Origin of the sequence: Shewanella putrefaciens (genome assembly GCF_016406305.1) — a bacterium.
Taxonomy (GTDB): Bacteria; Pseudomonadota; Gammaproteobacteria; order Enterobacterales; family Shewanellaceae; genus Shewanella; species Shewanella putrefaciens_C.
The window spans coordinates 1,086,886-1,202,228 of sequence record NZ_CP066369.1 but is presented as its reverse complement, the minus strand read 5'-3'; the positions used below and the strand labels follow the sequence as shown (position 1 = coordinate 1,202,228).

Below are 115,343 nucleotides of genomic sequence, written 5' to 3'. Positions count from 1 at the left end.
TAGTATGACTAAAGTGTGAAAACGGCTTAACGAAAATGGCTGAAGAGGATCTGACTAAAAATGAGCAGCATAGCCCTTAGGGCCATGCTGCTTTTAACAAAAAGCTTTTATCATTAGTTAAGTGGCATGCGCTCACGCTGTTCGGCTCGTCTTGCCATATACCAAGAGAGGAAGGCGATTAAAGACACACACAGAATGATCAGTGTCGCTAGGGCGTTAACCTTAGGGGATACGCCTAAACGCACCGAAGAAAACACCACCATAGGCAAAGTGGTTGCTCCAGGGCCAGAGGCAAAGCTTGCGATCACTAAGTCGTCTAGGGATAAGCTAAAAGACAATAACCAACCCGCCACCAGCGCCGGCGAAATCATAGGCACAGTGATCAGAAAGAAGGTCTTCAGTGGTGTTGCCCCTAAGTCCATTGCCGCCTCTTCGATTGACATATCCAGCTCACGCAATCTTGAGGACACGACCACGGCCACATAGGCGGCGCAGAAGGTTGAGTGGGCAATCCACACTGTCACCATACCGCGTTCCTTTGGCCAACCTAAAAGATCCGCCATATGCACAAACAACAGCAGCAACGACAGACCCGTGATCACCTCTGGCATCACCAGTGGCGCTGTGATCATATTTGATAGGGTTAACTTTGCCCATGAGCGCTTAAAACGCGTCATCACAAATGCTGCCATAGTGCCAATGATCACCGCCATGGTGGAACTGTAAAATGCAATCCGCAAACTGGTCCAAACCGCATCCAAAATTTGCTGATCCTTAAATAATTCCCCGTACCATTTAGGGGAAAATCCCCCCCATACTGTCACGAGCTTTGATTCGTTGAAGGAATAAATCACAAGGATCAGCATAGGTGCGTACAGAAAAAACAGTCCGAACCACAACATCACAGAAGAAAAACTCAGCTTTTTCATAGGTCTTTCTCCAAACTACGCGCCTGATAGCGATGGAATAAAGTAATAGGGATAATCAAAAGTGCCAGCATCACAATGGCCAATGAGGAGGCCACAGGCCAGTCACGGTTATTGAAGAATTCTTGCCACAGCACTTTGCCTATCATAAGGGAATCTGGACCGCCGAGGAGCTCTGGGATCACAAACTCACCCACCGCAGGAATAAACACCAACATAGAACCCGCAATCACACCACTCTTAGAGAGTGGAAAAGTAATTTTCCAGAAGGTATTTAATCGGCTAGAACCTAAATCCGATGCCGCTTCTATAAGGCTCATATCCATCTTCACTAAGGTGGCGTAAAGCGGAAGGATCATAAAGGGCAAATAGGCATAGATGATGCCGATATACACAGCAATATTGGTATTTAAGATCTGGAGCGGCTCGGAAATGACGCCTAACCAGAGCAGGGTATTGTTAATAATACCCGTGTTACTCAAGAGCCCCATCCAAGCGTAAACTCGAATAAGGAACGACGTCCACGAAGGCAGCATAACTAATAATAACAACACGGTTTGCAAACGTGCTGGCGCCCGCGCTATGGCATAGGCCATAGGGTAGCCAATCATCAAGCAGCCCAAGGTTGAAATTAACGCCATTTTTAATGAGCTGAGATAAGCCGTGTAATACAGCGAATCATCAAGCAACATCAAATAGTTACCTAGATGCAAAAAAATATTTAGCACATCGTCGCTATATTGAAACGTGGCCTCATAGGGCGGGATAGCGATCGCAGCCGTCGAGAAGCTGATCTTGAGCACTATCGCAAAGGGTAAGGCAAAAAACAGCAATAACCAGGCATAGGGAAACCCTATGGTCCAGAAGCGCCCTTTCAGCCATTTTAATTTTGATGGTATCTTCATGATCTCAACACCACGCCACTGGTGTCCTCCCAACTGATGAACACTTCATCATCCCAAGTCGCATGATCGGCGCGGCGCTCACGGTTAGTCATACTGCACTGGACGATTTGACCATTCGCCAAACGAATGTAATACACTGAAATTCCACCTAAATAGGCGATATCATGCACAACACCCTTTGCCCAGTTATACTCACCCTCTGGCTGCTCGCGGCTAATAATGGTCTTTTCAGGACGCACGGCTAACCACACATGCTTATCTTCTACGTTGGTCGATACACCGTAACCCACATAAAAGGATTGGGCTAACTCGTTGGGTTTGATGATCAGATGGTCGACTTCATCGACCTCAATGTCGCCACTAAAGAGGTTCACCGAACCGATAAATTCGGCGATCATACGGCTATTTGGACTCTCGTAAATGTCCATTGGCGAGCCCGTTTGGGCAATCCAGCCATCACTCATAATTGAGATCCGCCCCGCCATGGTCATGGCTTCTTCCTGATCGTGGGTCACCATCACACAGGTCACACCGACGCGTTCAAGAATTTCAACCACTTCTAACTGCATTTGAGTACGCAGTTTTTTGTCCAATGCCCCCATAGGTTCATCGAGTAGCAATAATTTAGGCCGTTTCGCCAGTGAACGGGCCAATGCAACACGCTGACGCTGACCACCGGATAATTGGTGCGGTTTACGCTTACCGTATTGCTCCATATGCACCAGCTTGAGCATATCCTGCACACGCTGTTCAATTTCAGCCTTAGGCAGTTTGTCTTGCTTCAAACCGAAGGCAATATTTTCCGCGACAGTCATATGGGGAAACAAAGCATAGGACTGAAACATCATATTAATAGGGCGCTCGTAGGGCGGTAAATCGGTGATGTCTTCGCCATCGAGGAAAATACGCCCAGAGGTGGGTTTCTCAAAGCCGGCTAACATGCGCAATAGGGTTGACTTACCTGAGCCGGAGCCACCGAGTAAGGCAAAAATCTCCCCCTTATTAATAGTCAATGACACGTCATCAACCGCGCGGACGTCATCGAAGAGTTTGCTTACCCGCTCAATCTTGAGCAGTACTTTTTCTTGCGTCTTTGTTGTCGGTTTATTGGTGACGCCCGAGGTGCTTGCCATAGTACTTCTCCACCCAAGCATTGATACGACAGCACGCTCAACACTTGAGATTTACACAATGAATTAATGAAAGAGGTTAAATCTGTTGACTCCCGCCAGCTAGGCTGAGGGGATACCTATATATTGAGTGACTTGACCAAAGCTGGGGCAAGCAGCGCCTGCCCCGAAGCGATTATTGGCCAGATTTCACTTTGGTCCATACGCGGGTGAGTACGCGTTGAACTTTTAGGGGGCGGATTTCACCAATGTACAACTTATCTAATACCTCTTTAGGTGGATAAATTGCGGGATCATTGCGGATTGCCTCATCAACCAGAGGCTGAGCAGGATCGTTTGGATTGGCATAGGCCACATAGTTAGAGATAGGAGCAATTACGTCAGGACGTAACAAATAATTGATAAGCTTATGGGCATTCTCAACGTTAGCCGCATCGGCTGGAATGGCTAACATATCGAACCAGAGATTAGCACCTTCTTTAGGAATGGAATAACCGATCTTATTGCCGTTCCCCGCTTCATCGGCACGGGCCGCTGCTTGGAATACGTCGCCAGAGAAACCAAAGGCCACACAGATATCGCCATTGGCTAGATCGGAGATATAACGCGATGAGTGGAAATAAGTCACATAGGGACGGATTTTTTCCAGTAATTCACCCGCTTTTTCATAATCTTCAGGCTTCTCACTGTTAGGATCTAAGCCTAAGTAAAGCATGGCTTGTGGCACCATATCGTCGGCAGAATCTAACAACGCAAAGCCACATTTTGAGATTTTTTCAGCGTATTTAGGGTTAAAAATCAGCTCCATAGAATCAAATGGTGCATCTTCACCCACGGCGGCTTTCACTTTATCGATATTGTAACCAATACCGTTAGTTCCCCATAAATAAGGCACTGAGTATTGATTACCCGGATCGGCCTTTTCAAGCTGCTGCATCAGTTCAGCATTAAGGTTTTTAAAGTTAGGGAGTTTAGAGCGATCTAACTGCTTAAAAGCACCGGCTTTGATTTGTTTTGCAAGGAAGTGATTAGAAGGCACAACGATGTCATAACCACTGCGGCCAGACAATAACTTAGCTTCCAGCACTTCGTTACTGTCAAACACATCGTAAATCACCCGAATGCCTGTTTCTTTCTTGAAGTTTTCTAAGGTATCTTCCGCGATATAATCAGACCAATTATACACACGCACCACTTCTTCGGCCTGTGCTGCGACGCTAGCGAGTGCACCCGCCGTCACTAAAGCCAGTGTGGTCATCTTATTAAATAGCTTCATGCTTTCTCCTTTCTCGGGTAGCAGAATTGCCTAAATCAATTCTGAAATTGTGTCACCGACCATCAGCTCGGTTATTGTTGTTATTTTCGACCAATGCTACACCTTAAAAACCGCATCGGCAGTCTCTACAGCACCATCATCATGCCTTCTGATTTAGGTGGCTGCAATTTGTCAGGTATCAGATTTCATGCCAAATTGATCGATTATCACGATTGCATTAACAATCACAAAAACAGACTAGATATGACACACACCCTACATCTTGCAACATTAAGGCAAATGCCTCAAGTCCCTAAAACAACCGCTGAAACCATCAAAATAAAGTATCTTTTTAATTTTACTAACAAACAGTTAGCTAAAATAAATTTTAATCTTATTTGTACATAATACCAATACTGAAAAAAATCTTTCGCTTAGTGCCTAACTGAATGAGTCTACAACTATTTATTTACCCAAACTCAGATAAATAACGACCTTCGAGTTAAAAACACCTCCGCACCAAAGTTAGGCAACTAGCGCCTAGCAAGGGCACCAAAGTGGTGCAGAGGATGGTTTAACGCGGCTCAAACATTTGCGATTAGTAGCGTCAAGATAGGCAAATGCCGAGCCCCATTTCTATGTTAAAACAAAGCGCATTACACACTGAGGAGCAGGAACTCCCGCTCCCACGAACTGACCACACGGCGGAAGTTTTCAAGTTCGGCCTGTTTCACCGCCACAAAACCCGTAGTGAAGGCTTCGCCTAAATATTCCTTACAGGCATCGCTCTCTTCCATCGCCGCTAACGCTTCTTCGAGGGTTAAAGGCAAGCAATGTGGGTTATTGCTACGACTTTCGTTCGATTTACCTTGAACGGGCGTTGATGGTTTGAGCTTTTCTACCATGCCGATATAGCCACATAATAAACTCGCGGCAATTGCCAAATAACAGTTTGCATCGGCGCCTGGGATACGGTTTTCGATACGACGATTTTGTGGTGACGACTCAGGAATGCGTAGACCACAGGTGCGATTTTCAACGCCCCACTCTAGGTTAACCGGGGCTGATGTTCCGGGGAGGAAACGACGGAACGAGTTAGCATTCGGCGCCATCAGAGGCAATAACTCAGGAATAAATTTCTGTAACCCAGCAATATAGCTCAAAAATAATGCGCTTTGAGTGCCATCCTCATTAGTGAAAACATTCTTACCTGTTTCTTTATTAATCACACTCTGGTGAATATGCATAGCGCTGCCCGGCTCATCGGTAACAGGCTTTGCCATAAAGGTGGCGCACACATCGTGCTTAAGTGCCGCTTCACGTAGGGTACGTTTGAAGATAAAGACCTGATCGGCAAGGGACAAAGGATTACCATGGCTGAAGTTGATCTCCATTTGCGCCGGGCCATCCTCATGGATCAAGGTATCAATATCTAATCCCTGAATCTCACACCAGTCATACATATCTTCAAATAGAGGGTCGTATTCGTTAGCCGCATCGATAGAAAATGACTGGCGGCCCGCCTCAGGTCTACCCGAACGGCCAATAGGTGGCTTGAGCGGTAAATCATGGTCATCACTACGACGGGTCAAATAGAACTCCATTTCGGGAGCTATAACAGGTTCCCAACCCTGTTCATCATAGAGAGACAATACTTTTTTCAACACGTTACGAGGGGATAACTCGATAGGATTGCCCATTCTGTCGTAGCAATCGTGGATCACCTGCGCCGTGGCCTCTATTGTCCAAGGCAGCATAAAGACGGCATTTTCATCGGGAACACAGACAAAATCGATATCTGCGTCATCGAGTAAGCGATAGTAGATATCATCGCCAACAAAATCACCGGTCACCGTCTGTAACAGCACGCTTTCGGGCAAACGCATGCCTTTTTCATCGACAAACTTATCTACTGGGGCGATTTTACCGCGGGCAATGCCGGTCATATCACTGATAACACATTCGACTTCTGTGATTTTTCGTTCTTTTAAAAAAGCGATTAGCTTATTCATTATTATTTCACTCGAGTTGTAGCCCTGCGTCGGCATGCATCACCGAAGGCATTGAAAATAGATAGGTAAAATGGGTTTTCACTCACCTTCCATTCCGGATGCCATTGCACACCTAGGGCAAATTCTTTGGTATCTATAACGGAGAAAGCCTCCACTAATCCATCGGGAGCATAAGCTTCTGGCCGCAACCCAACACCCAAGCGTGCCACGCCTTGAGTATGAACAGAGTTAACCTCTGCAGAGCTACGGCCCCAGGCCTCGTAAATGACCCCCCCAGGCTCCACAGTGATACTGTGGGATGGCCCATATTGCACCTCTAACGAGGCATTTTTATCTTCTCTGTGTTCAATAAAACCACCCACCTCATGGAGCTTTTGATGCAAACTGCCCCCAAAAGCCACATTCATCTCTTGAAAACCACGACAAATCCCCAGCACTGGCACGCCAGCAGCAATGGCAGCATGAATAAGCGGCAGCGTGGTTGCGTCACGCTTGGGATCATGGTGTGTCCCCTCCTCGCTAGGAAGGCCTGCATAATGATGGGGTTCAACATTTGATGGTGAGCCAGTAAACAAAATGCCATCGAGTCGTGCCAAGATGGCTTCAATGGGTTGGTCAGCCCCCAAAGATGGGATCACTAAGGGCCAACCTTTCGCGCCATTCACTACACCGAGTAGGTATTTTTCACCCACTATATTAAAAGGATGTGATCCTAACTGCTGATTACATGCAATCACGCCAATGAAGGGCAACTCGACAGACATAACTCACCTTAAGAATTTATTTTACTAGCATAACGAACACTTTAACTTCAAGCGTTCATTTTTTCACACAGTACACCGAATTTTAACCCTAGGCAAGAGGTTAAACTCTTGTTAAAGATTATTTAACGCAGACAAGCTGTTTTTTGATAAATAACATTGTGTTAGCTTAAATACTTATCGATTGAGTGTGAATAAGCCCCCTTAGCTTAAGCTAAAATAGGCGAATTATGCGAACTCTCGGCTAAAGTAGTCCCTGATAGTTAGCGCCTAACTTGACCAATATTATTTACACAATGACAAAATATTTACACGATAGATAGGACGAATAGATAGGACGAATAGATAGGACGAGCAGAGTATCGCTAACAGGCCACAACGCCACGAATGGCGTCAGGGAAGTATCCTGTAGATAAAAAGAGGGCGACACCCTGCGATGGCGCGGATGGATGAGTTAGAAGTTGGCGGGGGTCGTCGCGCTCACCAGACGGCAAGGTTCGTCGAAGGGGTTGCGGAATCTATGGGGCAACTCGCTGTTAAAATAATAACTGTCACCCGCGGCTAAAATATAAATTTCATCCCCAACGGTCAGCTCCAATTTACCCTCAACCACCATAGCGGCTTCTTCACCTTCGTGTTTTAGCATCTCCTCCCCCGTATCAGAGCCAGGTGGATAGGTTTCGCTCATCACAGACATAGCGCGATTGGGGAAGTCACGGCCAATCAGCTTAAACTCCAATGGGCCCGTACCTATATCCAACAATTCATCGGAGCGGTAAACAACCTTCTGCTCACTATCAGATGAGGCTTCAATAGAGAAAAAATCCACTAAAGACATAGGGATACCAGACAATACTTTTTTCAAAGAACTGACCGATGGGCTAACACTGTTTTTTTCGATCATTGAAATGGTACTGTTAGTCACTCCAGCACGCTTAGCTAGCTCTCTTTGAGATAAGCCTTTCATTTTTCGAACAGTTTTGAGACTGGCTCCAATATCCAAATTTAACATCCCCCCAAAGGCTCGGGTCCCCCCGATAGATGACGAACAGGTTGTTCGGGATAAACACCATTTAGAGCGAATTTTCGCCCCCAAGCGTGTGTTTAACCGCTTTGATTGTATTCTACATAAAAAGTGTGTTAAATAAAACGAACACTTTTTGCATCATGTTAAAAGTGTGATGAGTATACTGAGACAAGTCCAATTTACAATAAAAACAATTTTTGGAGCCATGATGGCAAGTAAACCCCCTGTGCACAGCGAACAATACCCACACTCCTACTATGTCGATACCGCGAAGGAAATTTATGCGCACCCACAGCTTGAAGGCGAAATCAGCGCCGATGTCTGTATCGTGGGCGGCGGCTTTAGCGGCATCAATACCGCGATTGAACTCACTCAGCGTGGGCTGAGTGTGGTTTTATTAGAAGCTAAGCGTATCGGCTGGGGGGCGTCGGGGCGCAATGGCGGCGAACTCATTCGCGGCATAGGCCATGACGCTTCGCAATTCCAAAATGAAATTGGCATCGAAGGAGTGAAAGCCATTGAACAGATGGGCTTCGAAGCGGTAGAAATTGTGCGTAATCGCATCCAAGAACACCAAATCGACTGCGATCTGCAAATGGGATATTGCGACTTAGCGGTAAAACCCCGCCATATGGATGAGCTTGAAGAAGAGTTTAGTGCACTCAAAGCCATGGGTTATCAGCAAGAAATCAAGCTGTTAACTAAGCCGCAATTAGGTGAAGTCATAGGCTCAGATTTTTATCAAGGTGCGCTAGTCGATATGGGCAGTGGCCATCTACATCCGCTCAATCTTGCCCTCGGTGAAGCCAGAGTCGCCCGTAATCTCGGCGCGCAGTTGTTTGAATACAGCGCCGCAGAGAAGATTATTCAAGGGGCTAGACCTAAGGTCATTACCGCTAAGGGAGCCGTCAATTGCCAATACTTAGTCCTGGCGGGCAATGCCTATATAGGCCATAAACTCAATGCTTACCTCGGTGGTAAAGTCTTGCCCGCTGGCAGTTATTTATTAGCGACAGAGCCCTTAACCGAAGCGCAATGCGCGAGTATCATTCCGCAAAATATGGCCTTCGCCGATATGCGAATTGCCTTAGATTACTTTCACTTATCCGCAGACCGGCGCCTGCTGTTTGGCGGTCTTTGCACCTATTCGGGTAAAGATCCTAAGGATATTGAAGCGGCATTGCGGCCAAACTTGGAGAAGGTTTTCCCGCAGTTAAAAGGCGTGCGCATCGATTATGAATGGGGCGGTATGATAGGTATCGGCGCTAACCGTATGCCACAAATTGGTCGCCTACCCGATGCCAACAATATTTTCTATGCCCAAGCCTATGCGGGACATGGCGTGAACGCCACCCATATGGCGGCCAAACTACTGGCCGAGGCCATTTGCCAACAGGCGGGACATTTCGATGTGTTCGCTAAAATCAAGCATATGACCTTCCCCGGCGGCCCGACATTCCGCTCACCTATGCTCGCTGCCGGTATGCTGTATCACAGATTTAAAGACTTGTTTTAAGAGCTTGTTTTAAGGACTTGTTTAAAAACTAATGCATGGTGCCCATCGGATAAACGATTCGATGGGCATCACTATTGTTTAAGTGCTCGTTATTTAAGAGCTCGCCAATCTTTGCCGCTTTCTACGTCTTGCCCACAGGATAAAAGGGATAGACCCGAGGTAATGCACACCTAACGCCATCACAACGCCAAAGCCAATCCCACTGGCAGTTAACGGTATCCCAGGCTTAAAATTGCTGACGGTTTTCTCAAGATAATCAAAGCGCACGGGACTAAACATATAGGCAGTTTTCTCAAACAAGTTGCCCGTATTAAAGATCGCCATGCCCTCTGTTAACGCTTTATAAAGCGCCAGTGTCTGCACCTTTTGCTCGGCGTCGGCGCGCACACTAGGTTCCTCATTTTGCTGGTGACGGGCAATCATGGCCTCAGCATCGGCATAATGATATTCCTTAGCCGTTGCCTCGTAACCCTCAACCTGCCATCGAGTCGACTCATAAAGGCCTGACAAAAATTGCTGATAATGATCAGCCAGTTGCGGTAATTGCAAGGCAATCACTAGAATGAATCCAAATACCAATTTATCAATCAATCTGCCTATCAAGACCGCCTCCTTAGCATTTTGCCAAACGACGTAAAAATCCCATGATGTTCAACAAAAACCACGCTAACTTAATCTACAGTACGAATGTCAGTACAAAGCTCGCTTAGCACTCTATGGGAAGATCGGTACGACTGCCCCAATCCGCCCAGGAGCCATCATAAAGGATGGGATTGGTATGCCCCGCCGCAACCGAAGCTAAAATCAAAATACAGGCCGTTATCCCAGAGCCGCAGCTGAATATCCGGACTGACTTGTCCGCAGCCAGCCCTTGATAAATCGCCTGTAACTCACTTACCTTTTTGATTTTATTACCATCAAGCACTTGAGCGAAGGGTAAGTTAACAGAACGAGGAATATGCCCAGAGCGTACACCGGGGCGCGGCTCACTCACTTGACCTAAAAAGCGTGGCGCACCACGGGCATCGATAATCGCGGTGTCGGCATCTTCGATTCGAGATAGCACAGCCTCGGCATCCATCACCCGCTCAGGGTGGTATTGCAGCGCATCGGCCAAAGTATCGATATCCGCCGGGCCATAATCGATGCCTTCGGCTTGATAACGGGATGAGGTGATGCGGTCTTCTTCAATCCATTGGGGCAAGCCACCATCGAGCACATAAACGCGATTAAACCCCATGACTTTAAAGGTCCACCAAGCCCGTGGGGATGAATAAATGCCTTGGTTATCATAGATAACGATAACACTGTCGGCCTCAATCCCAAGTTGCGCTATCCCTTGGATAAATTGCTCAAATGTCGGCAAGGCATGGATTTGAGTTGAAGTGCTATCGCAAAACCCATTTTCAATATCGAACCTGCGTGAGCGCGGAATGCAGATAGGCTCATCGTAAACCACAGGTTCTTTGCCAATCACGGTTTCCATACTAGCATCGAGCAGGACTAGATGGGGATCTGTGAGGTGTGCTTCGAGCCACTGCGTACTGACAAGTGGGTATTCCATAGGGGGTCCTTTTACTGTTATCTCATTCTGCCGCTAGTCTCTCACCAAATGTCATAAAGCCCAAATATCGGCTTAACAAATTGTCTGCTTTGGGATTTTATTTAAAAGCGTCGACTCGGTTTTATGAAGCTAAATCATCAAATTGCGTCGAAGTAGGGTTTCAAGATAGCTTTTAGAGACAGCGCTTTCGAAATAATCCTGTCAAAATAGCCGCTATTTAATAACTTCAATTTTCACGTCAATCAAACCTGAAGATGTGTTGCCTATACTGCTAAAGGCCGATTTAGACAGATCAATAATACGGCCACGCACGAAGGGCCCTCTATCATTGATTTTGACAATCACACTTTTGCCATTATCGACATTGGTGACCTTAACACTCGAGCCAAAGGGTAACTTTTTATGTGCCGCCGTCTTTAATTTATGCAGGTAAAGCTCACCGCTGGCCGTCTTTCTATTTTGATGTTTATCCCCATAAAAGGAAGCCTGACCCGATTCAGTGAATCCCACCCAGTTTCCATTTTCACCCGTTTGCACCGAAGAACAACCGACTAACAAGCTTAACAGTGCTAGCACAGCTAGTTTGACGAAATTGAACTGCCTGATTAGGTTTTGAAGTGCATTCACATGACACCCTCTCTAATGAGTGAACGCTTTGCTGACAAGCAATAGGCTCAGCAAAAGTCACGGGGAAAATAACGAACAACCTTAGATGACAAAACTCGAAGCTTGCATCCTAAAAGATCAAAACAAGAAACAATAAATTTCCACGAGGCTACAGCAGTTGCACGCTAAAATCACGTTTTTACAGGTGAATGCTCTCGGTTTGAAGTCAAAAGGTTACGGACATATAGACTTAGAAACAAACAGAATAGCGTTAGAAATAGAGGCCTAGTACGACTAAATAACTTGTTTGGTAACTTAAATGCTGGCCCCTACTGATGGGCAAGCCATGGTGTTCACTCACCGACACGCAGCAAGTCCCTCCCTGGATGCTCGACCGCCCCGTCTGATGTGAAAGGATTCACAAATGCCGCGATGGCATGGATGCCAAAAAGCGGCCATGGGGCGGACGGTCGTCTCGCCAATCACCATGACTCACCTTTTTGGCATTAGTGTAACCTGCAGATTTAAAAGCTTTACGCAGCACGCTTTGGGACATAAATGCGTTAGATTTAATGCACTAAAGGTGAGTAATAGCATTAGCAAAGTTATGGTAACCAGATTAGTTTACACTGACCCCGCATATTCGTTGGCTGATATCCACTAACGAAGGCTTGCCATGGTGCTTGCTCACCGACACGCAGCAAGTCCCTATATGGACACCTCGAATAGATCAACCACTTTTTGAGTAACAGAAAGTAATACTGCGTACGTATATCCGACCTGTTCGTGAGAATCTTTGCTCTCTGGCCTTAATGAGAACCGCGCCTTTGCTGCTTATCGTCCCTTCGGAGTTATAACTCCTTATACTCTCTCAGCATTTGCAAAGGCCGGTATTACCTGTTACTTCATTAATTGCGTTCGGTTTTTTAGGGTATGTTATTGCTTCATTTAGTTAACAGGGTCTGTACTCTGTTTTATAGTAGAGCATCGCCCAAATTATCCTCGCCAGTTTATTTGCAACTGCCACGGCTGCTTTTTGCTTGCCTCTTCGTTCAATGATATTTCTCGCCCATACAGACAGCCTATCATCGTTGTTTGTTGCGTAGCGTATGACAGACCATGCACCTTGAATTAACTGACGCCTTAGATAGCTGTTACCACGCTTGGTTATGCCACCTAATTTCTGTTTTCCACCACTTGAAAACTCTTTTGGAACGAGCCCTAAATTGGCAGAAAAATGTCGACCATTTTGATAACTGGAGCCATCTCCAGCAAAGGATACCGCTGCTGTGGCAATAATCTCAGCGACACCTCGTATTGCGGTTAACCGTTTGGTATCTGGATGATTCATTGCTTGTATCCGAATATCTTTTTCTAATGACTTAATCGAAGCATTTACGGCATAAAGCTCATCGAGCAATTCCCTGATGTACCGACGAGCGATAGTGGTAAGCGAGTTACTTGCATCTTCGAGTAACTCAGGAAGTGCTAGGTTAAGTGGATCACGACCTTTAGGGATAACGATGCCATATTCACTTAATAAACCACGGATCTGATTAGTTAATGCCGTTCTGACCCTAATACGGCGCTCTCGGATCCGATGGCTTATGATCACATCGACCTGCTCTAAAGATCTTGGTTTAACAAAGATGATGTTAGGACGTTGAGCCGCTTCACATATAGCAAAAGCATCATTGCGGTCATTTTTATTCCCTTTCACGAATGGTTTCACATGTTGTGGTGGAATTAATCTGACCTCAAAACCCTGAGAGATAAGTTCTCTGCCCCAATAATTTGAGCCACTGCAGGCTTCCATAGCAATGACAGCATCGGGATATTGAACAAGCGTTTTTAATAGTTGGGTGCGTTTAATTGTGCGATTAAATACGGCTTTCCCTGCTTGATTAACACCACAAACCTGGAGAACATTTTTTGCCAAATCGATACCAATTAGAGTAATTTTCATAGTGGACACCTTTGTTGATATTGAGCTTGCAGATTCAATATGGCGTTAATGACGCCTACTTTACAAGAGGTGTCCATCTCATCATCCCTGGATGCTCGACCGCCCCGTCCATGGGGCGGACGGTCGTCTCGCCAATCACCCTAGCTCACCGTTTTGGCATTAGCGTAACCTGTAAATTTAAAAGCCTTATGCAGCACGCTTTTGGACAGAAACCGTTTAGAGTATTGAGTCTAGTTAAGTTCTATTGGATTAGAAAAAATACCTCCTTTTATTCGCTCCCTAATCCGCTACGACCTGAGGATGGTTCAGTTTTGTCTATGGGTGTCCATTTAGTGTGTTACTTATCGATGCAAATGGTAGTTCGGTTTTTATCGCAAACTAACAACGCAAGCATATTTTCAAAGACACCTGAATCACAACACTCAAATCTTGTTTGATTGATTTCAAACCTTAAATGGACTGCCTTTGATATTTTCATGCCTAAAGATTTTATCAAGAGTGGCTAGTGATTTATCAGAAAGCCCCTGCGTAAAGAGAAGGGTTAAGTTATGTTTTGCCCTTGAACAGCTGACATAAAACAAGTTTCTATTTCGTTCAAAAGTATCATCTTTTCCTTTTGGAACACCGTCTTCCATCCATTCAAGCATTTGATCCCAGTTGTAGTGACTCCAGCCACGGCCACAAACTACTAGAACATTATCAAACTGGGCGCCTTTTACCCCATGCTTGGTTGAAAAAGGGGTTTTATCATTTATGTACTCGGCCAAATTTATGACTTCAGAGTAACGCACAGCGCGAAGACGCCTAATTTTCTCGACGAAACTCAATTCATCTGGTTCCAATGACTCTTGATCTCGGGCGGATAGTGTTTGATAGCGGACTTCAGAATCCGCGACTTTTGCCGGCACTCTTGGCATATTCGTAGTTATCAACAGGTCTAAAACATCACCGATTGTAGAAGTGTCTCTAAGCCGCATTAACCTTGCTAAATTCTCATTCCAAGCGGTTTTGTCAGCTTGCGACGTTAAGTAGGAGCGGCTTTTCTTTTTAATCTGAAGCAATTCACCATACATACGTTGTTGGAAAGCTAGCGCAGTCGACTCAACAGTTTCGACAAAGAACTCAATATATTTGTCATTTTTTTTCAGATAGTCTTCTGAATATTTGAAGCAATCTGCGAGATTTTTGAATTTCTGTTCGGTAGCTATCAGGTTATTCGTCAAGAACAGTATTTTGGTTTTAGATAACGACATATCCCAACCATGCTCAACCATTAATGATTTGGTTTGCTGGATAAATCGTCTAGTTTCTTCCTCAGGAAGATCGTCTTTCCAATGTGCACCAGCTAGCCGAGTACCTTGCCATTCATTTGAATGGTAAACCTTTATACTTCCTGTGGAGTTGGGGTCTGATTCAGCCTGAGGTAACTCGGGACGCATGCGATTGAGGCATTCAACAATATCTTTATCAGAACGAAAATTGGCTCGTTTGCCAATCTCGATGATTTTCCTTGCAGGACTGCGAATCAAACCGCAAGCTGACGAACCGTATATTTTTTGCCAGTGATCGCCAAAAAGACCAACAACAATTCCTGAGTCATTATCAATAAGGTTTTGCACGATACTTTCGGCAAGCGCGCTATCAGTGTCTTGATATTCATCAATAAAGATAATTGGGAATTTGCTTTTCAGTAATTTCTGGAATTTGGGAAACGCCAACATACGAGCCATTAACGCGACAACGTCGTCATGATGGAGAGAAATTTCATGTTCTTTAATCGACGCAAAACCTAAATCGTACTTAACCGTTTGATTACCAATCCCTGCCGATTCTGCAATTCTCTCTTGCCACTTTGCTCCAAGGGTAGGAATAAGTTGTCTCAACTGCTCCTGGTAGTTTTGCAAAACACTCCAACTGAAAGCATGAATCGTATCCGCAAAAATGACCGGATTATTATCGGTTCTTGCCTTGATCTCGTCTTTGGCCACGTTTGTATAAGTGATACAGGCAACCTGTTTTCCAGAGACTACAAACTCATTTGCACGTAAAGAAATCAGATACTTGAGCGACTCAATCAACGAATAGGTTTTTCCCGCTCCAGCACCGGCTTCCAATCTGAAACATTGCCCTTGCTCAATACAACCTCTTAAGCTTTCTAGCGTTTCAGCTGATGCTTGTGCTGCTGGGCTCAGTGTTGTCATGGTTGCACTCCTGCAACAGCTGCAACTGGGTCATCGTCTAACCACGCACACCCTTCTTGAATATACTTTGGAACCAGCCAATCCGTATTACTTATGCAATATTCAATAGCGAAGTCCGCTTTGCTCTTTTTGCCGATCTCTTTTGCAGCCTCAAAAACAGCAGCCTCAAGTGCGGAACCAGTTAAGTTATCTAGCTGGAATAACTCGCTATTAGCCAAGATAAATGCATCTTCAAAGCTACGGCCGCATAAGCCACTAACATCTTCATCTACCTGAAAGGCAAGTCGCCGGCATCCGAAAATTTTAGAACCTGAATCTTTAGCTCTAATAGCAGCTAAGTCAGAATAACCCTCTCCGCCAAACCATCTTGAAATGCCGACGTTACTCGACCTATCACCGTGGCTCACCATTACAGCGGCATGATGTTGTTTCGAATAAACTGCGTCTAGGTCAGTAATAAAGAGGGTTTTAAGCTCAAGAAAATCTATGAATTTGTAGAAGTGATGTGCATAAGCGCCACCAATTTCGACAACTGACAGGTATTTCTGCCTTAAGTTAGTACCTAAAGCAGCATCAACTTTTTTAATCATTTGAGGCAACAATATCCTTTCAGTCGCCCCTTCAACAAGGATCGCTCGGTCTGCAAAATACAGGTCGCATTTTGTGAGCGTCAGGTATTTATGCAAAAACTCTTTGTCGCCTGCTGCTTCGTCACTTTGGAAAGCAATACCCAGATCCTTAACTTTGGTCTCGTTTCCATTTTTGGAAAGGAAATAACGAACTTTGCTAAAATCAGCTTCGTTAGCAATATGCGAGGAATGAGTACTTACGATAAATTGTACAGGCCACACCTGCTGGTCATTTAGCTCACGCTGGAACTGCTCAACAATTTGCTCAAGCTGTCGAATAAATACTTCCTGCATTTGCGGATGAAGATGTGCCTCGGGCTCTTCTATGAAAATTACATGCCCTTTCGGTGGCGTTTGATGGCTTTGAAACTCACGGAAATACTCATAAATTCGGAAAAGGATAAAGATTAGATTCCGCATTCCCAATCCGTTATAGGTTTCAGGCAATGTAAAATGATCATCTCGTTGATAAAAAACGCGGGTATGACTTTCCAGCAGTGATTTAACATTGAGTTCGGTTGCTGCGCTTAAATTTGGATCGTGCAGACCTGGATATCCAAAAATATTTAAGGTGGGAAGTAGAGCTTTCACCCTTGCCTGAAAGTCAGTATCAACGACTTGTTGTAATCCTTCGACGACAGTATTAATTTCAGCTGATTGCACCTTAAAAGCTTCTGGCGCCCCAACACTACTCGCACTTTTGAAAATATTACCTAACGATTTACCAAGCACATCACGTTCATTGTGCGTTTCGTCATCTAAACCGCGTTGTGCATTTATAAGACCCGACAGCAGCAATTTTTTAAATGATGAAAACTCAAGTCGAGCTTTGTTGTCCAGGTTTGTCGGCTCGACCGCGTAAACGGTAGCCTCGTAGTGCAATCCAATCCGTGATCTAAGATCCGAGAAATATTGCTTCCTGTTTGTGCTATCCAGCCCACTAAAAAACTCGCTGATCTTACCGTCTTTTAATTGATAAGAAATCAGGATAATGGTTTCAAATAATTGGTCGTCAAAATCGATAATAAAGTCGCCAAGTACGCCATACTCATCCGCATTTTCTTGATAATTAATGAGTAACTCTAGCTCGATCGTTGGAAGCATCGACCTAACAACGTCATCTTCAGCGCCGCCTTGCAGAGCATTCAGCGCATCTTCGAAACCTGTAAGACAGGATTGATTGAAATCCTCATAACGCACCTTCGGACCGGTAGGATTCAGAAAACTGCGAAAAGCCTCCGCAAATGAAGTTTTCCCAGTATTGTTACGTCCAACAATAAGGGTTGTTTTTTCATCAATCGAAAATGACACATCTTTGAGCAGACGATAGTTTTTAATTCGTACATTTTTTATTTTCACTTTTCATCCCTGACTTAAATTTTATCCGGTAATAATTTACACTTTGCAGCCTTACTATAATTTGGTCAATCATTGCGTTTCAGAGTGAGCCTAAAGTCACGCTACTAAATCATTTTGGGGCAATATTTTTTAGCTAAACGAGCAGCGAGAGGGTTAGTTAAGATTGGCATTGTTGCAACTGTGACCGTTGGCGGCATGGATGCCGTCGTCGAGCCCTCAGGGACGAGTTTATGGCGAGTCACAGGGGAAACAATGACAATTCATGCTGCAAACTGACAACAAAGTTATCTTGCTTTGGGGCAATAGCTTTTTAGCTGAATGAACAGCTAGAGGCTTAGTGAGGATTGACACTGTTGCACCAGTGACCTTCTAAAACTTGAATGTTTTAGTAGAGCCCTCAGGGACGCTTCTTGTTTAATAAAGGTGCGGCGTGTCACTGGGAATAATGACAATTAATGCAGCACAACTGACGATTCAATGATCTTGCTTGGGGTAAAACCGCCCTAAAATAAAAAACCTCTTTCCATGTAATATGAAAAGAGGTTTTAGGATTGAGCGAAAGTTGCTCCTTCTTTTATATAGACAAAAAAGAGCGGTTATAAAAACTAAGCGCTTATAGCACAATCCAAGTCGCTTTCAATTCTGTGTATTTGTCGAAGGAATGCAGAGATTTATCTCGGCCATTACCGGACTGTTTATAGCCACCGAATGGCGCTGTCATGTCGCCGCCATCGTAATGGTTGATCCACACCATGCCAGAGCGCAGGGCTTTGGCGGTTTTATGGGCCTTGCTAATATCCGATGTCCACACGCCAGCGGCTAAACCGTAGATGGTATCGTTGGCGATTGATATCGCTTCTTCCATGCCATTAAATTCAATAACAGATAACACTGGGCCAAAGATCTCTTCACTGGCAATTTTCATCTGATTATTTACGTTAGAAAATACCGTTGGCTGCACATACACACCGCCCGTGTCGGCCATCACTTGGCAGCCACCGTGGACTAAGGTTGCGCCTTCATCTTTACCTGCTTTAATGTAACTGAGCACTGTGTCTAACTGTTGTTTATCGACAACGGCGCCACTCACAGTCGCAGGGTCGAGTGGATGCCCCGGATGCCATGAGGCTAACTCCTCTGCGATAAGCGCGATAAGCTCATCTTTCACCCCGGATTCCACCAGCAAACGCGAACCTGCGGTGCAAACTTCACCTTGGTTAAAGGCAATCGCCTCAGCAGCAGCGACAGCAGCGGCTTTGAGATCTGGCGCGTCATTAAAGACGATATTGGGGCTCTTGCCTCCCGCCTCTAACCACACGCGTTTCATGTTCGACTCACCGGCGTAAATCATTAATTGCTTGGCAATTTTTGTCGAACCGGTGAACACCAACGTATCGACATCCATATGCAGGGCTAAAGCTTTACCCACGGTATGGCCAAATCCTGGCAACACGTTTAATACGCCCTGCGGGATCCCGGCTTCAATGGCGAGTTGCGCCATACGGATAGCCGTTAAGGGTGACTTTTCAGAGGGTTTTAATACCACACTGTTACCCGTGGCAAGCGCGGGACCGAGCTTCCAACATGCCATCAGCATTGGGAAGTTCCAGGGCACAATAGCGGCCACAACCCCCACGGGTTCACGGGTGATCATGCCAATTTCATTGTGAGCGGTTGGTGCGAGTTCATCGTAAATTTTATCAATCGCTTCGCCGGACCAGCGAATCGCACGGGCAGCACCTGCCACATCCACCGCTTTAGAGAAACGAATCGGTTTACCCATGTCGAGGGTCTCTAACAGCGCGAGTTCATTGGCATTTTCTTCCAATAACTCGGCGAAACGTATCATCACTTGCTTACGTTTTACCGGAGACTGCTGCGACCAAACACCGGACTCGAATACGCTGCGGCCATTGGCAACCGCAAGATTAGCGTCCGCAAGATCGCAACTCGCGACTTTGGCCAGCAAGCGGCCATCGATAGGGCTGATGCAATCGAAGGTGTTACCCGAAACGGCATCTTGGTATTCGCCATTGATAAACGCCTTACCATTAATAGATAGGCTGGCAGCAAGACTTTCCCATTCGCTGCGTTTCTTCGGTGTGCTCATGATGACCTCTTAATAGTTCGCATAGGTGTGGTTTATCGTTCATCGACAAATGATAGTGGCCTGTGGCGACGTTAGCGCAAACGCTCAACATCATCACAGCCATAATTCGGACTTCAGATTACGCTGTTTGAGCAATAAAATTCAATATTTTTTACAAAAATAGCTTTTTTGCCACAAATAACTGCACAAACCCCTTCCATGTTCATTATTTCTAACATAGCATAGCAAATATTAACCACCCTAAAACAATACCCGCTAATACAGGACAAGGTAGATTACTATGGCCGATTTGCCGCTCAACTCACTCAGCAATGCGTCCTCCCTAGAACATTTCTGGATGCCCTTTACCGCCAACCGCCAGTTTAAGGCCAGTCCGCGATTACTCGCCAAGGCCGAAGGCATGTATTACACGGATATTGATGGCAATAAGGTATTAGATGCCACCGCGGGTTTATGGTGTTGTAACGCTGGCCATGGTCGCAGAGAAATTAGCGAAGCGGTCAGTAAACAAATTAAAGAGATGGACTACGCGCCCTCCTTCCAAATGGGCCACCCCATTGCCTTTGAACTTGCCGAGCGTTTAACCGAGTTAAGCCCAGAGGGATTGAACAAAGTGTTCTTTACTAACTCTGGCTCTGAGTCCGTTGATACCGCGCTTAAGATGGCACTTTGCTATCACAGGGCGAATGGTCAAGCCTCACGCACCCGCTTTATCGGCCGCGAAATGGGCTACCACGGCGTCGGTTTTGGCGGCATCTCTGTGGGTGGCTTAAGTAATAATCGTAAAGCCTTTAGCGGCCAATTACTGCAAGGGGTCGATCACTTACCCCACACCTTAGATATCCAAAATGCAGCATTTACCCGTGGGTTATCGCCCTTTGGCGCGGAAAAAGCAGAAGTATTAGAACAGCTTGTGACCCTACATGGCGCCGAGAATATTGCCGCCGTAATCGTTGAGCCTATGTCAGGTTCTGCAGGAGTAATATTACCGCCCCAAGGTTACTTAAAACGTCTGCGTGAAATCACTAAGAAGCACGGCATCCTACTGATTTTTGATGAAGTCATTACCGCCTTTGGCCGCGTTGGTGCCGCCTTTGCGAGCCAGCGTTGGGGCGTTACTCCAGACATTATCACCACAGCTAAAGCCATCAATAACGGCGCTATCCCGCTAGGCGCAGTGTTCGTGCAAGATTTTATCCACGACACTTGCATGCAGGGCCCCACAGAGCTGATTGAGTTCTTCCACGGCTACACCTATTCCGGTCATCCCGTCGCTGCCGCTGCGGCGCTTGCCACCCTATCGATTTATGAAAATGAGCAGCTATTCGAGCGCAGCCTTGAGCTTGAACGCTACTTCGAAGAAGCGGTGCACAGCCTCAAGGGCCTGCCGAATGTGATTGATATTCGCAACACCGGATTAGTCGCGGGGATCCAATTTGCCCCTAACGCCCAAGGCGTCGGTAAACGGGGTTACGGCGTGTTTGAACACTGTTTCCGCCACGGCACTTTAGTGCGAGCCACGGGCGATATCATTGCCATGTCACCGCCACTGATTGTCGATAAACGCGAGATAGACCAAATGGTTAATAGCCTCAGCGACGCGATTAACGCCGTTGGATAATAGCGCCAACGGCTCGCTCTACCCTCACATTTAACACCCCGCTGCGGCGGGGAACAGCAAAGGTTAATTATGCTCAACATCACTCATTTTGTTAATGGTCAGCACACACCAGCCAGCATCAGAACCCAAGATGTTTTTGAACCCGCAACCGGTGAATGTCGCGGTCAAGTCTCACTGGCAAGCGCAGCGGAAGTCGGCGAAGCCATCGCTATCGCTAAAACCGCCTTTGAAACCTGGTCACAGGTAACGCCACTCAACCGCGCTCGAGTGCTCTTTAAATTCAAAGCCTTAGTCGAGCAACATTTAGATGAAATGGCGCAGCTTATCACCCGCGAGCACGGCAAAGTGTTAGATGATGCTAAGGGTGAGCTTATCCGCGGCCTCGAAGTGGTCGAATTTGCCTGTGGTATTCCGCACTTACTCAAAGGTGAACACACACAACAAGTGGGTGGCGGTGTCGATTCCTGGTCAGTCAATCAAGCTTTAGGTGTTGTAGCAGGCATAGCGCCCTTTAACTTCCCCGTGATGGTTCCCATGTGGATGTTCCCAATCGCGATTGCCTGCGGTAACACCTTTATTATGAAACCCTCGGAAAAAGACCCAAGCTCAGTAATGCGAATTGCCGAGCTGCTTAAAGAAGCGGGCCTTCCCGATGGCGTGTTTAACGTGATTAACGGCGACAAAGAAGCCGTCGATACCTTACTCACCCATAAAGATGTGCAAGCGGTGAGCTTTGTGGGCTCAACGCCAATTGCCGAATATATCTACAGCACAGCCTCTAAACATGGCAAACGCGTACAGGCCTTAGGCGGCGCGAAAAACCATATGTTACTCATGCCAGATGCGGATTTAGATCAAGCCGTTAGCGCCTTAATGGGCGCAGCCTATGGCAGTGCTGGTGAGCGTTGTATGGCAATTTCTGTGGTACTGGCGGTGGGCGATGTGGGCGATACTTTAGTGGAAAAACTGCTACCGCAAATCCAAAGCTTAAAAGTCGGTAACGGTCTCACCCCTGAGATGGAAATGGGTCCGCTGATCTCAAAACAGCACCTGGCCAAAGTCACCCAATATGTTGAAGCCGGTGTGCAAGAAGGCGCAGCGCTGCTGGTCGATGGCCGTAAACTGAGTGTTGAAGAAAACCAACAGGGCTATTTCCTCGGCGCCTGTTTATTTGACCATGTCACGCCAGAGATGAGCATCTACCGCGAAGAAATCTTTGGCCCAGTGCTGGCGATTGTGCGCGTGAAAGATTACCCAGCGGCGCTTGAGCTAATTAACCAACACGAATTTGGTAATGGCACGGCCATTTTCACCCAAAGTGGTGAAGCGGCGCGCCATTTCTGTCACCACGTACAAGTCGGTATGGTTGGGGTGAATGTGCCAATTCCGGTGCCGATGGCGTTCCATAGTTTTGGCGGCTGGAAGCGTTCACTCTTTGGCCCGCTGCATATGCATGGCCCCGATGGCGTGCGTTTTTATACCAAACGTAAGGCAATTACAGCCCGCTGGCCCGTAGGCAAACAGACTCAAGCCGAGTTTGTGATGCCAACGATGAAATAGCCGAATTTCGGCTCAACAAGGAAATCGCAAATGACTGTGAGTATCAACGCCATTGTTCGCTTTGCTACCGCGCAAACACCCGTCGAGACCTATCAGTTACCGACAGAAAAGTTGTTAGCAGGTAATCCGACTCAAGGGTTAGAGAATCATTATTCTAGCCCTTGTGATCAATTCCACAGTGGAATTTGGCAAAGTGAATCAGGCGCTTGGAAAATAAACTACACTGAGTACGAGTACTGCGAGATCCTCGAAGGCCGGAGTGTGATAACCGATCTTCAAGGCCAATCGCAGACGTTCACTGTGGGTGACAGATTTATCATCCCCGCGGGCTTTCAAGGCACCTGGGAAGTCGTGGAACCCTGCCGCAAGGTTTACGTCATTTTTGAGCAAAAGTAACACTAAAGGGGCCGATTTCAGCCCCAGTAAAATAGCTAAGTTAGCTTAGCCACTACTCGCCATGAGGTCACAGCAACGGGTTTTCCTAGGCTGTTGTTTGGCAAACCAACGGATGCACTTGCGCCATAAAATAGCCATGGCAACCAGTAACATCCGAGTCAACAAAGAAAATGGGAGAAATACCGTGTATAACAATCTGAATAAAAAACGGCTGGTACAGCTTGTCGGACTCGCGCTAACCACGACCCTATTCTCCGGCATGGCCGCCGCCGAAGTGACAGGGGAAATCGGTGTCACGAGTGACTATCGTTTCCGCGGCATATCACAAACGGCGGGCGATCCCGCAGTGCAGGGCGGCATCGATTGGAGCTTCGAATCGGGTTTCTCTGTCGGCGCTTGGGCGAGTAACGTGGATTTTGATGAACCAGGTTATAACGGCCCTGATATCGAATACGATTTCTATGTCGCCTATGGCGGCGAGATCAACGAAGATCTGACCTACGACATCACCCTGAACCGTTATAACTATTCCGGCGAGAGTGACATTGGTTACTTTGAAGTTGCAGCGGGTATGGATTTTAAAGGCTTTCGCGCTGCCTATTGGTACACCAATGACTACGGCGGCAGTGATTTAGACTATCACTACGCTGAACTTAACTATTCCTACGAGTTTCTTGAGAGCTGGAGTCTCGATCTGCACTACGGCTACAACGTTGGCGATGCACTGGACGACGGTGAAGGCTTTGATAGTTATTCAGATTATTCTATCGGCGTATCAACTGAGCTAGCGGGTTTTGGTTTATCACTTGCTTGGTTAGCGACAGATCTTAGCGGCGATCAAAAAGTCTCTGACGGCGTATTTAAAAACTCAGATACCGCACTCGCCAGTGTAAGTTACGCATTCTAAGCCTCCATCATTTATCCAAACAAAAAGCCCTCATTTACGAGGGCTTCTTTTTAGCTATTCAAACAGACTTGTCTACCAACGACGCATCTTATGGCCTTTCACCGCGTAGAATAGGATGAACAGATAACAGGGTAACATCACCATATAACCGCCCTGCATACCCATATCCGTCGCCGAGCTCATTAAGCCCCAAGACACAGGACCAAAGGCACCGCCCGCAATCCCCATGATGAGAAGCGCTGAACCTGTGCTGGTCAATTTGCCCATACCCGACAAGGCTAACGGCCACACCGCAGGCCAAACGATGGCATTAGCTAAACCAAGGAAAGCAATCATTAACAAAGTATCGGGCAGCGCCACGCCACCAAAAGGCACTAACAAAACATTCGCGATAGCGTAGGAGTTATTGTCGCCAAATAAAATACCGCATGTCAGTAACAAACCTAGAATAGCCGACACCATCAAGGCCTTAGGTTGGGAAATAAAACGCGGGATTAACAGGATACCTAAAGAATAACCCAGCACCATGCACACCATGGTGTAGGAAGTCATAACACCGTAGGACTCTATGCCTAAAGACAAAGCAAATGTACCAATGGTATCACCTGCAATCACCTCAACAGCCACATACACAAACAGCGCTAATACGCCGAAGGCTAAGTTAGGGTGAGATAACGCCGCCTTAAGCTGGCCTTTATCGGTATTTTCAGCAGTCTCATCTTCATTCAACAATTCTGGCAAGGGCGACTTCTTCACCGCTAATGCCAAAATGCCGATAAAAATCGCCATGCCTAAATAGGGAAAGACTAAGCCATCGGCCATTTCTTCAATTTGCACTTGAGTCAACTCAGTGCCAATACGATCTTTAAAACTGTCTAAAATCAACGCCGAAAACACCAAAGGCGCAATCACACCCGCACCTTTATTTAAAATCCCCATCACGCTCACACGGGCGGCCGCAGATTCTTCAGGCCCTAAACGCACCACATAGGGGTTAACCGCCGTTTGTAATAGGGTTTGGCCTGCGCCCATCACTAATTGGGCGAAAAGAAATAGGGCAAAAATTTGCGTTTCAGCAGCGGGAATAAACAGCAACCCCGCCAGCATCATCACGCCCATGCCTAGCGCCATACCGTTTTTATAACCGACTTTACGTATGACCCAAGCCGAAGGTAGTGCGGTGAAAGTCACGGCAATATAAAAGGAAAATAGGATCAACGAGGCTTGGAAGGGATTGAGTTGCAATATTTGTTTCAAATACGGCATCAAAGAACCATTCAACCAAGTGGCGAATCCAAGGATGAAAAAGAGCGCGGCCACTATGGCCATGGGGAGAAAGCTGCTTTTCTGCTGGCTTTTATCGAGTGTCATTTCCATAAACCTGCTTCTTATAGTAATTAATTATTAAGGTGATGAGGGGACGAAAAACAGCTCAGCGTTCCACATACCCGTAGCGCGACTCGTGTGCAATGGCTAATGTTATCATCCAAACGCGCCATTGTTTCACTGATGTTAAAACAAATAACACAAAAAGACAACGCTGTCATTTATGATTTACTACTCAACTATTAATAACTCTGACATTAACATCGCAGTCAAACCGCTAGCGAGTAAGTCATATCCAAATAGCAATAAGCCGCAGACACAAGATGCCTACGGCTTATATGAATAAACGGACCTAACTGACTAAATCCTGACAAAAATATTGCGACGGTACATCCAATATAACACCAGCCACTGCACCGTAAGTAAGCTGACAACCGCAGCTAACGCTTGAGCGTTTTCAGGCAAGGCACCGACTAGACCGCCAAACACGCTTTGGGCGATATATTTCCAATCCACTAAGCTCGAGGCTAAGTAAATAATGATGGCGTTGGTGCCTATCACCACAAAGAAAAAGGCGGCTTTTTGCCACTTAAGCACATCGACTAAGGCATAGAATAGCGCCAGCAGGATCATGCTCCAGCCCGACGTCACCAGCACAAATGAACTGGTCCACAGCTCTTTATTGACCGGAATAACAAGATCTAACAACCAGCCAAAGGCTAAACAGACGCCCCCCGCAGCGGCGAGTAATCCCACTTTTGCCCACTCACCTTTAGGATGGGATTTAACAATAAAGTGACCGACAAACACCCCCGCTAACGCATTAACGATGGCGGGGATGGTCGACAATAAACCTTCAGGATCGGGCGTGCGTCCCTGATAACTTATGCCGGGTAGTAAAATAGAATCGACATAGGCATTGATGGATTGCGTTGGCGAGAGCACGCCCGCCTGTCCACCGGGGAAAGGCAACCAAAGTTGCATTGCGCCATAACCGAGTAAAATGCCCAAGGCGACAATAACTTGCGTTCGTAGACTGGTATGCCACACCAGTAGTGCAGCAAAAAACCATGCAAAGGCGATTCGGCCTAACACACTGGCATAGCGAATTTTTTCAGGATCGGCAGGCGCGCCCGTTCCCCAACCGTGATTGTATAAAATGCCCAGTAACAGCAATAAAAAGAGTCGTTTAATGCCGTGACGATACACAGGTAATCGCTCACTCATAGGTAATTTATCTAAACGTTTGGGAGATAACCCCAAGGCCACTCCGGAGAGGAAAATAAACAGCGGGAAGATTAAATCGTAGAAGTGAAAACCATGCCATTGGCTATGGTGCATCTGTTCATCGCCCCATTGCCAGCCAGCCCAGCCCGTTAAAATAAGCAAACCACCAAATAGGGCCTCACCGCCCAAAATCCAAAACATATCGAAGCCGCGCAGTGCATCTAGAGACATCAACCTAGGTTTATTCGCCTTTACTGGCAAAGTCGCGTTTGTCTGTGTTGTGTCCATACATCATCCTTTATTATTGTTATTAAAAGCTTTTATAAAAGTTGAACAAAACGAATACGGTACAAAACTAATACTGAATAAAATGAGTGCTGTACAATAAAAAAACTTAGCCCCTGTCATCAAAATACGACAAGGGCTATACCCAAGCTACCTGAAGATACGAGTTTCAGAGCGCCTAGGGTGCTTCAATTCAAGGCGCATCAATGACAGAATGTCGGCCACCTTTTGAATTGATGCAACACGGAAGTGGAGTGCCCTAGGCGCTCCGTCCCGGCTGGTTGTAACGCACTTTATGCCGTGTTGGTTATTTTTAACTTAGTCCACTAGGTCTGCAAATAACCGCCTTGCCTAAAGTGCGTTACATTCCCGCTGAATCCTGCATTTTCAGGTAGTTTGGGTATAGGTTAAACATTACCTTTGCTGCAGACACAATTTAAGGGCGACCCCTGATTGCCTAGCTCGCATAAACAGGTCCTGAATAGACGGCCTGCCCCGCAATGTAGTTTGCCTGCACTTTGTTCTGCCCATCTAGCAAGACAAAGTCAGCCCGATTCCCCAGTGCTAAACGGCCAGCTTTATGGTCAATCCCGAGGAACTGCGCGGGATAAAGCGCCGCCATTCTCAAGGCTTCCGCCAAAGGCAAACCCAACAAGTTGACGGTATTATTGACCGCAGTCGCCATATCGAGCACACAGCCCGCCAGCTCACCGGTCACGGCATTTAATCTGTCACCAACTCGCAGCACGTGCGTACCAAAGAGTTCGAAGCTGGTCTCATCGTCCATACCGACAGGCGGCATAGCATCTGTGACTAACATCATTTTGCCCCTCGGCTTTGCCCGCAGTGCGACCTTTGCCGCCGCGGGATGCACATGGTGGCCATCGACAATCAACCCACACCACGCGGTTTCACTCTCAATCGCCGCGCCAACCATGCCCGGCTCACGGGAACCGAGTGGTGACATTGCATTATAAAGATGGGTAAAGCCCGTTGCGCCCGCCGCTAATGCCGCAACCACAATATCGTAGGAGGCATTAGAATGGCCCAAACACACCTTAACGCCCGAGGCGACAAGCGTGCGGATCACCTCCGGCGACACATTCTCAGGCGCAAGCGTAACGACTCTAATTCCTAAGTCTTGGCGACAAAATACCGCGAGTTCGGCCTCTGTGATTTCGCGAATAAATCCCTGCGGATGCACACCTTTTTTAGGCACAGATAAATGCGGCCCTTCAAAATGCACTCCTAAAACGCCTGCGCTACCTTTGACTAAAGCCTCGGCCACGGCATCGGCGGCACTCGCCATCACGCTAACATTATCGGTGATAAGCGTGGGTAAAAATCCCGTGGTGCCAAAACGCGCATGGGCACGGCCGATAGTCTCAATGCAATTCACACTCGGATCGGTATTGAATAACGCCCCGCCGCCGCCGTTCACTTGCACATCGATAAAGCCCGGCACCAGCGTTCCGGCTTGGCGGATTTCCTTCGCGTCTGAGACAGTATCAAACGCCAGAATGTGCCCGTCTTCAACAGTCACAGGCACATCTTGATGGAAATATTCACCATCAAAAATACGCTCGGCGATCAGGGTGATTTTCATCGCAAACCTCTTTCAATAAATAATACGAGTGACTTAAGGCTTAAACCGCTTACCGTTAGTCAGCTTAAAGCGTTTGGGTCACTTTTTTAAGGCCAGCCGGTTGGTCAGGGTCAATACCGCGGGCAATCGCAACCGCAGCCACGTCGATATAGAAACGTTGTAATAAGGCTAACGGCGCCACACGTGGGTGAATGTCGGTCGAGGTTTGATTCAGATGCACTAAATCGGCGCCGCGTTGGCTCACGTTTTCAATCTGTTCGATATGGCTAGCGTAGGACTCATCACCTATACACACATCGACGATAGTGAGTTTTTTCTCAACTAAAGTGACAGGGCCGTGGAGGAACTCAGCGCTGCTGAAGGCTTCGGCATGGATTGAACACACTTCTTTTAACTTAAGCGCGATTTCCTTGGATACCGCATAACCTAAGCCACGGCCAAGTACCACTAAGTTTTTCACGTCGGCAACGGATTCTGGCGTGAGTTGCGGCTCAGCGTCCACCGCAGTTTGCAGCGCTTGGGGTAAAGAAGCGACGGCGCTAGCGAGGGATTCGCTTTGAGTCCAAGCGGCGGCGAGTTGTAAAATCGCTGACAAGGTCGCGAGGTAACTCTTAGTCGCGGCAACCGCTTTTTCTTCACCAGCACGTAAAGGCACAACCACATCGACGATATCTTTAATCGGTGCAGTTTCATCATTGACTAAGGCAACACAGAAAGCGCCGGCATTTTTGGCCATACGTGCCTGGGCTAAAATATCAGGGCTACGGCCGGATTGGGAAATCACAATCACCAAACCGCCTTCTAATTTCAAGGTCTTACCATACACACTCGCCACCGAAGGGGCGGCGGCGAAGGTCGGAACACCCGCTTCGATTTCAAATAAGTATTTAGCGAACACACCCGCATGATCCGATGAACCACGGCCGACGATCATCACGAAACGGGGATCGAAGGCGCGCAGTTTTTCACCCAACTGCTGCATGATCTCAGCGTTAGCTTCTAATTGACCTGCGATTTTTTGTGGTGCGGTGCGAGCTTCTTGCTCCATAATCGTGTTTGTCATGTCTTTTACCTTCACATTCGATGGGGTTCAACTTCAGTGGCTATACACTGAAAACGACTTATTTATTAAATTCTTGCTGAGCGAAATACATAGCACCGAGTTCGGGAGGTGCTAAGGTTTCTGAAATTTTGTCGACCACATCGGCACCGAGCCAAGCTTGTAAAGGCTCAGCAAGGCCGCCAATCATCGAAAAACGCACCGGATTTAGCCGAAATAACTTACGTGCCATTTCGCTTATATAATCCGCACCTTCCTGTACAATGGCCACAGCGACGGCATCACCTTGATTAGCGCAATCGAGCACACTTCTGGCTAATGCGGCGTAGCAACTTGATGATTTACCCGCTAGGTTTTCGACAATCCCGAGTGCATCTGTGACGTTAAAATAATTCAGCAGCATATCGGTTAATCGGGTCGGTGCGGCAAAACCATCGAGCGCTAACAGCACATGCTCTGCGGCTTTCAAGCCCAGCCAAGCACCACTGCCCTTATCACCTAATGCAAAACCATGGCCACCAATACTTAAACTGGCATCGCCCACATGGGCATAACCGCAGGAGCCAGTGCCAGTGATAATCACTGCGCCATCGGCGCCGCGGTGGGCACCAATACAAGCGGTATGCAGATCTGTAGTGACATACATGGCCGCAAAAGAATGCTGCCAGTTGATAACGTCTTGATATAACCTAGGCACATTCACACCAGCAAGACCGAGACCCGCCACCAGCAAGTGACTATCGCTCTCATTCATGCCCGCATCCAGCAACGCCAGGCGAGTCGATGCTTGAATAGATTCAAATGTTTGTGCAAGACCATGCAGCGGATTAGCACGTCCAGCAACACCTGTCCCTAAAACGGTACCGTCTGCGCAGTAGATGGTGGCTCGGCACTTACTGCCGCCGCCATCGATACCAATAAACAGCTGTTGATCTTTTGTCTGGACTAATTCCATGACACCCCTCTTCATCTCTCAATGCAGTGCTACCGTTGCTGATGTGTAACCGTTAAGACGGCACTCAACTTTAGTTAACTCAATGTTACAGTAAAAATGACAGCGTTGTCATTTACTTTTTTAAGCAATTTCTAATCAAAATTAAAATTGAGGAAATCGTTGGAATCGAAAAAGAAAAAGGCTGCATTTTTTTCATTAAATACAGCCAGATATAAAAACCGATTTAGTTAACGATTAAACTTCTGCCCCTGCGAATACCATCGGCGGCAATAGCGCGGATCTCAATAGGTGCAGTGACCGCCTGCCCCGCTTGATAGGCTTGCCATGGGCCATTGAGGTTTCGGTATTCGAGTTTGAGCCCTGGATAGGCGCTATTGGCAAACAGTTTACCCTCACGGATCTCGGCGCCGACCGTCGGTACGCGATAATCAATACCCGCTTTATCTAGCTTGATAAACTCTTTGTGGCCTAAGGTATTCGCAAGTTGTTGCCAATCTTTTGCCTGTGCATCACGCATGGCTAAGGTAAAAGCCCCCGAGCTTTGGTTATACACAGCGCCTTGATACTGATAAGGCACTTCCCACGCGGCTTGATGCCAAGCACGCTCAGCCAGCATCAACAAACGTGGAAATATCATGTACTCAGCAGTATCGTCACTGCGAATTGTCTCACTCCAGAGCTGCCCTTGAAGGCCACTAAAGACTTTGCCTTCTTCCCTTGGACCCGAGACTTTGTTACCCGCCTCATCGAGTTTTAGCCTGTCATCCGCTTCGAATGGCTGATGTTGAATATCGGTCCATTGCTCGGCGTTAGCGGCTAAATTATCAGGCATAAAGCTAAAGACTTTATGGCTATTGGTCGCGCGGCTCGCCCAGTAATATCCATGCTCCTTAGGATCGGCCTCATAGGGGAAGTCAAAGTACAACACCTCAGGATTAGAAAGCACAACTTCCCACCCCAAATTCACCTGTTGATTGGCACGCGAATGACCTTTGTGGGCAATCACATCCCAAATATTGGACTGCACTTTAGCCGGCATATTCTCAGGGCGAACATGGCTCATACCATCGCTCCAACCCGCTGCTTCTATGCCCTTACTTGCCAACTGATTTGAGATGCGCTCAATAAAATAAGCACCTAATTCGTCGATTGATTTCACGCCCTTATCGTTCTGTTCCACAAAGGCTAAACACTGGGGCGATTGCTTCCACGCCCCTGCGGTTTCATCCGCGCCAATGTGATAACGAGTTAATGGCTGGCCAGCGGTTTGGTGTAATTTCGCAATCTCATCAATCACTTTATCCACAAACTGATAGGTCGATTCCATGCAGACGTTAAGCGTATTGTCATCGTAATACTGCACCGAGGAATAAAGGGTTTTATCATCGGCATCCGAAAGCAGATAGGTCTTAGCCTCAGCGGTTTTACCTTCGGCGATTAACTTACGATAGCGCGCCTCCATCGATTTAATCGCCGCGCGGCTGTGGCCCGGCATGTCCATCGATGGGATAACTTGAATTTGGCGGGCATCGGCATATTTCACTATGTCGATATAGTCTTGTTTAGTATAGAAACCATTAACGCTCGACTCCGCAAATGGGCCGCTGCCCAGTTGCGGTAACAGGCAGGTATTTTCAGCAAGATCATGGCAACGTTTGCTGCCGATGTCGGTCAGCTCTGGCAAGCCGTCGATTTCGAGGCGCCAGCCTTCATCATCGGCCATGTGCAAGTGCAACTTATTGAGTTTATAGGCCGCCATTTGATCGAGCAGATCGAGGACAAAGGCTTTACTGTGGAAATTACGCGCGACATCGATGTGCATGCCTCGGAACGGATACCGCGGGCTATCTTCGATGGTCATCGCATTGACTCGCAAGTCCTTCACATCGACTAGGCTCGCAAGTGACGCGAGTGCATAGGAGAACCCCGCGGCATCGGCAGCGGTGATATTGATTTCATCCACTTTGATATCGAGCCGATAACTGCCCTCATTGCCCGCACTATGCTGCAATTTAACAGTTAAACCTTGGTCGTTTTCAGCCACACCAAGGCGGTCTAAACGCGCCAATGCAGCCGCAACCTGGCTTGGCATCAGCAGTGTTGGATCTAGCTGTTGATAATCGACTTTAATACCCGCAGCTAACGACACTCCTTTATCGGCGCTGTGTACTAGGACTTTTTGCGGCGTAGGAATAATAGCGTTAGTCGCCAGTGCGGCATCTTCACTCACAGCTTGATTATTAACAAATAACGTTGCTGCATCAGCAAGTTGTAATTTATCCATCTCAGTGCGGCGATATTGTTTCACCCTATCTGTGTAGCCTTCGACATAGGGACGCACTTCTAGTTTGGTTTCAGGGTCTTGCCCCACCTGAGTGCTGGCGATCAACACTGGCGCTAACGGCTCGGCAACTAAGTAGTAATTAGGCATGGCATCGGTTTCTGACAATTGCCATAACTCACCACGGAATTGCAGGGTCTTTTTCACACCTTTACTAAAACCGGTAAAAGCTGCTGTCGGCACGATGCGGTATAAGTCGCCCTTTACGTGGGAGATTGTAAATTCATCGCTCTGAACCGATTGCACCGGGCGCATTTGGCTGAAGTAAATCGCCCAATCACGACTAGCAAAATCCATCCCCGGCACAAAATCAATTTCGGCCACAAAACAGCGCCCTTCGGCGAGATCTTTTTTGCAGCTATCATCGGGGATATTAGTCACAACGCGGTAAGTGACGGCCAAGGTATCGCCCAATTGCTGTAATTGAGTTTGAGTTAATGCACCTGAAGCGGTGGCAGGCGAGGCTTGCACAGGGTTAGCGGCCTGATTTACTCCCTGAGACTCAGGCGCATCTGAACAGGCAGTTAAACCGAGTGCGACCAATATGGCGGTCGCGGCAAATGTTTTATTCATGATTATCCTTATCTAGCTCCAGAAATGGCTACAATCTGAAGGAAGTTACTAATGTCCGCAGTCTTTCCCCTTGGTGAAACAACCTCTCACTCGAATGCGCTAAGTGCTCGCTATCGAGTGAGGCTGAACCTGAGACATTGGCAAGATCATTTAACGTACGAGAAATCGCTTCGGTGACGCAGGTTTGCTCCTGTGCCGCATGGGAAACTTCGATGTTCATATTACTGATATTTGAGACTAAATCAGTCACTTTAGTGAGCACTAACTTAATTTCTTCCGAGCGGTTTACGCCCTGAGTCGAAAGGGCTTGGCTCGCTTGCATCACAGTGACCGTCTCGGCCACTCGGCTCTGAACCTGTTGGATCATTTTCTGGATTTCACCGGTGGCTTGTTGGGTTCGGCTCGCCAAGGTGCGCACTTCATCGGCAACAACGGCAAAACCGCGCCCCTGTTCGCCCGCCCTCGCCGCTTCAATCGCAGCATTGAGCGCCAGTAAGTTGGTTTGTTCGGCAATACTGTTGATCACTACAACGACTTCATCAATCTTTTGCGTTTCTTGCTGTAACTGTGAAACAGACAGTGCCGAGCGGGCTAATTCAGATGCCAACTTACGGGTTATGTCTAATCCCGAATCGAACTGCCGCTGGCTGTCATCGACGGCCTTATCGGCCTGACTCGCCGCATCCGCGGTGCGTTTGGCATTAATCGCCACTTCGTTAGCACTGGCGCTTAGCTGAGTTACTGCAGTCACCGCAGCTTCGGTTTCCTTTAACTGTGCTTGTACCCTGCCATTATTAGTTTGTGACAATTGCCCCAGCGCTTTAGCGTCGCCGAGCAATTGCCCTGAGGTTTCGTGCACTCTAGAAATCGTGCCGTGGATTTGCTCAACAAAACCATTAAATGCCTTGGCCAGTTGACCAATCTCATCCTGACTCTCGACCGGTAATCTGTGGCATAAATCGCCGTCACCGCTGGCAATTTCCTCCATGGCTTGCACTATATTGGCCAGTGGCCTTATGACGAGCCGCTTCAAAATAATAAAGATCACCACTAAGCTGCCACCTAAGATCATTAAGGCTTGGAGAAAATAACCTAATAGCAAATCAGACAATTGGGCTTTCATCGGCAATGTTGAAAAAGCGATGCTCAACTGCCCCGTTGGATTACCTTGATCTGAAAACTGAATGTCGCGCTTCAGCAAATCACTGTCAGACACGGCTTCGGTCTGTTGATTTTGCGCGAGAACTTTACCGCGATGGTCCGTTACCACTATCTGATAAATCTGCGCTGATTTAAGCATCACAGATAACACGGCACGGATCTGCTCATAGTCGTAGGTAAAAATGGGCTGTGCCATAGTCACTTGCAAATTGGCGACGGTATTTTCTTCAAATTCGATTTCACTGGCGGCTAATTTATCGCTCGCCAACCAGTAAGATGCGCTAAACAGCACGCTAACAATCATAAAAATCGCTGCCGCTAATCCAATCTGTACTTTTAAGGCTAATGTTTTCATTATTTTGCACCTTGCATACTAAAAAGATCTAACCATAATTCTTTGCGATCTATTGGCGTTAACGGGCTTAAATCCGGCGTATCGAGGCGAATAATGACCCTTTGCTCAAATTTGGCCTCACGGTACAGCTGCTCAATTTTCAGCTCACGGTTAAACATCTCATCGAAGGAACCGTCGCTTACCATACTTTCAAGTCCGGCTAAAATGGCCGCAGCGAGTTCGGGACGCTTAGGGGACACAAAGAAATACGCTGGCGAGCGATATTGCAACAGGATATGACTATCAACCTTAAGTGCGGGATCGGGGTGACTTGCGAGTTCGTCGCCAATCTCCTGGGCGCCGAGGGCCAGATAATCGAAACGCCCACCTTCTAACATGGGGTATAAATTGCTGTACTGATAACTCGTAACCACGGGTAATCCATTGGCTTCTAGAATAGTCGCATCGGGCCAATAACGATTTTGCCCCGCCTTTAACTGCCTAAAATCCGCCATGGTTTTCACATTGGCAAATCGCATCTCATCCGCTTTGCGGATAATCAATAACCGATTACCGAGCAGCCCTTTAAACAAGGGAATGCGCACGGGTAACACAGTCTCTTCCAACTCTTTTGATGTCATGCTCCAAAACACATCGACTGTCCCTGCTAGGGTTTCTTCGACCTTGCGTTTTTGATTCATCTGCGTCGACATTTCTTGCGCTTGATAGCCCGAATCCGAGCGCCGCAATGCTTCTTCAAGTAAGTTGAGTAGCCATGTCTGCTGTATCGCTGTGGTAACGATTGTTTTTGAGGTCGATGGCTGAGTGTTAACAGCGTTAGAAACGTCAGACTTTATGGAATCAGACTTAACGTTAGAATCAGAATCAGCGGCGAAATGACTTAAGGCGGTATCGGCTGCAAACACAGTGAAAGATGAGGCCATCGAAACAGCGGCTGATGCCAGGAGGAAAGATGATAAGCAAACAGCTCGTTTAGTGATGACGACCGTGTAAGCACCTGTGATGATATGGCAAAAAACATGGCTAATAACACTCGTCATACCCGTTGCAATAACACGCACCACAGCCGTTAAATGAATCGCCATAAATTGCAGCCTCTTTTTATTATCTGGTTTTTACCAGTGAGTTTTATTTATCTATGCCGCTAATGTTCAAATGCTGAGATAGGCAGTTGAGTAATACCGTAAAAACATTCTAAAAAAATGGCTGGGCACTTTTTACAGTACCCAGCCAACGCTAGTTTCTGGGGAGAGACTATCAAAATATCAAAGACAAACGTATCGCCGCCCGACAGCAATACTCCTGCCAAATACATGAAGAGGAGACCTCATCCTCACATGTAGACCTTACAGACAACGTATCACACAAGCAGATGACAACGCTGTCATCGTTAAATTACACAAGAAAGAACATGATTTCTACATTTTTTTGACAATTATTGTTGTTTTTTATGAAAATATATACTTAACCTATATTATTCATATAGTTAAAATGTTCATTTTATTTATTCAAGCCTATGTGACAACGCTGTCTTTCATTGATAACATAGCGATAACATGACAAAGATCACAGTAACCATTGATGGATCCCTTTAACACATTAGCCCCTAGCAATACTCGAGCCGCTGTGCGTTTAAATCGGCACTACCGAAACCTCAGCTTGGTATTGCTGCTTGGCGGAACTTGGTTATTTTGGGCGAGCCATTTTCATTCGCTATTTGATCTTATCCAAGAATATGGTCGGTTTGTGTTTCTTGGCATCACTGGGGCTGTCTTTGCCAATTCGACCGGAGCTGGCGGTGGGGTCATTTTTATTCCAGTATTCTCAAGCCTAGGCTTTACAGAAACCCAAAGTGTCGCGACATCATTTATGATCCAATGTTTTGGTATGACTGCAGGCGCGATTTCATGGTCAGTGCATTATCGAAGGCAGCATCATCTAGATAATCTATGGTTGAGCTTGATAAAAACATCATCATTTACGGCCATATTTTCGGTATTAGGATTATGGACTAGCCAGTTATTGCAACTCAATTCCCCTTCTTCGCTGCACACAAGTTTCAGCATTTTCTCGATAGTACTCGGTATCGCCATCATTATTAGTAGCAAAAGTAGCACGCAAATAACTCGCGCTATAATGCAAGTCGATTTTCTTTGGCTCGCTGTTATTGGCTATTTCGGCGGCATTATCACAGCTTGGTTATCAGTAGGTGTCGGTGAATTAGTCGTGATTTATCTGCTGTTACGAGGGATATGCGCCAAAATGGCTGTTGCCATCGGCGTTATTGTTTCTGCGATTACAGTTTGGTCGGCGAGCCCTATTCATATTTTTTCAACTAATAGCCAAGCCCTGTATGAACTAGTGCTATTTGCAGGACCAGGAGCCATTCTCGGCGGTATGTTGGCAAGAAAGTTAGCCTTACTTCTCCCGGTAAAAGTATTAAAACTCTTCTTCTCTACATGGATAATTTTGACGGGCATTGTCATGCTCTAAACAAAGTAACCTTAAAATAAACACTATGATGCCACTATCAAAGCAGCACCATCAGTTTTAATAAATTACTTATCCATTACTATATCAATTAAACTCAGTGAGCAAAGGTGAGCAAAGGTGAGCATAAATAACAGAATAAAAACCGCGCTTCGCAAAATCGAGTAAAATCACATCATCTAGCTGCTGTAACTTTTGCTCATCGACAGTATAAATCCCATCAATATTCGTTTTAGCGCCATCGAGCCCAGTGACAGTCAAAGCTTTAGGCTGCAATAGATTATGCTTAAGTAACAAGTCAATAAAATATTTAGTCATCATTCTGTAATCAGCCTGTAATGCCGCAAGCTCTAATCTTTTTGAAAGATAAGTCGTTTTATCACCAGCATCATTAAATAATCGATTAGAACCATTTTCGGTCACTGCCGAATTATTAATATCTATGCCTAAAATAATTTTCCCCTGCGAAGTATCACTCATACCGAAAGGATATAGCTGCACTTGGATCGGTAAGTAACGGGATAGCCACTGTCCGTTCTGTAGCAGTTTATTGCTATTAGGTTTTAATGCCGTTATAGCCACTGAGATAAACTCGCCTGTTTGCGCATTCTTTGTAAAGATAATCGGAAAGCTAGTGGCAGCAGACATAAACTCCTGCACCTGAAGGGGTAACATATGGGCAGTTTCAAAATAACTATAATCAATGACATGATTTAATGCTAAATTTTTATGTATAGCGTCATTTAGAGGCACAAATTGTGTTTTCATTTTATTTTCCTTTATTAACACATTAACTCTGATATTTTAAATCCGTTGCAACCCGTAAAGACTGATTTTTTCCAGAAGCTCCCTGTGCTCGGGAAGTCCGCCTACCATTCGCTGTGTTATGGTTCTCAATTCATTAAGATGCAATTTGGCATTTTTCAGCGAATCAGGGTGAGTATGGGGCTGCTTAGTCGGATACTTCATGCCATAAAGAACATACAAGTAATTATCCATATTAAAAACTTCAAACTTTGATGGGAAATCCTCTGGGATCGGACTAAATTGCTTCCACAGTGTAAGCCGCTGTTTTAATAAATCAGGGATAGTCTCATCAGCTCGGTTATCGCGCCAAAATGCAGAGTCAGCTCTATCCGATAGGCAATAATGTAATTTGGCGAATTCAACAACCCTTTCCCATGCTTGGGAGACAGTATCATTAAATCGTTTAGCTAAATAACTGATATCCTCTTTATCCGTTGGAAACCGTTCGGCCAGTAAACGTGCTGAAAAATCAGTTAAGAGTATTGATGTGGCTTCGATAGGCTCTAAAAAACCTTGCGCTAAACCCAAAGCCACACAATTTTTGGCCCAAAACTGCTGGCGATAGCCTACTGTCATGGGGATTTTTCGATGAACGATATCCGCAAGCTTACCGCCTAAATAACGGTCAAATTTAGCCTCGGCCTCAGCATGTTCCATATGCTGGGAAGAATAAACAAAGCCAGTACCGCGTCTTTGGGTTAACGCAATATCCCAAATCCACCCCGCTTGATGTGCTGTTGCGAGAGTAAATGGGGGAATAATATCCGATTGCAGTGTCGGTACTTGAGCCACTAATGCCGTATCAATAAAGAGCTGGTGTGATTTATTAATAAAAGGGACGTCTAATTTTTTTGCTAAAAGAATCGATTCAAAACCACTGCAATCTATATAGAAATCAAAGGACAAAACACCATTGTCAGTCAACAATGACGCAATAGCGCCATCTGCAGTTAAATTAACGTCGCGGACAGTCGTAGAGATATGCTCAACCTTAAACTTTTCTACTGCGTTTTTCGCTAATAACTTTGCAAATTTGGCGGCATTGAGATGATAAGCATAACCAAGCACGCCTGAATATTCAGGGGTAGTAATGAGCTTTGGAGCCTTATTGGCTTCACAAACGGCATGCTGCGGCGACACATATTCCGCAAAATGTTCACTCTTATCCATTAACCAACTTGGCGTTAAATCCTCACCTAAAGAATTTGGCATGTCAAAAAGATGGTGATAAAAATTCCCCTTACCGTGGCGAGATTTGTCTAACCAATTAACAAACTTAATTGATTGTTTGAAGGTAACATCGCATGAGCGAATAAACTCTGACTCACTAATTCCAAAACTCTGTAATGATCTTCGAATAGCAGGCACTGTCCCTTCACCGACACCAATGATAGGAATGTCCGGCGATTCTATCAGGGTGATGGAAAGCTCAGGATTATCTTTCAATACGCGGCCTAAATGATTAGCCGCTAACCAGCCAGAAGTTCCACCACCAATAATGGCGATTTTTCTAATTGTCATAACTCGCCCCGCCTTTTAGCTAGAAACATGAATAGCTAGATTTATATTTCTTACTCGTTCTGTCTTTATTTTACTTTTAATAGGTAAATTTGAATCTTAATAAAAAGCCTAGCGAGTGCTAGGCTTTTATTTTTACATTATCATTTTAGAAACGTAATGCTACACCGAGTTTATAGCGGGCTTCACCTTCAAAGCTCCATACTGGGTAGTCATCTTTAAACTCACTGATAACGCCTTCAGCATCCACTGGTGCAACACCTTTCTGTATGCTGTCTTCTTCAAGTAAGTTAACCACTTCAAAGGTGACAGATAAGTAATCAGTTACATTGTAGTTAGCACTTAAATCTACTGTGCCATAGGCTTGATGTTCGCGGTTACCGTAGAAACCTGGTAATTCACGCATCATATATTCAGAGCGCCAGTTATAAGCTACACGGGCAGAGAAATCATCCATCTCGTAATAGCCAACTAAGTTCACAGTGTGTTCAGATGAATCAGAGAATACACCTACACGGTCTGCATAGTTTTCAGCTGGAGAAGAAGCATCCGCAAAGGTGTAGTTAGCAGAGTAACCAAAGCCATTATCGAATGCGTCCTGTAACTGAAGTTCAATACCATCGATAGAACCACCGTTAGCATTATAATTTTCACTCACTGTCCAACAATCGTAGACACCAGCACCACATGAGCTACCACCCGCAGCAACTAAGTTAGGGTCTTCAATGCCAATTTGTTGATTCAGTTTTTCTCGAGTAGAGATAAATGAGCTAACATCTTTAATAAAGTAAGTCGCAGCAAATAAACCTTCACCACTGAAATACCACTCAATGCTTAAATCCGCTTGAGAAGCTTTAAAGGGTTGTAGGTCTACGCTACCAGTGACTTTCTTCTCGTTACCTGGCGTACCATCATTAAAACCAGGCAATTTAGATGTGGCGAATAAATCAGCATAGTTTGGACGAGAAATAACTTGTGCTGCCGAGGCTCTTAAAATTAAATCACTGGCTAAGTCGAATGCAATGTTTACGCTAGGTAATACATCGTTATAACTCGCTTTATCAGTGCTTAACTCATCGGCATAAGTACCCGTTTGGCTAAATGCATAGTAATCAGATTCAACATCAGTAGAAATATATCTTAAACCGAAGTTACCGCGAACACCTTCAGTCGCAAATGTAGCCATGCCATACAGAGCGAAGTTCTTTTCCTGCAAAGTACCATAGCCAGATTTATCGAGAGTAAAGCCATCGATTGCGGCATAGGCATCGTTGATCATGTTATCAAAAATTGGCTTAGGCAAAGTGAAACCTGCGCCAGACGACATAGTGCCTGAATAGTATTCAGAGGCATCTTTAGCAACGATGTTTGATGATTGAGCAGCTTCTGTCGTTTGAGTTACATCGTGATCGGCATAGCTAATACCTGATTTAATTGAGGTAATAACGCCAAGTTCGAGGGGAACGGTAATATCAAAGGTCGCGAATGACTCTTCATCTGTATTGGGTTGCTTTTTAAGGGCCCAGCCAGCAGTTTCTAACTGGCCATTAAAATCGCCCGCGTCAAACGAGTTATTGGCGATGTTAATATCAATCACATCACCTGTCGCATCATAAGTACCAGCAAAATCTTCTGGTTTACCAATAGATTGACCGTAGTTAGATGTAAGATCTGTACCACCTTCGGCTTTAGTTTTACCGATACGGCCTTCTAATTTATAGGCATCTGCTTGATATGCAAAATCCAAGTCAACAGTATCAGAGGACATACTTGCTTTACGCGCCCATGTCTGTGCCCAAGCAAAACCACCTTTATCCGTATGCTCAACTAAAGTACAAACACCGGCGGCATTTTTCTTAAGACAAGTATTCTCACCTTGTTGAGTTGGGAATAGGAAAATTGACGTGTTCGCATTGTTTGCATCAAGCTGCAGACTCATCAGATTCAAACCAAACTCAAGATTCTCTGTTGGTCTGTATTGGAGCGCCGCATTTAAGGCCGTACGTTCACGATCCTGTTGGAATGTTGTTGGGACAATTTCCCCCCAACCAAGCAAGGTTTCGATACCATTGCGCTGGTATTGGGTTTTATCCAATGAACCTGCGACTAAGAAGCCAAATTTTTCATCTTCCGTTTTCCAGCTGTAAAGGCCAGACGTTTGTGGATCAATTTCTTCGGAAATACTGCCGTAATCGCCTTTTGCACTCAAGAAGACTGAGTTTGCATCTAAATCTAATGGCTTGCGAGTTTCAACAACGACTGTTCCACCGATCCCGCCTTCAGCGATATCGGCTTGAGATGATTTATAAACTTGAATACCACCGACCATTTCTGGTGGCAGTAAGCTGTAGTTGAAGCTACGGTCAATGGCTTGTTGATCGAACCAACCTGTTGAAGCAACGGCATGACCATTTAACAATGTACTGGTTAATTGGCTGGAAGCGCCACGGATTGACACTTGCTGCCCTTGGCCAAATTGGCGGTTCACAGCAACGCCAGGAATACGGCCTAAAGACTCACCGACATCACCATCAGGAAATTTACCAATATCTTCAGCGGTAACAGCATCAACGACAGCATCAGAGAAACGTTTATCGTTAACCGAAGCTTTCATAGAAGCACGCATACCACGGACTTCAATTTTTTCAATATTTTCTGGCGCAGCTGTGGTTGCTGCTGCATCTTCCGCCGCAACAGCGCCGATAGAGACAGCGCTACCGAGTAGGATAGCAATATTTGTAGCTAGTACACTTTTCTTAAAGGTTGATGGTCGCATCTCGTTTCCCTTCCATAACTTTATTATCGTTTTAGTATTCATAACCATTCCCCACGGAATGACAACGCTGTCATGTCTAGCGCAAACATTACACAATAATTAACAGCCTTGCCACAACAAAATAACGCTAGACGAAAAAAAATGTCATAAAGCGCAATTATTAAACAATGTGAATTTAAATTCTAGTTATAAAACATGCAGTTATAAAAATAGATGTAAAATTACAACCATCAACGCTCTCGCAACAGAATGAAAATAATGCCAATTTGTAACAATCTGCCATTGCTAAGCACCTTAAATGCTCGCACTATAAGTCCCACAAATATAAAAATGGCTACAAAAATGTAGGCTTGTAAATTGCTGTTAAAGCATTTACGTTCATGGAACAGCTAGCCCTTCGCGACCTTAGATAAAGAGTTTTTACATCAATGAAAGTCACCATCAACGACGTAGCTAAATATGCTGGAGTGTCAATTAAGACAGTATCCCGTGTCACGAATAACGAACCATCGGTGAAGCAGGCCACGGTTGATAAAGTTAATGAGGCTATCAAAGCACTAAATTATCAACCTAATCTGGCGGCGAGAAATCTCGCGGGGACAAAATCCTATGCCATTGGTTTTATTTATGATAATCCCAATGCCTATTACATCATTGATATGCAAAATGGAATTTTATCGGCCTGTAAAGACAAAGGATATGAGCTGGTTATTCATCCCTGCAATGCAAAATCCGCATCGATATGTGAAGAACTAACAGCCCTCGTAAAGTACTCAAGACTTGCAGGTTTAGTGCTAACGCCTCCCCTTTCTGAAGACCCAACCGTACTTAAAGCGCTAAGTGAGATTGATGCTAATTACGTTCGTATCATCGCGGGCGAAAACGTAAAAGATCAGGATGGGCTCACCATTCTTGTTAACGATAAATCCGGTGCTATCGAAATCACCCAGCATTTAATCGATTTAGGCCATAAAGATATCGCATTCTTAAGTGGTGATTTGCATCACGAATCAACCAAAGAACGATTACTCGGTTATAAACAAGCATTAACAAAAAACCATTTAGCTCTGAATGAAGATTACATAATTGAAGGGAAGTATTCATTTGAGTCAGGTGTTGAAGGCGCTAACAGCCTTATCAAGCTTAAACATCGCCCTACGGCGATAGTCGCATGTAACGATGAAATCGCCGCCGGAGCGCTTTTTGCGGCCCGTTTAGCGGGGTTAGATATCCCCTCGGATCTTTCGATTGTCGGCTTCGAAGACAGCCCCTTCTCCCGTCAAACTTGGCCTAAACTCACCACAGTGCATCAACCCAACTCTGAAATTGCCCAGGTTGCAACTGAGCTACTTATCGCAAAGCGCCGAGAGCAAGATGCAAAATATGCGAAAACCTTTACACCAGAGCCTGTGATCCGCGATTCATCCGCAGCACCAAAACGCTAACATTATCCAATGTTCTAAACGAAAACAGAGAGCAAATGCTCTCTGTTTTTATTTAATAAGCCACTCATTTTAATGCAATTTAAGTTTAGGCCTTTGCCACTTTAATAGTTTTTGTGCAATGCGATAAACGATCGCTGAAAACCAACCATAAAGACTCGCTAAGTGCCTTTGATATAAAGAGATATACATAACTCGAGCAATATGGCCTTCAACAAAGAAAGTGCCAGAGCGTAAGTTCCCCATCAAATTTCCCACAGCAGAAAAGCGGCTCAATGACACCAGCGAACCATAATCTTTGTATTCAAAGGCCTTTTCTGATTTTCCCTGTAACCGATTAACAATATTATTAAATAACGTATCCGCCATCTGTGCCGCAGCTTGCGCTCTTGGGGGAACCGCTTGGCCCGATTCAAGGATTAATAAAGCGCAGTCACCGAGGGCATATATGTCCTGATGCCCCTTTACCCGCATACAAGCGTCAACTTCAACTTGGTTGCGCGCTGTGATGGGGAGCTTTGTGAAATTTTGAAAAGCTTTAGGTCCTTTAACCCCAGCAGCCCATACTTTTAATCCGGCCTCAATCACATCGCCATCTTGGGTGATAAAACCATCACGTGTCACTTCCTTTACTTGCACACCAATATGTAAACGTATACCAATTTTATCGAGCACTGCTTGAGCTCTAGCACTCACTCGTTCAGGTAACTGCGGAAGTATTTTGGGGGAAGCTTCAATCAAATGTACATCGAGATGATGCTTCGAAATGTTGAGATAACCGTATTCTTTAACTGATTCAATCACATGATGAAGCTCGGCGGCTAATTCAACCCCTGTAGCCCCAGCACCCACAATACCGATACTGACTCTTTCCTGTGTTTCATTTAACTGCAGCAAAGCATCAAGCAATTTATGATGGAACAGATTCGCATTTTCTAAGCTATCGAGAAATATACAATGCTCTTCTGCCCCTAAGGTGTTGAAACTATTCGAGACACCACCCAATGCAAGCACTAAATAGTCATACTCTATTTGCCGTGGTGCTAACAGCATCTCGCCTTCATCACTATAGACTGCAGCTAATTGAATAATCTTAGCATCGGGTTCGCATTGTTCTATTTCACCTCGAATATATCGATAGCCATTTTTAAGTCCATGATCACGATAGAGTAATCCCTCAATAGATTGATCTATCACACCAACAGCGACTTCATGTAATTTAGGCTTCCATATATGAATAGGACTTTTGTCAATTAAGCACACATCGACGACATCACTACCGCCCCATTTTCGGCCCAACTTAGAGGCAAGCGCTAACCCGGCGGCGCCACCACCCACAATCACTATTCTTTTTGTAGCCAAAATAACAACCTCGATAACCCATTTAAGAGGCTAAGTTATACCATGTTACAGATAAGAGATAACTACTTTAGTCAAGTAAAGTGGGCTATTTTCCATTAAAGATATTTCAGAATATGGCATATAGAGTAGATGCAAAGAACGCTTTAAGCCCAATAAAAAAGGGCCTTAAGGCCCTTTTAAATCATAGTGATGGCTTATACAGCCTCTTCGTTTTCTTCACCCGTGCGGATGCGAATAACACGCTCAACATCGGTCACAAAAATTTTACCGTCACCAATTTTACCAGTACGAGCAGTTTCGACAATAACATCAATCGCTTGGTCAACAAGCTCATCTTGGATAACTAGTTCAATCTTCACTTTAGGTAAAAAATCCACCATATATTCAGCACCACGATATAATTCTGTGTGCCCCTTCTGGCGTCCAAAACCTTTTACCTCTAGCACTGTCATCCCTGTAATACCAATCTCAGCAAGTGACTCGCGCACATCATCTAATTTAAAAGGCTTAATAATGGCTTCAACTTTTTTCATCAAAAATTCCTCGGCACTTGCATTAACATAATCAAACAGAATAGCACTAGCTTACACGGGCTTACGTCAATATTGAAGCACATACACTGCTTTGCTCATAAAACACAGTTTCTACAAAACTGCGGTTAGCACATAACAGTCTAAAAAAAGCCCCCAGCTGAAGCTCAGAGATTTTATACTTATAATCTCGTCGTTCTCGACCCATTCGCTCGCGGGATGCAAGCGCAATACAAACAAGGAAGTGTTATGAGCATTTATCCAAAAGGCTTTAGCCTTATCGAACTTATTACCACGCTTTCAGTATCAGCAATCCTATTAGCCGTAGGTGCGCCATCATTAACAGATTTTTATACCCGATATCGAGCCGATAGCAGTATACGACTGATCCAACAAACATTGCAGTTCGCACGTAATCAAGCCATCTCCTTCAATAGTAGGGTAACGGTCTGCGCTCTTATCGATGATAAATGTGATTCAAACTGGCAAGTAGGACTCACTGTTTTCATTGATATTAACAATAACAATCAACTAGATAGCACTGATAAAAAGATCTATACAACCAATGCTTTTCACTCAAAAGATACTGTTAAATACAATCGTGCAGTCATTCGTTTTCTACCAGATGGATTAGCTTCTGGCACCAATGGAACGCTTAAATATTGCCCATCCAGCCCGACAAGCCCCTATTCACAAGCAATCGTTATTAATCAAGCAGGTAGAGCGCGCATTTCAACGGATAGCAATATAAATTGCACTTAACCTAAGCACTAAGATAACGAGTAAGCGTTTATATATTGAGAGTGAACCATATTTAATATCATCACAAGGAAGCTATTTCATATCAAAAACATAAGATTAAAATGGCATTAGCTAGATACTGAAATAAACAGCATTTTCGCTTATACTCTATGGAGTATTAGTGAGGATAGCTCGTATGCAAAACAAAATGGCAGGTTTTACCTTAGTTGAATTAATGGTCACTATTGCAGTTGCGGCAATTTTATTGACCGTTGGAGTACCGTCACTGGTCTCTCTCTACGAAGGTATGCGAGTAAATAATAACATTACAAAAATCCACGACATTATGGTCTTTGCCCGCAATCAAGCGGTGAGCTATGGGACGACCGTAAATGTATGCCCCTTTGGGAGTGCCTCATCATGTGATGCAAGTGCTGACTGGAGCAAAGGAATTCGTGTATATATTGGGACTGATAAAGAATTGCGGGCTATTGATGGCTTCCATTCGAGTGACAAAATTACAGGTACTGTTGATTCGCTAACATTCTCAGCTGACGGCCTTTCTTCTGGAGGAACATTAATTTATTGTCCCGGAGGAAAAACCGCGGATTCAAAGGGCGTTATAGTCAATGTTGGTGGCATCATTTCATACGGCTCAAATGGCAGCAGCTGTTAATCACCAATTTCGAATGAGTATTTATCTAAGCGTAATTTTATCTAATTGCTTGCTCTCGTCACTGGTAAATTCTTGGCTTAGAGGAACACACTCAACAACATCTTTAATAAAATACTTTTTACCATCAGAGGCGGTTAGCTGCTTGCCTGGTAAACTGGCAATATTCAGGTTAACGTCTTTTATCTTCCAACGATAAAAAACCACCTTATCCCCTTTAGATGCCGTAATGTGACATTTATAGTCCTGTGCTGACTCACTCGTAGCAGCAACGGACACACAAGAAAAAATACCTAACACTAAACCAATAAGAAATCTGCTCATTTCCAACACTCCGCTGACGGGCCTTTTACACCCGCTGATGTCATAGTAATAGTTGCACAAGTAGAATCTCGACTTGCTTGGTTCCCTTTCGCTGTTGCCGTAATCGTAAACGAGCTCGTACCAGCAGAAGCAACACTATAATATCCATGCTCAGTAAGAAAGGGGCTTGCTGGTAGGCCAAGCTTTGTCATATCTGTCGTATAAGCACGATTATCCAAATAATACTGCTCCTGCAAATTTGCCACATTCATTACCGCAGCAACACCTTCCGAACGCCCACTCTTAATGATGTAATCAATATACGATGGATAGGCAATCGCAGCTAAAATACCAACAATCACAACTGCAATCATCACTTCAATTAAAGTAAAGCCCTGTGAACTATTCTTCTTATTCATCAACATCACTCATCAATATGGTAATAGATTTTATTGGTATCTAAGCCACTACCGAGTCCAATAGTGCCCTTACATTCTCCATTTTCACACTCCCCTTTGCCCACACCTATAACATAAGCTTCGGCTTCCTTACCATCCTCAGGTTTTGGAATAACAATCTGCGGAGTATCGGGAACACGCTCTCCTACTTCATAGTAGAGTGTACTAGATGTTCTTGTACCTTTATGTAAATCAAAAACATAGAGTCTACCTTGTCCAGAAAAACCACAAACTCCAGCATCCAAATCCACGGTTTGATTAGTGGGGGGGACAAATGAAGTAAAATATACTTTTCCGTCAAAAATTAGTGAGGCGGATAAGCTTTTTTCCCCTTTAGCCACAAAGTCATAATACCAGCCCCTCTTTTGCCCAAAGGCAAGATTATCTGACTCAGAAGTTGGCGCCGCATTTGTCACATTATATAAATCTAGTACAGTTAACGTCTCTGGAGCAGTATCAAAATTCTGAGTGACGACATTACGATCTTGAAATATATAAAACATATCATTTGTCACTACATCCAACGGGTGATCACGATTCCCCGAACCAATAGCTACAGCATCATAGGGAACCTTTTGATAACTCAAGGTTGTACCATCTGAATGCACATTATTAAATTCGGTCTGAGCAATCACTGGTTCAGCAAAAAACATTCGATTATCAGGTGCAGTACCTGCAATCGAAGCAAACTTAAATACTGTCCATTTAGTCATATCTGTTCCGGCCAAGTCCATCCTCCACACATTACCGATAATATCACTGGCATAGATTCTGTCGGTATGACCATCATTATCACTATCGAGTACAGCAACTTTTGTAGCTATACTGCCCATACCTGAATCGGTAAATTTTGTGATATATGATCCAGTATTTGCATTAACAATATACACAGCTTGCCCAGTACCTTGGGATGATGCCATGCCACCGCCCAAAATTAATACTGGATCACTGACTCCTTTAAGGGAGGTAACTACAGGTTGCGACCAAGTTTGGCCGAGATCTTCGAAATTTGCTGTATCTGAATTTATCATCCACTTGAACGAAGGTGAATCTGGTGTTGAAATATCTAACGCATAATAGGATGAGCCTCCACTGCGCATACCTAAAAACACCCATGCTTTGGTTACCGCAGCATTAACAGTCTCTGTATAAGCAACCGGAGATAAATCCATACCATAAACAGAATGGACACCGGTAGCAGTATTGTCCCTCAATTTTGGAATATTCCCCCAAAGTTCATTGGGAATAAATGCCCAAGATTCGGAAACTGTACCTACTGAATAATCAGTACTCCCCGCATCCGAGTCCTTGAACATATGCACTAAGCCTTGGTTAGTCCCAACGATAATCCGTACATCCAAAACAGTCGCAGAACCAAAGTTAATAGCTAAAGGTTTAGAATGTAGTGGATCTCCCATAATGTCTTCCCTAGCATCAGTGGAACTCTCATTATTATTATCATCGTCCACATCAACACCATAGAGCCAATCTAAATCAGCTTGGGAGTAATTAGTTACAAAGTTTGTAGAACTAATATCGACCAGACTAGAGCCACTAAGGGATATGAGCTTTCTATTTTTAAGGGTACTTCTCAATATTGGCAATACACCTCCCGAATTGACTTTGTTGCCATCGGGGGCGTTGGCAGGACAAGTATTCCAATATGTACAAGTGCTCGAGGCTATATTTCCATTAGTATCGATTGCATTTGTAACACCACCAGGCCCCACAATCTCACCTGCGGAGTTAACCTTTAACTTTTTCAGATTTCCACTCCACCGAGGACCTTCGCCAGGTAAAAACATCGCAAAATAAGCCGAGTTATATGTCTGCGTTTTATCGAAATTATTACTTGCAATACTGGGGGAAGTAAAAGATGAATCAATTGATAAAATTGACTTTAATACATCATCCATTGCTTGTACTAAATCTAAGCCATTTTTGGCTACATAATAGCCCCTAGAAATGCCTTGAGCATCTCTGGAATTGCCACCTCTAAAAGCTGTTTCTTCCAACAATGCAGCCGCAACATCGGCACCATCAGAAAAACCAATAGTAAAGATCCTCACATTTTGTTTGTTATCAACACCATTAGCATCAGTAACACCAGCAACCAAATCATTATTAGCCATGTATGCGGCTAAAGCGGGTAAATAACTGGTCTCCTTCACACCCTTATCATTAGTAAATTCGAAGCCACTGTAATCAGCTTGAATTTTAGCGGAACCCGTTAATGATTGAATCGCAAGATCGGCTGAATGATCTAAAGTTGGTGCACCATCGGTAATGTAAATAATATAAGCAGTATCAGGGCACTTCTTAAATGGCGTGGTGTAATTGCCGGAACTCAGAATACTCGGAGGGCTATTGGGAACATAACCACTAATACTATACTTTCCCTTGGCATTACTATCTTTATTCCCAAAAGTTACAGGTCCCCCACTAAAGTACTGATAAGCTTCGTAAAGCGTTTCACAAAGGGGGGTATTTGTCTGAGCAGGCATCCCATTTATTAATGACAGGAGTGCAGCCTGATTCGCACTCGTTAACTCCTTTATATCCGAAACAATTCTTCCACCATCTGCATCTCCTTCAGCAGCATAATTTAAATTAAATATAGCCAACCCAGCGTCAATATCTAAACTTAAATCCGTTAATGCCGTTGATATTGCATCTTTAGCAACATCTAGTCTAGTGCCAGTACCACCACTATTTTGTCCTTCTTCTGTTTGGGTGACCCATTTATACCAAACTAAATAGTGAGCAGTGTAAAGTGTGACCGGAGAGCCTTTTCCAAAATCTGTACCAGCTAGGCTTGCATCCCGAGCAGCACTATCGGTACCTGTGGTATACATGGCTTTTTGGTCTATCGGATATCCAGGAGCATAAGACGTAGTTGAATTGCCTTGTTTCTTCGCCCCTGGATTCCCTGGCTCACTATCCACAATATCTTGATAACAATCAACAATTTGGCCTTGATTAAATCCTTCATTTTCCGCTAAAGGGGTCCATTTACCAGTATTACCACTGGCTTTAAACTCTCGTAGTAAACCAGTGTAACGTCCCCTACTTACTAATGCTTCCGCAGCCTTTTGACAATTATTATTGTCTGCATAAAATCGACGAGAATCACTTGGCACATCGGGTGTAGGCATATTACTGGTATTATCAATTCCTCCTGCGTTCCAATAGATCCCTTTTTCATTAATATAACCAGAATAACCAGCTAAATAACTTTCAAAACCGGGCGCATATGAGCATGTATCACCAACATCTTCTGGTGAACAATAAGAGCTGACAGCATTCTGATCTTCAGTGGACATACTCCCTGAATTATCAAATATAAATAACACTTGTGGACGCTTGCCAGTACTAACTGTGGAGTCAACAAGATAAAGCTCTGTATCATCTGCATGTATTTGCCCTGTAATGGTTACCATTATAACGATCAGAGCACAAAAGATTTGTTTCAACATAACTTTAATTTCCTGTTAGCACTTGCTGCTCGACACCCGAAACAACAGTTAGCGAGCCAAGGTTATCCCTACCGAAAGTCACAGAACTACTAATCTCAACTCTTCTACAACTAACCAAATTCGCACCCGTTGCATTCGAAGTTCTTTGACACCCAACATCACGCACACCCGTTTCAGGTAAAGGTGTTAACTTTTGATTCCCATTAAAGACAGCCGTATCTGTTTCTGCATTAAGATTAGCTAATAGCGCTCCTGAATAATCAGAAATTATCTGCTCTAAGCCACCATCTGCAATTGCCTTAGCCTCAATCCTTTCTGTACCTGCACCAGACATTCGTAATGACTGTGTTGAATTAACAGCTAAAGCAACACCAATGACCGTCATAATGATCAAAACAATTAATGCGAAAAACAGCACTACCCCTTTTTGTTTCTTCATTTACAACTCCGGTCAACTACGAATCAGTACTGGATTTTCCAGTACTATTGTTGTGGACATAATTTTACGACGATAGTGGTCATTTGCAGGGATAGTTATTGTCTTATCACCAAGCTGATATTGTGTATCATTGGTATAACTTCTATCTTGATTAATAGAACGAACCAATATAAAGGCCTTAATAGCCACAAGCCTTTGAAATCCTTCATTATCCCACATCAATTCAGTCACATTTGAAGCAGACATAAAACTATCAGGAGTACTATCACCATCATTATCAAATCCATACAAAAACCGAATATTTTCTATGCCTTCAACCAATTGCTCATCGTTACTCATACCTGTACTGGTTAAAGTTTTACGCCGCAAAATAGGTATTCCACTTGCATCATCAGCAATGAAGTACACATGATGCTGATACTCCCAAATCCTCGAGTTTTCTATCGTTGCGGCAGGGTTCTCACCAACAAAAAATGCCACTTGTGATGAATTTGATGCAGCATAAATTGCATTGCTATCGCCCTTTAATACACTTGGACCTAGGAAACGTTTTAACTGTAAAACATCAGTATCAGCTTTCACATCATCGTAATCCAAACAACTGAGATACTCACTCGTGGTAGTGTTCTCATACCCCCAAAGCCGTCTAAAATGTGCAGGCTTATCATCAGGCAAAGTTGCATTATTTAAGCCCGCTCCAACACAATCGGAAGTTAGGGCTGCTATCTCAACATTTGTATTTGTTCCAATAATAAAATCAGTCCCTGTTAAGTCCCCCATAAAACCTAACTGACTGATATCCCGCTCCATAATGGCTAATGCAATACGCCCATTCTCCTGTAATTGATTAAATTGACTGGTTGTAGTGACATTCGATGAAGACATACTAAACATAGTGAATACACCAGTCGTCAAAAATAGACCTATCACCATAGCAACCATCAATTCGACAAGTGACATGCCTGACTGCGGTTTCATCTTTGCTATAACCATAATTGCTATTTTCATTTATATAATCACCGTTTTAATGGAAAATATTCGGCGATTTTCCGTATCCGCACCACATGTACTAGAGACGTCCTCAATAGCTGATGTATCAATACTCGTTTTACGTATTCCACGCCATACAATTACCACTAAAACATCATTATTAGCGACTTGAATACAACCAGTGGGAGAGTCAAGGCCCCCCACATTTTGAGTTCCAATAGTTTCTGCTTCACCAATGAGGGCTGACTGCCACTCAAAAATATCCCATTGCTGTAATTCTGTAGGACTGCATAGAGTGGCGTTAGTACATTCCTTCCCAGCAGCGTCGGGAGTCCCCGTATATTCACCTACATAACTACCGATCTGCGTTCGATTAAGCTTCATCCGGTTGATGATATCGTTGGCATAATATGAAGCCTGTGTCTGCTGGAATGACTCGAAGCTACTTCGCTTTGCGACTATGTGCAGATTAAAAATGCCTATTAAGCCGATAATTAAGATCACCAATGCGACAAGCACTTCGATTAATGAGAAGCCTCGTTGAAATCCCTTTTGTGTCAAATGTTCGAATTTAGTCATATTTTTGACAAGCTTTTCAGCAATTTACCCTTTAAAAATCTTAATCTTACGATAAAAACATCATCAGGAGTTAATAATAGATGACTAAAATGTAAGTAGCCAGTAACAATAGCATATAAGCCTTGATGCCATTATGCTTTGTATGCATTTGGGAAATTTTAGCTAATAAAAAAGAGGCCTTAGGCCTCTTTTTTATTAGCTAGATTGAAGTGGATTAATTGAAGTTGATCAACGTAATTCAGCTGGGACAGCAAAAACAGTGTCCTCTTTACGACCTTCAACTTCGGTCACAACACTCGGAGCCAACTTAGCTATCGCTTGAACCACTTGTTGTACTAATACTTCAGGTGCAGACGCCCCAGCGGTAACGGCAACACGTGTTACATTATTAAACCAGCTTGATTCAACATCATCCGCAGTATCCACCAGATATGATTCAGTTCCCGTCTTTAATGCAAGCTCACGCAGCCGATTAGAGTTAGAGCTGTTCTTAGAACCTACAACTATCAATAAATCCACATCGGCAGACAAATTACGCACCGCATCTTGACGATTTTGTGTCGCATAACAGATATCATCTTTACGCGGTCCTTCGATCGAGGGAAAACGTTTTTGCAGTGCCGCAATAATATCTAAAGTATCATCTACCGATAAGGTTGTTTGGGTTACAAAGCAAAGATTATCGGGATTGCGAACGACTAGAGCATCGACATCTGCAGGGGATTCAATCAGATAAACACCACCATTAGGGTTATCGTATTGCCCCATTGTTCCTTCAACTTCTGGGTGACCTTCATGGCCAATTAAAATGCATTCGATCCCTTTACGGCTAGCACGGGTCACTTGCAGATGTACTTTAGTGACTAAGGGGCAAGTCGCATCGAAGACCCTTAAGCCACGTGCCTTGGCCTCAGCCCTCACCGCTTGAGAAACCCCATGGGCACTAAAGATCACTATATTGTTATCAGGAACTTGGTCTAATTCTTCGACAAAAACAGCACCACGATCTTTAAGATTCTGCACCACATAACGGTTATGGACCACTTCATGGCGAACATAAATCGGGGGTGAAAATAGCTCAAGTGCGCGTTCGACTATACTAATCGCCCGATCTACTCCCGCACAAAAGCCTCGCGGGTTGGCAAGCATAATATTCAAACTAGGGCTGGTAGGATCGAATTTCATTTTAAAGTACCTTTACAACATCCAGTTCAAATGTGATTTTGTGCCCAGCCAGAGGATGATTCAGATCGACTGTGATGGAATCACCCGCAACATCACGGACAATACCTGGGATCTCACTGCCGCCTGGCCCTGCAAAACTGACAATCACACCCGCTTCTAACGTCATGTCCGCAGGGAAACGGCTTCTATCCATATAATGAATTGCATCGGGATTCGATTCGCCAAAGGCATCCACAGCGTTTAGGGTAAAACTGTGTTTATCCCCTTCATTCAGTTTGGCTAGTTGAGCCTCAAATGCAGGGCTCAAAGTACCATCGCCCACATTCAAACGCGCTGGTTTACCGGAGGCTTTAGTACTATCGGCCGTTGAGCCATCTTCTAGCACAATATTCATATGGCACAACAATGAACGTGTAACAGTCACTACTTCACCCCTTCGCTTGTATTTTGCTCGGATTTACCGCTTAAGAATGAATCCCAAATGATCAATACGGCACCGATAAAAATCGCTGAGTCGGCAATGTTAAAAGCCGGATAATGGCTTTTTCCCCAATAAAAATCGATAAAGTCCACCACAAAGCCATGCACTAATCTATCGATTAAATTACCTAAAGCACCACCTATCACTAAGGTATAAGCTAAGTTCAACTTCCATAATGAAGCCGATTGCTTACGCAACCAAAGGGTTAATAAGGTGCTAAAACCCACAGCAATAATGGTAAACAGCCAACGCTGCCAACCACCGGCTTCACTTAAAAAACTAAAAGCGGCACCATAGTTACGGACATAGGTAAAATTAAAAAAGGGCAATAACTGCACAGATTCAAACAAATCAAAATTGGCTAAGACCCATTGCTTAGATAGCTGATCGGCCAAAAACACCAATACAGCTACCCAATACCAACGCAAGCCACTGTCCTTCCAAGTTAATGGCATACAAATCCTTTACGCAAACTGACGAACTTCGCCGTCGCCTTCAATGTTTGTTACGCAGCGAGTACAAAGGGTTGGGTGGGCCTCAATGGTGCCAACCTCTTCCCTGTGGTGCCAACAACGCTCACACTTTTGTGCAGCGCTTGCCGTCACTAATAACTTCAATGAAGCCAGCTCAGTTTCAACCGCATCGGTCGTTGCATCGGCAAGCGGTAACACTTTCGCTGCTGAGGTCAAAAGTACAAAGCGCAGTTCATCACCGATATGGGTTAATTGCTCGGTCAACGCAGCATCGGCAAATAGAGTCACTTCCGCCTCTAAGGAACCACCAATACGTTTATCACGGCGAGCTTGCTCAATGACCTTGTTCACTTCATTGCGCACAGTCAATAATTGCTGCCAATAGTCATCGCTCAGATCCGTCTCTAAAGTGATAGATTGCAGACCTTGATACCACTCTTGAGTGAAAACATAGGCATCGCGCTCACCTGGCAATAATTGCCATACTTCATCGGCAGTAAAGCTTAAGATTGGCGCAATCCAGCGCACCATAGCTTCAGCAATATGGAATAACGCAGATTGGCAGCTACGGCGCGCATGGCCTTCTTGCTTAGCCGTATACTGACGATCTTTAATGATGTCTAAATAGAAACTACCCAGTTCAACTGAACAGAACTGCATTAATTTCTGTGTCACGCTATGGAAGTTATATTGCTCAAAAGCCTCAATAATTTCCTGCTGTAGTGCAGCCGCACGGCGAACCGCCCAGCGATCGAGCGCCACCATATCTTCTACGGCAACTAAATCCTTCGCTGGATCAAAACCGTTTAAGTTGGCCAATAGGAAACGAGCAGTGTTACGAATACGGCGGTAGGCATCGGCGCTGCGATTTAAGATTTCATCGGAAACCGTCATCTCACCACTATAGTCCGTCGCCGCAACCCATAAGCGCAGAATATCGGCGCCTAATTTATTCGTTACCGTTTGCGGTGCAATCACGTTACCGATAGATTTTGACATCTTACGGCCTTTGCCATCGACGGTAAAACCGTGAGTAAGCACTTGCTTGTATGGTGCTTTGCCATTCATTGCCGTTGAAATCATTAAAGATGACATAAACCAACCGCGGTGCTGGTCGCTGCCTTCGAGGTAAAGATCCACGCCATGACCATGGAATTCAGGGCGAGCGGCAATAACAGAGGCAAAAGTAGAACCTGAATCGTACCAAACGTCCAAAGTATCAGTCACTTTACGGTATTGCTCCGCTTCGTCACCAAGCAACTCTGTAGCATCGAGATCCCACCAGGCTTGAATGCCTTGCTGTTCAATACGATTGGCTACCCGCGCCATTAACGAGACAGAATCTGGGTGTAATTCTTCAGTTTCTCGATGTACAAATAAGGTAATAGGCACGCCCCAAGTACGTTGACGCGAGATACACCAATCTGGACGATTTTCGACCATCTTCTCGATACGACTCTGGCCCCAATCAGGGATCCACTGGGTCTGTTCAATTTCTTTCAATGCTTGCGCTCGTAACCCGTGGTTATCCATAGAGATAAACCACTGCGGCGTTGCGCGGAAAATAATCGGTGTCTTGTGGCGCCAGCAATGTGGATAGCTGTGGCGATAGGCGACATGGTGCAACAATGCACCTTTCTCTTTCAGCAGCGCGACGACATTGTCGTTGGCTTTAAAGACATGTTGGCCGGCAAAAAATTCAGTATCTGGTTTGTAAACACCGTTATCGCCAACGGGGTTTGCCACTTCTAAACCGTATTTTTGACCGACGACAAAGTCGTCTTGGCCGTGGCCAGGGGCGGTGTGAACCACACCGGTACCCGCATCGGTTGTCACGTGATCACCTAAAATCGCAGGCACATCAAAGGCTAAGAATGGATGCTTAAAGCGAACCAGCTCAAGTGCTGCGCCTTTTACTTTGGCTAACACGCTGTGGCTCTCGGCGCTATAACGAGTCATACAAGCTTCAACTAACACATCGGCTAAGATCACCGCGTGGGTCACGCCATCTTTCACAAATTCAACCAAGCTGTAATCAAGCTCTGGGCTGATAGATAAAGCGCGGTTTGCGGGCAAAGTCCATGGCGTAGTCGTCCAAATCACCATAGCGACTGGATGTGAGTAATCGCTTACCCCGAACTTAGCGACAACGGCCTTGCTATCTGCGGCGATAAAAGCCACATCGATAGCGGGTGATGTCTTGTCTTCGTATTCAACTTCGGCTTCGGCAAGTGCTGAACCACAGTCAGTACACCAGTGAACAGGCTTCACCCCTTTGTGCAAGTGACCGTTTTCAATCACTTTTGACAAAGAGCGCACAATATTCGCTTCGGTTGAAAAATCCATAGTGAGATACGGATTGTACCAATCACCGAGCACACCTAGGCGAACGAAGTCTTCACGCTGACCATTCACTTGCTCAGCCGCGTATTTACGGCATTCTTCGCGAAATTCTGCCGCAGAGATTTTTTGGCCAGGCTTACCGACTTTTTGTTCAACTTTGAGTTCAATGGGTAGGCCATGACAATCCCAGCCAGGGACATAAGGCGCATCAAAACCTGATAGGGTTTTTGACTTAACAATGATGTCCTTAAGGATTTTATTTACGGAGTGACCAATATGAATGCTGCCATTCGCATAGGGTGGACCATCATGCAAAATGAAGGGAGTGCGGCCAATGCGGCTATCGCGGATCTGCTGGTACAGACCGTCTTTTGTCCAGCGCTCTAACATCTCTGGCTCGCGATTTGCCAAATTACCACGCATCGGAAACTCTGTTTCCGGCAAATTCAAAGTAAATTTATAGTCGCTCATTGATCCTATACCGTTAATTAAACTGATAAATTTCAGCCTGCATCATTACCAAATAAAGCCCTGGCCTCATTTGCATCATTTAAAATTTGTTGTTTTAGCGCATCTAACGAATCGAAGGGTTGTTCATCCCGCAACTTTGCCACTAATTCAACCTCAACGTGTTTGCCGTAAATGTCATCATCAAAATCAAATAGATGGACTTCGAGCTGACACACTTGGCCGTTTACCGTTGGGCGAAAGCCAATATTGGCAACCCCTTCGTAAATGTCACTATCATCCCAATATAACTTAACCGCGAATACCCCACGTACGGGCACAACATTACGTTTAAGTGCAATATTGGCAGTAGGAAAACCTATAGTCCTACCAATTTTTTGCCCATGGGCAACCCGGCCACTCAGGGTGAAAGGATGACCTAACAGACGCCTGGCCTGTTCAAGGTTTCCCTTAGCCAATTGCTCACGCACCGCCGTGGAACTCACCCTTTGTGAGCCAAGCATAAAACTTTGGGTACTGACTACAGTAAAACCATAGCGAGCGCCCGCTTGCATCAGCATTTCAAAATTGCCTTTACGCCCTTTGCCAAAGCAAAAATCATCGCCGACAACGAGGTATTTCACCCCTAGCTTACGAACTAACAGTTCTTCGATAAAATGCTCGGCAGGTTGATCGGCAAAAGCGCGATTAAAGTTAACACATACTAACCGCTCGACACCCAACTCATCGAGCAAAATGACTTTATCTCGCAATAAACTCAAACGGGCAGGAGCATTATCACCACTGAATAACTCCTGCGGTTGAGGCTCAAACGTCATCAAAGTAGATGGAAGCGATAACTGCTTGGCCTTCTGCACTAAGTTTGCAATGACTTGTGCATGACCGCGATGAACGCCATCAAAATTACCTATAGTCAAAACACACCCGTGGTGGGATGACAAAATGTTATGTATACCGCGGATTAATTCCATAACGTTAGACAACTGCCAAGCGCAAATCGGCTGATTATATAACAGCTCGCGATGAGAATCAGCAATCAAACTCCCCGTTTAATAGACCAAGGACGAATTCCAAGCAAAAGTAGCCCAAGTAGATAGGTTATCCCTCCCATAGAGATCAAACCTATCAATGCTTTGGTGCGATCGATCAGATGCCACTCTAACCATTGTGATTGCGAAGGTAAAAAGTAGTGTAAGACTACCACCATAAGGGCTGTCGAGACCACGGCTTTAACAAAAAACACTATCGTTGGCCGTGAAATTCGATAAACACCCGCTAAATGCAGTCCACGGTACAATAATGTGGCGTTGAGCAATGCCGACATCGAGGTTGCAATCGCCAATCCAACATAGCCAAAAGGTATTGCAAACAAAAGGTTAAAACCCATATTAGTGATCATAGCAATAATGCCATAACGAACGGGTGTCTTAGTATCTTGGCGGGAGTAATACCCAGGGGCTAGAACCTTGATCAGCATAAAGCTGAGCAAACCACTGCCATAGGCCATCAAGCTATAGGATGCCATTTCAACATCCGTTATTGAAAAAGCGCCGCGCATAAACAGCACCATTAACATAGGTTTAGCGAGTACAATTAACCCCATCATCGCGGGCAATCCAAGCAAGAGAATGGCTTTTATTCCCCAATCCATAGTCAAGCCAAAACCCGCACCTTCATCATTGACATGGTTTCGTGATAACGCGGGTAAAATGACGGTGGCGATAGCTATGCCAAACAAACCTAAGGGAAACTCCAACAAACGATCAGAGTAGTACAGCCAACTAATAGAGCCTGTCATCAAAAAACTGGCAATAAAAGTGTCAAATAACAGGTTTATTTGTGAAACCGAGACCCCAAATAATGCAGGTATCATCAAGGTTCTAATCTTTACCACGCCGGGGTGATGCCAACCCCAAGAAGGTCTAACAAGGGCCTTTTCCCGTAAAAGAAATGGAATTTGAAACAAAAATTGGATCAAACCACCACAAAACACTCCCCACGCCAAGGTTATCTCTGGCTGGCTCGATGTCGGAGCATAAAAAATGGCGGCGGCAATGATTGCCACATTCAGAAAGACGGGGGTAAAGGCTGATACAGCAAAACGTCCGCGAGTGTTTAAAATCGAGCCCGCTAACGCCGTAAAAGTAATAAACCAAAGGTAAGGAAAGGTAATTTTAAGCACAACGGTGGCAAGTTCAAATTTAGCGCCGTCGGGCTCATTGTTCAGCCAAGCCACAAACCAACCGCCACCAAAAAGCGCAGATAAAACGGGTGATGCAATCACACCGACTAAAGTCACTATAGTGACGAGCAAGCCAAGCGTTCCAGCCACTTTACTCAATAGCTCACGGGTTTCATCCGAAGAGTGTTTTTCTTGGTATTCAGTTAAAACGGGCACGAAAGCTTGCGCAAATGCCCCTTCGGCAAACAATCGGCGCAAAAAATTTGGAATTTTATTGGCGAAGAAAAAAACATCGGCGCTTGTTCCAGCTCCCATTAAATTGGCAACTACAACATCTCGGATTAAGCCTAAAACACGAGATATCAATGTCATAGCACTAACGATCATGCCAGATTTTAATAATTTTTTACTCAATCGTCCCCCAGACCCGTATCGAATTGATTAGGTGATTCATCTCAAAAAATCGACTCAGGCTCTGTCACACTGCGGTAATAGCTGTTAGAATTGCGCCACATATTACACGAGTTGGGTTGAAGATAGCCAAGGCAGGTTGGATTAATTTATCTTTATGATGAATATTCAATCATAGTCATTGACAAAGTGACTAAATGCAGGCATATTCCTCGGCCTTTAAAAGTATCAAATCCAGTTTTTAGGAGTTGCACCTTGGCTAATAGCAAGTCTGCAAAGAAGCGCGCGCTTCAATCTGAAAAGCGTCGTCAGCATAACGCCAGCCGTCGCTCAATGTTACGTACATACGTTAAAAAAGTAATCGCTGCAATTAAAGCAGGCGATCACAAAACAGCAACAGAAGCTTTTGCTGCTGCACAACCAATCGTTGACCGTATGGCGACTAAAGGCCTTATTCACAAGAATAAAGCTGCTCGTCATAAGGCTCGCTTGAACGCTAAGATTAAAGCAATCGCTGCTTAATATCTCTAGCAAATAGAAAAAACCGGCAATTGCCGGTTTTTTTATATCTGAAAAACACCATTAATGACAATAAATGTTGTTCAGTAGATGGATCATCTCCCGTACCTCATCACTTTTCAGCGAATAAAATACCGTTTGCGCTTCTTTGCGTGTGGTCACTAAATTATCTTTACGTAACCAAGCAAGATGTTGTGATAGTGCCGATTGACTCAAGCCTAATTTTTTATTCATTTCGCCAACGCACATCTCGCCTTCATTCAATAAATAACAAAGGATAAATAGACGGCGCTCATTCGCTAGTGCCTTTAATAGCACTACGGCATGATCGGCTCGCTCCTGCATCAATTCAATATTCATTACGCACTTTTTCTCCTAAAACTAACCCCTGCGCTAATATAGCGTTGCCTTACAGATATAGTCGGGACATAAAGCACACTTTTTGCTAGATTGTTTTTAAAAATGGGACATGCTTAATAAAAATAAAGGAAACCTATGAAACCCTATCAGACAGCACTAATAACTGGCCTTTTAATTAGCGGTTTAAGTGCTTGCCAAAATCACATTGACAGGACGCCTCAGCCAGATGAAGTCACTCAATTAAAACAAACTGCATTATCCTCATCGCTTGGATACGAGATAGTTGAATCCTTAACCGTAGAAGTAGGCCCAAGATTGCCGGGCAGCCCGAAGGATATTATTGCGGTAAACTGGGCCATGGATAAATTGACAAGTCTTGGATTTGACCGCGTTTACAAAGAGCCAGTACAAGTGCCAATCTGGGAACGCGGTGAAGCCAAAGCGAAAATTATTTCTCCAACTGAGCAACCAATCGTCATCACCGCATTAGGGGGAAGTGTTGCCACCCCAGTTGAAGGCATTCAAGCTCAGATAGCACGTTTTGATAACCTAGAAGCGCTTCAACAGGCAAACCCCGATGAAGTAAGGGGTAAGATTGCCTTTATTGACCAAAAGACCGAACGGCATATCACGGGGGAAGGTTACGGTAAAAGTGTTGCTGGACGTTCCAAAGGAGCTGTTGCAGCAGCGCAAAAAGGAGCCGTCGCTATCGTTATTCGCTCCATAGGCACAGATCATGATCGTATGGCCCATACGGGTATGATGCGCTATCAAGATGGCGTGCCCAAAATCCCCGCAGCGGCCATGTCAAACCCAGATGCAGATTTAATCGATGCCATATTAAAACGCGATCCCAATGCCGTACTCGAGTTGCATATGTCGCCAAAAAACTTAGGATTTAACACCTCCTATAATGTGATTGCCGAAGTCACTGGTAGCAGTAAACCCAGTGAAATCGTCCTTATTGGTGCTCATTTAGACTCATGGGATGAGGGAACAGGGGCTATCGATGATGGCGCTGGCGTCGCGATTGTCACGGCCGCAGCCAAACACATTCAAGATCTTAAAGTTAAACCCGCCCGTACAATCCGGGTCGTGTTATATGCCGCTGAAGAAATGGGACTGATCGGTGGAAAAGCCTATAGCGATACCCATAAAACCGAGTTAACTCAACACTATATTGCCGCGGAATCAGACTTCGGCGCAGGGCGGATTTATCAAATCGATACGAAAGTGAATGACAGTGTCTTTGCTGAAGTCCAAACCGCCCTTAGCCCTATGACAGCGAACGGTGTCGCGCTGGGTAATAACCAAGCCTCTGGAGGACCTGATGTATCAATGCTGCCAGCATTAGGTGTACCAGTTGCATCATTGAGGCAGGATGGCCATGATTATTTTGATTATCACCATACCCCAAATGATACCTTAGACAAAATCGATCCGGCTGCACTAGCCCAAAATGTTGCAGCCTATGCCCAGTTTGCTTATATCATGGCAAATTCAAATATAGTACTAACACCAATTAGCATTGATTCAAAATAAGGTTCCACCGGTAAATCATTCGCATATAAAAAGAGCAGCTAAGGCTGCTCTTTTTATTTAAGGTATAATATGTTAGTGCGCGTCACGTAAGAATGTTGGTTCATTCGGCTTACTCAATTCTTCACTATAGTAATAGCCAGCAACATCAAATCCTTTTAACCCTTCAATTGAATTAATTTGCTGTTTAATAATATAACGGGCCATCATTCCCCGGGCTCGTTTAGCAAAAAAACTAATCACTTTATATTGGCCATTCTTTAAATCTTTAAAGACAGGTGTAATAAGCTGACCTTCTAACTGCTTCACTTTAATGGCTTTAAAATACTCATTCGAGGCGAGATTAACAATGATGTCATCACCTTGCTCAACTACGGCTTGATTAACCGCCTGGGTTAAAATATTGCCCCAAAATTCATAAAGATTCTTGCCCTTTGGGTTGATTAATGAGGTCCCCATTTCTAAACGGTAGGGTAATATCAAATCGAGTGGGCGCAGTAAACCATATAATCCTGACAGAATACGCAATTGAGATTGCGCCCTTTCCAACTCTGGAGTCGATAATGTATCGGCATCAAAACCGGTATACACGTCTCCTCTAAAAGCAAAAATAGCCTGCTTCGCATTTTCAAGGGTGAAATTCGGCTGCCATTCCCCAAAACGAGCGGCATTTAAGCCTGCAATATTGTCACTGACCTTCATCAATGTGGCTATGTCACTTGGCGTTAATCGTCGACAGACCTGGATCAATTCCTGACTATGGGATAAAAAATCGGGATGAGTATGAACCTGAGTCAGCGGAGGTTGCTCAAAATCTAAGGTTTTCGCAGGTGAAACCAATATCAACATCAAAAACTCCAACAGAGAAATAATACGCACCTATGATACGGAACAGAGATAAAAAAACCACGCATTGACTGCGTGGTTTTTCCGATAGTGGTCATCAACCAAACAAATCTAAGGGACGGTTAGCGACTCTCAACCGGCTCAGTAGCGCTTGTATCCTGCCAAATATCATCGTCTAGCTGTTCCATCAACTCAGGAAACTTACTGCGATCAAACTCTGGAGTCTGACCCGCCTTGAGCTGCTCACGATAATCATTAATCACTCGAATAGCTAACCCAGACAATAGCAATAACGCCACAATATTCACAGTAGCCATCAGCCCCATAGACACATCCGCTAAGCTCCACACTAGGCTAATCTTAGCGACGGCGCCAAACATCACCATAGCGAGGACGCATAGTCGAAATAAAGGCAGTGCTTTTGTGCTGTTACCCGTCAAAAACATCACATTAGTTTCGGCGTAGGAATAATTTGCAATAATCGAAGTGAAGCAAAAGAGGAAAATAGCGACCGCAATAAAGGCCCCGCCCCAATCACCGACATGGTTAGACATGGCATTAATCGTTAAACGAATGCCATCTTCGCTAGAACCTATATCGCCGGAAAGTAAGATGATGGCGGCAGTTGCAGTACAGATAACAATAGTGTCGACAAACACCCCCATCATCTGCACAAATCCTTGGGATGCGGGATGATTGGGATTTGGTGAAGCACTTGCGGCAACATTGGCAGCACTCCCCATTCCGGCCTCGTTAGAGAATAAGCCGCGTGCTATACCCGCTTGCATTGCTTGCGCTACTGTATAGGCAACACCACCAGCGGCGGCTTCTTGCCAACCAAAAGCGCTTTTTACGATAAGACTAATGATTGCTGGTAACTGTTCTAGATTGAAAATAACAATGATAAAAGCGACTAAAATATAGGCCAGCGCCATGATTGGCACTATAAACTCGGAGACCCGAGCCACTTTACGTAGACCGCCAACAATAACAAACCCACTGGCAATCACTAACCCAATTCCAACATAGATTGGGTCAAAGCCAAACACCCGCTCCATTGCACCTGTGATGGTATTGGCTTGTACTGCATTAAAAACGAGTCCGAAGGCGGTGATCAGGAAAAAGGCAAATAACACACCCATCCACCTTTGTCCTAAGCCCTTTTCCATATAGTAAGAAGGGCCACCACGAAATTGGCCATCACTATCACGGACTTTATAAACTTGAGCCAGGGTGGACTCGACCATAGCCGTGGCCATCCCCAATACAGCAATCAACCACATCCAAAATACGGCTCCAGGTCCTGCTGCCCCGATAGCAACCGCAACACCCGCCATATTTCCCGCCCCGACACGGGCCGCCATGCTGGTACAAAAAACTTGAAATGATGATAACCCACTATCGCAGCCTTGACGGCTCATGCCCATGACTTTCAGAGAGTGTTTGAAGTGAGTAAGCTGAATAAACATTAATCTAAGGGTGAAATAGAGACCGGCGCCAACCAGTCCATAAACTAACAATTTACCCCAAAGCAGTGCGTTCAAAAAATTAACAATGGTTTCTAACATTATTTTACGTCTTCCCGTAGCAAATACTCAGCCCATCTACGCGGTAACAGCGAGAGGCAAAATATTTGAGGTGAATGAATCCTTCCAGATTAAAGATAAGAATATCAGTAGATTTATTTCTTCAAATTATCCTTCCGTGAATTTACAACAACACGGCTACCGAATTCAACGCGGCAAAATAGCACAGTATTCGAAATTACTCATGTGATCAAGCTCATGTTTACACGCATAAACGCCACCGTTATCACAGCTAATAACTTTTCCAAGCCTTTGTTAAAGCTAAATTAACAAATAATCTATCTCGAACTACTATACTTAACAGCTAAAACAACTTTTAAAATTTGGATGCAGGGCACATTTTTGTAATAAAATTACAAATATAGTAGCCACATCGAAAACCCACACACTTTCGTCAGCTCTAGTGAGGCTTAATATGACGCACATACATGAAATTAATGCTCTAAAAAAATACGTTAGAGCCACCAACTTCCTCGCAACATCACAAATTTACCTAAAGCAAAACGTCTTACATAAACGTCCACTAGCACATTCAGACATTAAACCACGTTTGCTCGGTCACTGGGGAACATGCCCAGGGATCAACTTTGTCTATGCCAACATTAACAGACTCATAGTCAAACATAATCGTCCATTCATCTATTTAGTCGGTCCAGGTCACGGTTTTCCTGCTGTACAGGCAAACTTATTCCTCGAAGGCTCATTAAGCCATTTCTACCCCGAGACGATTCCCTACAATGAAACCGGTATTGAAGATATTTGTAAAAAGTTTTCAGCCGCCTATGGTTACCCTTCACACGCTAACCCAGAGGCACCCGGTCAAATCCTAGAAGGTGGAGAGCTTGGTTATTCACTCGCGGTTGGTTGGGGCGCGGTTTTAGACAACCCAGACTTGATTGCAACAGTATTAATTGGCGACGGTGAATCAGAAACCGGCCCACTGGCAGCATCTTGGTATGCAAACCGTTTAGTGTCTCCAGCCACAAATGGCGCCGTTTTACCCATAGTTCATATCAATGGTTATAAAATTTCTGGCCCTACCCGTATGGGACGCATGAGCCATGAAGAATTGGATCTTGAATTCCGTGGTCTTGGCTATTTCCCCATTATTGTGGATAGCGAGCAAGAAGAAGATATCTATTTGCAAATGCTAAACGCAATGGATACCGCCTATGGCATGATCAATGAGATCCAACACCGTGCCCGCAGCGGTGAAGATGTTGTCAAACCACGCTGGCCTGTCATTTTGATGCGCACAGCAAAAGGCTGGACAGGTGTTAGTGAATATAATGGTAAAAAATTAGAAGGTAACTGCGAATCACACCAAGTGATCGTCAATAAGTGTGCTACCGATAAAGGCCATCTTGAAGCTCTGGATACTTGGCTTGCCAACTATCATTTCCAAGAGCTGTATCATATGAATGACAAAGGAGAGCTGATTTTTGATGCCGATATTTGCTCATTGATCCCACCTAAGCAATTAGCCTGTGGTCGCCAACATTTAACCTATGGTGGCGAAGTTGTACGTGCCTTATCCAACCCTGATCTTGAAAAACTAAGCTATGGCCCAGAGGTTCCTCGTGGCCATCGCGGTTACTCAATGTTGAAAATGGGCGAATGGATGCGTGACGCATTCAAACTCAACCGTGATCAACATAACCTGCGTATTTTCAGCCCAGATGAAACTTACTCGAATCAATTGCAATCAGTATTTGAAGAAACCGATCGTGCTTGGCAATGGCCAATCGAAAGCTGGGATGAAGACATGTCACGCGATGGTCGCGTGCTCGAATTGCTGTCTGAAAACTTACTCTTTGGCATGTTACATGGCTATACAGTCACAGGCCGTCACGGGATGTTCCCAACCTACGAATCATTTTCGCAGGTCGTCTCATCAATGGCGGATCAATACTGTAAATACGTCTATGCCAGCCAAGGGGTGCATTTCCGCAAACCACTCCCAGCATGTAACGTTGTGCTCTCTTCATTGCTAGAACGTCAAGACCACAATGGCTATTCGCATCAAAACCCGTCATTCCTTGGGGCGATGTTAGAAAAGCATCCAAAAATTATTTCGGCTTATTTACCCGCTGATGCCAACAGCACTTTAGTTTACACAGAGCGCGCATTTGCGGATCGTGACAAACTCAACATCCTTGTCGCGGGTAAAAAAGAACTGCCACAATGGCTCAGTTTAGAAGAAGCACGCAAACAAGCTAAAGACGGTGTCATGGTTTGGGATTTCGCATCTGATGAAAATCCAGATATTGTACTGGCGGGTTGTGGTGATTATGTCACCCAAGAATGTATGGCATCTTTAGTATTAATTCGTGAATTACTTCCAAGAGTCAGAATTCGTTTTGTTAGCGTAACTGAATTAAGCAGTGATGGCTTAGGTAGTCGCAAATTTAAAGACAAACCTTGGTTAATGGACGAAATATTTACTCAAGATAAAGGGGTTGTCTTTAACTATCACGGTTACCCAAATACAATCAAAAAGTTAATTTTTGATTACAAAGGAAGTCGTCGTTTTAGAATTAAAGGTTATGAGGAAGAAGGTTCAACAACAACACCGTTCGACATGGGCGTTCGTAATGGCACCTCTCGCTACCACTTAGTGATTGATATGGCATACAAACTGTTCCAACAGGGCGTTATTGATGAAACTAAGCATGTCTCAATCACGACCGACATGCTGCAAAGACTCGTTGACCATCGCAACTATATTAAGGCTAATGGTGTCGATCCCATTGAGATTGAAAACTGGATCTGGACACGCTAGCAATAAATACATTTAACAAAAAACACACAAAAAAGGCATTCTAAAGAATGCCTTTTTAACATCCAATTTCACTAACAGAATGATGCACGATAAAAAAACTTAAGATTAACCACTGGAAAAATTTAACAAATGCAGTGATAATTAACCGCTGGCTACAATACCAAAGGATCCCCACACTAAGTGCTAGCAATGTTTTGCATAAAACCCGCAAAGCATATTGGTGGAGAATCATAAACAATGGACTTAGAGAAAATGATGAAGAACACATTAAAAGTAGTTTTACTTACGTCAATGCTTCCACTTGCTGCCAGCGCATCTCAGGAGCTAACACCTTGGTATGTTGGTGCAGGTCTAGGCGTTAATAACTATGAACACATTGCAACTGAAAACGGCGATGACAACCCATACGCATGGGACATCTTCGCTGGCTATATGTTTAATGACTACTTTGGTGCAGAAATCGGCTATCGCGATCTAGGTAATGCTGATTGGACCACTGCAGGCATTAGCAACGATGCAGGCGTTAAAGGTACAACTCTCGGTTTAGTGGGTATATGGCCACTAGCTAACCGTTGGAGCCTATCTGCAGAAGCCGGTGTAATGTACTACACACTAGAAAACAGCCAAAACTTCAATGGAACTTCTAGTTCTTACAGTGATTCTGACTTTGCACCATACTTTGGTGCGGGCGTAGGTTATAACTTCACTGATAACCTGAAGTTACAAGCTAAATACCGTCGTTATGAAGGCTTAGATGATAACGCTGGTGCAAGTGCCGTAGTTCCTGTCAATGCCGATAGCAACTACTGGGGCTTAGAATTAAGCTACCGTTTCGGTACTGCAGCAGCGCCAGTTGCCGCAGCAGCCGTTGCAGCAGCGCCTGTTGATTCTGACAACGATGGCGTATACGACGATAAAGATCAGTGCCCAGCGACTCCAGCAACTCACAAAGTTGACTCAACTGGTTGTACTATCTATGAAAACGTTAAACAACAAGAAGATGTAGGCTCTATCCAGTTTGCTAACGATTCAGCTGTAGTTAAAAAAGAATACTACAAATCAATCGAAAAACTGGCTAACTACCTAAATCAAAACCCTGAGTTCACCGTTGAAATCGCAGGTCACGCCTCTAACGTAGGTAAGCCTGAATACAACATGGTGCTATCAGACAAGCGTGCAGATGCTGTCGCTCAAATTCTTGTTGAAAAGTATGGTATCAGCCAAAGCCGCGTAACTTCTAATGGCTACGGTGTGACTAAACCAATCGTCGCTGGTGACTCAAAAGAAGCCCATGCAGCTAACCGCCGCATTGAAGCTATCGTGACCACCACTACGAAACAACCAGTACTAAAGTAACCATTTACTTTCAGTAATATAAAAGTCGCTGCTTGCAGCGACTTTTTTGTTTTTGGAAAGCAACATAGGGTTCATTTTCCTTTAGAGCTTACAGTCCAAGTACGCCACTTGGGTCAGTTTTAGTTAGAATCGACATAGTTTTGTCATTTTTGTAATTTTTTTACATTCAAGGTTGGAAAAGTTGGCAAAATCGCTTCTAATAGTCATCAGTAAATTCCGAGTTTAGACAGCTACCTCAGAAGGATGTTTTTCATGGCCAATACATTAGAGCAACTCAAGTCTTACACTACCATTGTTGCTGACACAGGCGACATCGAAGCAATCAAACGCTACCAGCCTGAAGATGCGACAACCAATCCATCACTCATATTAAAAGCCGCTCAAATTCCTGAATATAGTGGTTTAATTGATAATGCCATTACATGGGCAAAATCACAGAGTGCTAATGTTGAGCAACAAATTGATGATGCTAGTGATAAGCTTGCCGTAAATATCGGCGTTGAGATCCTCAAACTCGTGCCAGGCCGTATTTCAACTGAAGTTGATGCCCGCCTCTCCTTTGACAAAGAAAAATCCATCGCCAAAGCCCATAAACTTGTTCGTCTATATCAAGACGCTGGCATTGATAAATCTCGTATCCTGATCAAATTAGCCTCTACCTGGGAAGGTATTTGTGCAGCTAAACAATTAGAGCAAGAAGGGATCAACTGTAACTTAACGCTACTATTCAGCTTTGCTCAAGCACGTGCCTGTGCTGAAGCAGGGGTTTACTTAATATCCCCCTTTGTTGGTCGCATTCTGGACTGGTATAAGAAAGACACAGGCAAAGATTATACTCCCGCCAATGATCCGGGTGTTGTGTCGGTGACTGAAATTTACAACTACTACAAACAGCATGGCTATAAGACTGTTGTGATGGGTGCGAGTTTTCGCAATATTGGTGAGATTATTGAACTTGCCGGTTGTGATCGCCTCACCATTGGCCCCTCTCTGCTTGAAGAATTAGCCAACTCTCAGCAACAGATCCAGCCTAAACTTTTGCCAGCCGATTCAAGCGCAAGTGCTGTCGAGCCCCTAACAGAAGCTCAATTCCGCTGGGACTTCAACCAAGATCCTATGGCAGTCGATAAGTTAGCCGAAGGTATTCGCAACTTTGCTATCGACCAAGGCAAACTTGAAGTGATGCTCAAGGCAAAACTGGCAAACTAAGCATCCGCGGAGACGACTCGATGACATTCTTGACCCAAAGCACTACTTGGCAAGCTTTATCGGCACACAGCAAAAATATTCCCCATATGCGGGAGCTGTTCGCAAATGACACGGCACGTTTCAATAACATGTCGTTATCGGCTTGCGGTTTATTTCTGGATTACTCAAAAAATAGAGCCACCCCACAAACGCTAGAACTGCTTTACGCTCTGGCAAATGAGACGAAACTCGAAGCCAAAATCAAAGCGATGTTTGCTGGTGATATTATCAACACCACAGAAAAACGTGCAGTCTTACACACAGCGCTTCGTAGCACTGCGAGCCAGTCAATTGCAGCCGAGGGTCAAGATATTGTCCCTGAAGTTCAACAAACCCTGAATAAAATGCAGGCGTTTGTCACTTCAGTGACATCGGGACAATGGAAGGGTTATACCGGCAAAGCGATTACCGATATCGTCAGCATTGGTATTGGGGGCTCTTTTCTTGGCCCTAAAATAGTGTCTCAAGCACTTCGTCCCTACTGGACACCAAGGTTAAACTGCCACTTTGTGGCAAACGTTGATGGAACTTCTATCACTGAAAAGCTGAAGTTGCTCAATCCCGAAACAACCTTGTTTATCATGTCATCCAAATCCTTTGGCACCCAAGAAACCCTGACCAATACCTTAACGGCCAAAGCATGGTTTTTAGCCAAAGGTGGTTCACAATCGGATGTGGCAAAGCACTTTGCGGCGGTAACCTCTAACGTAGCAAAAGCCACTGATTTTGGTATCGATGCCGATAATATCTTCCCCATGTGGGATTGGGTTGGCGGACGTTATTCTTTATGGTCAGCAATTGGCTTGCCTATCGCACTATTGATCGGCATGGATAACTTTAGGGGCTTACTCAAGGGTGCACACCTCATGGATGAGCACTTTGCCAATGCGCCATTAGCGGAAAATATGCCAGTCATTATGGGGTTACTCTCACTATGGTATGGTAACTTTTTTAATGCTCAGTCCCATGTCGTATTGACCTACGACCACTATCTGCGCGGCCTCCCCGCGTATTTTCAGCAGCTCGATATGGAAAGTAACGGTAAATCCGTTACTTTAAATGGCACCGATGTCGATTACAGCACAGGCCCCGTTATTTGGGGTGGCGAAGGAACTAACGGTCAACACGCCTACCACCAGCTCCTGCATCAAGGTACGGCACTCATTCCTGCCGATTTTATTATGCCATTGCAGAGCCACAACCCCATTGGTGAGCACCATGACCAACTTGCATCGAATTGCTTTGGGCAAACCCAAGCTCTGATGCAGGGCCGTACCTTCGAAGAGGCATTAGCAGAGTTAGCAAATAGCCCGATGAGCGAAGATGAGAAACGACTTATCGCAAAACATAAAGTGATGCCAGGCAATAAACCCAGCAATACTTTATTAATGAATAAGCTCACGCCTGAAACCTTAGGTGCACTCATTGCCCTTTATGAGCACAGAACCTTTGTTCAAGGCGCCATTTGGGATATTAACTCCTTCGATCAATGGGGAGTTGAGCTGGGTAAGATTCTAGGCAACGATGTGTTAGAACGTATTGGCGCCAGAGAAGATACCCATAGCTTAGACGTCTCGAGTAATGGACTGATAAACCTTTACCGACAGGGTAAAATCTGATCGAACAAAAAGCCAGCAATCGCTGGCTTTTTTATTGCATCTCTTTATTTATATTCAATTTATCTAGCTTTAAATCTAAAGTACCCCCACTTAATATCAACGACATATCACTCAAACTTCATTTCAAGTTAACACAAATGAAACATAATTCTTGCACCCTGTTTTAAAAATATGTTATTTAATCGCTGACAAAACATACAACAACAGGAGGTTACCATGGATCGTTTAGATTATGGTTGTGCGCTAGATGAAGTCGTTGAAAGACCCGATCGCTCGCGAGGCTCCAATAAGAAGCGTAAATGGCGAGAGATCGAAGCGTTAAAGGATAAGCATCGTTTGCTCAAAGAACTCCAAGAGATAGATAATAACTTTGACTATGATATTGACGCGATCCAGTTGTAACCGCATGTTTAATAAGGATTGATATAATCTAGAACATAAAAAAAGCGCCTATGGCGCTTTTTTTATGTCACTCTCAGCCTCCCTCATTCCGATGAATTCAGGTAAGCGCGCAGCTCATCAAACTCCTGTTGTTCGCGGTCAAGAAACAAAGGATCATCAATCAAAGAGTCTTGGCATTCTTTTTCAATAACTTGCCAATCCTGTTCGGTTAGATTTTGAGCAAGGAGGGGAAATATTTCCCGCTCCTCCATTTGCATATGTCGCTCTTGCAACTCGACATACTCGGCAAAGTCAGCAATCAGCTTTTCCCGAGCAACCACAATATCACTCAGGATCAAGTTTAAGGTATTCATTAATGCCGCCGAAACTTGGATCACGACCTCATGTTCCGCACTGAGTTTATCCATTGCGCCATTCGTTTTATGGGCTAGATAGTAGGCATAAATGATGTCTTCAACGGGATGATGGCAACGCTCAGCATATCCTTGCATATACTCAACTATGTCTCGCACCACGATAAAATTTATCGCTTCACCTTCAGATAATTTCATCTGCTTGTTTTTCAAGACATTCAATAAAACTGCGATATGTTTATGATCATGCATGAGTCTTTTAAGCATATTGCCTCCTAAACTTGGGCTCTAACTATTGATACTAGTCAAGTCGTACATCGATCTCCAATATAGCAGGCTAAATCCTGTTCACTTTATGACAACGATCAAGTAAATAATCCAACGCAAGCTAAAAAGCGGCGTGTCATTCCCAAATATCCGCACTGAAGACTATTGACTCCCTGGGTGTAACTGCCGTTGCAATGTTTTAAATGTTGCACTGGGAGTGTTTGTTCCTTCGGGATTTTTATCCCCAGTTCCCGCTTCGGATAATGCGGGGTATTCACTCAATAGTTTTTGCTCTAGGGCTAATGCCTCGTCAATTTGTTTAGACTCAATCAATACCTTCAAATGCGCCAGAGACTCGGCGAGTGATGGTGATGATGATGGTGATGATGATAATAGTGGTTTAGTCTGAGCCTCATCCACATTGGGAGTCGCTGCTAAACTGGGGGGCGAAGCTTGTGAGGCTACCATTGGGCTTGTTTGGCGCGCGCCGGATTGGGCCTGTTCTTGAGCTAACATGCGTGATTTAGCCTTCATCGCCTGTGACTCTGCCACTTCAGCCTGCATCCTCTTAGCTTGATGTTCAATTTGGGCATTCTTTGCCTGCGCCGCATTTAACTCGGCTTCAGCCGCTGGGGATACCGTAGGCGCATCCATAGTCACCGCACTAGGTGTCATCAATGCCCTATCGACCTGCGGACGATTAAGCACAAGCAAACCAACCACAATCACTAGGGACGCCGCACTCGAAAAAGCCCAAGGGAATCGTTGCCAAAGTGGAGCCACCACAGGTTTAAGTTTAGTAATATTCATTTCCGCAAGATGAGTTTGCGATAATCTTAGAATATCCTGATCTAACTTTTCAGGGGGTACTTCAAGTGCCTGTTGATGATACCAAGCCGAGACTTCCTGACGCAGCGCCTGGTCTTGTGTTTGTTGGGTGGAATTACTCATGGCCAGCCTCCTGCCACTTCGCATTTACACAATCTTTCAAACTTTGATAGGCATAGCGAATCCGGCTTTTTGTCGCTTCGAGCGTGACCCCAGCAATGTCACTGATCACCGCGGCGGTAAATCCCATTTCGATATTAAGAATAAATGCTTCTTTCTGCACTTGGGGTAATAACCCAATGCAGGCCTTAAGCAACAATCCCTTTTGTGCCTCTTGCCACTGTACATCGGGTTTATCTTGCTCCTTGCCAGCAAAAGCATCGAGACCCGCTTCTCCCTCATCATGGCCAACTAAATCAACGGGTTTAACGGCTCGCACATGGTCTATCAATAGGTTATGGGCGATACGATAAAGCCAAGTATTAAATTTAGCGCTAGCTTCATAATTTGCGGCAGCGCGGATCACCCTGCCCCAGGTTTCTTGATATAAATCCTCAGCGAGCTGTTTATCCCCTAACTGGCGCACAAAGTATCGATACAATGCTCCCTTATGCTTAAGGTATAGCTGCTCGAATGCCTTGCTATCCCCCTTGGCATAGCGCTGCATTAAGTGCTCATCGGTATGTTCATGGGCATGTATTTGCGGTATCGCGAGTGCCATGACAGCTCCCTTATTGTTAACTTAACCTATGATCTCAAATCATTTTATGAGGATGGTGCTACTAGCATCTTAATGGAGTTTATCCTCGGGAGGAAAAGGCTTATCACCAGTATCGAATTTATTTAACGGTATTCGATTCGATTGTGTGAGCGCTGCGGCAATCTCAACCAATTGCATAAATTCATGCCGATATCCGTAGCTATCATTACCTAGGGCTGAACGAGTCAAAACACTAAGCTTATTATAATCAAATTGATGCAAATAGTGACTTTGATTCAGTAGTTGCCCCAAACCCGCAACCGCCGCCGCAAAGCGAAAATCATCGCTTGCCTGCTCTAGGGATTTCACGCTCTGATCCGCTCGGATTGGATAGGTTAGTAATTGGCTCTCTGTGGCATCGGGTAACTGATAGCGCAGCTTTAGATAAGCAATTTCATCTCGGCTATATTTTTCCTGTCCCGTATGCGAGTTATAACCATAACGTAACTTATCATTGGCCATATTGCCCGACTCAGCATAACGCAATTCGTAGAGTGCGGTCACAGTATGGCCAGCCCCAATTTCCCCGGCATCGACCCTATCATTATTAAAATCCTCACGGGCCAGCGCTCGGTTTTCATAACCCAGTAAACGATATTCTGCGACGAGGGCGGGGTTAAACTCCACTTGCACTTTAACGTCCTTGGCAATGGTCAGCAAAGTTGAACTCAATTGTTCCACCAGCACTTTACGCGCCTCATTAGCGGTATCTATATAGGCGTAATGGCCATTGCCCTTGTCGGCGAGCTGTTCCATCAGCCGATCGTTATAGTTCCCCATTCCAAACCCTAAGGTCGTGAGCCCAATTCCCCGCGTTTGCTCCCTTTCAACCAAGCTGATTAATTCATCGAAATTTGTCAACCCCACATTAAAATCACCGTCGGTCGCGAGGATGACTCTATTGATCCCCCCTTGAATAAAGTGCTTTTGTGCTAATTGATAGGCAAGATTTATCCCCTCTGCACCGTTAGTCGAGCCGCCAGCGCGTAACTGCTCTAATGCATAGTTCAAGGTTTGAGCATCATTACCAGAAGCGCCATCTAACACCACGCCAGCCGCGCCCGCATAAACGACGATGGAAACCTTATCGCGCCCACTCAACTGTTGGGTCAGCATTTTCATAGCAGTTTGTAAGAGTGGCAGTTTATCGGCAAAGGCCATTGAGCCCGATACGTCGAGCAAAAAGACCAGATTACTCGCCCCTAGATCAGACTTTGCCACCTCATAACCCTTCAATCCTATCCGCAACAGCATAGTGTCGTCGTTATATGGCGATGGTGCGAGTTCGGTCGTGACACTAAAAGGCGCGTCATTCTTACCCGGTAATGGATAATCGTAGTGAAAGTAATTGAGCATTTCTTCGATGCGCACTGTGCCTTTGCTCGGTAAGCGACCTTCATTTAGCATGCGCCTCAGGGTCGAATAACTCCCAGTGTCCACATCGATAGCAAAGGTGGATACTGGGATTTCACCCGCCACCATAATGCCATTTTGCACTTGCTTCGCGAACTGGTTAGCTTCAGGTTGATTATCTGCATGCCAAACCTGTCCAACCGCAGGAGCTGCGACGCCAAAAGACGCTTCCATCTGCATAGATTGAGAGGGCATATGCATAACCCTTTGCGCTGCGCCCATTTTTGCAACTTCCATGGCGTGGATATGTTCCTTCGCCCTGTACTGCTCTGCCTGTTGTAATAACGCCTGCTCTAACTCACGTTTGTGTTTCAAGGCTGCTTGTTGCTCTGCCGTTTCAGAAGCTTGTACTGGCAATGTTTCATCGACAATGGGTTTATCTGTGCAGCCACTTAACCCCAATAGAACGGCAAGCGATAAGCTAGATAACAGACAAATAGGATTCAGTGTCATATGACAAGATCGAGTAAAGCCTTTACTCGCCGTAGTGGGGTTGGCAAGTTCGGCCATAGTCAGCAGTTTAGGGAAATCAGTTTTTTTCATAACAGGGTTTTTCATAACGGGGTTTTTCATGATCAGCGCCTCAATAGGTTTATACCCCCTATAAACGCGACTCTAGGCAAAAAGGGTTATCCCGCAAACACTTTTATCACTGTCACCACGCCCTTATCTCCCAAGCACATTATTTATTCAAAACAAAGTCATTTAACTTATTTTTGCAAGCCTGATCACACCAGCGCTTTTTCAAGGACCTTAGAATAGAGCCTAGTAACAGCCCGCCCTATGGACCCACTCGTGCCACACTCTGCTCATTTATTTTCGTTAAGAATTGCCCACGCCCTCACCGAAGCCTGCGTAAAAGATAAATACTCTTTTAAACGTTTTGGACAAGATATTCTCGCTGGCCTCACGGTGGGCATTATCGCAATCCCACTGGCAATGGCACTTGCCATCGCCAGTGGTGTAGCGCCGCAATACGGTTTGTATACTGCGATTGTAGGTGGTTTTATCATTGCCATGACGGGCGGCTCGCGCTACAGCGTATCCGGGCCTACCGCCGCCTTTGTGGTGCTGCTCTACCCCATAGCCCAGCAATTTGGCTTAGCGGGATTATTAATTGCCACTGTGATGTCAGGCATGATGTTAGTCGCCATGGCCATGCTGCGCCTTGGCCGCTTGATCTTATATATTCCAGAGTCAGTCACCTTAGGCTTTACCGCCGGGATCGGGGTTGTCATTGCGACCCTGCAGCTTAAGGACTTTTTCGGGCTGCAGATCGAACATATGCCTGAACAATATTTCTCAAAAATCATGGTCCTTGGCAAAGCGCTTCCCACTATGCATTTGCCTAGCCTATTGGTCGCAACGATCACCTTAGCCACTATGTTACTCTGGCCAAGATTGAAAATTCATATACCCGCCCATTTACCGGCAATTGCCTTAGGTAGCATAGTCGCCTTAGTGCTAAATGCGATGGGCGCGGATATTGAAACCATAGGTACACGTTTTCATTACCAATTAAGTGACGGTACCACTGGCACAGGGATCCCTCCCGTGCTACCGAGCTTTGAATGGCCTTGGTTACAGGCGGGAGCCAATGGACAAGCCTTCGAATTTAATCTTGCCACCTTTCAAGCCTTGCTTCCCGCAGCCTTTGCCATTGCCATGTTAGGGGCCATTGAATCCCTCCTGTGCGCCGTAGTGCTCGATGGTATGACGGGCAAACGCCACAGCGCCAACAGTGAATTACTTGGCCAAGGCATTGGTAATATCATCACGCCTTTTTTCGGTGGTATTCCTGCTACGGCCGCAATAGCTCGTAGTGCTGCCAACGTCAAAGCAAGGGCACAGAGTCCAATCGCCTCTATGACCCACGCACTCGTGGTATTAATAGGTTTAGTCGCCTTAGCGGGAGTGCTCGCCTACTTACCCATGTCAGCCATGGCGGCACTGCTACTCGTAGTCGCTTGGAATATGAGTGAAGCGCCAAAGGCTGTGCATTTAGTCAAAACGGCGCCCACCAGCGACATTTTAGTCTTTTTGAGCTGTTTTTCTCTGACTGTGATTTTCGATATGGTGATAGCCATCAGCGTAGGAATTATTCTTGCGGCTTTGCTTTTTATGAAAGAAATTGCAGAAATGACAAAACTTTACGACATCAGCAGCAATAAGCGCTATGTCGATCAAGACTTACCTGCAGATTGGGCTGTGATCAAAATTAATGGCCCGCTATTCTTTGCCGCGGCCGACCGTATTTTTGCCGAAATAGCGACCCTGACCCAAGATAAGCAAGTGATAGTGCTGTACCTCGACGGGGTGTCAATACTCGATGCCGGTGGCTTAGCTGCACTCACCAAATTGATTGAAAAATGCAAACTTAACCACACCAAACTTATCATTGCCGATTTGCAGTTCCAACCTATTCGCACGCTGGCAAGGGCAAAAATTCAGCCTATCGAAGGTGTACTCAAGTTTTATCCCACCCTGCGTGAAGCCTTAGCCGAAGCTCCCACGCCGGAGCATACTTTGCAAAGGTAAACAAAGTCCCTTCCTTAACCGCTTTCCCCTAAAACCACATAAGCTGGCTTTAGGGGAAATGGCGTCGCAAAATGCGACTCGCCCTGATTTTATAAACACTCAATTCCGTGTCTAGGACACTATTTTTGCGCGCAAAAAACGCCAGAAATGACGCTTTACATGGTATTATTCTGCGCCATGATGCTCCCCGCTATTACCGACGCATTGGACATCAACTGTACCCAGACCTGAGACAAGGTCAAAATATAATTAAAATTAGTGAGTTAAGGAGTTATCATGCAAGCCCTTGTTGCTGTTGTTATGGGTTCTAAGAGTGATTGGCCCACTATGGAAGCCGCCGCTGAGATCATGGATAAACTGCAAGTGCCCTATCATGTTGAAGTGGTATCCGCCCATAGAACGCCAGATAAACTGATGGAGTTTGCAGCCACTGCCGCTGACCGTGGTTTTAAAATCATCATTGGTGGCGCGGGCGGTGCAGCGCACTTGCCAGGCATGATTGCCTCAAAAACTCGCTTACCCGTATTAGGTGTACCCGTACAAAGCAAGGCGCTGTCAGGAATGGACAGCCTGTTATCTATCGTACAAATGCCTAAGGGAATTGCCGTTGGCACCTTAGCCATAGGTACTGCAGGAGCCTTTAACGCAGGCTTACTGGCTTGCCAAATTTTGGCCAATAACGATGCTAAGCTTGCCGCCCGTTTAGAAGCCTTTAGGGAAGAACAAACCCGCGCAGTGTTGGACAATCCCGATCCGAGGGAAGCCTAATGACCCAGACAAACACAAAGCAAAGAGTGTGGGTGTTAGGTAATGGCCAATTAGGCGCCATGCTGACCCACGCAGGTGAACCGCTGGCGATTGATGTCCGCGCAGTGGATATAATGACGCCAACGGATGAAATCCTCCCCCTCGCTCCCCAGGATATTATTACCGCCGAGCGTGAGCAGTGGCCTGAATCTAGCTTAAGTTTGCAGTTAAGCAGCCACCCTCAGTTTATTAACGGCCCCGTATTTAGCCGTCTAGCGGATCGTTATAGCCAAAAAAGTTTGCTCGACCAAATCAAGGTGCCAACCGCGCCTTGGACACTCGTCGATGACCATACCCAAGTAGACAGCCTCTACCAACGTTTTGGTGCACGTGTGTTAATGAAACGCCGCACAGGTGGTTACGATGGCAAAGGCCAACACTGGCTAAAACAAGCCGAAGCCGGAGACATTCCACAGGATTGGCGCAATTTAGCCATTGCCGAACAGGCGATTAATTTTGATGAGGAAGTGTCCTTAGTGGGCGTGCGCACCCGCGAAGGCCAATGCATATTTTACCCCTTGACGCTCAATCTCCATCAAGACGGTATTCTAATGGCTTCTATTTCGCCATTGGCACGCCTAACGCCGCTGCAATCCCAAGCCGAAGCTATGCTCAGCGCCATCATGCATGAACTAGACTATGTCGGTGTCATGGCGATGGAATGTTTCCGAGTTGGTAATAGTTTATTGGTCAATGAATTAGCGCCGCGGGTGCATAACTCTGGCCACTGGACGCAAGCTGGCACCCATATGGACCAATTCCAGCTACATTTAAGGGCCCTGTGTGGCATTGCTATTCCACAGCCGCAGGTGAATTTTCAATGTGTGATGGTTAATCTTATCGGTATCGATAATGACCTGCGCTGGTTAAGTTTGCCTAATGCGGAGCTGTATTGGTACGACAAGGAAGTGCGCCCAGGCCGAAAAGTGGGACATTTAAACCTTTCTGTGCCCAATCAAGCGGTACTGAACGACAGCATTGCCGCATTGCAAGCTTGGATGCCTGCCCAGTATCAGGCTCCGCTAGCATGGATATTGGCAGAATTTGCCAAACACCATAATTAAGTTAACCGCTGTCACAGTAAACACTGATATGGAATTGCCCTAGATTCCATATCAGTTTATTTTTCAATATATAATTAACCGTACTCAGCGTGAATGAGTTAGTGATGCATCCGGTTCTACCAACGCTAGCAAGGGCACGAATAAGGGAACTTTCGAGTGAAATTAAGGGATAACTTTAAACGTAAAACCATAGACCGCTTAGACTATCGCTACCACTTATTGCTACTCATAGTGCCAATAGTGCTATTCGTTCTGCTGTTTATCTTTAATGCCCCCACAGAAGGCTGGACTATCTTGCCTCTGCTGTTTGTTTGCCTTATCTATGTGATTGCCTACAGCTTAATTTACTACCTGCATCAAGGTCGTCTGAGTCGCCTCTGGCTGCATTTGGAACAAGTGGTGAATATTAATGACGCCATTTATGAGCTCGCCCACTTATCGAGCCATTATAAGAATGAGCACGCCTTTCTCGATGCCCTGCTCAATAAAGCCGTCTGCATTATCAATGGTGCCGAAATGGGTAGCATCATTAAAATCAATGAAATCAGCAATAAACTGCATTTTGAATCCGTAGTCGGCCTCGACTTAGCCAAGCTAAAACAACTTAATTTTACCTTAGAGCAATCCTTCGAATACCGTCTAACAAAGGGCAAGTGTGACCGTGTGGTGGTGGTCAACGATATGCAAAATATCAACTCCGGCAGTACCTTATCGGAAGAAGCTCAACAAATTTTACTGACCGCGGCCAAACATCCCATACGTTCGACACTCTCAAGCCCCATTCGTATCGATGGCAAACTCTACGGCATGCTTAACCTCGACAGCAGTATTGTGGGGGCCTTTAGTGACTACGACCGCAATTTAGTTTCGATTCTGACCCACGAGGCCAGCAATGCGATAGCCCTGTATCAGAAGTCGCAACAGATCTCTAAACTCGCCAATTTTGATTCATTAACCGGGCTCTATAATCGCAAAAATTTCGAGGATGCCCTGCAGCATTGGCAAGCTAAATCCCATCTTGGGAGCTTTTTGATCATTATCGATATGGATAACCTCAAAGCCATTAACGATACCTATGGCCATCAGGTGGGTGATACCGCCATTAAGCGGGTTTCCAGCGCTATTTTGAATTATTGGCAAAATAAAGGCATTATCTCGCGCTTTGGAGGGGATGAGTTTGTTGCGCTTTGCCACGGCCCAAGGGAACAACTTGAAGGCGATCTCGATGAAATCCGCATCGAGTTACATCAAGATCAATTAAACCTCGGTTTTAGCTTTGGGATAGCAGCGTTTGATGGCAATTGGTCAACCGCCTTTAAGCAAGCCGACCATGCTATGTATGAGCAAAAACGCGCCAAGAAAAAAGCCATTAACGCATTAGAAACCTTAACGGCAAAAACATAACGGCTGCTTAGCCCTGCGTATTGGCATGACTCATTGGGATTGTTCTAGCCATAGCGCCTAACCAAAGAATAATCGCCACAACCAAGATGAATCTAAATCCTCTTTACAGGTTTGATATTGGGCCGCATAACGCTTAGCCCTATCGTCAACCTTAGCCGCCACTTTAACTAGCCATGCCTTAGACTTGTAACTACCACGGCGATAACCACCCCAACCTTCGTGGTAATTAAGATACTGTGCTCTCGCATCCCACTTTGATATACCATTGATCTTATTTGTTTTATAAATAAACCAGCCCATAAAATCCATGGCATCATCAAAATCACTACGGCTCGACCAGCTGTTACCCGTCTCGCGCACATAATCGTCCCAGGTCATGGTTTTTGCCTGGGCATAGCCATAGGCATCACTTGCCCTGCCTATGGGGATAAAACCTAAAAAATATTCCATCGGCGGCGCCGCATTATGCCTAAACGAGCTTTCTTGATACATCATGGCAAGCGGCACATGTACTGGCACGCCCCATTTGTCACGGGTATCTTTGGCCGCGTCATACCAAGAGCGGTGTTCTTGAAAAATATCACATAAATTGTCAGGGGATTTTGGGGGCGATGTGGCGCATCCTGAGAGTAAACCTATGGACGCACAGAGTAATATTACGCAATGCCAGTTCATTAATCGCTTGTTCTCCAAAGTATTAAGACGCCCAATGATGGCATACACTCACAACGAGGCAAACATAAAATACCTTTTTGTGCCCATAGATAACCCAGGTGAAGGTGACGCTAAGGATTATTTGGTTTCAGGAGTCAACTCAAGTTGGCACTCATGGCTTTCCTGTTGCCACACCCCGGGCTCCCAGTAGGAAGGGTCCTTACCCATGTAGCGCTTATCCGTATGGAACAAGGCGCCAATATGGTAACGCTGGTTTCCTTCAACGATGAGCTTAAATGTTTTAGGCACACGAGCGCTGAGTGTGACCCCCAGCGAGGGATCATCGATGAGCTCAGCCACTGTAAACTCATAATCCCCTGGTGCGAGTTGATAATTGGGTTTAGAAATAATGGCTTGGCCGTTTAAGTGCGTGACAACGACACGATACCAGTGGGTACTGGCATCGGGCTGCAGATAGCCAGATACAGTCCCACACAGGAGCGGATCTTCGGGCGAGCTTGCGCACCCCGATAATAAAGCGCTGACACCAAACAAACTCGCCAGCAGGCCCAATCGCGGCATATTTATCCCTTGGGCGCTCACGCTCTTACTCCAAAATAATCTTCGAGATAGTCATCAAAGGAAACGGCATTTTGCTCGGCCTCCAATGCGGCCTGTTTCTCCAGCGAACTTTTGGCTTCGGCTTGATACTGGGCAATGGTCTCATCGGAGAGCGGATAATCAATAAAGTACTGATAATATTGCTGGGCAAGTGTCATAACCCAGTGTCCATGATCTTCACCCTTGGCAATTAAATGCTGACTCACTTGCCCAGATAGGGTCAGAGATGGATCATCCACGGCGCGGTGCCAATGGGCTAAGGCGGTTTGATAATCCGTTGCTTCACCATCTAACAACTTAGCAAGGGGTTGCAACTCATCGAACAAGGTTGCAAGCCAGGTTTTCAAGGGTAAAGCTCCAGTCGAAGTTAATAACTCAAGGCCAGGTTTACGCCCCTCAAGCACAACCGATTTAAGATTCGCGCTAAGGCGTGCCTCTTCGTCGGGATCCGACTTAGGAGATTCGGTTAATAAACAGTAGAGTAGGAATAAATCAAGGAAGCGAACTTGGCTCGCTTCAATACCTATGGGGCTAAAGGGATTAACATCTAATGCCCGTACTTCAATATACTCAACGCCCCCGCGGGCGAGAGCTTCTGAGGGTTTTTCACCACTTCGAGTCACGCGTTTAGCACGGATGGGCGAGTAAAACTCGTTTTCAATCTGCAAGACATTGGCATTAAGCTGTCGGTACTCTCCATCAACCTTAACCCCAATATTGGCAAAATTTGCCGATGGCATTTTTATGGCGGCATTTACGCCCGCTAAATACTCAGGTAAAGAGTTATAGCTGATATTGAGATCTTCCTGCTCTTTGTTGGTGTAGCCTAAATCACTCATTCGCAGTGATGTTGCATAGGGTAAATACAAAGTGCCGCGGCCGGACTTTTCAAACTGCAGATCGGTTTTTTGCCCCTTAATAAAAGAGCTACACAGGGCTGGTGAAGCGCCAAAGAGGTACGGCAACACCCAGACTAGACGGCGGTAATTACGGATCAGCCCAAAATAAGATTCAGAGATAAAATCATCTAATGTCAGACTCTTATCACTTAACTCATAGAGACGCTGCCACAGTGACTGGGATACCGAAAAGTTAAAGTGTACCCCAGAAATAATCTGCATCAGGGCGCCATAGCGATAGGTTAACCCCTTGCGGTATAAGGTTTTCATTTTGCCGGTGTTCGATGAACCATAGCGGGCAACGGGAATATTGTGCTCATCTTTGACGTAACAGGGCATACTCACTGGCCACAAACGCTGGCCATTTAAATGGCGGACGCTAAAGGCATGGGTTTCGGTCAACCCCTGTAAGAGTGCTTCAACCTGATTATTCACAGGCGTAATAAATTCGAGTAACGCTTCACTATAATCTGTAGTAATGCGTGAATGCATTAACGCTGACCCCAATTCGCGGGGGTGCGTATCCATAGCAAGGAAACCAGACCCATCGATCCGTAAAGCCTCACGCTCTATGCCACGTAACATACCTAAGAGTGCGGTGCGCCCAGGAGCGTCCGAGAGATATTGTACTAATTCATTGAATGGCTTCAATTTGCGCTTCTCTGATTGGTGATTCGCTATCGCGACATGGTTAACAGTCAGACCTTTATTTTGAGGCTTATCTTTCAAAATACGCCTCAAAATAAATCTAAACCTGCGTATGGGGCAAGCCAAATTACATTCTTTTATGGCAAAACGCAGACGGTGACAGCTAATGCTGTCACCGTCTTTCGATGTCAATTTATGACGAATGGGTGTTAATTATCGCCCTCGTCCATCACCTATATAAGGGCGAAATACCAATTTACAATACTAAAGTTTCAATTGGATAGCCCAATGTTGCTAAATCCGCTTCAATTTTAGCCTTATCCCCTACGATTAAGATAATCATTTGCTTGATATTTAGCTCGGAAGCCGCAAGGGCATTGAGTTCATCTTTTGTTACAGTATTGATGATCTTATCCTGCTGCTCGGTAAAATCTGGGCTTAGCTGATAACGCTGGATCATTCGCATAAACCCTGCTTTTTGATAGGGAGTCTCATAATCGAGGGCCTGACCTTGGGAAACGGAGTTACGCATAAAGGCAAGTTCAGCATCCGTCATCCCCTCTTGCTGATAGGCACTGATTTCCTTCACAAACTCGCTTAAGGTCTTAGCTGTGACATCGGTACGTACATCGCTCGATGCCACAAAATCCCCGACTTCGGCGCCACCAGAAAAATCGGTCCTAGCCCCATAGGTGTAACCTTTATTCTCACGCAAATTCAGATTGATACGGCTATTAAATGCACCGCCTAAGGGGTAATTCATCAGCGAGACTTTAAAATAATTCCCGGTTGCATCATAGGGCAGAGCACGCTTTGCGATATTGATCACCGATTGCGCCGCCCCAGGTTTATCAATCAGATAAATCGTGCCTCCCTTCAATAACGGCAATGGCTTTAAGGGTGGCAGCACTGTGGCCTGGCCTTGCCATTGACTTAACCCAGCCAATTTAGGTAGCAGGGCCGACTCAGAGAGATCCGCAACAGTGATGATTTTTGCGTTAGCACCGCGATATTGCTCTGCGTAAAAGGCTTTCACATCCTCAAGGGTTAAGGCGGCAACCGAATCTAAGGTTCCGCTATCGCTTACACCGAGGGCATTATCTTTGCCATAGAGTAGCCCAAACAACACTGAGTTGGCTAAATAGCCAGCATTGGACTGCATATGCTGGATCTGTTGTAACTGTTGTTGTTTAACCCTTGCAAAATCCTGTTCGGTAAAACCAGGCTGGAAGAGTTTTTCTTCCATAATGGCCAATGTCTCATCTAGATGTTCTGTCAGGGTAGAGACTTTAATCGTACTTTGATATTCAGAGGCGCTGAAGTCGACTGTACTACCGAGCATTTCTAGGGCTTGAGAAAGGGCCTCGCTGCTACGTTTTTGGCTGGATTCATTCAACATCTCCGCCGTCAAACTCGCAAGCCCCGCCTTTTCAACGGGGACTAATCTGTGACCGCCATTGAGATAAATGACTAATTCTACAGTCGGGGTTTCCGCACTCTGCGTCCCCATCACCTCAATGCCATTAGCTAACTTAGTCGTCCAAATTTTAGGGACTTTAAGCATGGGCGCAGCACCCGATCCGGGCATGATTGAACGGTCGAAATGAGAGGTGATTTTTGCCGTTGGCAACTGACCTTGAACGGCCGTTTGCGCAACAGGCAAGGTTTGTGGTGTAAAGTTATCGGGATGGGCGACGAGTGCCGTCATGCCCTCTGGCACCACACTCATAACTAGCCGAGGTTTATCTTTTATGTACTGTTTAAAGACTCGCATCACATCGTCTTTAGTGACATTGGCATAGCGTTCAAGATCGGCAGCAATCTTATTGGGATCGCCAAACATGGTTTGATTCAAGGCGAGTGTTGTCACTTTACCTTTCACACTTTGCAAGGCAAAAATGCTATCGGCTTCAAACTGCACCTTCACTTTTTGCAGATCTTCATCGGTGACACCGCGTTGCTCAAATTCATTAATAGAGCGGAGGATCCGCTGCTCAAGATCCGCCAAGCTAGCGCCCTTCTCTGGGTTTGCCAGGGCGTAAATCGACATCTGGCAGGCTAATTCTTGACAGGGTTGACTCACACTGGCTTGCACAGCATAGCCATCTTTAACCAAGTTTTTATACAGCAAGGAGGTTTTCCCGCCCCCTAAAATATTGGCGAGGAGATCAAGCGCTGCTTCATCGGGATGGCTCGCATACACGGTTGGAAAACCAATACGGATAAGTGGCAAATGCACTTTATCCTCCATCGAGATATAACGGGTCTTATCCAGATTAATTAAAGCTTTAGGCTCGGGTAAAGCCTCGGGGCCTCGGGGGATCTCGCCAAAATATTTGTTCACCCATGCTAGGGTTTGCATTTCGTCGAAATCACCGCCTATGGTCAATGTGGCATTGTTTGGTCCATACCAGCGCTGAAAGAAGTGCCTTACATCATCCACAGTTGCCCGATTAAGATCCTCCGGCCAGCCGATAACGGGCCAAGAGTAAGGGTGCCCAACGGGGTAAAAAGCTTGGTTAAACCGCTCTGTCATGCGGCCATAGGGCTGATTGTCGATCCTCTGGGCGCGCTCGTTCTTTACCGTTTCGCGCTGCACTTCAAATTTTTCACTGGTCAGTGCCGGCAATAAAAAGCCCATACGGTCGGACTCTAGCCACAGCATTTTTTCCAGCTGATTGCTGGGCACTGTCTCAAAATAGTTGGTTCTATCCGTGTTGGTTGAACCGTTAAGCGTACCGCCCGCCTCGGTCACAACTTCAAAATGTTGCTCATCGGCGACATGTTCTGAACCTTGGAACATCATATGCTCAAATAAATGGGCAAAACCTGAGCGACCCGCGAGTTCACGGGCAGAGCCTACATGGTAAGTGACATCCACATGCACTAAAGGATCTGAATTATCCTGATGCAGGATAACGGTCAAGCCATTGGCTAACTGATATTTTTTATAGGGAATGCCCACTTGTCGATCGGCAAGTTGTACATTTTCAATCAGGCTAACACCAGCGGGTAAGCTCGTTGTCGTGGTATCGGATGCACAACCGGCTAAAGCGGCAGAAATCGCTAGTGCTAATATCCATTTTTTCAAAATATTCCCCTTACACATCAATTGGTCAGAATACAGCTAAATCGATAAACAATGGTTTTTAAGACTCGGTTACTATGACTTGGCTACAGTGACTAAGTTCCTATTAATACAAGAATTTATCCCTTTGACAACCGTTAAAGAAGACCAAACTATTGCACTAGCACTTAAGCAAACCAGTGCATAACCGCCGCGGCAACAAGCAAGTAACGAATTGTTTTTCCAAAAAATATCATCAAAAATGAAGATACCAATGGCAACTTTAACCATCCAGCCAACAGGCATAATATATCCCCAATCACAGGTGCCCATGACAGCAATAGCGCCCAGACGCCATAACTTTCTATCAAATTTAACCCTTTAGCGTACTTTGCTCCACTCAACTCCTCGGGCGACTTGGCAAAACGCCCTAATCGCCCCAAGTAGAAACTCGTCATAGCACCCAATGTGTTGCCAATCGTCGCCACCACCACTAGGGAAAGCCAAGTCTCAGGCGCTTGATTTAAAAGCGCAATAAGTAAAACTTCAGAACCGCCCGGTAACAAAGTGGCCGCTAAAAACGCACCAGAAAACATGAGACTTAATTCGGACATAAATGATAACTCAGTGAAAACATAATGCTGTGTAGAAATGCATTGCCAAAATTCCTTGGTTAAGCAAATATGGGGCGCAACCTTTTTGCAACAAACTCATTTATCACAATAAGTTATAAGAAAATCGGTTTGTTATAACCCCAACTCTATCTATACAATGCATTTAATGGCAAACATCTCCTATACCCGAGGAGTTCGCTTAGTTCCATGGAAGGCACATCCTAGCATCTCGGGTCTATGGACTTGTACTTATATTATTTTTTGGAAAACCCATGATCCTACAAACTATTAGCCGCATTCCTTTTTGGCAAAAAGTCCTCACAGGTTTTATCTTAGGGGCGCTTGTTGGCGTCATTTTAGGAGAAACTGCGACAGTATTGAAACCCTTAGGTGATTTATTTATCAGTGCTATCAAGATGTTGGTTGCACCTTTGGTGTTCTGTGCCATTGTTGTGAGTATTACCTCGCTAGGTTCGCAGACTAGTTTGAAGCGCCTGAGTTTAAAGACCCTCGGGATGTTTATGCTAACGGGCACAATCGCTTCATTGATAGGTTTAGCCGTGGGCTCGATGATCGATATGGGCGGCACTATGGCGCTTACAACAACCGAAGTGCGCGAGCGTAATATTCCAGGCTTTGCGCAGGTTTTACTCGATATGATCCCTGTGAACCCTTTCGCCTCTTTGGCTGAAGGCAAAGTACTGCAGATTATTGTGTTTGCCGCTTTGGTGGGTATCGCTATCAATAAAGTGGGCGAGAAAGCCGAACCACTGAAACGCACCATAGAAGCCGGTGCTGAAGTCATGTTTCAATTGACTCGTATGGTGTTAAAGCTTACCCCTATCGGTGTATTTGGCCTAATGGCTTGGGTGGTCGGTGCCTATGGTTTATCAACCCTCTTACCCCTAGGTAAATTTATCGCCGCTATCTATATTGCAGCGCTCATCCACATGATTTTTATCTACGGAGGCTTAGTTAAATTTGTCGCAGGCTTAAGCCCTGTGCAGTTTTTCCGTAAAGCCATGCCAGCACAATTAGTTGCGTTTAGTACCTCATCAAGTTTTGGCACGCTGCCCGCAAGTACTCGCGCCGTCGAAACCATGGGCGTATCAAAGCGCTATAGCGCCTTTGTGATGCCATTAGGGGCTACCATGAACATGGACGGTTGTGGGGGTATTTACCCTGCGATAGCCGCTATCTTTATCGCCCAAATTTATAATATCCCCCTCGATACCTTGGATTATGTGATGATTGCCGTGACTGCCACAGTTGCATCGGTAGGAACCGCTGGAGTCCCAGGCAGCGCAATGGTGATGCTTACCGTCACCTTAGGTGTGATTGGTTTACCACTTGAAGGCATTGCCTTTATTGCATCGATTGACCGTATTATCGATATGATCCGCACCGCAACCAATGTGACGGGCGATATGATGACCGCTGTGGTGATCGGCAAATCCGAAAATGAACTCGATGAAGCGCAGTTTTACTCGAACGATATGCTGGAGACATCACCAGCCAATCCTCAGTAATGCAGTGCTCAGTAATAATGGAATATAGAAAGACCGCTACGGCGGTCTTTTTTATTGGGGAAATAACAGCCACTATTCCATGGGGTAAGAATAAAATCAAAATCTATTACTACCAATAAGATCAAACTGTTAAACTCATTGATACCAGACTGCAATGATACAAAACAAAAAGGTTGAGCCAGCATGACTAAACTCTTTTTAATCCCGCTGATATTGTGTTTGCTGTGGACATTGTTTTTAAAAGCCAATGGACTTCCACTCGCCCAGGGCAAACGCGGGTACATTTATATTATTGCCATCAGTGGGACTTTGATTTTGCTCTTGATGCTATTGCTTTGGCTAACCGCATAAAAAAGCCTACTCGTCCCGAGTAGGCTATCGATTAACCCGTTAACCAAGCACGGCGAGTAATATCCCAGCCGCAACCGCCGAGCCTAATACTCCAGCCACATTCGGCCCCATGGCGTGCATCAGCAAAAAGTTATGCTGATTGGCCTCTAAACCAACTTTGTTCACGACCCGCGCCGCCATAGGTACAGCCGACACTCCTGCGGCTCCAATCAAAGGATTAATCTTACCACCCGATAACTTACACATCAGTTTTGCCATTAACACACCTGCCGCAGTACCAATACTAAAAGCTAAGGCCCCTAAAATTAAAATGCCTAAGGTTTCGACACGCAAAAATTGCTCGGCGGAAAGTTTAGACCCCACGGCTAAGCCTAAAAATATGGTCACTATATTAATAAGCTCGTTCTGCGCCGTTTTTGATAATCTATCCACTACACCCGATTCACGCATCAAGTTACCAAGGCAAAACATGCCCACTAACGGCGTCGCCGCGGGTAAAAATAGAATCGTTAATCCCAGTACCATCATAGGGAAAATGATCTTTTCCTTTTTACTGACCTCACGCAGCTGCTCCATTTTAATTTCGCGCTCGGCTTGGGTGGTCAGTAAACGCATGATCGGCGGCTGAATAATCGGGACTAAGGCCATATAGGAATAGGCCGCGACCGCAATCGCCCCCAATAGCTCAGGTGCCAGCTTTGAGGCGAGGAAAATCGCCGTCGGCCCATCGGCACCGCCAATAATCGCAATGGCCGCCGCGTCTTTCATCGTAAACTCAAAGCCCGGCACTAAGTTCAGTGCGATTGCGCCAATCAATGTCGCAAAAATTCCAAACTGCGCCGCCGCCCCTAACAACAGGGTTTTAGGATTCGCAATCAAAGCACTAAAGTCGGTCAGCGCGCCAACGCCCATAAAGATCAACAGCGGGAACACCCCAGTCTCAATCCCCACGTGATAGGCGTAATACAGCATGCCGCCCTCTTCGGTAAATCCCGCATGGGGAATATTCGCCAATACAGCGCCAAAACCAATTGGCAGCAATAATAAAGGCTCAAAGCCTCGCACTATGGCGAGATAGAGGAGTAAAGCGCCCACCGCCATCATCAACACTTGCCCGCCGGTAAAGTGAGCAATACCTGTCTCGGCCCAAAAAGCCATTAAACCTTCCATAATGACTCCTACGCCAAGGCCAGTAATTGAGAACCCACAGAAACTGAGTCGCCTTCTTTCACCCAAAGCTTAGCGATAATGCCATCGCCCTGAGCACGAATTTCAGTTTCCATTTTCATCGCTTCGAGGATGATCACAACATCGCCTTCTCGCACCCGATCGCCAGGGGAAACATGCACTTTGAAGATGTTACCCGATAAAGGCGCGCTCATTTCAAGCCTGATCTCTCCATGGCTCGCAGTTGGCGTAGTGTTCGCCGTTACAGCTTGCACGGCATGAACACTTTGGCCCTGTGGCTGGATCTGGCTGATTTCACCGCCAGCCGAGACTTCAACCACATATTCTTGCCCTTCGACAGTGACAGTGTAAGTTTCTGGGCCACGATCTACAGCATTAGAAGCAGCAGGTGCCGACGTCAGCTCAGGTTTAGGCTCAAAGGCGCTCGGATCGTCACGATTCTTTAAGAACTGCAATCCTATTTGTGGGAAGAGTGCATAAGTCAGCACATCATCGTCATACTCTGACGATAGGCGAATGCCTTGAGCCTTCGCTTTGTCCGTCAATTCCTGCCTTAATTTAGCCAGCTCCGGCGTTAACAGGTCCGCAGGACGACAGGTTATGGCTTGCGCCCCTTGTAAGACTCTGGCTTGCAAGGCGGCATCGACGGGGGCTGGGGTTGCGCCATACTCGCCCTTGAGCACGCCCTCAGTCTCTTTGGTCAGTGACTTATAACGCTCACCCATCAACACATTAATGACCGCCTGCGAGCCAACAATTTGCGATGTGGGCGTCACTAAGGGCAAGAACCCCAAATCGGCACGTACTAGGGGAATTTCTTCCAAGACCAAGTCCATCTTATCGGCCGCGCCTTGCTCCTTAAGTTGACTCTCCATATTGGTCAACATGCCACCAGGTACCTGTGCGCGTAAAATACGTGAATCTATGCCTTTCAACGCGCCTTCAAATTTAGCGTACTTCTTACGCACTTCACGGAAATAAGCGGCAATCTCCTCAAGCAACTGCATATCGTAACCCGTTGCACGCTCAGTATCTTCTACAATGGCAATCACGGTTTCAGTTGCCGTATGGCCATAGGTTTGACTCATAGAGGAAATAGCCGTATCGAGGACATCCACACCCGCTTCAATGGCCTTTTGGTAAGTTGCCGTACTCAAACCTGTCGTTGCGTGACAATGCATTGACAACACAAGTTGGGTTTGGGATTTAAGTCTGCTAATAAGCTCATACGCTTCTATCGGCTTAAGCAATCCCGCCATATCTTTGATACACAAAGAGTCACAACCCATATCTTCGAGGCGTTTGGCCATATCCACCCAAGTCTCTATGGTATGCACTGGGCTAGTCGTATAGGAAATTGTCCCTTGGGCATGGCCGCCGACTTGGCGCACGGCTTTTACTGCAGTCTCGAGATTTCTTACATCGTTCATCGCATCGAAAATACGGAATACATCGACGCCATTGGTATGGGCGCGCTCAACAAAACGCATGACTAAATCATCGGCATAATGGCGATAGCCCAATAGGTTTTGACCACGCAGCAACATTTGCTGCGGTGTATTGGGCATCACCTTTTTTAGCTCACGAATTCTGTCCCAGGGGTCTTCACCAAGATAACGAATACAGGCATCGAAGGTCGCACCGCCCCAAGATTCCAACGACCAGAAACCAACCCTATCGAGCAATGGTGCTATAGGTAACATATCGTCGATTCTTAAACGAGTAGCTAAGATAGACTGATGCGCATCACGTAAAACGACATCGGTTAACACTAATGGCTTTGGCGCCAATGCTGAACATACTGAATTCATACTGCTCCCCATTATTTTGTGTGCGAACGAAATTGCTGAACTGCTAAAGTGATTGCAGCCACGACTTTGGGATCTAAAGTACTAGCATTCGCCGTCAATCCTGATACGTCGCGCGATGGATTCAATGCAACTTTGCTATTCACCACCTCACTTGCACACCATTTAGCGACCATATGGACGCCCAAAATAAGCACACTTAAAAACAAGTACACCAACCCCATCCCTAAAACCATAATGCCAACGGCATCGATTAACTGCTCAGTTAACTCCCCCATCCCCCTCTAACTCCTTACTAATGAATACATTACCCATAAATATTTTGATGACTCTCTTTTTCAAGCTTAAACCTAGAAACTTATGTTCCCCTGAGCCAGCAAACACCAAAGAATATAAAATCACATTTAAAGATTATTCATTCATACGCTATGAAATAACCCTACATATTTACAATTATCAAACATACCTAATAGAAACTAATAACACCACAACAATGTAAAATGGTCTTACCAATATTGATGAATTTATTGAATGCCATTGATGATTTCTCATAAATTGCTCTTTTAAATACATATCCATCATTTTATTGTGAAAAACAATGAGCCAAGCTCAGTCATTCTCCCTATGAAAACATGACGCCATTGTTCAGGAATAAGCAATCGCCCATAAATTGGGTATTGAGGATTTATGCAAAAATATCGTCTCTTCGACTCTCTGTAGAGGAATAGATATCGGTAGATGGTCATAAGACGGCATCAATTCGAATATGCCATCCCATTGGCACAGGCTATTCAGCAACAGGCTGAACAGAAGACCTACCAATATCTGGCAAGGGCTTCTCAGCACACTAAGTCAAAAAAGTCAGAAAGTCATACCGTTGCCACCATGGATGGCAGTGGCTAACAAACAGGTATTTCAAGCAGAATGAAGTTATTGTGGGGATTGCAGCCATGCATGGAATACCTCTATAAGCCATACAAAACGCATGATAAAGGCATAATTAAAAGATTGGGTGTGGTGAGTAAACTTAAATGCGGATTGGGGTTAGTCGGGCTTTAAAGCAAAATTGAGTGAATTCCAAATGCAAAAAAGCCAGCTTATTCAGCTGGCTTCGTTACATCTTTACAAGATAATTAGGCGCTTGGCGATGACCTACTCTCACATGGGGAGACCCCACACTACCATCGGCGCGATTGCGTTTCACTTCTGAGTTCGGGATGGGATCAGGTGGGACCACAATGCTATTGTCACCAAGCAAATTCGGTTTTAAACAAGACTCGAGAGCGCACTTCGTGCTGCTAGACTCTAGGTTCTAGGAACTAAAATCGGCTCTTATCTTATTTAATAATTCGGAAAGCTGTTTGTTTTCTGAGTCCACACTTCATTAAGTGCATATATTCTGTCTAAGTTCGCTTAGCAAAACCCATCTGGGTTGTATGGTTAAGCCTCTCGAGTCATTAGTACATGTTAGCTCAACGCCTCACAACGCTTACACACCATGCCTATCAACGTCCTAGTCTCGAACGGCTCTTTAGAGGTCTTATAGACCTAGGGATGACTCATCTTGGGGCTCGCTTCCCGCTTAGATGCTTTCAGCGGTTATCGATTCCGAACGTAGCTACCGGGCAATGCCATTGGCATGACAACCCGAACACCAGCGGTTCGTTCACTCCGGTCCTCTCGTACTAGGAGCAACTCCCCTCAATCATCCAACGCCCACGGCAGATAGGGACCGAACTGTCTCACGACGTTCTGAACCCAGCTCGCGTACCACTTTAAATGGCGAACAGCCATACCCTTGGGACCGACTTCAGCCCCAGGATGTGATGAGCCGACATCGAGGTGCCAAACACCGCCGTCGATATGAACTCTTGGGCGGTATCAGCCTGTTATCCCCGGAGTACCTTTTATCCGTTGAGCGATGGCCCTTCCATTCAGAACCACCGGATCACTATGACCTACTTTCGTACCTGCTCGACGTGTCTGTCTCGCAGTTAAGCTGGCTTATGCCATTGCACTAACCGTACGATGTCCGACCGTACTTAGCCAACCTTCGTGCTCCTCCGTTACTCTTTGGGAGGAGACCGCCCCAGTCAAACTACCCACCAGGCACTGTCCCTAACCCCGATTAGGGGTCTAGGTTAGAACATCAAAACTACAAGGGTGGTATTTCAAGGACGACTCCACGAGAACTAGCGTTCCCGCTTCAAAGTCTCCCACCTATCCTACACATGTAGGTTCAATGTTCAGTGCCAAGCTATAGTAAAGGTTCACGGGGTCTTTCCGTCTAGCCGCGGGTATACGGCATCTTCACCGCAATTTCAACTTCACTGAGTCTCGGCTGGAGACAGCGTGGCCATCATTACGCCATTCGTGCAGGTCGGAACTTACCCGACAAGGAATTTCGCTACCTTAGGACCGTTATAGTTACGGCCGCCGTTTACCGGGGCTTCGATCATGAGCTTCTCTTGCGATAACCCAATCAATTAACCTTCCGGCACCGGGCAGGCGTCACACCGTATACTTCCTCTTGCGAGTTTGCACAGTGCTGTGTTTTTGATAAACAGTTGCAGCCACCTGGTATCTGCGACTCCCGTCAGCTTAGAGAGCAAGTCTCATCACCAACAAGAGCGTACCTTCTCCCGAAGTTACGGTACCATTTTGCCTAGTTCCTTCAGCCGAGTTCTCTCAAGCGCCTTGGTATTCTCTACCCGACCACCTGTGTCGGTTTGGGGTACGATTCCCGCTAACCTGAAGCTTAGAAGATTTTCCTGGAAGCATGGCATCAACTACTTCAGTCCCGTAGGACCTCGTCATCAGCTCTCGGCCTTAAGATTTCCCGGATTTGCCTAAGAAATCAGCCTACCACCTTAAACGCGGACTACCAACGCCGCGCTAGCCTAGCCTTCTCCGTCTCTCCATCGCAGTTAGCGGAAGTACAGAAATATTAATCTGTTTCCCATCGATTACGCCTTTCGGCCTCACCTTAGGGGTCGACTCACCCTGCCCCGATTAACGTTGGACAGGAACCCTTGGTCTTTCGGCGAGGGGGTTTTTCACCCCCTTTATCGTTACTCATGTCAGCATTCGCACTTCTGATACCTCCAGCGTGGGTTACCCCTTCACCTTCATCGGCTTACAGAACGCTCCTCTACCGCGCAACCCTAATGGGCTGCACCCGTAGCTTCGGTGGTATGTTTAGCCCCGTTACATCTTCCGCGCAGGCCGACTCGACTAGTGAGCTATTACGCTTTCTTTAAATGATGGCTGCTTCTAAGCCAACATCCTAGCTGTCTAAGCCTTCCCACATCGTTTCCCACTTAACATACACTTTGGGACCTTAGCTGACGGTCTGGGTTGTTTCCCTTTTGACGACGGACGTTAGCACCCGCCGTCTGTCTCCCGAGTAGTACTCATTGGTATTCGGAGTTTGCAAAGGGTTGGTAAGTCGGGATGACCCCCTAGCCTTAACAGTGCTCTACCCCCAATGGTATTCGCTCGAGGCGCTACCTAAATAGCTTTCGAGGAGAACCAGATATCTCCCGGTTTGATTGGCCTTTCACCCCCAGCCACAAGTCATCCGCTAATTTTTCAACATTAGTCGGTTCGGTCCTCCAGTTGATGTTACTCAACCTTCAACCTGCCCATGGCTAGATCACCGGGTTTCGGGTCTACACCTTGCAACTCAACGCGCAGTTAACACTCGGTTTCCCTACGGCTCCGCTATTCGCTTAACCTTGCTACAAAATGTAAGTCGCTGACCCATTATACAAAAGGTACGCAGTCACGGTCTCAAGAACCGCTCCCACTGCTTGTACGTATACGGTTTCAGGTTCTATTTCACTCCCCTCACAGGGGTTCTTTTCGCCTTTCCCTCACGGTACTGGTTCACTATCGGTCAGTCAGGAGTATTTAGCCTTGGAGGATGGTCCCCCCATATTCAAACAGGATGTCACGTGTCCCGCCTTACTCGTTTTCATCAATGGTTAGTTTTCGTGTACGGGGCTATCACCCTGTGCCGCTGCGCTTCCCAACGCATTCCACTAACACCCCACTGACTTAAGGGCTAATCCCCGTTCGCTCGCCGCTACTAGGGGAATCTCGGTTGATTTCTTTTCCTAAGGGTACTTAGATGTTTCAGTTCCCCTCGTTCGCCTCATGTAGCTATGTATTCACCACATGATGACCGCTTATGCGGCCGGGTTCCCCCATTCGGACATCGTTAGCTCAAATGCTTGTTACTAGCTCGCCAACGCTTTTCGCAAGTTACTACGTCCTTCATCGCCTCTGACTGCCAAGGCATCCACCGTATACGCTTAGTCGCTTAACCATACAACCCAAATGGGTCTTTCTCTCATCGCTTGCGATTGGATTGTTATGCCGCATTATGAGTCTCGCTTGTCAATCATGTAGCGCTGCTACACTCATTCCTCGCTCACCTCACGGCTTTGCCTAACAACCCACTTGCTGCGCTTGCTACAGTCGAAACTGTCAAGACTTTTGAGTCGCATTGCGACCAGCTTGGTTTTACTTGTCTCACTTCTGACCAAAGAAGTGGACGCGCCTTAGACTTGAATATTCAAGACACTTAATAAAGTGTTTGAGAACTCAATGTTCAATGCTTTCGCATTAAACTTTTTTCGTATCAACACAACGACAGACATCATTGTGTTTAATACTATCAGCTTTCCAAATTGTTAAAGAACAAGCATCGTCGTTAAGACGTGCCACTCGCTCTACAAGAACAAGTTATCTGTGTGAACACTCAAAAACACGGATGTTTTTGTGTCGACTCGGCACGGATGCCATGTTGTCGACCCAACAAGCGTAAGTTAGTCGTATAGGTAAGGAGGTGATCCAGCCCCAGGTTCCCCTAGGGCTACCTTGTTACGACTTCACCCCAGTCATGAACCACAAAGTGGTGAGCGCCCCCCCGAAGGTTAAGCTACCCACTTCTTTTGCAGCCCACTCCCATGGTGTGACGGGCGGTGTGTACAAGGCCCGGGAACGTATTCACCGTGGCATTCTGATCCACGATTACTAGCGATTCCGACTTCATGGAGTCGAGTTGCAGACTCCAATCCGGACTACGACGAGCTTTGTGAGATTAGCTCCACCTCGCGGCTTTGCAACCCTCTGTACTCGCCATTGTAGCACGTGTGTAGCCCTACTCGTAAGGGCCATGATGACTTGACGTCGTCCCCACCTTCCTCCGGTTTATCACCGGCAGTCTCCCTAGAGTTCCCACCATTACGTGCTGGCAAATAAGGATAGGGGTTGCGCTCGTTGCGGGACTTAACCCAACATTTCACAACACGAGCTGACGACAGCCATGCAGCACCTGTCTCACGGTTCCCGAAGGCACAACCGCATCTCTGCAGTCTTCCGTGGATGTCAAGAGTAGGTAAGGTTCTTCGCGTTGCATCGAATTAAACCACATGCTCCACCGCTTGTGCGGGCCCCCGTCAATTCATTTGAGTTTTAACCTTGCGGCCGTACTCCCCAGGCGGTCTACTTAATGCGTTAGCTTGAGAGCCCAGTGTTCAAGACACCAAACTCCGAGTAGACATCGTTTACGGCGTGGACTACCAGGGTATCTAATCCTGTTTGCTCCCCACGCTTTCGTGCATGAGCGTCAGTCTTTGTCCAGGGGGCCGCCTTCGCCACCGGTATTCCTCCAGATCTCTACGCATTTCACCGCTACACCTGGAATTCTACCCCCCTCTACAAGACTCTAGTTCGCCAGTTCGAAATGCTATTCCTAGGTTGAGCCCAGGGCTTTCACATCTCGCTTAACAAACCGCCTGCGCACGCTTTACGCCCAGTAATTCCGATTAACGCTCGGACCCTCCGTATTACCGCGGCTGCTGGCACGGAGTTAGCCGGTCCTTCTTCTGTAGGTAACGTCACAGCTACAGTTTATTAAACTGCAACCTTTCCTCCCTACTGAAAGTGCTTTACAACCCGAAGGCCTTCTTCACACACGCGGCATGGCTGCATCAGGGTTTCCCCCATTGTGCAATATTCCCCACTGCTGCCTCCCGTAGGAGTCTGGGCCGTGTCTCAGTCCCAGTGTGGCTGATCATCCTCTCAGAACAGCTAGGGATCGTCGCCTTGGTGAGCCATTACCTCACCAACTAGCTAATCCCACCTAGGTTCATCCAATCGCGGAAGGCCCGAAGGTCCCCTCCTTTCCCCCGTAGGGCGTATGCGGTATTAGCAGTCGTTTCCAACTGTTATCCCCCTCGACTGGGCAGATCCCTAGGCATTACTCACCCGTCCGCCGCTCGCCACCTCAGGAGTAAACTCCCTTGTGCTGCCGCTCGACTTGCATGTGTTAGGCCTGCCGCCAGCGTTCAATCTGAGCCATGATCAAACTCTTCAATTAAAGTTTTGTTGCTTCCGTCTTGCGACTTCAGCGGCTCAATGAATTCTGATTTTTTTGTTACTGCTTTCACAGCAACAAACTGTACATATTGCTATGAACACTCTTCATCATTGATTTAATTCTTTGACTGCCAACCCTAAGGCTAAGCAGTTTCGATTAACTCAACACCTGTGAGTGTCCACACAGATTTCTTGTTTTATCTTGTTAAAGAGCAACTCAATATTCGTAAGAGAACTTGAGTACCACACTGAGCGCCGAACGCTTCCAGTTGGCTAGGGCTGACTTCTCGTCAACTCAGGGTCGTGCATTTTACGCATTTCCCGTTTCGCGTCAAGGAGTTTTTGCAAACTTTCTTTTCGCTCATCAATCAGTAAACTCATCGATGAACTGTCACATTAGCTGCTTAACGCTGCCTGCCGTGTCAGTGGATGCGCATTATAGGCAGTGAAACTTTTTGTGCAAGGGCTTTTTTAACAATTAACGCCAAGTGAACAAATAACCAGCGAAATGCGCGCTAAAAAGGGATACTCCCCTTGGGTTGGTAAGTTTGGCATAGGAATTTTAGGAGTGCAGAGAATTTAATAGATCAAATATACATAAACAGTCAGTAGTCGAAGCTTTTAGCTATATCAGCCAACAGTCCCGTGGTTAGCTGATTTAGATGACATCCGACTACTTTCTTATGTTCAATCTATCAAGGCAAGTGTACCTAGCATATATCGGTAATGATAAAGAGAAATATCCCGTTAAGGCTTATCTTCATGTCTATTTTGGGGTTCGACTTCTATATCAGCGGCAGTTTCTACATCAGTGTCAGTTTCACTAGGTTCATTATCACCAACTACATGGGCGACCTTTAATTTTCTTACCGTTCTAATCGTAATGACAGGGCCTGAAATTGCATAAAGGTAGAAACCGATACACAGGATCAGTGCTGGTTGAACCGATACCACCACAAATACGCCCACAACCAGTAAGATGGCAATGAAGTTCACCTTACCGCGCCAATCAATCTCTTTAAAAGAGTGATAACGGAAATTACTCACCATCAATAAGCCTATTGCCGCAGTCACAAGACCCGCTATCCAGCTGATATTTTTGCCATCTAAGCTGTACTGATTTCCTAGCCAAATACTGCTGGCGATAACGGCAGCTGCGGCTGGACTGGCAAGCCCTTGGAAATAGCGCTTATCAGCCACGCCAACTTGAGTATTAAAACGGGCGAGCCTTAGGGCGGCACCAGCGCAATAAATGAACGACGCTAGCCAACCTATTTTACCTAAGTCGGCTAACGCCCAATTATAGGCAAGTAATGCGGGCGCCATGCCAAAGGACACCATGTCCGCCATACTGTCATACTCTGCACCAAAGTCACTTTGCGTATTAGTGAGTCTTGCGACTCGGCCATCAAGACCATCGCAGATCATTGCGACAAATATCGCAATCGCCGCGGCTTCAAAATTGGCATTCATCGAGGCAATCACAGCATAAAAACCCGAAAATAACCCTGCTGTGGTAAATAGATTGGGCAGTAAATAGATACCTTTATTCTTTACTGTTTGATTCGAAGAATTTTGCATACACTTATTAAGTTATAAGCTGGAGAGAAAGTAAGCTTCAAGATAGCATATTTTACTAGCATGTCGATGAGCGACAATGAGGGATGATACCCATGTTAAAGATGACTAGGTTAACGGCGCCGCTATTTTACATATTTGGGCTCTGCTTGTTAGGACAACCCGTAATTGCAGGTGTGATTTACACTTGGGTTGATGAACAGGGGGTCACGCATTACAGCCAACAACCACCAGAACAAGAACAACAGAAAGCCAATCAACTCTATAGTGAAGATATTGAACCGGCCAAAGTAGGTTATGTAGCACCGACCAAAAAAGAACAACCACAAGAAGTGAGTGAACTCGAGAAATCGGCGGCACTCATTAAAGAAAAAGATGCTAAACAAGCTCAGTCGATCTGTGAAAATGCCAAACATAATTTGGATGTACTGACGACACACAACCAGCTTATTCGTCAGAGTGAAGATCCAACCAAGGAGCCGGAGGCTATGACCGAAGAAGAGAGGCAAGCCGCCATTGCACAGCAGCAGGAGAGAATTAAGCTCTTCTGTGATGAAAAATAGTCCCCATATAAAAGAGCCGAGTCAATACTCGGCTCTTTTACTATTTAAGAGATAACTCTTGATTTAGCCATTATCGCACTAAGCCATCAATCGACCTCTTAATGCTTAATCGCTCACTCTTACTGCTCGAACGCTAACTCGCCACCCGCACAGCTGACCTTAATGGGTTTACCCGGTAACAAGTCACCACGCAGTAATTTCTGCGCCAGTGGGTTTTCGACTTCTTGCTGCAATGCCCGTTTCAAGGGTCTTGCACCATACACAGGATCGAAACCAATTTCCGCGATCAGTGACAATGCGTCGTCGGTGATCTCCAATGTATAGTCCTTCTCCGCCAAACGTTGGCGTAGGGAAGCAATCTGTATCGAAGCAATACGCTTAATATTGGCAGCATCCAATGGATGGAATACCACAGATTCATCGATACGGTTTAAAAACTCGGGTCTAAAGCTGTGGGTCACCACATTCATCACCGACGCTTTCATCTCTGCATAGGTCACATGGCCAAATCCTTCTTGGATAATGTCGGAGCCTAAGTTCGAGGTCATAATGATCACTGTATTTCTAAAATCGACAGTACGACCTTGACCATCGGTTAAGCGTCCATCATCGAGCACTTGCAGTAAGATGTTAAACACATCGGGGTGCGCTTTCTCAACTTCATCGAGCAATATCACCGAATACGGTTTACGGCGCACAGCTTCCGTTAAGTAACCGCCCTCTTCGTAGCCCACATATCCTGGAGGGGCCCCCACTAAACGCGATACTGAGTGTTTTTCCATAAACTCAGACATATCGATGCGCACTAGGGCCGATTCGGTATCGAATAAAAACTTCGCCAGTGATTTACACAGCTCAGTTTTGCCCACACCGGTAGGGCCTAAAAACAGGAAAGAGCCAATCGGGCGATTCGGATCCGCAAGACCCGCACGACTACGACGAATCGCGTTTGCCACCGCATCAACGGCTTCGTTTTGGCCTATCACCCGCTCGTGCAGCGCCACTTCCATTTGCAGTAATTTCTCGCGCTCACCTTCAAGCATTTTCGAGACAGGAATTCCCGTTGCTTTGGACAGCACTTCAGCAATTTCAAGCTCAGTGACTTTGTTACGTAATAAAGTCATATCCTGCATTTCGGCCTGCGACGCCAAATCGAGCTGTTTCTCAAGCTCAGGAATACGGCCATATTGCAGCTCAGACATGCGCGTGAGATCGCCCGCGCGGCGAGCCACTTCTAAATCCATCCGAGCCTGCTCGAGATCGGCTTTAATGTGCTGAGTGCCCGCCAATGCGGCTTTTTCAGTACGCCAAATTTCGTTAAGTTCCGATGCCTTAGCTTCAACTTCGTGCAATTCAACTCGAAGATGATCGAGTCTACGACGGCTCGCCTCGTCATTTTCTTTGGCTAACGCTTGCTCCTCCAGTTTGAGCTGGATAGCACGGCGCTCTAGCCTGTCGAGTGACTCTGGCTTTGAGTCCATCTGCATACGGATGCTGGATGCCGCTTCGTCGATCAAATCGATCGCCTTATCGGGCAATTTACGGTCCGACACATAACGGTGCGACATGGTCGCCGCCGCCACAATTGCCGGATCGGTAATTTCCACATGGTGATGCAGCTCGTAGCGTTCTTTCAGGCCACGCAAAATGGCGATGGTATCTTCAACACTGGGCTCATCCACCAGCACTTTTTGGAAGCGGCGCTCAAGGGCCGCATCTTTTTCAATGTACTGACGATACTCATCGAGGGTGGTCGCGCCCACACAGTGCAAATCACCACGTGCTAACGCAGGTTTGAGCATATTACCCGCATCCATTGCGCCCTCACCTTTACCGGCACCGACCATAGTGTGCAGTTCGTCGATAAAGAGGATCACTTGGCCTTCTTCCTGCGCTAATTCATTAAGCACGGCTTTTAAGCGCTCTTCGAACTCACCGCGATATTTAGCCCCCGCAATCAATGAGCCCATATCGAGGGATAAAACCCGTTTATTTTTAATCCCTTCGGGCACTTCACCATTAACAATACGCTGGGCAAGTCCTTCAACAATCGCGGTTTTACCCACACCCGGTTCACCAATCAGCACTGGGTTATTTTTACTGCGACGTTGCAGCACTTGAATCGTGCGGCGAATTTCATCGTCACGACCAATCACTGGATCTAACTTGCCCTGCTCGGCGCGCTCGGTCAGATCGATAGTAAATTTCTTCAACGCTTGGCGTTGATCTTCGGCATTAGGATCATCCACTTTTTGGCCGCCACGTACCTGTTCAATGGTTTGCTCCATCAACTCTTTGGTCGCACCGGACTTTTTCAAACATTGAGCCAAGGCATCGCTGCCTTCTAATGCCGCCAGCACAAACAATTCACTGGAGATATATTTGTCTTTACGCTTTTGCGCTAACTTATCGCACAGATTTAATAAACGAATTAAGCCTTGGGATAATTGCACATCGCCGCCAGTGCCTTCGACTTGGGGTAAGCGTTCTAACTCTTGGCTAAGCAGCGAACGCAGCGCACTCACCCGAATACCAGCCTGGGTCAATAAGGGATGGATAGAACCAGAATCCTGGTTAAGCAGTGCCATCATCAAATGTAGCGGTTCGATAAACTGATGATCACGCCCAAGTGCAAGTGATTGGGCATCTGAGATGGCAAGCTGGAATTTATTGGTCATACGATCGAGTCGCATACAGCCTCCTAAAACTCACATATTGAGAGATATGCCAATCCACAAGAATCTTGCCAAGGTAGTGGCTAACAAACAGTTCCGCTAATGGAGAAATCTAAATGGGATTGGCATTACATTTCGTTAGTTAAAAGATGGGGACTATTTAGCCAATTTCAAGCAACGGGAAGGGAATTAAATACAAATAGTAGGGGAATTTGCTTAAGACTTAAGCCAGATCAATGAAGCCATGCGTCCCGTCACTTTATCGCGGCGATAGGAGAAATAATCTGGGTTAGAGACAGTACAAATATTGGCACTATAAATATGGTTTACTCCGAGTAAACTCAAGCGCAATTTGGCCAAGCCAATGATATCGGCAAGAAACTTATCACCACTTGGAATAAAACACCCAGCCGCCTGGGGATGCAAACCACAGAATGCCTGCTTTACTTCGGCGCCGACTTCAAATTTTTGCGGACCAATAGCCGGGCCAAGGTAGGCAATCAACTCCCCCATAGGTGAACTAAACTGCGCCGCAGTGGCCTCTATCACACCATCACACAGACCGCGCCATCCCGCATGGGCCGCTGCAACCTCAGTGCCGGCATGATTACACAGCAACACAGGTAAACAATCTGCCGTCATCACAGCGCAAACTCGTCCAGCGGTTCGGCTGTAACTGGCATCGGCAATCGGGGGATCCACTGCATAACCTAGGTTAAGCGTGTCTAGATTGAGCACATGAGTGCCATGTACTTGTTCGAGCCAAATGGGCTCAACGGTTAACTCTAATTGTTTGCAGAGTAACTCACGATTAGCCATCACCAGCTCAGGTGCATCACCAACATGCAGTCCAAGATTCAGACTGCCATAGGGATGCTCGCTCACACCGCCATGACGATTTGTCATAGCGATGCCAACATTAGCGGGAACTGGCCAATCGTGATTAAACACTTACAAATACTCGATCGGATGCTCGACCGTGTCTTGACGCAGTGCTTTGGTCAAAATCACCATATCCTCAGGAATTGGCGCCTGCCAGCTCATGATTTCACAGCTCACAGGATGCGCTAACTCGAGACGCACAGCGTGCAATGCTTGGCGTTTAAAGTTTTTCAAAATTTCAAAAAACTCTGGGCTCGCGGCCTTTGGTGGTTTTGGACGGCCACCATAAACAGGATCGCCCACTAATACGTGGCCAATGTATTCCATGTGCACACGGATTTGGTGAGTACGGCCCGATTCAAGGCGCAATCTTAGACGAGTGTGGTTACGGAATTTCTCCGCCACACGGTAATGCGTCACCGCAGGTTTACCCGAGTGATGCACCGCCATATGAGTACGTTTAGTGGGATGACGGCCAATCGGCTCATCCACAGTACCGCCACCTGTCATAGTGCCCATCACAATCGCTTCGTATTCACGGGTGATTTCACGGGCTTGCAATGCTGCGACTAGGTGAGTTTGTGCCTCAACCGTTTTTGCTACGACCATCAAACCCGTAGTGTCTTTATCGAGACGGTGCACAATACCTGCACGTGGCACATGCTCAATATCGGGGCAATGGTGCAAAAGTGCATTCATCAGCGTACCATCAGCATTACCCGCACCAGGGTGGACAACTAAGCCAGCTTGTTTGTTGATAACCAAAATATGGTCATCTTCGTAGACAATATTCAGCTCGATGGCCTGAGCCGCCGCATGCACTTCTTCTTCAAGTGTGGCTGCAATTTCAATCTGTTGTAGCTCAAATACTTTCTCGCGAGGCTTATTAACAACCACGCCGTCAACATAAACTGCATCAGATAGGATCCATTCCTTGATGCGCGTGCGCGAGTAATCTGGGAACAACTCAGCCAGAGCCTGATCTAATCTCAGGCCAGTTTGTGTTGCTGAAATCTCGCTTTTTAGATTAATCTCTTGTGTCATAGGAACCGTATCCCCATTTAGGGGTCAAAAAATGTGTGCTATCTGTTACAATCGGATGTTTTCTATTTTATAGTGAAATGGAAAAATTCTTAACTACAACTTAAAAAGAATTGAATTCAAGTATGTATAAATTTTCCAAAGGCGTAACCTTAGTCCTATTTTCACTAGCGTTATCAGCCTGTAGTAGCAGTCCTGAAGATAACGACATTGCCGCAAAAACCTCACCTGACGTACTTTATTCTCAGGCAAGAACCTCAATGGAGCTTGGCAATTACTCAAAAGCGGTCCGTTCTTTGGAAGCATTAGACTCTCGCTTCCCCTTCGGCCCCCATAAAACTCAAGTCCAATTAGATTTGATTTATGCGTACTACAAAATGGATGATGTCGCCTCAGGCATTGCCAATATAGACAGATTTATCCGTCTAAACCCAACCCATCCCGATATTGATTACGTCTACTACATGCGTGGACTCGTCAATATGCAAGCGGACAGCTACATGTTCCACGATATGTTAAATATCGACCGAACTGACCGCGATCCTAAAAATGCTCAAGATGCTTTCAAGGATTTTGAACGTTTAATTAAAACCTACCCTAACAGCAAATATGCCGCCGATGCACAAAAGCGCATGTTATCGCTGAAGAATCGCTTGGCAAAATATTCAATTCAAGTTGCCGAGTATTATCTCAAGATGAATGCTTGGAGCGCCGCAGCAATCCGAGCTCAATCAGTGCTAGAAACATACCCAGGCACCCCTTCAACCGAACGGGCATTAGAGATAATGATAGAAGCTTATGGCGAATTAGGTCAGAACCAACTGAAGCAAAACGTGCTAATGGTAATGCAAGCTAACTTCCCAAACAATGAAATCTTATCGAACTAGCCAAGAATGCCCCTTTTAAAGGGGCATTTTTTTAGCGCTACGCTAAACATTTTGGTTATTCTACCGCCGCTAGCCCTATGCCTTTATTGATGATTTGCCCCTGAGTATTCCCCTAATCTACAGTTGTGTACCCTATTCGAGTAAAACTTATGCAACCACACCGATTTTTACCAGATTTAGTAAAAATCTATTGACTCAAAAGCCGAAAAGCCTTTAAATTGCGCCCGTCGCCCGAATAGCTCAGTCGGTAGAGCAGAGGATTGAAAATCCTCGTGTCCCTGGTTCGATTCCGGGTTCGGGCACCATCTTTAATTTGGTTGCCGATGCGACCAGAGTTAAAGAATTGCAATAGGTACAGTGCAGGTGTGGTGGAATTGGTAGACACGCCAGCTTCAGGTGCTGGTGCTCGCAAGGGCGTGGAGGTTCAAGTCCTCTCACCTGTACCAAATTGCAATTCAAGTTTTGATTCGGTTAAAGGCCGAATACCAATGCAGATGTGGTGGAATTGGTAGACACGCCAGCTTCAGGTGCTGGTGCTCGCAAGGGCGTGGAGGTTCAAGTCCTCTCATCTGTACCAACATTTAAACCTCGCTTAGCGAGGTTTTTTTGTTTCTGCAATAAAATATTTTCCGCTTTCCCCTAATTTCCCCAACTTTGCTATAACTAATCTTACAGGCTCATCATAGGGATAGCTCGAGCTCTGCCTAAAGGACTCTTTTAGTTCTACCGAGGCAACCCATATGAACGGCCTACAGATCAAACAAAAAATGTTTATCGGCATTCTGGTACCACTTTCAATGTTACTGGTTATCGGTTTTATCGCTATTAATATGATGGGGAAAATCGAGTCGGGTGTTGAACGTATCTATAACGACAGAGTTGTGCCACTGGATGATTTAAAAGTCATTGCCGACAAATACGCAGTCGATGTCATTGATGCTGTTAATAAAGCCAACGCCGGTGGATTGAGTGCCTCCCAGACTATCGATGCACTTGAAAGTGCAAGATCTATGGTTAATCAACACTGGCAAAAATACCTCGCCACTGAATTAACCAGAGAAGAATCACAACTCGCGCAACAGGCCGAACACTTATTTTCACCTGCAAACCAACAGATTGAACAACTTATCTCACGCTTACGGCTAGTCAATGGGAATATTGCCCACCAACTCAACGCCGATATCTTACCTCTCTACCAAGCGGTCGATCCCATCAGCGGAAAAATCTCAGAATTAATTGCACTGCAAATCCAAATAGCAGGACAAGAGAAAGATGCCGTCAATGAAATGTATCAATCTTCCATCTCTATCTTCGCAGTCTTGGGAGTGTTTGCCATGCTGATCAGCATAGGTATTGGGCTCTGGGTTAATCGCAGTGTTATGACTCCCATCAGCGATATAGTCACTAAACTAAAGACGATTCACCAAGACTCAGATCTGACCGTCAAGTTTAAGATGTTTAATGATGATGAATTAGGTCAAATATCCACGAGTCTCACCCAAGTTATTGAGCACTTAAGGGGCATTTTGAATTCAATTGCAGAGGCGGCAAACACAGTAAATGACTCTGCAAACGATCTCAGTGGTTTCACCCAAGCGACGAATAAACGTATGCAGCAACAGCAGGCCGAGACTGAGCAAACCGCAACCGCGATGAATGAAATGACCGCGACTGTTGCCGAAGTCGCCCAAAGTGCTGCCGCCGCCGCGGATTCAGCCAAAGACGCCGATACCTATGCCGCCAATGGTAACCACATTGTGATGCAGTCCATTAACAGTATGTCGCAACTGTCAGATCAAATTCAAAAAACGGCCCAAGTGATTGGCGTGCTATCCAATGAAAGCCAAAACATTGGCCGCGTGCTCGATGTGATTAAGAGTATTGCCGAGCAAACCAATCTATTGGCCCTAAATGCGGCCATTGAAGCGGCTCGCGCCGGTGAACAAGGTCGCGGCTTTGCGGTGGTTGCCGATGAAGTAAGAACACTCGCCCAACGAACTCAAAAGTCCACCCAGGAAATTGAAGCAATGATCGCCACCCTGCAACTCGGCGTCAAAGAAGCCGTCAGTGCGATGGAGCTAGGGATAAATCAAGTTGACGATGCCAATGATAAAGCCAATCAGGCGGGCCAAGCACTGAAGGAAATCGTCACCTCTGTGGATAGCATCACTGAACTAAATACCCACATAGCGACCGCAGCGGAAGAACAAAGTAGCGTAGCAGAGAGCATTAACCGCAGCATTATTGCCATTAGTGATATTGCAGAACACTCGACAACGTCCGCGGCTGAGTTAAGTGAGTCGGTGATAAATTTAACGAAACTCGCCAGCAGTATGCGTAATCAAGTCAGTGCATTTAGGCTCTAATTGACTAAGACATGACGCAATAGCTGTTCCAAACCAAAGGACATTTGATTAAACGAGCACAATTAAGCTCTATAGTGTAGTGCTCAATCGCCATGCCAAAGACTTGCATGGCTCTGCCCTCTATCACCCCAGAGAATAATTACATTGATCTAAATCAAATGAATCTTTAAAATGAAAAAACAAACATTATTTTTGCATGTTAAGGATTTTCTATGTTGGACAGCCGTACAATTGAAGTTATTAAAAGCACAATTCCCCTTTTAGAATCAGCAGGCCCCGCCCTCACCACTCACTTTTATGAACGTATGTTCAAACATAATCCTGAGTTAAAAGATGTCTTTAACTTGGCGCATCAACATTCTGGTGGTCAGCCAGTAGCCCTGTTCAATGCCGTTGCAGCCTATGCAAAAAATATTGAAAACCTCGCCGCACTCGGCTCAGCGGTAGAACGCATTGCCCATAAACATACGGGGTTTTTAATTAAACCTGAGCAGTATGCAATTGTCGGCAGCCATTTATTGGCAACCCTTAAAGAATTAGGTGGCGATGCGGTAACAGAAGAAGTATTAGAAGCTTGGGCACAAGCCTATGGATTTTTAGCCAACATATTTATCCAAAGAGAAGCACAACTCTATCAAACACATGCAGAGCAAGATGGCGGCTGGTTGGGAGAGCGTCCGTTTATTATTAGTGCGAAAAACACTGAGTCCGCAGTCATCACCTCCTTCATATTGACCCCAGAAGATGGTAAGCCTGTTAAAGATTTTATCCCAGGTCAGTATTTAAGTTTAAAACTAACACACCCCAATTTGGAGTATGAAGAAATCCGCCAATACTCCCTCTCCGATGCGCCGAATGGCAAGAGTTATCGGATCAGCGTTAAGCGCGAACCCGGTGGCAAAGTGTCGAATCTGCTACACGATATGCTGCAAGTCGGTGACAGAATAGCGGTTATGCCACCAGCGGGAAACTTTACCCTCGACGTCGCAACGCAAACGCCGGTCGTGCTCATTTCGGCAGGTGTAGGGCAAACACCGATGAAGAGCATGTTAAATCAGCTTCTAAAACAGAAACACCCTAGCACTATTACGTGGTTACACGCCTGTGAGCAAGGGGCTGTACACGGTTTTAAACATGCACTCCACGCCAAACGCCAGCAGCATAGTAATCTGAAAAGCCATATTTGGTATCGCGAGCCTAGCTCGACCGATATATTTGGTGAAGATTATGATTTTGAAGGACAAATGGAATTGAGCAAAGTCGCAGATCAGCTGCCTCCCCATGCTCGTTACTATTTCTGCGGGCCTATTGGCTTCATGTCAGCGATCAAGCAACAATTGCTCACTTTAGGTGTCGCAGTTGAAAACATGCACTATGAGGTGTTCGGTCCACACGCCGATCTCTAATGGTTTATCACGGGCTTGTGGGAATAGACTCTCAAGCCCATTTTTATGCTTAACATAACCAACGCTAGCGACAAAGAGAATTGGATTAGCGGATGAGCCCTCAGGGTTTGAACTATGTTAACGGATAGAGGCCACTTCATCTGTGGTGAGCGGGCGACTCTCACCCGGCGCCAGTTGTTGATCTAACACTATATCGCCTATCGATAAGCGGTGCAGACCAACTACAGGATTACGAAATCGACCAAACATGCGTTTAATTTGATGATACTTACCTTCCCTCAGTGTCACCTCAGCCACATGGTCGTCGAGGATCCTAAGCTTGGCAGCTTGCGTCCAAATGTCCTCAAATCCGAAATACATCCCCTCAGCAAATGCGGCAATGTAATCCTCCGTTAGGGGATTAGCGAGCGTGACCCGATACACTTTTTCCACCTTCTGCGTGGGCGACATCAGCGCCTCAGACCAACGGCTGTCATTGGTTAGCAATAATAATCCTGAAGAATTTAAGTCCAATCGACCCGCAATATGCAGCTCTTCACGTTGCTCGCAGTTGAGTAGCTCGATGACGGTTTTATGCTGATCATCTTTAGTGGCGCTCACCACACCTATGGGTTTATGCAACATAATATAGGTGGGGCTGTTGGCCTGTAAAATTTGCCCATCGAGCTGGATATGGGAAAACTCATCCACTTGTCTATCCATCTCTTTAACAAGTTGGCCGTCTACCTGCACACGGCCAGCGAGCAATACATCTCGCACCAATTTGCGGGGGATTTGCAGCTTTGTCCCCAGATATCTATCGAGCCGACCACGTTTAGATTGCATAACACCTCGACATATTTACCCTGAATAATCCATAAAAAGCGGCTCCCAATATTGACCTCAATTACTGGCCGAGGGGATGCATTCGATAAGCACAACGGCGCGCGCCTTCGATGATATGTTCTTCACGGCTCACTAAGGCGATATCGGCGAATAACTGTTGAAAAAGTTGCAACTCAGAGCGGCAAAAATTCAAACAATGTGTTGCCGCAGCGCAGATAGGACAGTGATTTTCAAGTAAAAAATATACCCCGTCGATTTGCTCCATCGTCGCCATATAACCTTCGTTTGAGCGTAATTGCGCGAGTATAGCCAAACGTGTCGGAATATCTGTCGCCCCCAGCATAGCGGCACTATATTGGAGCAACGCACTTTGCTCCCTATGGTCGATAAGCTGTTCTAGCCCTCTATCACCAAAGATAATTTTAACAGAATCAATCAGTTGCACCGTCAACTCCCCATGGCGATCGGCAAAGTGGGTTCGGCTTTGCTCGGTCAAGCCCCAGTAACGCGTTGGTCGACCACGGCCTTCGACTCTATCTTCAATATCCACATCGCCAGCCTCTTCCAAAGCTTGCAGATGTTGACGTACGCCCATGGTCGTTAACGCCAATTCCTCCGCTAAGGTTTTCGCGGTGAGCGGGCCATGCAACTTGAGCAATTGAATAATCTTATCAGTGGTTTTCATTTGAGATCTCCAGTATTCCCAACGGATTATCCCCCAATCGCCCGCTTTTTAACAGATTAAATAAACTTTTTTATTTACTTTATCCTTTACAAGATTAAATAAAGCAATTACCTTATAAATAATTTATAAACAAATAGGTTTACTTAATGAAATTACTCATCATCAGCACCAGCCAAAGATCCGACTCCCAGAGTGCTAAAGTCGGTCGCTATATCGCCGAAAGCAGTTTCTCATCGCCCCATGCCATGGGTTACGACAGCATACATCACTTAGAGTTATGCCAATTTAACCTGCCCTTTTGGGATGGCGAGGAAGACAACAAGGGTGAACACTGGCCCGAAATAGAGCAAAGAGTCGATGAAGCCGATGCGCTAGTGCTAATCACCCCAGAATGGGGTGGCATGGCATCACCGTTACTGAAGAACTTCTTATTGATGTGTACTCGCCAAGAAACCGCCCATAAACCGGCACTGTTAATTTCAGTATCGACAGGCATTAGCGGCACCTATCCCATAGTTGAAGTAAAGATGAATGCACTCAAAAACAATAAATTAGTGCCTATTCCCGATCATTTGATTATTCGAAATGTCAGCAATGTGCTCAATGCCATTCCCGAGGGTGAGCGTGATATCGCGCTCAGGGAAAGAGTGCAATATAGTTTACATATGCTGCATCAATACGCCCAAGCACTGGCCCCCATTCGTGAGCGACACGCAACGCAGGCGTACCCCAAGCAGCAGGAATATTGCTACGGTATGTGAGCGGCTTGAAATTTTAACCACCAACGACAAACCCCATGACAAGGAACGCATTATGATCCATTTAGAGCATATTAACTTAGTGGTAGACGACATCCCCGCTGCACTACGCTTCTATCAAGCGGCATTTCCCCACTGGCGCGTACGCGGCGGCGATAAAGGCACTTGGTACGGCAAGCCCCGTAATTGGATCCATTTTGGCGATGATTATCAATACATTGCTTTTAGTGACAATGGCGTAGACGAAAACCGAGATTTAACGGGCCACCAAATAGGCCTAGCGCATTTTGCCTTTGTGACCGACAACTTAGATGCCGTGATCGCCAGATTAACCCAAGCAGGCTTTCCGATTGCCAAAGAGGGCATGGAGGATCCCTATCGCCGCAATATTTACTTCTTCGACGCCCATGGTTTTGAAGTGGAGTTTGTGGAGTATTTAAGTGATATTCCTACAGAACGTAATCGTTATTGATGCGTTACTTTGAAAACGGAAATGGCTACACTAGCCGTCACAAAGCGAGTTACTAATTAGATGACACTATGCCTACGCCTTATTCCTATTCCACGACTTATATCCTAGATAAAGCGCATTTTGATGAATGTTATACCCAGTCCGTTATCCCAGATCCCACACTTAAACCCTATTACAAAGGGATTGGACTAGTACTCATCGGCACCGCGCTTATCTTCACCGACATTACCCTGTATTTAGCTTACTTCTTCGTTGGGTTAGGCGTTATCGAAGCCCTCAAT

90 protein-coding genes, 3 tRNA genes and 3 rRNA genes (1 of these 96 running past the window's edge) are annotated in these 115,343 nt (G+C 45.7%); 33 read left to right on the top strand and 63 right to left on the bottom strand.

Going from position 1 to position 115,343, the window contains the following annotated elements; translation table 11 throughout:
* Window positions 1–113: 113 nt before the first annotated feature.
* The 7 genes from JFT56_RS05195 to JFT56_RS05165 all read right to left on the bottom strand — a co-directional run bounded on the left by JFT56_RS05195 (window position 114) and on the right by JFT56_RS05165 (window position 7,992).
* On the bottom strand, window positions 114–929 hold the full coding sequence (locus JFT56_RS05195; protein ID WP_198782637.1) for an ABC transporter permease subunit: 816 nt from the start codon (window positions 927–929) through the stop codon (window positions 114–116).
* The gene (locus JFT56_RS05190) at window positions 926–1,831 is read right to left on the bottom strand and encodes an ABC transporter permease subunit (RefSeq protein ID WP_198782636.1); all 906 of its coding nucleotides are present in this window, start codon (window positions 1,829–1,831) and stop codon (window positions 926–928) included. The genes JFT56_RS05195 and JFT56_RS05190 overlap by 4 nt, the downstream gene beginning before the upstream one ends.
* Complete coding sequence (gene potA, locus JFT56_RS05185) at window positions 1,828–2,964, bottom strand: polyamine ABC transporter ATP-binding protein (RefSeq protein WP_198782635.1); 1,137 nt, start codon at window positions 2,962–2,964, stop codon at window positions 1,828–1,830. Before potA ends, JFT56_RS05190 begins: the two co-directional genes overlap by 4 nt.
* 172 nt (window positions 2,965–3,136) lie before the next feature.
* Window positions 3,137–4,237 carry a polyamine ABC transporter substrate-binding protein gene (locus JFT56_RS05180; RefSeq protein ID WP_198782634.1) on the bottom strand — a complete coding sequence of 367 codons (1,101 nt, stop codon included), beginning with the start codon at window positions 4,235–4,237 and terminating at the stop codon, window positions 3,137–3,139.
* 635 nt (window positions 4,238–4,872) lie between these two features.
* Entirely contained in the window at window positions 4,873–6,228 is a 1,356-nt protein-coding gene (locus JFT56_RS05175) for a glutamine synthetase family protein (RefSeq protein ID WP_198782633.1), read from the bottom strand.
* A gap of 2 nt (window positions 6,229–6,230) precedes the next feature.
* Window positions 6,231–6,992 (bottom strand): gamma-glutamyl-gamma-aminobutyrate hydrolase family protein, encoded by a 762-nt coding sequence (locus JFT56_RS05170; protein WP_198782632.1) that lies wholly within the window; start codon window positions 6,990–6,992, stop codon window positions 6,231–6,233.
* 451 nt (window positions 6,993–7,443) lie between these two features.
* Window positions 7,444–7,992, bottom strand: a complete 549-nt coding sequence (locus JFT56_RS05165; protein ID WP_198782631.1) for a cupin domain-containing protein — start codon at window positions 7,990–7,992, stop codon at window positions 7,444–7,446.
* A 232-nt stretch (window positions 7,993–8,224) separates the two neighbouring features.
* Between JFT56_RS05165 and JFT56_RS05160 the strand changes: the two genes are divergently transcribed.
* Entirely contained in the window at window positions 8,225–9,532 is a 1,308-nt protein-coding gene (locus tag JFT56_RS05160) for an NAD(P)/FAD-dependent oxidoreductase (RefSeq protein ID WP_198782630.1), read from the top strand.
* Window positions 9,533–9,625: 93 nt separating this feature from the next.
* Here JFT56_RS05160 and JFT56_RS05155 read toward each other — a convergent pair whose 3' ends face one another.
* The 7 genes from JFT56_RS05155 to JFT56_RS05125 form a co-directional block, all read right to left on the bottom strand.
* Window positions 9,626–10,135, bottom strand: coding sequence for a DUF2937 family protein (locus JFT56_RS05155; RefSeq protein WP_198782629.1), 510 nt, complete (start codon window positions 10,133–10,135; stop codon window positions 9,626–9,628).
* 103 nt (window positions 10,136–10,238) lie between these two features.
* Window positions 10,239–11,096, bottom strand: coding sequence for a sulfurtransferase (locus JFT56_RS05150; RefSeq protein WP_198782628.1), 858 nt, complete (start codon window positions 11,094–11,096; stop codon window positions 10,239–10,241).
* 213 nt (window positions 11,097–11,309) lie between these two features.
* Entirely contained in the window at window positions 11,310–11,723 is a 414-nt protein-coding gene (locus JFT56_RS05145) for a septal ring lytic transglycosylase RlpA family protein (RefSeq protein ID WP_198782627.1), read from the bottom strand.
* A gap of 931 nt (window positions 11,724–12,654) precedes the next feature.
* Window positions 12,655–13,668, bottom strand: coding sequence for an IS110 family transposase (locus JFT56_RS05140; protein ID WP_198780376.1), 1,014 nt, complete (start codon window positions 13,666–13,668; stop codon window positions 12,655–12,657).
* A 443-nt stretch (window positions 13,669–14,111) separates the two neighbouring features.
* Window positions 14,112–15,869: a UvrD-helicase domain-containing protein gene (locus JFT56_RS05135; protein WP_198782626.1), complete on the bottom strand. Its 1,758-nt coding sequence runs from the start codon at window positions 15,867–15,869 to the stop codon at window positions 14,112–14,114.
* Complete coding sequence (locus JFT56_RS05130) at window positions 15,866–17,857, bottom strand: ATP-dependent nuclease (RefSeq protein ID WP_198782625.1); 1,992 nt, start codon at window positions 17,855–17,857, stop codon at window positions 15,866–15,868. The genes JFT56_RS05135 and JFT56_RS05130 overlap by 4 nt, the downstream gene beginning before the upstream one ends.
* A gap of 613 nt (window positions 17,858–18,470) precedes the next feature.
* Complete coding sequence (locus JFT56_RS05125) at window positions 18,471–19,967, bottom strand: aldehyde dehydrogenase (RefSeq protein WP_198782624.1); 1,497 nt, start codon at window positions 19,965–19,967, stop codon at window positions 18,471–18,473.
* A 280-nt stretch (window positions 19,968–20,247) separates the two neighbouring features.
* Between JFT56_RS05125 and JFT56_RS05120 the strand changes: the two genes are divergently transcribed.
* The 4 genes from JFT56_RS05120 (at window position 20,248) to JFT56_RS05105 (ending at window position 24,451) form a co-directional block, all read left to right on the top strand.
* A complete protein-coding gene (locus tag JFT56_RS05120) occupies window positions 20,248–21,588 on the top strand; it encodes an aspartate aminotransferase family protein (protein ID WP_198782623.1) in 1,341 nt (446 codons plus the stop codon).
* Window positions 21,589–21,657: 69 nt separating this feature from the next.
* Window positions 21,658–23,148, top strand: a complete 1,491-nt coding sequence (locus JFT56_RS05115) for a CoA-acylating methylmalonate-semialdehyde dehydrogenase (RefSeq protein WP_198782622.1) — start codon at window positions 21,658–21,660, stop codon at window positions 23,146–23,148.
* Between the two features lie 30 nt (window positions 23,149–23,178).
* The gene (locus tag JFT56_RS05110; protein WP_198782621.1) at window positions 23,179–23,544 is read left to right on the top strand and encodes a cupin domain-containing protein; all 366 of its coding nucleotides are present in this window, start codon (window positions 23,179–23,181) and stop codon (window positions 23,542–23,544) included.
* 184 nt (window positions 23,545–23,728) lie between these two features.
* Window positions 23,729–24,451, top strand: coding sequence for a TorF family putative porin (locus JFT56_RS05105; protein WP_198782620.1), 723 nt, complete (start codon window positions 23,729–23,731; stop codon window positions 24,449–24,451).
* Window positions 24,452–24,523: 72 nt separating this feature from the next.
* Here JFT56_RS05105 and nagP read toward each other — a convergent pair whose 3' ends face one another.
* From nagP to JFT56_RS05065, 8 genes are all read right to left on the bottom strand, one after another.
* The gene (gene nagP / locus JFT56_RS05100) at window positions 24,524–25,822 is read right to left on the bottom strand and encodes an N-acetylglucosamine MFS transporter NagP (protein ID WP_198783498.1); all 1,299 of its coding nucleotides are present in this window, start codon (window positions 25,820–25,822) and stop codon (window positions 24,524–24,526) included.
* A 315-nt stretch (window positions 25,823–26,137) separates the two neighbouring features.
* Window positions 26,138–27,292 (bottom strand): transmembrane glucosamine N-acetyltransferase NagX, encoded by a 1,155-nt coding sequence (nagX, locus tag JFT56_RS05095; RefSeq protein ID WP_198782619.1) that lies wholly within the window; start codon window positions 27,290–27,292, stop codon window positions 26,138–26,140.
* Window positions 27,293–27,746: 454 nt separating this feature from the next.
* The gene (gene nagA, locus JFT56_RS05090; RefSeq protein ID WP_198782618.1) at window positions 27,747–28,895 is read right to left on the bottom strand and encodes an N-acetylglucosamine-6-phosphate deacetylase; all 1,149 of its coding nucleotides are present in this window, start codon (window positions 28,893–28,895) and stop codon (window positions 27,747–27,749) included.
* A 64-nt stretch (window positions 28,896–28,959) separates the two neighbouring features.
* Window positions 28,960–29,958 (bottom strand): glucosamine-6-phosphate deaminase NagB-II, encoded by a 999-nt coding sequence (gene nagB-II / locus JFT56_RS05085; protein ID WP_106649760.1) that lies wholly within the window; start codon window positions 29,956–29,958, stop codon window positions 28,960–28,962.
* Window positions 29,959–30,016: 58 nt separating this feature from the next.
* Window positions 30,017–30,910 carry an N-acetylglucosamine kinase gene (nagK, locus tag JFT56_RS05080; protein WP_198782617.1) on the bottom strand — a complete coding sequence of 298 codons (894 nt, stop codon included), beginning with the start codon at window positions 30,908–30,910 and terminating at the stop codon, window positions 30,017–30,019.
* Window positions 30,911–31,133: 223 nt separating this feature from the next.
* Complete coding sequence (locus tag JFT56_RS05075; protein ID WP_198782616.1) at window positions 31,134–33,824, bottom strand: family 20 glycosylhydrolase; 2,691 nt, start codon at window positions 33,822–33,824, stop codon at window positions 31,134–31,136.
* Between the two features lie 28 nt (window positions 33,825–33,852).
* Entirely contained in the window at window positions 33,853–35,340 is a 1,488-nt protein-coding gene (locus JFT56_RS05070) for a methyl-accepting chemotaxis protein (protein ID WP_198782615.1), read from the bottom strand.
* Complete coding sequence (locus JFT56_RS05065) at window positions 35,340–36,425, bottom strand: substrate-binding periplasmic protein (RefSeq protein WP_198782614.1); 1,086 nt, start codon at window positions 36,423–36,425, stop codon at window positions 35,340–35,342. The genes JFT56_RS05070 and JFT56_RS05065 overlap by 1 nt, the downstream gene beginning before the upstream one ends.
* A gap of 496 nt (window positions 36,426–36,921) precedes the next feature.
* On the opposite strand from JFT56_RS05065, the gene JFT56_RS05060 reads away from it, so the two are divergent.
* The gene (locus tag JFT56_RS05060; protein ID WP_198782613.1) at window positions 36,922–37,833 is read left to right on the top strand and encodes a sulfite exporter TauE/SafE family protein; all 912 of its coding nucleotides are present in this window, start codon (window positions 36,922–36,924) and stop codon (window positions 37,831–37,833) included.
* An 84-nt stretch (window positions 37,834–37,917) separates the two neighbouring features.
* Here JFT56_RS05060 and JFT56_RS05055 read toward each other — a convergent pair whose 3' ends face one another.
* The 3 genes from JFT56_RS05055 to JFT56_RS05045 all read right to left on the bottom strand — a co-directional run bounded on the left by JFT56_RS05055 (window position 37,918) and on the right by JFT56_RS05045 (window position 42,931).
* The gene (locus tag JFT56_RS05055; RefSeq protein ID WP_233095569.1) at window positions 37,918–38,598 is read right to left on the bottom strand and encodes a SapC family protein; all 681 of its coding nucleotides are present in this window, start codon (window positions 38,596–38,598) and stop codon (window positions 37,918–37,920) included.
* 36 nt (window positions 38,599–38,634) lie between these two features.
* Complete coding sequence (locus tag JFT56_RS05050; RefSeq protein WP_198782612.1) at window positions 38,635–40,158, bottom strand: tryptophan halogenase family protein; 1,524 nt, start codon at window positions 40,156–40,158, stop codon at window positions 38,635–38,637.
* 145 nt (window positions 40,159–40,303) lie between these two features.
* Window positions 40,304–42,931, bottom strand: a complete 2,628-nt coding sequence (locus JFT56_RS05045; protein ID WP_198782611.1) for a TonB-dependent receptor — start codon at window positions 42,929–42,931, stop codon at window positions 40,304–40,306.
* 428 nt (window positions 42,932–43,359) lie between these two features.
* On the opposite strand from JFT56_RS05045, the gene JFT56_RS05040 reads away from it, so the two are divergent.
* Window positions 43,360–44,376, top strand: coding sequence for a LacI family DNA-binding transcriptional regulator (locus JFT56_RS05040; RefSeq protein ID WP_198782610.1), 1,017 nt, complete (start codon window positions 43,360–43,362; stop codon window positions 44,374–44,376).
* Between the two features lie 69 nt (window positions 44,377–44,445).
* Here JFT56_RS05040 and JFT56_RS05035 read toward each other — a convergent pair whose 3' ends face one another.
* Both JFT56_RS05035 and glnB read right to left on the bottom strand, forming a co-directional pair.
* Window positions 44,446–45,735 carry an NAD(P)/FAD-dependent oxidoreductase gene (locus JFT56_RS05035; protein ID WP_198782609.1) on the bottom strand — a complete coding sequence of 430 codons (1,290 nt, stop codon included), beginning with the start codon at window positions 45,733–45,735 and terminating at the stop codon, window positions 44,446–44,448.
* Between the two features lie 194 nt (window positions 45,736–45,929).
* Window positions 45,930–46,268, bottom strand: coding sequence for a nitrogen regulatory protein P-II (glnB, locus tag JFT56_RS05030; protein ID WP_198782608.1), 339 nt, complete (start codon window positions 46,266–46,268; stop codon window positions 45,930–45,932).
* 246 nt (window positions 46,269–46,514) lie between these two features.
* On the opposite strand from glnB, the gene JFT56_RS05025 reads away from it, so the two are divergent.
* Complete coding sequence (locus JFT56_RS05025; RefSeq protein ID WP_198782607.1) at window positions 46,515–47,027, top strand: GspH/FimT family pseudopilin; 513 nt, start codon at window positions 46,515–46,517, stop codon at window positions 47,025–47,027.
* 175 nt (window positions 47,028–47,202) lie between these two features.
* Window positions 47,203–47,682 (top strand): GspH/FimT family pseudopilin, encoded by a 480-nt coding sequence (locus JFT56_RS05020; protein ID WP_198782606.1) that lies wholly within the window; start codon window positions 47,203–47,205, stop codon window positions 47,680–47,682.
* Between the two features lie 21 nt (window positions 47,683–47,703).
* Here the strand turns inward: JFT56_RS05020 and JFT56_RS05015 are convergent, their stop codons facing one another.
* The 12 genes from JFT56_RS05015 to murJ form a co-directional block, all read right to left on the bottom strand.
* Window positions 47,704–48,003 (bottom strand): TapY2 family type IVa secretion system protein, encoded by a 300-nt coding sequence (locus tag JFT56_RS05015; RefSeq protein WP_198782605.1) that lies wholly within the window; start codon window positions 48,001–48,003, stop codon window positions 47,704–47,706.
* Window positions 48,000–48,401, bottom strand: coding sequence for a type IV pilin protein (locus tag JFT56_RS05010; protein ID WP_420136014.1), 402 nt, complete (start codon window positions 48,399–48,401; stop codon window positions 48,000–48,002). The genes JFT56_RS05015 and JFT56_RS05010 overlap by 4 nt, the downstream gene beginning before the upstream one ends.
* Window positions 48,402–48,406: 5 nt before the next feature.
* Window positions 48,407–51,916 (bottom strand): pilus assembly protein, encoded by a 3,510-nt coding sequence (locus JFT56_RS05005; RefSeq protein ID WP_198782603.1) that lies wholly within the window; start codon window positions 51,914–51,916, stop codon window positions 48,407–48,409.
* A 4-nt stretch (window positions 51,917–51,920) separates the two neighbouring features.
* A complete protein-coding gene (locus JFT56_RS05000; protein WP_198782602.1) occupies window positions 51,921–52,355 on the bottom strand; it encodes a pilus assembly PilX family protein in 435 nt (144 codons plus the stop codon).
* Window positions 52,356–52,367: 12 nt separating this feature from the next.
* A complete protein-coding gene (locus JFT56_RS04995; protein ID WP_233095568.1) occupies window positions 52,368–53,363 on the bottom strand; it encodes a PilW family protein in 996 nt (331 codons plus the stop codon).
* The gene (pilV, locus tag JFT56_RS04990) at window positions 53,364–53,924 is read right to left on the bottom strand and encodes a type IV pilus modification protein PilV (protein ID WP_198782601.1); all 561 of its coding nucleotides are present in this window, start codon (window positions 53,922–53,924) and stop codon (window positions 53,364–53,366) included.
* Window positions 53,925–54,152: 228 nt separating this feature from the next.
* Complete coding sequence (gene ispH, locus JFT56_RS04985; RefSeq protein WP_198783496.1) at window positions 54,153–55,082, bottom strand: 4-hydroxy-3-methylbut-2-enyl diphosphate reductase; 930 nt, start codon at window positions 55,080–55,082, stop codon at window positions 54,153–54,155.
* A gap of 28 nt (window positions 55,083–55,110) precedes the next feature.
* Window positions 55,111–55,533 carry an FKBP-type peptidyl-prolyl cis-trans isomerase gene (gene fkpB, locus JFT56_RS04980; protein WP_198782600.1) on the bottom strand — a complete coding sequence of 141 codons (423 nt, stop codon included), beginning with the start codon at window positions 55,531–55,533 and terminating at the stop codon, window positions 55,111–55,113.
* Entirely contained in the window at window positions 55,533–56,045 is a 513-nt protein-coding gene (gene lspA, locus JFT56_RS04975; protein WP_198782599.1) for a signal peptidase II, read from the bottom strand. The genes fkpB and lspA overlap by 1 nt, the downstream gene beginning before the upstream one ends.
* A gap of 9 nt (window positions 56,046–56,054) precedes the next feature.
* Window positions 56,055–58,877 carry an isoleucine--tRNA ligase gene (gene ileS / locus JFT56_RS04970; RefSeq protein WP_198782598.1) on the bottom strand — a complete coding sequence of 941 codons (2,823 nt, stop codon included), beginning with the start codon at window positions 58,875–58,877 and terminating at the stop codon, window positions 56,055–56,057.
* A 32-nt stretch (window positions 58,878–58,909) separates the two neighbouring features.
* Window positions 58,910–59,845 carry a bifunctional riboflavin kinase/FAD synthetase gene (gene ribF / locus JFT56_RS04965; RefSeq protein ID WP_198782597.1) on the bottom strand — a complete coding sequence of 312 codons (936 nt, stop codon included), beginning with the start codon at window positions 59,843–59,845 and terminating at the stop codon, window positions 58,910–58,912.
* A 65-nt stretch (window positions 59,846–59,910) separates the two neighbouring features.
* Window positions 59,911–61,470, bottom strand: a complete 1,560-nt coding sequence (gene murJ / locus JFT56_RS04960; protein WP_198782596.1) for a murein biosynthesis integral membrane protein MurJ — start codon at window positions 61,468–61,470, stop codon at window positions 59,911–59,913.
* 252 nt (window positions 61,471–61,722) lie between these two features.
* On the opposite strand from murJ, the gene rpsT reads away from it, so the two are divergent.
* The gene (rpsT, locus tag JFT56_RS04955; protein WP_007650172.1) at window positions 61,723–61,989 is read left to right on the top strand and encodes a 30S ribosomal protein S20; all 267 of its coding nucleotides are present in this window, start codon (window positions 61,723–61,725) and stop codon (window positions 61,987–61,989) included.
* Between the two features lie 60 nt (window positions 61,990–62,049).
* Here rpsT and JFT56_RS04950 read toward each other — a convergent pair whose 3' ends face one another.
* The gene (locus tag JFT56_RS04950; RefSeq protein WP_006084975.1) at window positions 62,050–62,346 is read right to left on the bottom strand and encodes an ArsR/SmtB family transcription factor; all 297 of its coding nucleotides are present in this window, start codon (window positions 62,344–62,346) and stop codon (window positions 62,050–62,052) included.
* A 135-nt stretch (window positions 62,347–62,481) separates the two neighbouring features.
* Here JFT56_RS04950 and JFT56_RS04945 point away from each other — a divergent pair, with 135 nt between their 5' ends.
* Entirely contained in the window at window positions 62,482–63,888 is a 1,407-nt protein-coding gene (locus JFT56_RS04945) for a M28 family metallopeptidase (protein ID WP_198782595.1), read from the top strand.
* Between the two features lie 72 nt (window positions 63,889–63,960).
* Here JFT56_RS04945 and yaaA read toward each other — a convergent pair whose 3' ends face one another.
* Window positions 63,961–64,734 carry a peroxide stress protein YaaA gene (gene yaaA, locus JFT56_RS04940; RefSeq protein ID WP_198782594.1) on the bottom strand — a complete coding sequence of 258 codons (774 nt, stop codon included), beginning with the start codon at window positions 64,732–64,734 and terminating at the stop codon, window positions 63,961–63,963.
* A gap of 119 nt (window positions 64,735–64,853) precedes the next feature.
* Window positions 64,854–66,299, bottom strand: coding sequence for an alanine/glycine:cation symporter family protein (locus JFT56_RS04935; protein WP_198782593.1), 1,446 nt, complete (start codon window positions 66,297–66,299; stop codon window positions 64,854–64,856).
* Window positions 66,300–66,732: 433 nt separating this feature from the next.
* Here JFT56_RS04935 and JFT56_RS04930 point away from each other — a divergent pair, with 433 nt between their 5' ends.
* The 5 genes from JFT56_RS04930 (at window position 66,733) to JFT56_RS04910 (ending at window position 73,724) form a co-directional block, all read left to right on the top strand.
* A complete protein-coding gene (locus tag JFT56_RS04930) occupies window positions 66,733–69,099 on the top strand; it encodes a phosphoketolase family protein (RefSeq protein WP_198782592.1) in 2,367 nt (788 codons plus the stop codon).
* Between the two features lie 237 nt (window positions 69,100–69,336).
* Entirely contained in the window at window positions 69,337–70,455 is a 1,119-nt protein-coding gene (locus JFT56_RS04925) for an OmpA family protein (RefSeq protein WP_198782591.1), read from the top strand.
* A gap of 252 nt (window positions 70,456–70,707) precedes the next feature.
* On the top strand, window positions 70,708–71,664 hold the full coding sequence (gene tal / locus JFT56_RS04920) for a transaldolase (RefSeq protein WP_198782590.1): 957 nt from the start codon (window positions 70,708–70,710) through the stop codon (window positions 71,662–71,664).
* Window positions 71,665–71,684: 20 nt separating this feature from the next.
* Entirely contained in the window at window positions 71,685–73,322 is a 1,638-nt protein-coding gene (pgi, locus tag JFT56_RS04915) for a glucose-6-phosphate isomerase (RefSeq protein WP_198782589.1), read from the top strand.
* 216 nt (window positions 73,323–73,538) lie between these two features.
* A complete protein-coding gene (locus tag JFT56_RS04910; protein ID WP_007650190.1) occupies window positions 73,539–73,724 on the top strand; it encodes a DUF3545 family protein in 186 nt (61 codons plus the stop codon).
* Window positions 73,725–73,807: 83 nt separating this feature from the next.
* Here the strand turns inward: JFT56_RS04910 and JFT56_RS04905 are convergent, their stop codons facing one another.
* The 4 genes from JFT56_RS04905 to JFT56_RS04890 form a co-directional block, all read right to left on the bottom strand.
* Window positions 73,808–74,344 (bottom strand): hemerythrin domain-containing protein, encoded by a 537-nt coding sequence (locus tag JFT56_RS04905; protein WP_198782588.1) that lies wholly within the window; start codon window positions 74,342–74,344, stop codon window positions 73,808–73,810.
* A gap of 162 nt (window positions 74,345–74,506) precedes the next feature.
* Window positions 74,507–75,295 carry a hypothetical protein gene (locus JFT56_RS04900; RefSeq protein WP_198782587.1) on the bottom strand — a complete coding sequence of 263 codons (789 nt, stop codon included), beginning with the start codon at window positions 75,293–75,295 and terminating at the stop codon, window positions 74,507–74,509.
* On the bottom strand, window positions 75,288–75,893 hold the full coding sequence (locus tag JFT56_RS04895; protein WP_198782586.1) for a sigma-70 family RNA polymerase sigma factor: 606 nt from the start codon (window positions 75,891–75,893) through the stop codon (window positions 75,288–75,290). The genes JFT56_RS04900 and JFT56_RS04895 overlap by 8 nt, the downstream gene beginning before the upstream one ends.
* 69 nt (window positions 75,894–75,962) lie before the next feature.
* Entirely contained in the window at window positions 75,963–77,918 is a 1,956-nt protein-coding gene (locus JFT56_RS04890) for a vWA domain-containing protein (protein ID WP_420136013.1), read from the bottom strand.
* A gap of 222 nt (window positions 77,919–78,140) precedes the next feature.
* Here JFT56_RS04890 and dauA point away from each other — a divergent pair, with 222 nt between their 5' ends.
* The 4 genes from dauA to JFT56_RS04870 all read left to right on the top strand — a co-directional run bounded on the left by dauA (window position 78,141) and on the right by JFT56_RS04870 (window position 83,158).
* Window positions 78,141–79,883 (top strand): C4-dicarboxylic acid transporter DauA, encoded by a 1,743-nt coding sequence (dauA, locus tag JFT56_RS04885; RefSeq protein ID WP_198782585.1) that lies wholly within the window; start codon window positions 78,141–78,143, stop codon window positions 79,881–79,883.
* A gap of 276 nt (window positions 79,884–80,159) precedes the next feature.
* A complete protein-coding gene (gene purE / locus JFT56_RS04880; RefSeq protein WP_198782584.1) occupies window positions 80,160–80,651 on the top strand; it encodes a 5-(carboxyamino)imidazole ribonucleotide mutase in 492 nt (163 codons plus the stop codon).
* On the top strand, window positions 80,651–81,754 hold the full coding sequence (gene purK / locus JFT56_RS04875; protein WP_198782583.1) for a 5-(carboxyamino)imidazole ribonucleotide synthase: 1,104 nt from the start codon (window positions 80,651–80,653) through the stop codon (window positions 81,752–81,754). Before purE ends, purK begins: the two co-directional genes overlap by 1 nt.
* A 156-nt stretch (window positions 81,755–81,910) precedes the next feature.
* The gene (locus JFT56_RS04870) at window positions 81,911–83,158 is read left to right on the top strand and encodes a sensor domain-containing diguanylate cyclase (protein WP_198782582.1); all 1,248 of its coding nucleotides are present in this window, start codon (window positions 81,911–81,913) and stop codon (window positions 83,156–83,158) included.
* Window positions 83,159–83,215: 57 nt separating this feature from the next.
* Here JFT56_RS04870 and JFT56_RS04865 read toward each other — a convergent pair whose 3' ends face one another.
* The 5 genes from JFT56_RS04865 to JFT56_RS04845 form a co-directional block, all read right to left on the bottom strand.
* Window positions 83,216–83,833 carry a hypothetical protein gene (locus JFT56_RS04865; protein WP_198782581.1) on the bottom strand — a complete coding sequence of 206 codons (618 nt, stop codon included), beginning with the start codon at window positions 83,831–83,833 and terminating at the stop codon, window positions 83,216–83,218.
* Between the two features lie 117 nt (window positions 83,834–83,950).
* Entirely contained in the window at window positions 83,951–84,394 is a 444-nt protein-coding gene (locus tag JFT56_RS04860; RefSeq protein ID WP_198782580.1) for a hypothetical protein, read from the bottom strand.
* Window positions 84,395–84,411: 17 nt separating this feature from the next.
* Window positions 84,412–86,061 (bottom strand): glutamate--cysteine ligase, encoded by a 1,650-nt coding sequence (gene gshA / locus JFT56_RS04855; protein WP_198782579.1) that lies wholly within the window; start codon window positions 86,059–86,061, stop codon window positions 84,412–84,414.
* Window positions 86,062–86,236: 175 nt separating this feature from the next.
* Window positions 86,237–89,089 carry a M16 family metallopeptidase gene (locus tag JFT56_RS04850; protein ID WP_198782578.1) on the bottom strand — a complete coding sequence of 951 codons (2,853 nt, stop codon included), beginning with the start codon at window positions 89,087–89,089 and terminating at the stop codon, window positions 86,237–86,239.
* A 146-nt stretch (window positions 89,090–89,235) separates the two neighbouring features.
* Complete coding sequence (locus tag JFT56_RS04845) at window positions 89,236–89,661, bottom strand: YqaA family protein (protein ID WP_198782577.1); 426 nt, start codon at window positions 89,659–89,661, stop codon at window positions 89,236–89,238.
* Between the two features lie 272 nt (window positions 89,662–89,933).
* Between JFT56_RS04845 and JFT56_RS04840 the strand changes: the two genes are divergently transcribed.
* Both JFT56_RS04840 and JFT56_RS04835 read left to right on the top strand, forming a co-directional pair.
* Window positions 89,934–91,190, top strand: a complete 1,257-nt coding sequence (locus tag JFT56_RS04840) for a dicarboxylate/amino acid:cation symporter (protein WP_198782576.1) — start codon at window positions 89,934–89,936, stop codon at window positions 91,188–91,190.
* A gap of 183 nt (window positions 91,191–91,373) precedes the next feature.
* On the top strand, window positions 91,374–91,541 hold the full coding sequence (locus JFT56_RS04835; RefSeq protein WP_198782575.1) for a hypothetical protein: 168 nt from the start codon (window positions 91,374–91,376) through the stop codon (window positions 91,539–91,541).
* A 39-nt stretch (window positions 91,542–91,580) separates the two neighbouring features.
* Here JFT56_RS04835 and JFT56_RS04830 read toward each other — a convergent pair whose 3' ends face one another.
* The 3 genes from JFT56_RS04830 to JFT56_RS04820 are packed head-to-tail and all read right to left on the bottom strand — an operon-like array spanning window position 91,581 to window position 94,815.
* Window positions 91,581–92,711, bottom strand: coding sequence for a sodium ion-translocating decarboxylase subunit beta (locus JFT56_RS04830; protein WP_198782574.1), 1,131 nt, complete (start codon window positions 92,709–92,711; stop codon window positions 91,581–91,583).
* An 8-nt stretch (window positions 92,712–92,719) separates the two neighbouring features.
* A complete protein-coding gene (gene oadA, locus JFT56_RS04825) occupies window positions 92,720–94,540 on the bottom strand; it encodes a sodium-extruding oxaloacetate decarboxylase subunit alpha (RefSeq protein WP_198782573.1) in 1,821 nt (606 codons plus the stop codon).
* 11 nt (window positions 94,541–94,551) lie between these two features.
* Window positions 94,552–94,815 carry an OadG family transporter subunit gene (locus JFT56_RS04820; protein ID WP_198782572.1) on the bottom strand — a complete coding sequence of 88 codons (264 nt, stop codon included), beginning with the start codon at window positions 94,813–94,815 and terminating at the stop codon, window positions 94,552–94,554.
* Between the two features lie 460 nt (window positions 94,816–95,275).
* Here JFT56_RS04820 and JFT56_RS04815 point away from each other — a divergent pair, with 460 nt between their 5' ends.
* Window positions 95,276–95,440, top strand: coding sequence for a hypothetical protein (locus JFT56_RS04815; protein WP_198782571.1), 165 nt, complete (start codon window positions 95,276–95,278; stop codon window positions 95,438–95,440).
* A gap of 236 nt (window positions 95,441–95,676) precedes the next feature.
* On the opposite strand, the gene rrf is transcribed toward JFT56_RS04815, so the two are convergent.
* The 4 genes from rrf to pssA form a co-directional block, all read right to left on the bottom strand.
* A 5S ribosomal RNA gene (rrf, locus tag JFT56_RS04810) occupies window positions 95,677–95,792 on the bottom strand.
* 181 nt (window positions 95,793–95,973) lie between these two features.
* Window positions 95,974–98,867: ribosomal RNA gene (locus tag JFT56_RS04805) — 23S ribosomal RNA — on the bottom strand.
* Between the two features lie 515 nt (window positions 98,868–99,382).
* A 16S ribosomal RNA gene (locus JFT56_RS04800) occupies window positions 99,383–100,925 on the bottom strand.
* The 16S, 23S and 5S rRNA genes sit together here, the layout of an rRNA operon.
* 746 nt (window positions 100,926–101,671) lie before the next feature.
* Window positions 101,672–102,505 carry a CDP-diacylglycerol--serine O-phosphatidyltransferase gene (gene pssA / locus JFT56_RS04795; protein ID WP_198782570.1) on the bottom strand — a complete coding sequence of 278 codons (834 nt, stop codon included), beginning with the start codon at window positions 102,503–102,505 and terminating at the stop codon, window positions 101,672–101,674.
* 92 nt (window positions 102,506–102,597) lie between these two features.
* Here pssA and JFT56_RS04790 point away from each other — a divergent pair, with 92 nt between their 5' ends.
* Entirely contained in the window at window positions 102,598–103,065 is a 468-nt protein-coding gene (locus JFT56_RS04790; protein ID WP_198782569.1) for a DUF4124 domain-containing protein, read from the top strand.
* Window positions 103,066–103,184: 119 nt separating this feature from the next.
* On the opposite strand, the gene clpB is transcribed toward JFT56_RS04790, so the two are convergent.
* From clpB to rluD, 3 genes are all read right to left on the bottom strand, one after another.
* A complete protein-coding gene (clpB, locus tag JFT56_RS04785) occupies window positions 103,185–105,758 on the bottom strand; it encodes an ATP-dependent chaperone ClpB (RefSeq protein WP_198782568.1) in 2,574 nt (857 codons plus the stop codon).
* 198 nt (window positions 105,759–105,956) lie between these two features.
* Window positions 105,957–106,691: a peptidoglycan editing factor PgeF gene (pgeF, locus tag JFT56_RS04780; protein WP_198782567.1), complete on the bottom strand. Its 735-nt coding sequence runs from the start codon at window positions 106,689–106,691 to the stop codon at window positions 105,957–105,959.
* Window positions 106,692–107,666 carry a 23S rRNA pseudouridine(1911/1915/1917) synthase RluD gene (rluD, locus tag JFT56_RS04775; protein ID WP_198782566.1) on the bottom strand — a complete coding sequence of 325 codons (975 nt, stop codon included), beginning with the start codon at window positions 107,664–107,666 and terminating at the stop codon, window positions 106,692–106,694.
* A gap of 122 nt (window positions 107,667–107,788) precedes the next feature.
* Between rluD and JFT56_RS04770 the strand changes: the two genes are divergently transcribed.
* The 6 genes from JFT56_RS04770 to hmpA all read left to right on the top strand — a co-directional run bounded on the left by JFT56_RS04770 (window position 107,789) and on the right by hmpA (window position 112,322).
* Window positions 107,789–108,550, top strand: a complete 762-nt coding sequence (locus tag JFT56_RS04770) for an outer membrane protein assembly factor BamD (RefSeq protein WP_198782565.1) — start codon at window positions 107,789–107,791, stop codon at window positions 108,548–108,550.
* 229 nt (window positions 108,551–108,779) lie between these two features.
* Window positions 108,780–108,855 (top strand) — tRNA-Phe (locus JFT56_RS04765).
* 54 nt (window positions 108,856–108,909) lie between these two features.
* Window positions 108,910–108,996 (top strand) — tRNA-Leu (locus JFT56_RS04760).
* 44 nt (window positions 108,997–109,040) lie between these two features.
* Window positions 109,041–109,127: transfer RNA gene (locus JFT56_RS04755), tRNA-Leu, on the top strand.
* A gap of 163 nt (window positions 109,128–109,290) precedes the next feature.
* Window positions 109,291–110,916, top strand: a complete 1,626-nt coding sequence (locus tag JFT56_RS04750; RefSeq protein WP_198782564.1) for a methyl-accepting chemotaxis protein — start codon at window positions 109,291–109,293, stop codon at window positions 110,914–110,916.
* 212 nt (window positions 110,917–111,128) lie between these two features.
* Window positions 111,129–112,322 carry an NO-inducible flavohemoprotein gene (gene hmpA, locus JFT56_RS04745; protein WP_198782563.1) on the top strand — a complete coding sequence of 398 codons (1,194 nt, stop codon included), beginning with the start codon at window positions 111,129–111,131 and terminating at the stop codon, window positions 112,320–112,322.
* 117 nt (window positions 112,323–112,439) lie between these two features.
* Here the strand turns inward: hmpA and JFT56_RS04740 are convergent, their stop codons facing one another.
* Complete coding sequence (locus tag JFT56_RS04740) at window positions 112,440–113,147, bottom strand: pseudouridine synthase (protein ID WP_198782562.1); 708 nt, start codon at window positions 113,145–113,147, stop codon at window positions 112,440–112,442.
* A 61-nt stretch (window positions 113,148–113,208) separates the two neighbouring features.
* A complete protein-coding gene (locus JFT56_RS04735; RefSeq protein ID WP_198782561.1) occupies window positions 113,209–113,832 on the bottom strand; it encodes a helix-turn-helix transcriptional regulator in 624 nt (207 codons plus the stop codon).
* Window positions 113,833–113,978: 146 nt separating this feature from the next.
* Between JFT56_RS04735 and JFT56_RS04730 the strand changes: the two genes are divergently transcribed.
* The 3 genes from JFT56_RS04730 to JFT56_RS04720 all read left to right on the top strand — a co-directional run.
* Complete coding sequence (locus JFT56_RS04730; protein WP_198782560.1) at window positions 113,979–114,593, top strand: NADPH-dependent FMN reductase; 615 nt, start codon at window positions 113,979–113,981, stop codon at window positions 114,591–114,593.
* Between the two features lie 52 nt (window positions 114,594–114,645).
* Entirely contained in the window at window positions 114,646–115,062 is a 417-nt protein-coding gene (locus JFT56_RS04725) for a VOC family protein (protein ID WP_198782559.1), read from the top strand.
* A gap of 68 nt (window positions 115,063–115,130) precedes the next feature.
* A protein-coding gene (locus JFT56_RS04720; protein ID WP_198782558.1) for a YcxB family protein crosses the window boundary here: on the top strand, window positions 115,131–115,343 show its beginning. It continues 282 nt past the right edge of the window; 213 of the gene's 495 nt are visible here — the first part of the coding sequence; its start codon is at window positions 115,131–115,133; the stop codon falls past the right edge of the window.

What these genes read in the sequence shown, in the direction of transcription:
- JFT56_RS05195 (WP_198782637.1), bottom strand. Translation starts at nt 929, where the DNA reads ATGAAAAAGCTGAGTTTTTCTTCTGTGATGTTGTGGTTCGGACTGTTT.
- JFT56_RS05190 (WP_198782636.1), bottom strand. Translation starts at nt 1,831, where the DNA reads ATGAAGATACCATCAAAATTAAAATGGCTGAAAGGGCGCTTCTGGACC.
- potA (WP_198782635.1), bottom strand. Translation starts at nt 2,964, where the DNA reads ATGGCAAGCACCTCGGGCGTCACCAATAAACCGACAACAAAGACGCAA.
- JFT56_RS05180 (WP_198782634.1), bottom strand. Translation starts at nt 4,237, where the DNA reads ATGAAGCTATTTAATAAGATGACCACACTGGCTTTAGTGACGGCGGGT.
- JFT56_RS05175 (WP_198782633.1), bottom strand. Translation starts at nt 6,228, where the DNA reads ATGAATAAGCTAATCGCTTTTTTAAAAGAACGAAAAATCACAGAAGTC.
- JFT56_RS05170 (WP_198782632.1), bottom strand. Translation starts at nt 6,992, where the DNA reads ATGTCTGTCGAGTTGCCCTTCATTGGCGTGATTGCATGTAATCAGCAG.
- JFT56_RS05160 (WP_198782630.1), top strand. Translation starts at nt 8,225, where the DNA reads ATGGCAAGTAAACCCCCTGTGCACAGCGAACAATACCCACACTCCTAC.
- JFT56_RS05150 (WP_198782628.1), bottom strand. Translation starts at nt 11,096, where the DNA reads ATGGAATACCCACTTGTCAGTACGCAGTGGCTCGAAGCACACCTCACA.
- JFT56_RS05140 (WP_198780376.1), bottom strand. Translation starts at nt 13,668, where the DNA reads ATGAAAATTACTCTAATTGGTATCGATTTGGCAAAAAATGTTCTCCAG.
- JFT56_RS05135 (WP_198782626.1), bottom strand. Translation starts at nt 15,869, where the DNA reads ATGACAACACTGAGCCCAGCAGCACAAGCATCAGCTGAAACGCTAGAA.
- JFT56_RS05125 (WP_198782624.1), bottom strand. Translation starts at nt 19,967, where the DNA reads ATGAGCACACCGAAGAAACGCAGCGAATGGGAAAGTCTTGCTGCCAGC.
- JFT56_RS05120 (WP_198782623.1), top strand. Translation starts at nt 20,248, where the DNA reads ATGGCCGATTTGCCGCTCAACTCACTCAGCAATGCGTCCTCCCTAGAA.
- JFT56_RS05115 (WP_198782622.1), top strand. Translation starts at nt 21,658, where the DNA reads ATGCTCAACATCACTCATTTTGTTAATGGTCAGCACACACCAGCCAGC.
- JFT56_RS05110 (WP_198782621.1), top strand. Translation starts at nt 23,179, where the DNA reads ATGACTGTGAGTATCAACGCCATTGTTCGCTTTGCTACCGCGCAAACA.
- nagP (WP_198783498.1), bottom strand. Translation starts at nt 25,822, where the DNA reads ATGACACTCGATAAAAGCCAGCAGAAAAGCAGCTTTCTCCCCATGGCC.
- nagX (WP_198782619.1), bottom strand. Translation starts at nt 27,292, where the DNA reads ATGGACACAACACAGACAAACGCGACTTTGCCAGTAAAGGCGAATAAA.
- nagA (WP_198782618.1), bottom strand. Translation starts at nt 28,895, where the DNA reads ATGAAAATCACCCTGATCGCCGAGCGTATTTTTGATGGTGAATATTTC.
- nagB-II (WP_106649760.1), bottom strand. Translation starts at nt 29,958, where the DNA reads ATGACAAACACGATTATGGAGCAAGAAGCTCGCACCGCACCACAAAAA.
- nagK (WP_198782617.1), bottom strand. Translation starts at nt 30,910, where the DNA reads ATGGAATTAGTCCAGACAAAAGATCAACAGCTGTTTATTGGTATCGAT.
- JFT56_RS05075 (WP_198782616.1), bottom strand. Translation starts at nt 33,824, where the DNA reads ATGAATAAAACATTTGCCGCGACCGCCATATTGGTCGCACTCGGTTTA.
- JFT56_RS05070 (WP_198782615.1), bottom strand. Translation starts at nt 35,340, where the DNA reads ATGAAAACATTAGCCTTAAAAGTACAGATTGGATTAGCGGCAGCGATT.
- JFT56_RS05065 (WP_198782614.1), bottom strand. Translation starts at nt 36,425, where the DNA reads ATGGCGATTCATTTAACGGCTGTGGTGCGTGTTATTGCAACGGGTATG.
- JFT56_RS05060 (WP_198782613.1), top strand. Translation starts at nt 36,922, where the DNA reads ATGGATCCCTTTAACACATTAGCCCCTAGCAATACTCGAGCCGCTGTG.
- JFT56_RS05055 (WP_233095569.1), bottom strand. Translation starts at nt 38,598, where the DNA reads ATGAAAACACAATTTGTGCCTCTAAATGACGCTATACATAAAAATTTA.
- JFT56_RS05050 (WP_198782612.1), bottom strand. Translation starts at nt 40,158, where the DNA reads ATGACAATTAGAAAAATCGCCATTATTGGTGGTGGAACTTCTGGCTGG.
- JFT56_RS05045 (WP_198782611.1), bottom strand. Translation starts at nt 42,931, where the DNA reads ATGCGACCATCAACCTTTAAGAAAAGTGTACTAGCTACAAATATTGCT.
- JFT56_RS05040 (WP_198782610.1), top strand. Translation starts at nt 43,360, where the DNA reads ATGAAAGTCACCATCAACGACGTAGCTAAATATGCTGGAGTGTCAATT.
- glnB (WP_198782608.1), bottom strand. Translation starts at nt 46,268, where the DNA reads ATGAAAAAAGTTGAAGCCATTATTAAGCCTTTTAAATTAGATGATGTG.
- JFT56_RS05025 (WP_198782607.1), top strand. Translation starts at nt 46,515, where the DNA reads ATGAGCATTTATCCAAAAGGCTTTAGCCTTATCGAACTTATTACCACG.
- JFT56_RS05020 (WP_198782606.1), top strand. Translation starts at nt 47,203, where the DNA reads ATGCAAAACAAAATGGCAGGTTTTACCTTAGTTGAATTAATGGTCACT.
- JFT56_RS05015 (WP_198782605.1), bottom strand. Translation starts at nt 48,003, where the DNA reads ATGAGCAGATTTCTTATTGGTTTAGTGTTAGGTATTTTTTCTTGTGTG.
- JFT56_RS05010 (WP_420136014.1), bottom strand. Translation starts at nt 48,401, where the DNA reads ATGAATAAGAAGAATAGTTCACAGGGCTTTACTTTAATTGAAGTGATG.
- JFT56_RS05005 (WP_198782603.1), bottom strand. Translation starts at nt 51,916, where the DNA reads ATGTTGAAACAAATCTTTTGTGCTCTGATCGTTATAATGGTAACCATT.
- JFT56_RS05000 (WP_198782602.1), bottom strand. Translation starts at nt 52,355, where the DNA reads ATGAAGAAACAAAAAGGGGTAGTGCTGTTTTTCGCATTAATTGTTTTG.
- JFT56_RS04995 (WP_233095568.1), bottom strand. Translation starts at nt 53,363, where the DNA reads ATGAAAATAGCAATTATGGTTATAGCAAAGATGAAACCGCAGTCAGGC.
- pilV (WP_198782601.1), bottom strand. Translation starts at nt 53,924, where the DNA reads ATGACTAAATTCGAACATTTGACACAAAAGGGATTTCAACGAGGCTTC.
- lspA (WP_198782599.1), bottom strand. Translation starts at nt 56,045, where the DNA reads ATGCCATTAACTTGGAAGGACAGTGGCTTGCGTTGGTATTGGGTAGCT.
- ileS (WP_198782598.1), bottom strand. Translation starts at nt 58,877, where the DNA reads ATGAGCGACTATAAATTTACTTTGAATTTGCCGGAAACAGAGTTTCCG.
- ribF (WP_198782597.1), bottom strand. Translation starts at nt 59,845, where the DNA reads ATGGAATTAATCCGCGGTATACATAACATTTTGTCATCCCACCACGGG.
- JFT56_RS04950 (WP_006084975.1), bottom strand. Translation starts at nt 62,346, where the DNA reads ATGAATATTGAATTGATGCAGGAGCGAGCCGATCATGCCGTAGTGCTA.
- JFT56_RS04945 (WP_198782595.1), top strand. Translation starts at nt 62,482, where the DNA reads ATGAAACCCTATCAGACAGCACTAATAACTGGCCTTTTAATTAGCGGT.
- yaaA (WP_198782594.1), bottom strand. Translation starts at nt 64,734, where the DNA reads ATGTTGATATTGGTTTCACCTGCGAAAACCTTAGATTTTGAGCAACCT.
- JFT56_RS04935 (WP_198782593.1), bottom strand. Translation starts at nt 66,299, where the DNA reads ATGTTAGAAACCATTGTTAATTTTTTGAACGCACTGCTTTGGGGTAAA.
- JFT56_RS04930 (WP_198782592.1), top strand. Translation starts at nt 66,733, where the DNA reads ATGACGCACATACATGAAATTAATGCTCTAAAAAAATACGTTAGAGCC.
- JFT56_RS04925 (WP_198782591.1), top strand. Translation starts at nt 69,337, where the DNA reads ATGGACTTAGAGAAAATGATGAAGAACACATTAAAAGTAGTTTTACTT.
- tal (WP_198782590.1), top strand. Translation starts at nt 70,708, where the DNA reads ATGGCCAATACATTAGAGCAACTCAAGTCTTACACTACCATTGTTGCT.
- pgi (WP_198782589.1), top strand. Translation starts at nt 71,685, where the DNA reads ATGACATTCTTGACCCAAAGCACTACTTGGCAAGCTTTATCGGCACAC.
- JFT56_RS04910 (WP_007650190.1), top strand. Translation starts at nt 73,539, where the DNA reads ATGGATCGTTTAGATTATGGTTGTGCGCTAGATGAAGTCGTTGAAAGA.
- JFT56_RS04905 (WP_198782588.1), bottom strand. Translation starts at nt 74,344, where the DNA reads ATGCTTAAAAGACTCATGCATGATCATAAACATATCGCAGTTTTATTG.
- JFT56_RS04900 (WP_198782587.1), bottom strand. Translation starts at nt 75,295, where the DNA reads ATGAGTAATTCCACCCAACAAACACAAGACCAGGCGCTGCGTCAGGAA.
- JFT56_RS04895 (WP_198782586.1), bottom strand. Translation starts at nt 75,893, where the DNA reads ATGGCACTCGCGATACCGCAAATACATGCCCATGAACATACCGATGAG.
- JFT56_RS04890 (WP_420136013.1), bottom strand. Translation starts at nt 77,918, where the DNA reads ATGAAAAACCCCGTTATGAAAAACCCTGTTATGAAAAAAACTGATTTC.
- purE (WP_198782584.1), top strand. Translation starts at nt 80,160, where the DNA reads ATGCAAGCCCTTGTTGCTGTTGTTATGGGTTCTAAGAGTGATTGGCCC.
- purK (WP_198782583.1), top strand. Translation starts at nt 80,651, where the DNA reads ATGACCCAGACAAACACAAAGCAAAGAGTGTGGGTGTTAGGTAATGGC.
- JFT56_RS04865 (WP_198782581.1), bottom strand. Translation starts at nt 83,833, where the DNA reads ATGAACTGGCATTGCGTAATATTACTCTGTGCGTCCATAGGTTTACTC.
- JFT56_RS04860 (WP_198782580.1), bottom strand. Translation starts at nt 84,394, where the DNA reads ATGCCGCGATTGGGCCTGCTGGCGAGTTTGTTTGGTGTCAGCGCTTTA.
- JFT56_RS04850 (WP_198782578.1), bottom strand. Translation starts at nt 89,089, where the DNA reads ATGTGTAAGGGGAATATTTTGAAAAAATGGATATTAGCACTAGCGATT.
- JFT56_RS04845 (WP_198782577.1), bottom strand. Translation starts at nt 89,661, where the DNA reads ATGTCCGAATTAAGTCTCATGTTTTCTGGTGCGTTTTTAGCGGCCACT.
- JFT56_RS04840 (WP_198782576.1), top strand. Translation starts at nt 89,934, where the DNA reads ATGATCCTACAAACTATTAGCCGCATTCCTTTTTGGCAAAAAGTCCTC.
- JFT56_RS04835 (WP_198782575.1), top strand. Translation starts at nt 91,374, where the DNA reads ATGACTAAACTCTTTTTAATCCCGCTGATATTGTGTTTGCTGTGGACA.
- JFT56_RS04830 (WP_198782574.1), bottom strand. Translation starts at nt 92,711, where the DNA reads ATGGAAGGTTTAATGGCTTTTTGGGCCGAGACAGGTATTGCTCACTTT.
- oadA (WP_198782573.1), bottom strand. Translation starts at nt 94,540, where the DNA reads ATGAATTCAGTATGTTCAGCATTGGCGCCAAAGCCATTAGTGTTAACC.
- JFT56_RS04820 (WP_198782572.1), bottom strand. Translation starts at nt 94,815, where the DNA reads ATGGGGGAGTTAACTGAGCAGTTAATCGATGCCGTTGGCATTATGGTT.
- JFT56_RS04815 (WP_198782571.1), top strand. Translation starts at nt 95,276, where the DNA reads ATGGTCATAAGACGGCATCAATTCGAATATGCCATCCCATTGGCACAG.
- pssA (WP_198782570.1), bottom strand. Translation starts at nt 102,505, where the DNA reads ATGCAAAATTCTTCGAATCAAACAGTAAAGAATAAAGGTATCTATTTA.
- JFT56_RS04790 (WP_198782569.1), top strand. Translation starts at nt 102,598, where the DNA reads ATGTTAAAGATGACTAGGTTAACGGCGCCGCTATTTTACATATTTGGG.
- clpB (WP_198782568.1), bottom strand. Translation starts at nt 105,758, where the DNA reads ATGCGACTCGATCGTATGACCAATAAATTCCAGCTTGCCATCTCAGAT.
- rluD (WP_198782566.1), bottom strand. Translation starts at nt 107,666, where the DNA reads ATGACACAAGAGATTAATCTAAAAAGCGAGATTTCAGCAACACAAACT.
- JFT56_RS04770 (WP_198782565.1), top strand. Translation starts at nt 107,789, where the DNA reads ATGTATAAATTTTCCAAAGGCGTAACCTTAGTCCTATTTTCACTAGCG.
- JFT56_RS04750 (WP_198782564.1), top strand. Translation starts at nt 109,291, where the DNA reads ATGAACGGCCTACAGATCAAACAAAAAATGTTTATCGGCATTCTGGTA.
- hmpA (WP_198782563.1), top strand. Translation starts at nt 111,129, where the DNA reads ATGTTGGACAGCCGTACAATTGAAGTTATTAAAAGCACAATTCCCCTT.
- JFT56_RS04740 (WP_198782562.1), bottom strand. Translation starts at nt 113,147, where the DNA reads ATGCAATCTAAACGTGGTCGGCTCGATAGATATCTGGGGACAAAGCTG.
- JFT56_RS04735 (WP_198782561.1), bottom strand. Translation starts at nt 113,832, where the DNA reads ATGAAAACCACTGATAAGATTATTCAATTGCTCAAGTTGCATGGCCCG.
- JFT56_RS04730 (WP_198782560.1), top strand. Translation starts at nt 113,979, where the DNA reads ATGAAATTACTCATCATCAGCACCAGCCAAAGATCCGACTCCCAGAGT.
- JFT56_RS04725 (WP_198782559.1), top strand. Translation starts at nt 114,646, where the DNA reads ATGATCCATTTAGAGCATATTAACTTAGTGGTAGACGACATCCCCGCT.